Source organism: Pedobacter africanus, from assembly GCF_900176535.1.
In the GTDB taxonomy this organism is placed as follows: Bacteria; Bacteroidota; Bacteroidia; order Sphingobacteriales; family Sphingobacteriaceae; genus Pedobacter; species Pedobacter africanus.
Genome location: NZ_FWXT01000002.1, coordinates 230686 through 346028, shown reverse-complemented (window position 1 = coordinate 346028; position 115343 = coordinate 230686). Strand labels below are relative to the sequence as shown.

General features: G+C 42.4%; 107 protein-coding genes (2 of these 107 only partly in view). 28 read left to right on the top strand and 79 right to left on the bottom strand.

Annotated features, from left to right (window positions below; genetic code table 11):
• The 9 genes from B9A91_RS24265 to B9A91_RS24605 all read right to left on the bottom strand — a co-directional run.
• Window positions 1-629, bottom strand: the 5' portion of a protein-coding gene (locus B9A91_RS24265; protein WP_084239985.1) for a hypothetical protein. It extends 184 nt beyond the left edge of the window; only the first 629 of its 813 coding nucleotides appear in the window; it begins with the start codon at window positions 627-629; its stop codon lies off the left edge, out of view.
• Entirely contained in the window at window positions 626-1357 is a 732-nt protein-coding gene (gene qatD, locus B9A91_RS15850; protein ID WP_084239984.1) for a Qat anti-phage system TatD family nuclease QatD, read from the bottom strand. Before qatD ends, B9A91_RS24265 begins: the two co-directional genes overlap by 4 nt.
• Window positions 1350-2669: a Qat anti-phage system QueC-like protein QatC gene (gene qatC, locus B9A91_RS15845; protein ID WP_084239983.1), complete on the bottom strand. Its 1320-nt coding sequence runs from the start codon at window positions 2667-2669 to the stop codon at window positions 1350-1352. The genes qatD and qatC overlap by 8 nt, the downstream gene beginning before the upstream one ends.
• Window positions 2659-3492, bottom strand: coding sequence for a hypothetical protein (locus B9A91_RS15840; protein WP_084239982.1), 834 nt, complete (start codon window positions 3490-3492; stop codon window positions 2659-2661). Before B9A91_RS15840 ends, qatC begins: the two co-directional genes overlap by 11 nt.
• Before the next feature lies 1 nt (window position 3493).
• Window positions 3494-5365, bottom strand: coding sequence for a KAP family P-loop NTPase fold protein (locus tag B9A91_RS15835; RefSeq protein ID WP_084239981.1), 1872 nt, complete (start codon window positions 5363-5365; stop codon window positions 3494-3496).
• 357 nt (window positions 5366-5722) lie between these two features.
• Window positions 5723-7630 carry a DUF2075 domain-containing protein gene (locus tag B9A91_RS15830; protein ID WP_084239980.1) on the bottom strand — a complete coding sequence of 636 codons (1908 nt, stop codon included), beginning with the start codon at window positions 7628-7630 and terminating at the stop codon, window positions 5723-5725.
• 100 nt (window positions 7631-7730) lie between these two features.
• Window positions 7731-8063: a nucleotide pyrophosphohydrolase gene (locus tag B9A91_RS15825; RefSeq protein ID WP_084240256.1), complete on the bottom strand. Its 333-nt coding sequence runs from the start codon at window positions 8061-8063 to the stop codon at window positions 7731-7733.
• Window positions 8064-8074: 11 nt separating this feature from the next.
• The gene (locus B9A91_RS15820) at window positions 8075-9085 is read right to left on the bottom strand and encodes a hypothetical protein (RefSeq protein WP_084239979.1); all 1011 of its coding nucleotides are present in this window, start codon (window positions 9083-9085) and stop codon (window positions 8075-8077) included.
• Between the two features lie 171 nt (window positions 9086-9256).
• Entirely contained in the window at window positions 9257-9397 is a 141-nt protein-coding gene (locus tag B9A91_RS24605) for a PLDc N-terminal domain-containing protein (RefSeq protein ID WP_394334677.1), read from the bottom strand.
• A gap of 405 nt (window positions 9398-9802) precedes the next feature.
• On the opposite strand from B9A91_RS24605, the gene B9A91_RS15810 reads away from it, so the two are divergent.
• On the top strand, window positions 9803-10330 hold the full coding sequence (locus tag B9A91_RS15810; protein WP_084239977.1) for a hypothetical protein: 528 nt from the start codon (window positions 9803-9805) through the stop codon (window positions 10328-10330).
• A 44-nt stretch (window positions 10331-10374) separates the two neighbouring features.
• On the opposite strand, the gene B9A91_RS15805 is transcribed toward B9A91_RS15810, so the two are convergent.
• From B9A91_RS15805 to B9A91_RS15795, 3 genes are read right to left on the bottom strand one after another with little or no spacing between them, the layout of a single operon-like run.
• Window positions 10375-13614 carry an error-prone DNA polymerase gene (locus B9A91_RS15805; RefSeq protein WP_084240255.1) on the bottom strand — a complete coding sequence of 1080 codons (3240 nt, stop codon included), beginning with the start codon at window positions 13612-13614 and terminating at the stop codon, window positions 10375-10377.
• A gap of 10 nt (window positions 13615-13624) precedes the next feature.
• Window positions 13625-15133: a Y-family DNA polymerase gene (locus B9A91_RS15800; RefSeq protein ID WP_084239976.1), complete on the bottom strand. Its 1509-nt coding sequence runs from the start codon at window positions 15131-15133 to the stop codon at window positions 13625-13627.
• Window positions 15134-15138: 5 nt separating this feature from the next.
• Window positions 15139-15876, bottom strand: a complete 738-nt coding sequence (locus B9A91_RS15795; protein WP_084240254.1) for an ImuA family protein — start codon at window positions 15874-15876, stop codon at window positions 15139-15141.
• A gap of 231 nt (window positions 15877-16107) precedes the next feature.
• On the opposite strand from B9A91_RS15795, the gene B9A91_RS23995 reads away from it, so the two are divergent.
• The gene (locus B9A91_RS23995; protein ID WP_144008958.1) at window positions 16108-16257 is read left to right on the top strand and encodes an alpha-ketoglutarate-dependent dioxygenase AlkB; all 150 of its coding nucleotides are present in this window, start codon (window positions 16108-16110) and stop codon (window positions 16255-16257) included.
• An 83-nt stretch (window positions 16258-16340) separates the two neighbouring features.
• Here the strand turns inward: B9A91_RS23995 and B9A91_RS15790 are convergent, their stop codons facing one another.
• On the bottom strand, window positions 16341-17993 hold the full coding sequence (locus B9A91_RS15790; protein ID WP_084239975.1) for a PAS domain-containing protein: 1653 nt from the start codon (window positions 17991-17993) through the stop codon (window positions 16341-16343).
• A gap of 48 nt (window positions 17994-18041) precedes the next feature.
• Window positions 18042-18698, bottom strand: a complete 657-nt coding sequence (locus B9A91_RS15785; protein WP_084239974.1) for a DUF4142 domain-containing protein — start codon at window positions 18696-18698, stop codon at window positions 18042-18044.
• 455 nt (window positions 18699-19153) lie between these two features.
• Here B9A91_RS15785 and B9A91_RS15775 point away from each other — a divergent pair, with 455 nt between their 5' ends.
• The 4 genes from B9A91_RS15775 to B9A91_RS15760 all read left to right on the top strand — a co-directional run bounded on the left by B9A91_RS15775 (window position 19154) and on the right by B9A91_RS15760 (window position 24806).
• Entirely contained in the window at window positions 19154-20296 is a 1143-nt protein-coding gene (locus B9A91_RS15775) for a glycosyltransferase family 1 protein (RefSeq protein WP_084239972.1), read from the top strand.
• A 1-nt stretch (window position 20297) separates the two neighbouring features.
• On the top strand, window positions 20298-21443 hold the full coding sequence (glf, locus tag B9A91_RS15770) for a UDP-galactopyranose mutase (protein WP_084239971.1): 1146 nt from the start codon (window positions 20298-20300) through the stop codon (window positions 21441-21443).
• On the top strand, window positions 21421-23520 hold the full coding sequence (locus B9A91_RS15765; protein WP_084239970.1) for a sugar nucleotide-binding protein: 2100 nt from the start codon (window positions 21421-21423) through the stop codon (window positions 23518-23520). Before glf ends, B9A91_RS15765 begins: the two co-directional genes overlap by 23 nt.
• Before the next feature lie 344 nt (window positions 23521-23864).
• Window positions 23865-24806, top strand: a complete 942-nt coding sequence (locus tag B9A91_RS15760; RefSeq protein ID WP_084239969.1) for a manganese catalase family protein — start codon at window positions 23865-23867, stop codon at window positions 24804-24806.
• Between the two features lie 257 nt (window positions 24807-25063).
• On the opposite strand, the gene B9A91_RS15755 is transcribed toward B9A91_RS15760, so the two are convergent.
• The 3 genes from B9A91_RS15755 to B9A91_RS15745 form a co-directional block, all read right to left on the bottom strand.
• The gene (locus B9A91_RS15755; protein WP_084239968.1) at window positions 25064-26149 is read right to left on the bottom strand and encodes a sensor histidine kinase; all 1086 of its coding nucleotides are present in this window, start codon (window positions 26147-26149) and stop codon (window positions 25064-25066) included.
• 191 nt (window positions 26150-26340) lie between these two features.
• A complete protein-coding gene (locus B9A91_RS15750) occupies window positions 26341-26526 on the bottom strand; it encodes a hypothetical protein (protein ID WP_200815674.1) in 186 nt (61 codons plus the stop codon).
• Window positions 26527-26629: 103 nt separating this feature from the next.
• Window positions 26630-27592: an SDR family NAD(P)-dependent oxidoreductase gene (locus B9A91_RS15745; RefSeq protein ID WP_084239967.1), complete on the bottom strand. Its 963-nt coding sequence runs from the start codon at window positions 27590-27592 to the stop codon at window positions 26630-26632.
• 259 nt (window positions 27593-27851) lie between these two features.
• Here B9A91_RS15745 and B9A91_RS15740 point away from each other — a divergent pair, with 259 nt between their 5' ends.
• Genes B9A91_RS15740 through B9A91_RS15730 form a run of 3 tightly spaced genes read left to right on the top strand, consistent with a single transcriptional unit; the run spans window position 27852 to window position 28669 of the window.
• Window positions 27852-28043 (top strand): cold-shock protein, encoded by a 192-nt coding sequence (locus B9A91_RS15740; protein WP_084239966.1) that lies wholly within the window; start codon window positions 27852-27854, stop codon window positions 28041-28043.
• A gap of 33 nt (window positions 28044-28076) precedes the next feature.
• Window positions 28077-28343: a SpoIIAA family protein gene (locus B9A91_RS15735; protein WP_235012583.1), complete on the top strand. Its 267-nt coding sequence runs from the start codon at window positions 28077-28079 to the stop codon at window positions 28341-28343.
• 53 nt (window positions 28344-28396) lie between these two features.
• Window positions 28397-28669, top strand: a complete 273-nt coding sequence (locus B9A91_RS15730) for a SemiSWEET transporter (RefSeq protein ID WP_084239965.1) — start codon at window positions 28397-28399, stop codon at window positions 28667-28669.
• 38 nt (window positions 28670-28707) lie between these two features.
• Here the strand turns inward: B9A91_RS15730 and B9A91_RS15725 are convergent, their stop codons facing one another.
• Window positions 28708-29979: an NAD(P)/FAD-dependent oxidoreductase gene (locus B9A91_RS15725; protein WP_084240253.1), complete on the bottom strand. Its 1272-nt coding sequence runs from the start codon at window positions 29977-29979 to the stop codon at window positions 28708-28710.
• Window positions 29980-30222: 243 nt separating this feature from the next.
• Between B9A91_RS15725 and B9A91_RS15720 the strand changes: the two genes are divergently transcribed.
• Entirely contained in the window at window positions 30223-30981 is a 759-nt protein-coding gene (locus B9A91_RS15720; protein ID WP_084239964.1) for an SDR family oxidoreductase, read from the top strand.
• A 119-nt stretch (window positions 30982-31100) separates the two neighbouring features.
• Window positions 31101-31334 carry a hypothetical protein gene (locus B9A91_RS15715; protein WP_084239963.1) on the top strand — a complete coding sequence of 78 codons (234 nt, stop codon included), beginning with the start codon at window positions 31101-31103 and terminating at the stop codon, window positions 31332-31334.
• A gap of 125 nt (window positions 31335-31459) precedes the next feature.
• Here B9A91_RS15715 and B9A91_RS15705 read toward each other — a convergent pair whose 3' ends face one another.
• From B9A91_RS15705 to B9A91_RS15670, 8 genes are all read right to left on the bottom strand, one after another.
• On the bottom strand, window positions 31460-31855 hold the full coding sequence (locus tag B9A91_RS15705) for a hypothetical protein (RefSeq protein WP_084239962.1): 396 nt from the start codon (window positions 31853-31855) through the stop codon (window positions 31460-31462).
• Window positions 31856-32030: 175 nt separating this feature from the next.
• Window positions 32031-33095: a DNA polymerase beta superfamily protein gene (locus B9A91_RS15700; protein WP_235012582.1), complete on the bottom strand. Its 1065-nt coding sequence runs from the start codon at window positions 33093-33095 to the stop codon at window positions 32031-32033.
• A complete protein-coding gene (locus B9A91_RS15695) occupies window positions 33092-33844 on the bottom strand; it encodes a nucleotidyltransferase domain-containing protein (RefSeq protein WP_159451716.1) in 753 nt (250 codons plus the stop codon). The genes B9A91_RS15700 and B9A91_RS15695 overlap by 4 nt, the downstream gene beginning before the upstream one ends.
• A gap of 90 nt (window positions 33845-33934) precedes the next feature.
• Window positions 33935-34201 (bottom strand): hypothetical protein, encoded by a 267-nt coding sequence (locus B9A91_RS15690; RefSeq protein WP_084239959.1) that lies wholly within the window; start codon window positions 34199-34201, stop codon window positions 33935-33937.
• Between the two features lie 331 nt (window positions 34202-34532).
• Entirely contained in the window at window positions 34533-34916 is a 384-nt protein-coding gene (locus B9A91_RS15685) for a nuclear transport factor 2 family protein (protein WP_235012581.1), read from the bottom strand.
• A gap of 7 nt (window positions 34917-34923) precedes the next feature.
• Window positions 34924-35094 (bottom strand): DUF3606 domain-containing protein, encoded by a 171-nt coding sequence (locus tag B9A91_RS15680; RefSeq protein ID WP_084239958.1) that lies wholly within the window; start codon window positions 35092-35094, stop codon window positions 34924-34926.
• 370 nt (window positions 35095-35464) lie between these two features.
• Window positions 35465-35863, bottom strand: a complete 399-nt coding sequence (locus B9A91_RS15675) for a type II toxin-antitoxin system VapC family toxin (RefSeq protein WP_084239957.1) — start codon at window positions 35861-35863, stop codon at window positions 35465-35467.
• Window positions 35860-36093: a type II toxin-antitoxin system Phd/YefM family antitoxin gene (locus tag B9A91_RS15670; protein WP_235012580.1), complete on the bottom strand. Its 234-nt coding sequence runs from the start codon at window positions 36091-36093 to the stop codon at window positions 35860-35862. The genes B9A91_RS15675 and B9A91_RS15670 overlap by 4 nt, the downstream gene beginning before the upstream one ends.
• A 298-nt stretch (window positions 36094-36391) precedes the next feature.
• Between B9A91_RS15670 and B9A91_RS15665 the strand changes: the two genes are divergently transcribed.
• A complete protein-coding gene (locus B9A91_RS15665; protein WP_084239956.1) occupies window positions 36392-36655 on the top strand; it encodes an Ada metal-binding domain-containing protein in 264 nt (87 codons plus the stop codon).
• Between the two features lie 20 nt (window positions 36656-36675).
• On the opposite strand, the gene B9A91_RS15660 is transcribed toward B9A91_RS15665, so the two are convergent.
• A complete protein-coding gene (locus B9A91_RS15660) occupies window positions 36676-37206 on the bottom strand; it encodes an NAD(P)H-dependent oxidoreductase (RefSeq protein WP_084239955.1) in 531 nt (176 codons plus the stop codon).
• Between the two features lie 99 nt (window positions 37207-37305).
• Between B9A91_RS15660 and B9A91_RS15655 the strand changes: the two genes are divergently transcribed.
• A complete protein-coding gene (locus B9A91_RS15655; RefSeq protein WP_084239954.1) occupies window positions 37306-37665 on the top strand; it encodes a winged helix-turn-helix transcriptional regulator in 360 nt (119 codons plus the stop codon).
• Window positions 37666-38304: 639 nt separating this feature from the next.
• On the opposite strand, the gene B9A91_RS15645 is transcribed toward B9A91_RS15655, so the two are convergent.
• Genes B9A91_RS15645 through B9A91_RS15635 form a run of 3 tightly spaced genes read right to left on the bottom strand, consistent with a single transcriptional unit; the run spans window position 38305 to window position 41123 of the window.
• Window positions 38305-39138, bottom strand: coding sequence for a tetratricopeptide repeat protein (locus B9A91_RS15645; protein ID WP_084239952.1), 834 nt, complete (start codon window positions 39136-39138; stop codon window positions 38305-38307).
• A 59-nt stretch (window positions 39139-39197) separates the two neighbouring features.
• Complete coding sequence (locus B9A91_RS15640; protein WP_084239951.1) at window positions 39198-39626, bottom strand: secondary thiamine-phosphate synthase enzyme YjbQ; 429 nt, start codon at window positions 39624-39626, stop codon at window positions 39198-39200.
• A 36-nt stretch (window positions 39627-39662) separates the two neighbouring features.
• A complete protein-coding gene (locus tag B9A91_RS15635) occupies window positions 39663-41123 on the bottom strand; it encodes a rhomboid family intramembrane serine protease (protein ID WP_084239950.1) in 1461 nt (486 codons plus the stop codon).
• A gap of 138 nt (window positions 41124-41261) precedes the next feature.
• On the opposite strand from B9A91_RS15635, the gene B9A91_RS15630 reads away from it, so the two are divergent.
• Window positions 41262-41888, top strand: a complete 627-nt coding sequence (locus tag B9A91_RS15630) for an alpha-ketoglutarate-dependent dioxygenase AlkB family protein (protein WP_084239949.1) — start codon at window positions 41262-41264, stop codon at window positions 41886-41888.
• A gap of 15 nt (window positions 41889-41903) precedes the next feature.
• Here B9A91_RS15630 and B9A91_RS15625 read toward each other — a convergent pair whose 3' ends face one another.
• From B9A91_RS15625 to B9A91_RS23990, 6 genes are all read right to left on the bottom strand, one after another.
• A complete protein-coding gene (locus B9A91_RS15625; protein ID WP_084239948.1) occupies window positions 41904-42440 on the bottom strand; it encodes a cupin domain-containing protein in 537 nt (178 codons plus the stop codon).
• A 79-nt stretch (window positions 42441-42519) separates the two neighbouring features.
• Window positions 42520-42975, bottom strand: a complete 456-nt coding sequence (locus B9A91_RS15620; protein ID WP_084239947.1) for a ferritin-like domain-containing protein — start codon at window positions 42973-42975, stop codon at window positions 42520-42522.
• Window positions 42976-43011: 36 nt separating this feature from the next.
• On the bottom strand, window positions 43012-43233 hold the full coding sequence (locus B9A91_RS15615; protein ID WP_235012579.1) for a DUF2188 domain-containing protein: 222 nt from the start codon (window positions 43231-43233) through the stop codon (window positions 43012-43014).
• Between the two features lie 18 nt (window positions 43234-43251).
• The gene (locus B9A91_RS15610; RefSeq protein ID WP_084239946.1) at window positions 43252-44751 is read right to left on the bottom strand and encodes a DEAD/DEAH box helicase; all 1500 of its coding nucleotides are present in this window, start codon (window positions 44749-44751) and stop codon (window positions 43252-43254) included.
• 75 nt (window positions 44752-44826) lie between these two features.
• On the bottom strand, window positions 44827-47811 hold the full coding sequence (ligD, locus tag B9A91_RS15605; RefSeq protein ID WP_084239945.1) for a DNA ligase D: 2985 nt from the start codon (window positions 47809-47811) through the stop codon (window positions 44827-44829).
• 42 nt (window positions 47812-47853) lie between these two features.
• Entirely contained in the window at window positions 47854-48012 is a 159-nt protein-coding gene (locus tag B9A91_RS23990) for a DUF3606 domain-containing protein (protein ID WP_144008957.1), read from the bottom strand.
• Between the two features lie 246 nt (window positions 48013-48258).
• Here B9A91_RS23990 and B9A91_RS24260 point away from each other — a divergent pair, with 246 nt between their 5' ends.
• The 5 genes from B9A91_RS24260 to B9A91_RS15585 all read left to right on the top strand — a co-directional run bounded on the left by B9A91_RS24260 (window position 48259) and on the right by B9A91_RS15585 (window position 52648).
• Entirely contained in the window at window positions 48259-48402 is a 144-nt protein-coding gene (locus B9A91_RS24260; protein ID WP_200815673.1) for a hypothetical protein, read from the top strand.
• Window positions 48399-48860 carry a helix-turn-helix domain-containing protein gene (locus B9A91_RS15600; RefSeq protein WP_084239944.1) on the top strand — a complete coding sequence of 154 codons (462 nt, stop codon included), beginning with the start codon at window positions 48399-48401 and terminating at the stop codon, window positions 48858-48860. The genes B9A91_RS24260 and B9A91_RS15600 overlap by 4 nt, the downstream gene beginning before the upstream one ends.
• A 74-nt stretch (window positions 48861-48934) precedes the next feature.
• Entirely contained in the window at window positions 48935-49228 is a 294-nt protein-coding gene (locus B9A91_RS15595) for a hypothetical protein (RefSeq protein ID WP_084239943.1), read from the top strand.
• Window positions 49229-49232: 4 nt separating this feature from the next.
• On the top strand, window positions 49233-52022 hold the full coding sequence (gene ligD / locus B9A91_RS15590) for a non-homologous end-joining DNA ligase (RefSeq protein ID WP_159451715.1): 2790 nt from the start codon (window positions 49233-49235) through the stop codon (window positions 52020-52022).
• Between the two features lie 440 nt (window positions 52023-52462).
• The gene (locus B9A91_RS15585; protein WP_084239941.1) at window positions 52463-52648 is read left to right on the top strand and encodes a hypothetical protein; all 186 of its coding nucleotides are present in this window, start codon (window positions 52463-52465) and stop codon (window positions 52646-52648) included.
• Window positions 52649-52702: 54 nt separating this feature from the next.
• Here the strand turns inward: B9A91_RS15585 and B9A91_RS15580 are convergent, their stop codons facing one another.
• Both B9A91_RS15580 and B9A91_RS15575 read right to left on the bottom strand, forming a co-directional pair.
• A complete protein-coding gene (locus tag B9A91_RS15580) occupies window positions 52703-53860 on the bottom strand; it encodes a zinc-dependent alcohol dehydrogenase (RefSeq protein WP_084239940.1) in 1158 nt (385 codons plus the stop codon).
• Window positions 53861-53998: 138 nt separating this feature from the next.
• Window positions 53999-54223, bottom strand: a complete 225-nt coding sequence (locus B9A91_RS15575) for a hypothetical protein (protein WP_084239939.1) — start codon at window positions 54221-54223, stop codon at window positions 53999-54001.
• 322 nt (window positions 54224-54545) lie between these two features.
• Here B9A91_RS15575 and B9A91_RS15570 point away from each other — a divergent pair, with 322 nt between their 5' ends.
• Together B9A91_RS15570 and B9A91_RS15565 are read left to right on the top strand one after the other, a co-directional pair.
• Window positions 54546-55100: a YciE/YciF ferroxidase family protein gene (locus B9A91_RS15570; protein ID WP_084239938.1), complete on the top strand. Its 555-nt coding sequence runs from the start codon at window positions 54546-54548 to the stop codon at window positions 55098-55100.
• Window positions 55101-55195: 95 nt separating this feature from the next.
• The gene (locus B9A91_RS15565) at window positions 55196-55468 is read left to right on the top strand and encodes a SemiSWEET family sugar transporter (RefSeq protein ID WP_084239937.1); all 273 of its coding nucleotides are present in this window, start codon (window positions 55196-55198) and stop codon (window positions 55466-55468) included.
• A gap of 115 nt (window positions 55469-55583) precedes the next feature.
• On the opposite strand, the gene B9A91_RS24435 is transcribed toward B9A91_RS15565, so the two are convergent.
• From B9A91_RS24435 to B9A91_RS15515, 11 genes are all read right to left on the bottom strand, one after another.
• On the bottom strand, window positions 55584-55805 hold the full coding sequence (locus B9A91_RS24435; protein ID WP_235012578.1) for an acetyl-CoA hydrolase/transferase C-terminal domain-containing protein: 222 nt from the start codon (window positions 55803-55805) through the stop codon (window positions 55584-55586).
• A gap of 22 nt (window positions 55806-55827) precedes the next feature.
• The gene (locus B9A91_RS24430; protein WP_235012577.1) at window positions 55828-56016 is read right to left on the bottom strand and encodes a hypothetical protein; all 189 of its coding nucleotides are present in this window, start codon (window positions 56014-56016) and stop codon (window positions 55828-55830) included.
• A 275-nt stretch (window positions 56017-56291) separates the two neighbouring features.
• On the bottom strand, window positions 56292-57458 hold the full coding sequence (locus B9A91_RS15555) for a FecR family protein (protein WP_084239936.1): 1167 nt from the start codon (window positions 57456-57458) through the stop codon (window positions 56292-56294).
• 112 nt (window positions 57459-57570) lie between these two features.
• Complete coding sequence (locus B9A91_RS15550; RefSeq protein WP_084239935.1) at window positions 57571-58164, bottom strand: RNA polymerase sigma-70 factor; 594 nt, start codon at window positions 58162-58164, stop codon at window positions 57571-57573.
• A gap of 118 nt (window positions 58165-58282) precedes the next feature.
• On the bottom strand, window positions 58283-59686 hold the full coding sequence (locus tag B9A91_RS15545) for a thioredoxin family protein (RefSeq protein WP_084239934.1): 1404 nt from the start codon (window positions 59684-59686) through the stop codon (window positions 58283-58285).
• Window positions 59687-59748: 62 nt separating this feature from the next.
• On the bottom strand, window positions 59749-61224 hold the full coding sequence (locus B9A91_RS15540; protein WP_084239933.1) for a hypothetical protein: 1476 nt from the start codon (window positions 61222-61224) through the stop codon (window positions 59749-59751).
• Window positions 61225-61241: 17 nt separating this feature from the next.
• Window positions 61242-62735: a RagB/SusD family nutrient uptake outer membrane protein gene (locus tag B9A91_RS15535; RefSeq protein ID WP_084239932.1), complete on the bottom strand. Its 1494-nt coding sequence runs from the start codon at window positions 62733-62735 to the stop codon at window positions 61242-61244.
• Between the two features lies 1 nt (window position 62736).
• Window positions 62737-66243: a SusC/RagA family TonB-linked outer membrane protein gene (locus tag B9A91_RS15530; protein WP_159451714.1), complete on the bottom strand. Its 3507-nt coding sequence runs from the start codon at window positions 66241-66243 to the stop codon at window positions 62737-62739.
• A gap of 614 nt (window positions 66244-66857) precedes the next feature.
• Window positions 66858-67565 carry a GNAT family N-acetyltransferase gene (locus B9A91_RS15525; RefSeq protein WP_084239930.1) on the bottom strand — a complete coding sequence of 236 codons (708 nt, stop codon included), beginning with the start codon at window positions 67563-67565 and terminating at the stop codon, window positions 66858-66860.
• A gap of 38 nt (window positions 67566-67603) precedes the next feature.
• The gene (locus B9A91_RS15520; protein ID WP_084239929.1) at window positions 67604-68143 is read right to left on the bottom strand and encodes a YfiT family bacillithiol transferase; all 540 of its coding nucleotides are present in this window, start codon (window positions 68141-68143) and stop codon (window positions 67604-67606) included.
• Between the two features lie 305 nt (window positions 68144-68448).
• Window positions 68449-69015 carry a putative glycolipid-binding domain-containing protein gene (locus tag B9A91_RS15515; protein ID WP_159451713.1) on the bottom strand — a complete coding sequence of 189 codons (567 nt, stop codon included), beginning with the start codon at window positions 69013-69015 and terminating at the stop codon, window positions 68449-68451.
• 459 nt (window positions 69016-69474) lie between these two features.
• Here B9A91_RS15515 and B9A91_RS15510 point away from each other — a divergent pair, with 459 nt between their 5' ends.
• Window positions 69475-71682: a glycoside hydrolase family 88 protein gene (locus B9A91_RS15510; protein WP_084239927.1), complete on the top strand. Its 2208-nt coding sequence runs from the start codon at window positions 69475-69477 to the stop codon at window positions 71680-71682.
• A gap of 165 nt (window positions 71683-71847) precedes the next feature.
• Here B9A91_RS15510 and B9A91_RS15505 read toward each other — a convergent pair whose 3' ends face one another.
• The 5 genes from B9A91_RS15505 to B9A91_RS15485 form a co-directional block, all read right to left on the bottom strand.
• On the bottom strand, window positions 71848-72366 hold the full coding sequence (locus B9A91_RS15505) for a low affinity iron permease family protein (protein ID WP_084240249.1): 519 nt from the start codon (window positions 72364-72366) through the stop codon (window positions 71848-71850).
• A gap of 7 nt (window positions 72367-72373) precedes the next feature.
• Window positions 72374-72658 carry a Rieske 2Fe-2S domain-containing protein gene (locus tag B9A91_RS15500; protein ID WP_235012576.1) on the bottom strand — a complete coding sequence of 95 codons (285 nt, stop codon included), beginning with the start codon at window positions 72656-72658 and terminating at the stop codon, window positions 72374-72376.
• A gap of 236 nt (window positions 72659-72894) precedes the next feature.
• A complete protein-coding gene (locus B9A91_RS15495; RefSeq protein ID WP_084239925.1) occupies window positions 72895-73593 on the bottom strand; it encodes a Dph6-related ATP pyrophosphatase in 699 nt (232 codons plus the stop codon).
• A gap of 190 nt (window positions 73594-73783) precedes the next feature.
• Entirely contained in the window at window positions 73784-74197 is a 414-nt protein-coding gene (locus tag B9A91_RS15490; protein WP_084239924.1) for a tetratricopeptide repeat protein, read from the bottom strand.
• A gap of 53 nt (window positions 74198-74250) precedes the next feature.
• Window positions 74251-75042: an MBL fold metallo-hydrolase gene (locus B9A91_RS15485; protein ID WP_159451712.1), complete on the bottom strand. Its 792-nt coding sequence runs from the start codon at window positions 75040-75042 to the stop codon at window positions 74251-74253.
• Between the two features lie 214 nt (window positions 75043-75256).
• Here B9A91_RS15485 and B9A91_RS24155 point away from each other — a divergent pair, with 214 nt between their 5' ends.
• Together B9A91_RS24155 and B9A91_RS15480 are read left to right on the top strand one after the other, a co-directional pair.
• A complete protein-coding gene (locus B9A91_RS24155) occupies window positions 75257-75427 on the top strand; it encodes a hypothetical protein (RefSeq protein ID WP_159451711.1) in 171 nt (56 codons plus the stop codon).
• Between the two features lie 261 nt (window positions 75428-75688).
• Entirely contained in the window at window positions 75689-77104 is a 1416-nt protein-coding gene (locus B9A91_RS15480) for an alanine/glycine:cation symporter family protein (protein ID WP_084239922.1), read from the top strand.
• A gap of 87 nt (window positions 77105-77191) precedes the next feature.
• Here the strand turns inward: B9A91_RS15480 and B9A91_RS15475 are convergent, their stop codons facing one another.
• The 12 genes from B9A91_RS15475 to B9A91_RS15415 form a co-directional block, all read right to left on the bottom strand.
• Window positions 77192-78541 (bottom strand): TIGR00341 family protein, encoded by a 1350-nt coding sequence (locus B9A91_RS15475; protein ID WP_084239921.1) that lies wholly within the window; start codon window positions 78539-78541, stop codon window positions 77192-77194.
• A gap of 78 nt (window positions 78542-78619) precedes the next feature.
• Window positions 78620-79276, bottom strand: coding sequence for an ATP-binding cassette domain-containing protein (locus B9A91_RS15470; protein WP_084239920.1), 657 nt, complete (start codon window positions 79274-79276; stop codon window positions 78620-78622).
• A gap of 615 nt (window positions 79277-79891) precedes the next feature.
• Complete coding sequence (locus B9A91_RS15460; protein WP_084239918.1) at window positions 79892-80116, bottom strand: hypothetical protein; 225 nt, start codon at window positions 80114-80116, stop codon at window positions 79892-79894.
• 402 nt (window positions 80117-80518) lie between these two features.
• Window positions 80519-81436, bottom strand: a complete 918-nt coding sequence (locus B9A91_RS15455; protein WP_235012575.1) for a GRP family sugar transporter — start codon at window positions 81434-81436, stop codon at window positions 80519-80521.
• 110 nt (window positions 81437-81546) lie between these two features.
• Window positions 81547-82446: a ribokinase gene (gene rbsK / locus B9A91_RS15450; RefSeq protein WP_200815672.1), complete on the bottom strand. Its 900-nt coding sequence runs from the start codon at window positions 82444-82446 to the stop codon at window positions 81547-81549.
• A 66-nt stretch (window positions 82447-82512) separates the two neighbouring features.
• Window positions 82513-85755 (bottom strand): glycosyl hydrolase, encoded by a 3243-nt coding sequence (locus B9A91_RS15445; protein ID WP_159451710.1) that lies wholly within the window; start codon window positions 85753-85755, stop codon window positions 82513-82515.
• 27 nt (window positions 85756-85782) lie between these two features.
• Window positions 85783-88920 (bottom strand): glycosyl hydrolase, encoded by a 3138-nt coding sequence (locus B9A91_RS15440; RefSeq protein WP_159451709.1) that lies wholly within the window; start codon window positions 88918-88920, stop codon window positions 85783-85785.
• Window positions 88921-88945: 25 nt separating this feature from the next.
• Window positions 88946-91180: a hypothetical protein gene (locus B9A91_RS15435; protein ID WP_084239913.1), complete on the bottom strand. Its 2235-nt coding sequence runs from the start codon at window positions 91178-91180 to the stop codon at window positions 88946-88948.
• Window positions 91181-91219: 39 nt separating this feature from the next.
• Complete coding sequence (locus tag B9A91_RS15430; protein ID WP_084239912.1) at window positions 91220-92953, bottom strand: RagB/SusD family nutrient uptake outer membrane protein; 1734 nt, start codon at window positions 92951-92953, stop codon at window positions 91220-91222.
• 12 nt (window positions 92954-92965) lie between these two features.
• Complete coding sequence (locus B9A91_RS15425) at window positions 92966-96259, bottom strand: TonB-dependent receptor (RefSeq protein WP_159451708.1); 3294 nt, start codon at window positions 96257-96259, stop codon at window positions 92966-92968.
• A 262-nt stretch (window positions 96260-96521) separates the two neighbouring features.
• A complete protein-coding gene (locus tag B9A91_RS15420; protein ID WP_084239910.1) occupies window positions 96522-97676 on the bottom strand; it encodes a FecR family protein in 1155 nt (384 codons plus the stop codon).
• A gap of 138 nt (window positions 97677-97814) precedes the next feature.
• Window positions 97815-98387: an RNA polymerase sigma-70 factor gene (locus B9A91_RS15415; RefSeq protein WP_084239909.1), complete on the bottom strand. Its 573-nt coding sequence runs from the start codon at window positions 98385-98387 to the stop codon at window positions 97815-97817.
• A gap of 88 nt (window positions 98388-98475) precedes the next feature.
• Here B9A91_RS15415 and B9A91_RS15410 point away from each other — a divergent pair, with 88 nt between their 5' ends.
• On the top strand, window positions 98476-99240 hold the full coding sequence (locus tag B9A91_RS15410) for a hypothetical protein (protein WP_084239908.1): 765 nt from the start codon (window positions 98476-98478) through the stop codon (window positions 99238-99240).
• A 301-nt stretch (window positions 99241-99541) separates the two neighbouring features.
• On the opposite strand, the gene B9A91_RS15405 is transcribed toward B9A91_RS15410, so the two are convergent.
• The gene (locus B9A91_RS15405; protein WP_084239907.1) at window positions 99542-99721 is read right to left on the bottom strand and encodes a hypothetical protein; all 180 of its coding nucleotides are present in this window, start codon (window positions 99719-99721) and stop codon (window positions 99542-99544) included.
• A gap of 88 nt (window positions 99722-99809) precedes the next feature.
• Complete coding sequence (locus B9A91_RS15400; RefSeq protein WP_084239906.1) at window positions 99810-100247, bottom strand: secondary thiamine-phosphate synthase enzyme YjbQ; 438 nt, start codon at window positions 100245-100247, stop codon at window positions 99810-99812.
• 171 nt (window positions 100248-100418) lie between these two features.
• Between B9A91_RS15400 and B9A91_RS15395 the strand changes: the two genes are divergently transcribed.
• Window positions 100419-100826 (top strand): VOC family protein, encoded by a 408-nt coding sequence (locus B9A91_RS15395; RefSeq protein ID WP_084239905.1) that lies wholly within the window; start codon window positions 100419-100421, stop codon window positions 100824-100826.
• A 13-nt stretch (window positions 100827-100839) separates the two neighbouring features.
• On the opposite strand, the gene B9A91_RS15390 is transcribed toward B9A91_RS15395, so the two are convergent.
• Complete coding sequence (locus tag B9A91_RS15390) at window positions 100840-101919, bottom strand: dihydrofolate reductase family protein (RefSeq protein ID WP_084239904.1); 1080 nt, start codon at window positions 101917-101919, stop codon at window positions 100840-100842.
• A 40-nt stretch (window positions 101920-101959) separates the two neighbouring features.
• Window positions 101960-102124: a hypothetical protein gene (locus B9A91_RS24150; protein ID WP_159451707.1), complete on the bottom strand. Its 165-nt coding sequence runs from the start codon at window positions 102122-102124 to the stop codon at window positions 101960-101962.
• Window positions 102125-102285: 161 nt separating this feature from the next.
• Between B9A91_RS24150 and B9A91_RS15385 the strand changes: the two genes are divergently transcribed.
• Window positions 102286-102498, top strand: a complete 213-nt coding sequence (locus B9A91_RS15385; protein ID WP_084239903.1) for a hypothetical protein — start codon at window positions 102286-102288, stop codon at window positions 102496-102498.
• A 132-nt stretch (window positions 102499-102630) separates the two neighbouring features.
• Here B9A91_RS15385 and B9A91_RS15380 read toward each other — a convergent pair whose 3' ends face one another.
• The gene (locus B9A91_RS15380; protein ID WP_084239902.1) at window positions 102631-103857 is read right to left on the bottom strand and encodes an exo-beta-N-acetylmuramidase NamZ family protein; all 1227 of its coding nucleotides are present in this window, start codon (window positions 103855-103857) and stop codon (window positions 102631-102633) included.
• 151 nt (window positions 103858-104008) lie between these two features.
• Between B9A91_RS15380 and B9A91_RS15375 the strand changes: the two genes are divergently transcribed.
• The gene (locus tag B9A91_RS15375) at window positions 104009-105109 is read left to right on the top strand and encodes a Fic family protein (RefSeq protein ID WP_084239901.1); all 1101 of its coding nucleotides are present in this window, start codon (window positions 104009-104011) and stop codon (window positions 105107-105109) included.
• On the opposite strand, the gene B9A91_RS24495 is transcribed toward B9A91_RS15375, so the two are convergent.
• From B9A91_RS24495 to B9A91_RS15335, 8 genes are all read right to left on the bottom strand, one after another.
• Window positions 105095-105487: a ribosomal maturation YjgA family protein gene (locus tag B9A91_RS24495; protein ID WP_084239900.1), complete on the bottom strand. Its 393-nt coding sequence runs from the start codon at window positions 105485-105487 to the stop codon at window positions 105095-105097. The genes B9A91_RS15375 and B9A91_RS24495 overlap by 15 nt on opposite strands.
• Before the next feature lie 255 nt (window positions 105488-105742).
• Entirely contained in the window at window positions 105743-107026 is a 1284-nt protein-coding gene (locus B9A91_RS15365; RefSeq protein ID WP_084239899.1) for a TlpA family protein disulfide reductase, read from the bottom strand.
• A 1-nt stretch (window position 107027) separates the two neighbouring features.
• Window positions 107028-108164 (bottom strand): TlpA disulfide reductase family protein, encoded by a 1137-nt coding sequence (locus B9A91_RS15360; protein ID WP_084239898.1) that lies wholly within the window; start codon window positions 108162-108164, stop codon window positions 107028-107030.
• A gap of 2 nt (window positions 108165-108166) precedes the next feature.
• Entirely contained in the window at window positions 108167-109558 is a 1392-nt protein-coding gene (locus B9A91_RS15355; protein ID WP_159451706.1) for a RagB/SusD family nutrient uptake outer membrane protein, read from the bottom strand.
• Between the two features lie 11 nt (window positions 109559-109569).
• Window positions 109570-112998, bottom strand: a complete 3429-nt coding sequence (locus tag B9A91_RS15350) for a SusC/RagA family TonB-linked outer membrane protein (RefSeq protein WP_084239896.1) — start codon at window positions 112996-112998, stop codon at window positions 109570-109572.
• Between the two features lie 110 nt (window positions 112999-113108).
• Window positions 113109-114254: a FecR family protein gene (locus tag B9A91_RS15345; RefSeq protein ID WP_084239895.1), complete on the bottom strand. Its 1146-nt coding sequence runs from the start codon at window positions 114252-114254 to the stop codon at window positions 113109-113111.
• A gap of 57 nt (window positions 114255-114311) precedes the next feature.
• A complete protein-coding gene (locus B9A91_RS15340; protein ID WP_084239894.1) occupies window positions 114312-114908 on the bottom strand; it encodes an RNA polymerase sigma factor in 597 nt (198 codons plus the stop codon).
• Between the two features lie 134 nt (window positions 114909-115042).
• Window positions 115043-115343 carry the 3' portion of a hypothetical protein gene (locus B9A91_RS15335; RefSeq protein WP_084239893.1) on the bottom strand. It continues 83 nt past the right edge of the window, so only the last 301 of its 384 coding nucleotides appear in the window; its start codon lies off the right edge, out of view; the stop codon is at window positions 115043-115045.

Here is a 115343-nt window from a genome sequence, read left to right as displayed (position 1 = left end):
TTGAAGATTTCATCTTCATTCGCAATTATATCTTGCGGAGGATCATCCAAAATTATACATTTTGACTTGCCAGGCTCACCAATTCTCTTCAATTTAGATATTACCCCATATCTCAAATGCACTGCCTTTAAAGAGGTGTTCGTTTTTTTGTTAATAATATCATTCTTCATCGCAGAATGATGTTTTTTTATTGTGCCTTTAGTCTCTACCTCATACTCCTTCGAATTTAACACAGTTGAATAGTCTAAATACTTTCCTTTTACCGGCTTTCCAATTTTCTTGAATTTATTTGGGTTCGTATTTAGAATAAGCGTTGAGTACTTCAAACCAAGAGCTACACCAACCAGTTCAGAAATTGATGTGATATTTCTATCGTCCTTTGAGAGATTATATATGGTATCTCCAGTAAACTCAATAAATTCTAATTGTATAGCCTCCATAGCTGGAACTTTACCTTGTAAATAATCAAAGTCCGACTCTTTAATATGCGGCGGCACTTCTAAATGCATAACAGCATATTTAAAAAGTTCCCCTTTATTAATCTCAATATGGGAAAATCTCTCAAATATCGCAACGCCTGCAGCAGTTTCGTCTATAATTACCTCGATATTAGTTACACTAGTACTCATACTTTTATCAAAGAAACAATACTTTTAAAATTGCTACGAATCTGTTCACTAATTACTTGCCTGGTTTTTTGGTGTGTTTTAGCTAGATATTCCTCTACAATTATAACATCGCCGGGCATGACTGTCTGCTTTTTATATTCTATAAAGGGGCCATCAGATTCTGTCAGAATACTGGCTGCCGGAATTTTGGCTATTATTTTCTGTCCATTTGGAGATTGAACCATTGCAGGATTAATCGAAAAGAAATAGCCCGCTTTTGCGATATCTTCTATCAGTGATATTGATCCAGAATACCAGTGAAAAATTGCGGCTTTAATATTATGAAAAATAAGTTCATTAAATACTTCCTCCTCGGCCCTTCTTGAGTGAATACTCAAAATTTTCGGTTTGTCACATACCAGTTGAAGAATCTTTCTAAAAGATTGCATCTGTATTGTTTTTGTATGATATCCTTCATTAGAATAATCTAGTCCGATCTCACCGATATATGAGGTTTTATCGAAGTTATCAATGAATTTCTGATACTCTCTTTCATGTTCAGATGCATACAACGGGTGCATTCCGAGGGCCATTCTGATTCTTTTATATTCTCTAATATGCTGAAATCCCATTTCAAAATGGCTTGGCAAATTTGTCATTGCGATCACTGTTATATCCTTGCTATTGCAATAACTGAGTATTTCCTCCGGATTAGGATAAAGATCAATATGGCAGTGCGCATCAATCATCAAGTCTATTTTTTACAGTTTGGCTTCCTATTGTCAAAAATAACTCTTTTAATTCGGTTCTTGTACGCACAATCAGATCGGTGTATTGATCAAGCTTGGAAACATCGCTTATTCCATTGACGATCAATTCTTTTCTAATGTCTCTTTCCGATAATTGAGTCGCCAAAAACTCAATACATGCACCGATATCCTGACCTTTCTTTGTTCTGAAGTTAAGATCCTTAATGTTGTCGCCGTAATCGTCTTCCTCGTCGAGACCAGCAGCTATTAAGGCCGCTCTTCTGTAAACACATGGCATACAAACCCCACAATGTTTAGCTTCTGGATTGGCTTTTCTCTCATCATGTCTACGTTTTCCACATGAATTGGACCGTAAGATCATTTCATCAATACTATCATCAATACCATCAATAGATTCAACCATTTCTCCTTTGGTTTCAAATTCGAATGGGTTTTCAATAGCAGAAGATAATCCAAGGATGCTCCAAATCAACTTAACGGAATCAAGAATCCGGGGATGTGTTGTCCGAGTACTACACGCGCTTCTGCGGGATGGGCTAAGAGGATAGTTCAACGATACACTTCCATTTTCTGGCACTTTCAGGTCAAGGCTCATGCTATCTGCTACTATTCCAGCCATTCCAATAAAAAGAATAGACCTTGAACGAAAAGTTGTTTCCTTTTTTCCAGGCCTGTCAAGTTCAACCTTAACCGATGGCACAGCGACCAACCGATCACCATACCTAATGTGTAACATATTAAGCAAATCTACTTGGTCTCCTTTTGGTCCCTTCATCTGTGAATCATAATGGGAGATTACCAAAAGATTTCTGTCCGGATTTTCTTCTAAAAACCGAATTGCTCCAATAAGTGAATCAAGTCCGCCAGAGAAAAGATTAACATGAGCAAATTCCGGCTGATAGATGACATCCATTTCCTCCCCTGGTAATTGCAATGTGGATTGTGAAAAAGATACCTTCCAATAATCCCCGGTGAGAAACGAAAGCATTGCGGATATTTCCACAGCCAAAGTGTTCCATTTTGTTAAGTCTGTAACTGGAAAGACTACTTCCAAGTCCCTAGACCAGCCATCTACTGAATTAGGCCTACGTACCACCATTCGGTCAATACCATAAACTGCAGCCGACAACATAAAAAAATCAACCGCTTCGGGACTTGCTGTATTAGCAAAAGGTAAAAGTCCGCCAAAGTTCGACTTAACAATGGCGTTGCCAAATGCCCCACCATCTAAAATTATCTTAAGCTCTCCAGCATCATAGGATGCCGAGCCAACATTTATACTAATTCCCATCAGATATAATAGTTAAAATGGATTCAAAAATCTCTTCAATTGCTGCAGAGCCTTCCGGACCTCGCCAATCAATGTTGGAAACCTTTTTTTCATCATCCAACAGTTTCACTTGCGCCAAGATATCCTCCTTAATAATTCTGAAAGTTTCTTTACTAATCTCCTCTCCCTTAGCCTGCGTAATTTTCTCCTGGAAGCGCTGGGAAAGGTGCTCAAAAATATATAGCCCCAAAAACGTACACAAGAGCTCAGTCAGGCCTTCACCATCGACATTTTGGGAAATATAGGCTTCAAACGCATCGAGATCTTCACCTGTTTGTTCCGCTATGATTTCTGTAAGTTCAGAAAACGCCTTGTTTGCAGCTGTTTCATCCATACCGGCATCTCCAGATGAACAATAGATCAAAAGAAAATCCATTACAGATTCGTAACTTTTTCCCTGAAGATCAAATCCAAGATCAGTAAGAGTTTGATCGAGTCCTTTTTCCTTGATGTCGGTAAATACAGTAGTAAATTTTGTCGCAGTCGCCCTGCCAGCCCGGCCCATTGAAGCAGAGCCCCCCTTGCTAATATTCGAGGCGCCGCCTCCAGTACGGACAAGATTATTTAGAGAGGACCTTAGATTGGCTTTTCTTCTATTAATAATCCTCTGATATTTTTTAGCATCTTCCTCCGCAACTTCCTGTTGCTCTTGACCATCTTCAGCCTCCTGGCCTGATTCATGCTCTTCTTCAACAGTTTTTGCAATCCTGGTAATAGCATTATTCAAAGACCCCCAATTTGGCTGGCCAGTGATACCCGGTACTATTCTTTGTGTTGTTCCCATATTATTTTTTTCTATGTATGGCTTTGTAAATTCCAGATGTACCTTTAAATAGCTTGTAGATTCTCGCAATTTCAGCGTTCTTTCTTTCCGCGAGTTTATAGAGAGAGCCCAAGCTGAATGGCACCTTGTCATGGTCAATTTTGATCAGCAATCTTTCGTAAGCATCTATTGCGCCTATCACCTCGGATTCAATGAACTGAATAAAGACTTTATGATACGTCGTGTTTTCTGGTGATTTAACAATTTCTTTTTCGATCAGGGAAAAAAGTGTTTCTCTTTCTGTTGCTGTAAGGACAGTTTTCACTTTATTATCAGCTATATCTTTGAGTATCGTTCCTGAACCATGATCCAAAAGACTCCTTGCAAGAATTCTTAAAAATGTTGGCACCAAAGATGATCCGCTAATTGATGAACTGAGCTGATCTCTGGAAATCCAGTAATAATCCCTCAGGTCTATTCCTGTAAGTTTCGGCGATGCGGCTATCCATTGAACAACTTCCGGGACTGACCAATCCTTATAGTTGGAAACAATCGATGCAATGTCTTTGTCCTCAACAAGTTGCTCTAGCTCCGATATTTCTTTGGGCTCTCCACTCTGAGTCGCCTGCCATTGATGGAGTTGGCGGAACAAAGACGACGCAGAATATTCAAGTACCATTAGTTTCGCAAGTACATCAAATTTGAAGTCGCTAATTTTTGCAACTTTAACAAGCCTGCTTCGGAGCATAAAGGTATTCAAAAACCTTTTTACCTGCCTTGGGTTACCGTTTAGCCCAGCTGTAATTATAGATGATAGGGACGCAATCAATGAAATACTATTGTTAAGCTTTTCTCTCTCTTTAGAAGTAATCAGATCATCAATATCCCCAAAGCCAAACGTGCCGTATCTGTTTTCTTCCCTTTGCTTTGAAAATTTCTCAAGAACAGACGAATAGCTACCTTCCAGTGAAATCTTGCAAAATAGCAATGTCATATACGTCTCCACTTCACTATCGGAAAGGCGCGGCAAGTTGTAGGGAAGTTGGATTAGCTTCTCTAGGTAATCGCTGACAATTCGCCGGTTTCTGGTCTCCCTATCGTCAGCTCTCTGGATTGAGTCCGTTTTATAACGAAATTCGATAGCATGACGGACAATCCTTGGATCTGCCCCGATGATGAAGGCTGTCTTTTCAACATTGAGAAAAAGCTTGATCGCCTCAAGGTTTTCAATAATCCTATCTGGACTGCAGCGATCAAGATCATCAATGATAACTAAGAGTTTTTTGATCTCTGATTTACGAATCATCTCGTCAAAATCGTCCCTGAATTCCCTCACTAGCATTGTTTCTTCAGGTACGTCTTTCATTATACCTTCTAAAAACTTTCCCGAGTCTTCTCCTGACAACTTTGCAGCAAGATCAGCAGGTTTAAAATCGGCGAACTTACCTATTAAATGCGGTACCAAAGAGGTACCACCAGTTAATAGCGCAGTCGCCCCAGGTATGACAATATTCTTTAACCCAAGTTTAGCGACCCTCATCCAGTTGACACTCTTAGAAAGCTTGACTGTACTATCCTTAACCTTGTTACCAAGGGTCTTATGCTTGGCGAACCGTTCGACGATAGTTTCGAGAAGCGCGGATTTAGCATCATCATAACCCTCGAATACCCAACCATTAAAGTATAAAACTAAAGTTCCATCCTTTAGTTCATCATCATCTCCCGAGAGTTCATCATTTATAATCTTTAGAATGCTCGACTTTCCACTTCCCCAATCTCCAAAAACACCGATTGTAATAGGTAGTAAGGCGTCATCTTTGATGACATCTACTAGTAGGTCTGCATGAACCTTGAATCCAAGAAGATCCTCTGATGTTTCGTTATCTGACCACATATTTTATTGTTAAATATTTGATTTGTCTTATCAAAATTATTCAAGTGCGTTACAAGTTGTCAGTATCGAAAATAACGACCTAATAATCCAGAATGCCCTACACATAGACTGACCTTCGAACTTAAGATTTGAGTTCTGTTCGCTACTTGATTGAAAAGAAAGAATGCTACTAAGTAATACTAATAAAGGAAAATTTTTCATGAACGAGAAGCGTTTAGTTATCCGGTTAACTCAAATTTTAAGAATTTATTTCTAAAAACCAAGATAATTGAAAATTTTTTATTTATTAATTCAAATTACTCGGTAAGATTCCGTTGACATCATAGCCGAAGCAAGTATAAAATTTGAATATTTGACTTAAACTTTATTACTTTTCCTGATCCTACTCCTAAAATATTCTTCCGTTTCCTTATCCACAAAATACACATAACAACCTTTCATTCCTCTCCCTAATAACACCCTATAGGAATTTTTAATTAAGCGAAGAAAATGTGTTCCCGCGGCTTGGTGGTCATAGCTAAATTCCTCAAAACCTTCCAGCTGGCGTGTAAGGGGATTATATTTAATGTCTTTTCCAAAAATGACACCGGTATAATCGAACTCAAAACCCTGTGCAGTAAAAATGCATCCAATCTGATCAATCCCTCCCCTTTGATAAGCCCAGAATTTGGCTTTCGGAATTTCCTTTCTCAGCCCTTCTAAACCATTATAGGCATTCCATGGCCTATGGTAATCGCCGATTCTTATGTCGTTTACCAATTGTCCGTCACTATCCAGCCGCTTTGTCCACCTCCAGCAAAATCCAGCAGTAATCCTTGCTGTATATCCTTCCAAAGCTTTTTCCTGAATAATACGTTCCAAGGTTTCCGGAGCATCTATAATCTCGAACTTGAAATTGGGTTCATCAACCCATTCTGCATGATCTGTTTCCCTGATCTGCAGCATATGGTCAATCCAATTGCTATACCGTTCCGATCCCCCATTCCGGAAATTGGCTTTTAGATCAAACTCGTAAACCTTAAATCCTGCAGCTTCAGCCTGCTCAATGATAAAGCCAGATGTTCCGATCTCCTCACTGCGGACTACCTGATAGTCATCAACAAAAAACACACATACCTTGGCTGCGTTTAGCAATTCCTGAATTTGAAGAAGCCCTGTCCCTCTAGCCCCTCCACCAGATTTCTCCCTGATCCGATGTGCCTCATCCATCAGTAAAACATCAACAGCCTGAGCCTTAGAGCCAGCATATGACATAAAATATTTCAATATAGAAGATGATCCCTGCCCCAGTATTTCCCGTAAGGTCTCTGTAAATGCATTAGATCCGGTAGCATATTGGGCATTCAAGCCTGATGCGATCAGATCGGCCAGGAGCTGCAGCCCGATTACCGATTTACCTGTACCGGCGCCACCCCTTACTACAACCGCATGTTTACCCGCAACACCTTTAATTGCAAGGCTCATAACCAAATCGTAAACAATAAGTTGTTCATCCAGCAATATGTAATCATTTTTAGACTTACATCTGCCAAACAGAGTAAGCTCTCCATTTAGCTTTTGTTTGATTGTAGTAGAAACTTTATCAAGAATCTTTTGTGACGGTTTGAGTTCGCTCTGCTCGATTTCTTCAAGTACCTCCATTCCATTTCCTGAGCCCACTCTTTCTACAATAAAATCTATGAAATCTGACTCTTCATCAGAGGTAAACACCGCGAATTTCTTAACGGCATTTTCAAAGCGTTTATCCAAAAGCACATCATCCTGTAAAAGGCTGTAGTTATGCAGGTAACTACAGGCTGATAGTTTAACAGGCTGTTCGGTCCTGTAAAAAGCAGCACTATTATTCCAAAGGTAATACATATAATTACCAACCTGAACACTGGGATGGAGCACAGAACGGCTTTTTCCCCCTATCCAGGTTACCACATAATCGCTGTCATATTCGGTGAGCCGGCATTCTTCCCATTGTTTAAGTTCAACCAGAATAGCATGTTTATTTTGAGCATGGTCTGTACCGCAGATGATGACGTCAACTCTTTTACCACTAAGCGGCAATTTATACTCCAGCATTATTCCCAGATCTTTAAGACCTGCACGGTCCATTGCTCCGGCCACATGGCATAATGAGTTTTTCCAGGATGCTATTTCAGCTCTCGACGGGGTACACAAGAATGCTACCAGGTACTCTTCCGCTAAAAGTTCAGCAATTTTATTGCTTTTGCATAGTGCTATAAATTCAGTTGAGGAGCCAGCGTATAATCTCATAATCCTGCATTTTTAAATTGACAGCACATAAAAATGTGGTTGTCAGCCAAATAATGATTAGAAATCTGAAATTATAGAAAAAAATTTAAAATATTGAAGCTTACTTCAACTCATCATATTTCTTAGCAGTTCCCCTAGCCTTCTCAACCGGGTACTTCTCGCCGTTTCTCTTGATTTTGTTTAACACAATTTCGTTGATATCAAGATTGTATTTTTCCGCCAGCAAGATGGCGTAAGCCAGTACATCTGCCAACTCTTCTTTGATCTTCTCCTGGTTGGCATCTTCGGCTTTCTTCCAAAGGAAAAGCTCGTTCAACTCGGCTGCCTCAATAGATAAAGCCAAAGCCAGGTCTTTAGGATTGTGGAATTGCTCCCAGTCGCGTTCGTTCCTGAATTTTATTAAAGCGTCTTGTAGTTCTTTCCAGTTGCTCATCAGCATTAAAGTTATTGAAATTTATGCTCTTTTAAATGCCAATCGAAATATTCCTTGGTTTCTTCTTTATAGTAGGTACAGGCATTATTGATTAACTTGTGCTTCAGTTCATCAAGCGCATCAGTACTGCGGCTTTGTTTGATTCCAACTACCCTACCATCCTTTATGCCAATATAGCCCCGCTCGTATAACTCATCGCATCCAAGTTTACACATAGGCATTACGATATCCAGGTTAATTCGTTCCTCGTGAGTGGATTTTGAACGTTTTTTAATATGCGCAACAACCAAAAACGAAACTGGATATTCCTTATTGCAGATTCCGCAGGTCGAATATTTGCGTTTGCCAAATAACCATTCTTTTAAAATTTTCTGTTCTTTACGTGCCTTTACAGTCTGATCTCTATCAGTTCCATCCAGATTGGCTAATCTGGCCATGGTAAGTTCCCGGTTACCTGTTAGCTTATCATCAAAATAAATTTCGCTTTCCAGATCGCCGAAAACAGAAAACACGTACTCACTTTGTACATCTGTAAGCACACGAAAGCCCTGAATGTTTGTATCAGAAGCATAGAACTCATTGTTCTTAGGATCACCTATTGGAATAGATGTATTTAAAATGGTATAGGGTATGTTTTGAGGGGTAACTTCATCTATAAAGTAAAGGTACTCCCAGGTAACGTCAGGTTTTTTATACCCCCATAAGAACACAGCCAGCTCGGCATTGCGAAATTTAGTGGTGACTGTGGCCGACGCGTAAACTTTGCTATCTCTGGCAAACAAAGCAATATCGCCTTTGGTAATCCTGTTCCAGTCGTTAACCTTAGTACTCCTACCTTCAGCATCCCTGTCAATCCCCCATATTCTAAATTGCCCTGAAGGATACAACTCTCTCAATTCAGCTTCCTGCTCTGGAGTGATATATTTTTTAATACTGTCTATAGAGATGGTATGCTCAACAGTATGCTCATAATTGTTTCGGGAAGCCTTATTGGAGGCTGGTTGTAAAATTACTCTATTCATTTAGCGTCAAATTGTTACTGGAAAAGACGCACAAATAATTGAGTCTTTATCCAATATTTTGAGATAAATGTATAAAAATAAAGTGTTTGATCAGAATTTTGAGTTAAAGGCGAGGAGAAGACTCATAATCTTTTGGTCGGCAATGCCGAGGTTCGAAGGTATAAGTAATAATCAATCTCTCACCCTAAAAGTAGACCTTAAATAAAGAGAAGCACCAATTACCGGCATACAGAGTATAATAATTATCCAGATGGCTTTCTCGAAACGAGTCAATGATCTGTTCTTAACGGCGTGAGTTATTCCGTAAATCATGTAACAGATCACTAATATGCTAAGGGCAATATACATAAAACATCTACTGTGGTTAACAAAGCAACCATTATTTAAACCAGCTCCTTTGGCGATAGCCTCTTTTTAGGATCCGGGCCATATTTATTAGCTCCCTCCTCGCCGCTATAAAACAACAGTACCAGACCATTAAAAGAAAAAGGATTTTTGAACATTAGAATGAGAGTTAAATACTAGATGGCCGAATATACAAATTAATTATTTGAATGGGATTTTCTCGGACACTATGCTGTTTTTCATTTTTCTTATTATCTTAAACGCGTATAAGATTAATTACAAGCTATGCAATACGATTTCTCGCAGCAAAAGTTATTTGAAAAAAGACGTTTTCGTTTTATGAACGACGGACTTTTTGTTCACTCAAGCACTATGGGAAAGACGCATGAATATGAAGTAAAATATGAGAACATTGGAACCAAAATAATTACCTGGAAAAATGGTTTATCAATATATTTATTAGTTGCTGGCTTTCTTACAGTAGTGTCTGTTATACTTCATTTTGATGACAGCCCGCCCAAAGTTGACCTGGGTGTACAAATATTCGTTGCCGTAATAGTTGTTATATGCATCTCATTATACTTTATAACCTATAAAAAGGCACGTTATATTACCAATACTAATAATACGCATCCGATAGAGATATTCAGCACAATCCCCAACACACAGGCTGTAGATAATTTTATTCAGGAAGTTCTATCCAGACGCCGTGCTTTTCTTCTTGAACGTTTCGGAAAACTCAATAGAAATCTGAGTTATGAACCGCAATATTATAACCTGATCTGGTTATTGGATAATGAGGTGATCGACCAAAAGGAATACGATCAAAAACTGGCCGAATTGAATCAAATGTATCCTTCGACGCCCGTTGTCAAAGGATTTACCTTTGAAAATAAGTAGACGTAGTTCGCATATTGAAAATGGTTTAGGGCAAGTGAGAAAATCTATTTAAAATTCCGTCCTCCGTGAAACACATTCTTAGCTGTTTTATTTACATTCTCCCTCACCTGAGACCGTTTATCCTGCGCAAGATAAGGCGCAGTTTTCTCATCGCCCCTGGCTAAGGTCAACACGGGTAAATCATCCGCTTCCCGCTGCACCAGTTTGCCCAACATTTTGGTAAAATCAAAACACTTGCTCACAATGACATGCACCACTTGGCCTTCCCGCTGTAACCGCCCTTCCACCATCAGCAGCCTGGAATGCAGGATTTCCTTGCGATAGGTTTCAAACAGCTTCTCAAACACCACCAGGTTTGAATAGCCCGTTTCATCCTCAATGGTAATAAAACATACCCCGCCAGCAGTTCCGGGCCTTTGCCTAACCAATACCAAACCTGCCACTTTAACCAATTGCCCGTTTGTCGAATCGTTGTTGATGGTATAACAACTGCGGATGTTGAGCATGTCCAGCTGCGAACGTACAAAACTCACCGGATGTGCTTTCAGCGAAAGGCCCACAGTTGCATAATCCTGCACCACATGCTCGCCCTTACTCATCAGCGGCAATTCAACCTGGGTTTCCAATACGCTTTCTGAAGCCTGGCCTTTAAACAGTTCTACCGGCATATCCTGCAAAGCAGAAACTTCCCACAACGCTTTCCTGCGGTCCAGCCCCATTGAACGGAAAGCGTCCGCATCAGCCAGCTTTTCCAAAGCGGCTAGCGGCACACCTGCGTCTCTCAAAGCTGTAACGCACTGGTATCCTGTACCCCTGCCATTTATAAGCAGGTCCATTTCTTCTTCGCGAATCCCCTTAATTTCCCGGAACCCCAAACGGATTGCAAGGTATTTCCCGGATTTTTTTTCCAGCAGGTTATCCCAGGCAGAATAATTCACATCCACCTCCCTAACCTCTACCCCATGCTTCTTTGCATCAATCACAATCTGGGCTGGCTGGTAAAAGCCCATGGGCATGCTGTTCAGCAAAGCGGCCGCAAACGCATCAGGATAATAGTGCTTTAGCCAGCACGAAACATATACCAGCAAAGCAAAACTGGCGGCATGGCTTTCCGGGAAACCATAACTCCCGAAACCCTCCAGCTGCTTAAATATCCTGCGGGCAAACTCCTCAGTATATCCTTTAGTCATCATCCCTTCTATCAGCTTCTCCTGGTATTGGTTCACCATCCCTTTAAACTTAAAAGTGGCCATGCTTCTACGCAAACCATCAGCCTCTGCCGGGGTAAACCCAGCAGCAACAATCGCAATTTTCATGGCCTGCTCCTGGAAAAGCGGTACACCTAGCGTACGCCCTAAAATCTCTTCCAGCTCTTTTGAAGGATAACTGACAGGCTCCTCCCCGTTCCGCCGCCTTAAATAGGGGTGCACCATATCGCCCTGTATCGGCCCGGGCCGCACAATAGCTACTTCAATTACCAGGTCGTAAAATTCTCTGGGTTTTAATCTGGGCAGCATAGACATCTGCGCGCGGCTTTCAATCTGGAACACGCCCAGTGTATCGGCCAAACAGATCATATCATAAACATCAGGATCATCCTGGGGAATATTAGCTAACGTAAAATGCTTGCCGTAATGATCCCTGCACAGGTCAAATCCTTTACGTATGCAGGTCAGCATCCCCAGGGCCAGAACATCTACCTTTAAAAAGCCCAGCGCATCGATATCATCCTTGTTCCATTCAATATTGGTCCGGTCTGCCATCCGCGCATTCAGAATGGGGCACAAGTCTGTCAGTTTACCCTGGGTTACTACAAAACCGCCGGTATGCTGCCCCAGCTGCCTGGGAAAGCCCATCATCTGCCCGGTCAGTTCCAATGTTTTCATCAGGTGCGGGTCTTCCGGGTTCAGCCCCGATTCGGTTATCCTTTTACCTTCAAACCACTCATCTGTATATTCCCACAAAGACCCCGATAAACGGTTAATGGTATCGACCGATAAACCCATCGCCTTGCCTACATCCCTGATTGCCCCTTTTTGATGCACCTGGGTAACCGTAGCCACAATAGCTGCACGGTCGCGCCCATACTTGTTGTAGATGTATTGGATAATCTCCTCCCGCCGCTCATGCTCAAAGTCCACATCAATATCCGGGGGCTCATTACGCTCCGAAGAAATGAAACGCTCAAAAAGCAGGTCGAACTTCATTGGGTTAACTGAAGTAATACCCAAACAAAAACAGATGGCAGAGTTGGCAGCCGATCCCCTGCCCTGACAAAGAATGCCCCTGCTCCTGGCCTCCCGAACAATGTCTTCCACAAAAAGAAAGTAATTCGCGTAATCCATCTGCCTTACAAATTCCATCTCATGGTTAACCATATGGACTACCTTTTCCGGGATCACCTCTCCATATATTGCATGCGCACCCTTCCAGGTCAGGTATTCCAACTCTTCCAGCGGTGGGCGCCCGCTCTGGTTAATCTCTTCCGGATATACATATTTCAGCTCGTTTAGCGAAAAATTGCAGGCCTGGGCAATGACTCCTGTATTTTCGATTGCAGCCGGGTACTTCCTGAACAGACGCTCCATCTCGGCTACCTCTTTCATATAGCGCTCCGCGTTCTGGTGCAGGCGAAACCCCGCCTCCTGGATGGTGCATTTCTCCCGCACGCAGGTCAGCACGTCCTGCAGTTCCCGGCGTGCAGGCTCGTGGTAATGCACATCATTGGTAGCTACTACCGGAATCCCGTAAAAATTAGAAAGCTGCGAGGTGCGGAAAATCAGTTTATCATCATTACCCTGATACGTCCGGGTTGCCGCCAGGTACAGCTGACCGCCCAGCGCCTCCCGGTATTGCGCTAAGGCGGCAATGAAACCAGCATCATATTCAAACCTTCGGTTCAGCACACCAGGCATTACTACTGTAAAAATCATCCCTTTACGATGTGCATACACATCAGCCCGGGAAAGGTGACAGGAACCCTTTTCAGCACGCATATTGCCCAAAGTTAGCAGCGCAGACAACCTGCAATAGGCTTCCATATCTGTAGGATAAGCCAGCAGGCTTGGCCCATCCAGCAAGTCCAGCCTGCATGCGGGAATAAGCTTGATGTTTTTCCCGCGGCAAGCCGCATGCGCCCGTACAATTCCAGCCAGCGTATTACGGTCTGTAACTGCTATTTTTTCATATCCAAAAGCTTCAGCCTGAGTAACCAGTTCATGCGCATGAGAGGCCCCGCGCAAAAAGCTAAAATTGGAGGTTACCTGTAATTCACTATATCCCATAACTCCCTTTTTAAGCAAAAAACCCATGTATAAACCACTGGTACTTTTGCTCCCCGTCATAATGACCCGAGCGGAACAGCCAGTACCTGCCGCCCTGATCGTCCTCTACCTGGTAATAATCCCGGTGCTCTCCCTGGTCTAACCACCACTCCCGTTCTATCCGTTCTGGCCCGTCTGCTTTAATCACCTGGTGCCGGACGCCTTTATAAACGAAGAATTTTGGGGGATGATCCGGAATCAGCGCCATCACCTCGATAGGATCGGGCCGTTTCAAAAGCTCAGTTGGCCGCGGCTTATCCAGCCTCCATTCGGTTATCCTTTTTTCGGTTACCGAGCTGGTGCTAAATACCGCCCGCTCAGGCCAGTAACGGGCTGCAGGCAGATACCTGTGAATCACCTCGGCACCAACCTTTCCGGCCACCCTGTCGATCAGCCTGAGCACGCTCTGATTATCCAGACCAGGTTTACCTGCCCACATCTGCTCCTGTGGTACTGCTAACTCATCCACTTTCGGTGCATCCAGCACAAAAACCTCTATCCCCAATCCGGGGCGGATTTTGTCGATCTTTAACTGAAAAAGCTTAAACAAATGACTGACACTATGCGTGGCCCCGCTGGTGCCAATAGAGACCTGCACAATCTTGCCATCCATCCGGTGGCATGTAAGTACACCGGTCCGCAATCCCTTACCTTCTGCCTGCATGCGTTTACACAAACTTTCCAGCATTTTGGTGATGGCGATTTCTATACCGGTTCGGGTTTTAATCGGCTCCGGGCAGGCCAACCTTTCCTGAAAGGGAACCGGCACCTGCAAAGGAACCAACACTTCATCTTCCGTTCCCAGGGCCTGCGCCAGCCGCAATAAGAACCCTTCACCAAAACGCCTGCGCAAAACAGATCTGGGCATAGACACAAAACTTTTGATCTGGTAAAACCCCAGCTTACGCAGCTTGGCCAGCACGGTATCTTCCAGTCTGAGCGCTCCTGGCACCAAAGAAAGCAAAGCCTCTGGATGGCCGCCCATAGGAATAAGTGGGCTAACTTTGCCATAACGGGAAACTGCCCAGGCAGCCCCGGGAGTATCAGCAATGGCTACCCGAACCGTATACCCTTTACTTTTTAACCTGGAAACGATTTCTTTTAAATACCCCCGCTCTCCGCCCCATAAATGCGTACAGCCAGACACATCCATTAGCAAACCATCCATGCCAAATTCATCAATAGCCACAATAGGCGAGTACCTGACACACCATTCGCCAAGACCCCTCAGCAAGTTGCGCGGGCGGCCAGGCTTATCATCCAACACTTCAAGACCCGGACAAATCGCTTTTGCATCGGCTGCCCGCATCCCTGCCTCGACACCGAATCTAACAGCCAACGGGCTCACCGCGGTAACCATCATCCGCCCATGATCGGGCGTTGCAAACACAAAAGGCACTTGCGCCAGTTCCGGCCTGCGGATCAGCTGCCAGTCTGCCAGCAGTTGGCGGAACCATATGGAAACAAAACGCCTTTGCATAACAATTATCCAATTTGCCTGTCCTGTTGTTCAGACCACACCGTTTCGCTTCCCACTTCCTCAACCTCTTCGAAATTTTCACCTGCCCACTGCAAAACCCAGCTGCCCGGATTCCCATTACGTACTTTCAGCAGTTCCACCTGCCACCTGGGAAAACCCAGGCCCGGCATGCCGTCTTCGGTATGAGTGGGTAAAGGACTGATTTTCCACCTGGCCGCAGCTACGGTACTTGCAGCCTTACTGGCATCCTTCCGCAAAATGAAACCTGTTACCCCACTCTTTTCCACTGCCAGTTGCAACCTGCGGGACTCAATGAGGCTCAAATTATTAAGTTCCGAAACCACCGCGGCAAGCCCTTCACACTTCAAAGCCTCCTCGGTAATCCAAAGCGCATCTTTCTCGGTTTGCACATCCATAAAAATGATGCGTTCCGGCTCTACGTTAAATAAACCCAATGAAGCCGGAAATAACCGCCGCGAGGTACTTACCCATACGCAAGCTGCACCGTGCTGCATCAGTACAGAAAGCAATCCCGCAATAAAACCATCGCTGGAAGCCGCATCCTCTGGTACTATGGTAATAAATTCATGGATTGCCCTTTTTGGAAAGGCTCCGCCCGGAAAAGATTGCTCAATCCGGCCAAGCCCAATACACTCAGCCTCGCTCCCGGCCTGCGCTTTAAAGCCCTGCCACAACAAAATGTCTTGTTGTAGCTTAAGAAATATTTCCCTTTTAGCAACCATGATGAATCCCCCTTTATAAGCAGCTGTCAATAGCCAGCTGATTACACAACAAACATAATACTAAAATTGTTAGTAAATATTTAAATGTTGATAATTTCATACATTTTGTTAGCAACACAAGGATCTAACACATTTAACGATCCAAATAACCATTTTTAATACTAACATTCTTAGTTATTCACCAGGTTTTTTTTATTTGTAACATGAACCTGTTTTCAGAAACGGAATTATTTGACGGAGGGATTTGGCGATACCCGGATTTTTAAAGTGCGTCATAAATCCGCAAAAGAGGTCCCGGTAATTGACATCCCCCTTACCCATGGAAGTCTGCTGCTAATGGGGAAAACGATGCAGGAACATTATGCTATGCGGGTTTATTAATTATAGATTGGATGACCGCATCCAGATCACTAGCTGAACGCCTCAAATGATTGATAATCTCCGTTAAGGTTTCCTGCTGCTGATTATCGTCCAATAAGGCAATAAGTCCCAGGATACGGGCTAAGGGCGCGGACGCTATGGGCCTGGCTCCAGGAAATTTCATTCAGGCGTGCATTTTTTTCTTCTATATCTTTAATATGGGAAATGCGCTCGGTAATATCCTGCATGGATCCAATCATTCTAACTGGCTTAGCCTGATCATCAAAAAGGACAAAAGATCTATCCAGTACACACTTATACGAACCATTTGCGCACCGAAAACGATATTCCAGCTGAAGCCTGGATTTCTTGCTTTCCATCAACTGTTGAAACTGATTTTGTACATCAGCAAAATCATCGGGATGAATCTGTTGTTCCCACCATTTAATACCGTAACAAGTTTCTGAGTGCCCAAAAACAGTTTTGATAGCCTGGTTCCATTGTAACTTCCCGCTCTCTATATCCCAGTCCCAGATCGCATCACTTGTGGCTTTTGAAACAATGTTGAAACGGTTAAGCAGTTCCTGGGTCTTCAATTCATATTGAATCCTTTCCGTTACATCCCGTGAATTAGACACAATTCCCGCAACTGATGGATCATCCAGCAAATTAGTCACCACAGTCTCAATCCATATATATTTGCCCTCCCCATTCATAAACCGAAATGGTGATAATTGAAGGCGCTTTTGGTAGGAAAGGCCGTCGAATTGCCTGTAGGTCTTGGCCTTGTCATCAGGATGAATAAAGTCAAATGCATTCCTGCCAATAAAGTAGTCTGCATCAATACCTAGGATTTGTTTGGTGGTAGGACTAACATATTTGTAATTACCATCTCGATCCAATATTCCAATCAAATCGGAGCCGTCCTGAACCAAAGACTTGAATCTCTGCTCACTTTTTGCCAACTCCAACTCGGCCTTAATTTGCTCCGTCTGGTCAACTGCCATTACCAAACGCGCATTTTTATTCTCAAAGAAAATTGAGTTCCCATCCACTTTTACATAAATAATTTCGCCATTTTTTTTCAGGTGCCTGACCACCGAGGAATTAAATTTACCCTTCAAAACACTATTTTTTAATATCTGTTTTAAACTAACTGCATCTTCATCAGGACGAAGATCCACCAGCTTCATTTTCATGAACTCCTCACGGCTGTACCCGTATTGCAGTATAGCAGCATCGTTAACCTGTAAAATCCTCATTGTCTTAAAATCATAAACCCACTGCGGCAATGGGCTTTGATTGAAAAGATCATAGTATCTTTTCTTTTCCTGCTCTAATTGAGTCGTTAATTGCTTCCAGCCTGTAATGTTTTTAAAATATACTGATAAACCTTCTCCAGAAGGGAAAGCACTAACTTCCAACCACATTTTATTCACAGGCCAATACTCCTCAAATCGCACGGCTACGTTTTCCCGGACAGCCCGGTGATACTGAGCATAAAACTTTAAGGACACCGCTTCACTGAACTCTGCCCAAAGGTTTTTACCTAAAATGTCCTCACGAGATATCGATAACAAAAGTTCGCATTCCTTATTCCAATAGATCACTGTCCAATGGAGATCAACCTCGAAAAATGCTTCGGTAAAACTTTCCAGGATGTTATTAATCTTATTTTTATATCTGGTCAGCTCTTCTTCAAAATTCTTACCCGAAAGAAGGTTACCTGAAGTATTTTGCTCTCTATTGTTAGTCATTCTCTTATCAGTTTAAATATGGAGAAATAGATTCCGATCTGTCAAATTCTATTTTTCCTCTATTTTTTCCGAACTGAGACCTAATACATCATCCCCATTATTCGAGTTACTGACATTTATCCGTTTTCCAATCTCTATCGCCTGTTTATAATGTTCTGTAATGAGCGGAAGCATTTTAACAGCAAAAGCTTTCAAATCAGGATCAGTCAAAGCTGCCCCCTGGGTAAACAATTGTATGGTTTTTTCATGATCGTTAACCATCATACGTACATACTGTACATCGAACGCCCTGTCAGCCAAACCGTTTAGTTCTGAAAGATGGCCGCTCATTTCCGCGGGTAAGGTCTGAGCAAGCTGAAGCCCTTTGGCATCCGCGATTTTCTTCAGTTCCTCATTAGCCAAACCATGATCCTTTAACATGCGTTCTGCGAATTCCTTTACGGCCTTATTTTTACTCTTTTTCAAGACTATTTCAGCCGTCTCCATTTCCATCATCCCTGCTGTTGCGGCACTCAATGTAAAAACCTTTGCATCTCCATTCAGGTCTACATCGGCAGTAACAGCCTTAGCCCGTTGGCTGGTATCACTTAAAGAATCAATGATTTCATTGGCTGTCTTATCCCTGCCATTGCGATCTGCATTACCACAGGATTGTAATCCAATCACTAAACACAGGGGCAATAAATTTCTCAGGTAATTTTCCATAGCGGTATCGGTTAAGGTTGTGAACAGTTAACAACCTTCTGCTAAAATGGTTTACATAATTTATTCTAAACTAATCCTTCTGTAAGCTGTTGATCTTCCGAGGAATGGAATACGAAAAAGGCTTTAAAAAAAATCAAAACCAAACCAGATTCACTCATTTGCGACATGCTGCTTGATCAGGACCTTTTTGCTGGTGTAGGCAACATCATAAAAAACGAAGTAAATGCCGGACAAAGGGAAAGGTGTTCGACTAAAGCAGGTATTTCCCCCTTGACAAGATAGAACTACGCTTAAAACGACAAATAAATACCCTATTACCGTATTCTCAAAACAGTTTCCCCCCGGCTGGGTTATAGCCTTCGCTGTCATTCAATCAGGGAGTAACCCAAAAGCTGCTGGCCCCTGAATAACACATTGCAAACACTTAAACTTATTATTAACTCAATAACATCGACATGAAAGAACAACCAGTCCTACCCGCCAACCTCATTTGTTTGTCCCATTTGAGATGGGATTTCGTATATCAGCGTCCGCAACATTTATTAACCAGGTTCTCCAAACAAACCAACGTATTTTTTTACGAAGAGCCAATATTCGATGGAAATGAAGAATCTTTTTTATCCATCTCCAAACAAGGAGAAAACCTTCAGGTTGTTGTACCACACCTGCAGAACGGACTGAATGAGAAACAGACCGTGCAGGCACTCACCGCACTCTTCGATCAATTTATAGCTAACTTCGATCTCGAGCAAACACTGTTTTGGTACTACACGCCAATGGCGCTTACTTACACAGAAAAGCATCGGCCAAAAGCAATCGTCTATGATTGCATGGATGAACTTTCCGGATTTAAGTTTGCGCATTCACAAATCAGCGTATTTGAGCAATACCTTCTGGAGAAAGCTGATGTAGTCTTTACCGGTGGACAATCCCTTTATCAAGCAAAAAAACAGCACCATGATAACATACACCCATTTCCCAGCAGCATTGAAAAGGAACACTTTGGGAAAGCTAAAACCTGTGAGGAAGCAATTGACCAACTCCACATCCAAGCCCCGAAGATTGGTTTTTTCGGTGTAATTGATGAACGTTTCGACATAGAACTGGTTCGAAAACTAGCGACAGATAAACCTGGCTGGAACATTATTCTTATCGGCCCGGTGGTTAAAATAGATCCTGCAACGCTTCCCCAGCAACCCAACATCCACTACCTGGGTCAGAAATCCTATCATGAATTGCCCAGCTACCTTGCCGGCTGGGATGTAGCCATGATACCATTCCTCCTCAACGAATCAACAAGATTTATCTCACCAACAAAGACACCAGAATACCTGGCAGCAGGTATTCCGGTAGTCTCTACACCAATCTACGATGTGATCCATCCATATGGAACTCAGAACCTGGTACACATCTGTCCAGACAGTAGAACCTTTGCAATAGCAATCGAAAAAAAACTGCAGACTCAAAATCGCAGTCCATGGGAGAAGCAAGTAAACAGCTTTCTGGCTGAGATGTCATGGGATAAAACTCAATTAGAAATGACCAGCCTGATCTGCGACTGCATAGCTGAAAAGGAGAAAATTTCACTAGCCAGTTAATATGTACGATTACCTGATTGTAGGAGCCGGTTTTGCAGGCAGTGTCCTGGCAGAACGACTGGCGACCGTAGCAAATAAAAAAATACTGCTGATAGATAAACGCAATCATATTGCCGGAAACGCATATGACCATTATGATCAAGCAGGCATACTGGTACATAAATATGGCCCGCACATCTTCCACACCAATTCCGGGGAAGTCTTCATGTATCTATCCAAGTTCACAGACTGGCGTAATTATCAGCACAGAGTACTTGCCAGCCTGGACGGACAGTTAGTGCCGATGCCAATCAATTTGACGACAATCAACACGCTTTATGGCTTAAACCTTTCCAGTAGTGAGCTCACTGCATTTTTCGAATCAAAAGCCGAGAAAAAGAAAGACATTACGACTTCCGAAGATGTTGTAGTCAGCGTTGTAGGCAGGGAACTGTATGAAAAGTTTTTCAAAGGGTACACCAAAAAACAATGGGATATGGATCCCTCTGAACTCAATGCATCAGTAACTGCCCGTGTTCCCACCCGAACCAATAAAGACGATCGGTATTTCACCGATACCTACCAGGCCATGCCACTCCATGGATACACAAAAATGTTCGAAAAAATGGTCGATCACCCCAATATTCACCTAATGTTAAATACAGATTACAAAGACCTGATTGACGAAGTGAATTATAAAAAGCTCATTTTTACCGGGCCTATTGACGAATATTTTGAATACCAGTTTGGCAGATTGCCCTATCGCTCAATCGAATTCAAGTTCGAAACTTTAGATCAGGAGAATTTTCAGCCTACGGGCACTGTCAATTATCCGAATGATTATGGTTTTACCCGCATCACTGAATTCAAACATCTTTCGGGCCAGCAACACAAAAAGACATCAATCGTCTATGAATTTCCAAAAGCTGAGGGTGACCCTTATTATCCTATTCCCAAACCCGACAACACCGCGCTTTATGAAAAGTATAAAAAACTGGCAATGAAACTGGAACACACTTATTTTGTTGGTCGCCTGGCTACCTATAAATACTATAACATGGACCAGGTAGTTGCACAAGCACTGAGCACATTCAAAAAAATACAAACTGAGGATTCACTGAGTACAGTAACCCAAAATTTAAGTAATGGAAGTCTGGGGAGGAATTGAGTGTAGTATCAATCGGATAGACAAGAGTTATTTCGATCAATTGGAATATAACGACCTATATAGCAGGCCAGAAATGCTTGATGAAGTCATTAAGCTAGGAATCAAAACAATCAGATTTCCCGTGCTATGGGAAAAAAACTGGCCCAATCCTGGCGAGGCACCCGACTGGGCGGTTGAAAAACACCTGAACTTGCTGAAACATCGTAAAATCAATGTGATCGCCGGCTTAGTTCATCACGGTTCAGGCCCAGGGAATGCTGGAATTCATAGCGATGATTTTGCAGAGCAACTTGCCATATATGCTAAAATGGTTGCGCAAAAATTTCCATGGATCAATAGTTATACGCCTGTTAACGAACCATTAACTACAGCGAGGTTTTGCGGGCTTTATGGCCTGTGGTATCCTCACCAAAAGAACAGTAAAGATTTTTTAAACCTCCTGATCAACCAATGTAAAGGCACCATCCTGGCTATGCGGGCCATCAGGGAAGTAAACCCTAAAGCGCAGCTGGTGTTTACAGAAGACTTAACAAAAATCCACGGCACCTGCGAGCTGAAACATCAAATCACTTTTGAAAACCACCGCAGGTGGCTCAGTATTGACTTACTTTGTGGAAAGGTAGGCCATAGGCATCCGCTATGGAAATATATTATAGAACAGGGAATCCAAAAAGATCAGCTTAGTTTTTTTATAGAAAACCCATTACCGCCAGATCTGCTTGGATTCAACTATTATGTAACCTCTGAACGCTACCTGGATCACAAACTGGAAATCCATCCTCCAAGCAGTCATGGCGGAAACGGACGGATTGCATATGCCGATGTAGAAGCTGTACGCCATCCAGAAGCTAAGCTTGAAGGAATAGCTAACTTGATGAAGGAAGCATGGCAACGATATCGGCTACCAATGGCCATTACAGAGGCCCACCTCTGTTGTGGAAGAGAGGACCAGCTACGCTGGTTAAAATCCATTTGGGAAGATTGTGCCCAGCTCAATGCGGAAGGTATCCAGATTACAGCAATCACCTTTTGGGCACTTTTTGGTGCCTACGGCTGGGATAAGCTCCTGACCGAAGAAAAAGGAAACTACGAATCCGGTGTTTTTGACCTGAGTTCTGGCAGCCCCAGACCAACGGCGATAACTAAATTCATTACCGCTCTGGCGCGACAAAAAATCTATCAAAGTCCGCTGATCAATTCCCCTGGCTGGTGGCAAAACCAGGAGCCCCCCGCGCAAACCTCATCTCCAGTGCTGATCATTGGCGGCTCCGGTACGCTAGGAACTGCGTTTGTGAAGATTTGCTCTGACCGAAACATTCATTTCCTTGCACCGAAAAGCAACGAACTAAATGTGGCGTTAATAGAGCAGATAGAAAATTTCATTTTACTTCACAAGCCTTGGGCAATCATCAATGCCGCAGGCTATGTCAATGTAGATATTGCGGAAGGGAACTTCGAGCCCTGTTTCCTTACCAATACCTTAGGGCCGATCAACCTGGCAAAGACCTGCCGCGAACATCAAATTCTGTTCCTGAATTTTTCTTCAGATTTAGTATTCGATGGAATTAGACAAGCTGCCTATAGGGAAAATGACCCGGTCAGTCCATTGAATAACTATGGGTTCAGTAAGGCAGAAGCTGAAAAAAGGGTCTTATCCATACTTCCTTCCTCACTTATCATCCGTACCAGCTCCTTTTTTGGGCCTTGGGATGGCCACAATTTTGTAACAGCAGTTTTAGAAAAACTAAAAAACGGTGAAAGTTTAACTGCAATGGATGATGTAGTGATAACAGCAACCTACATTCCACACTTGGTTCATGCGGCACTTGACCTGCTCATCGATCATGAACAAGGAATCTGGCACCTGACTAACAACGGCTCAATAAGCTGGTACGAGCTAGCATTAGCTGTTGCCAAACGCGGAGGGCTGGATGGCAGCAACATACAACCTATTTCCCAATACAAATTAAATCTGCCTGCATTAAGGCCAGCGAATAGCGCCCTTGAAACCAGCAGGGGGAAACCATTACCAAGTTTGGAAAAGGGGCTCGATGAATACTTCCATCAACGGTTGTAAGTACTGATTGACCCGTAATTAACGCAAACTTAATAGCATAAATACTGGTCTTTCTGAATCTGAAAACTAAGCAATACAGCAAATGTTATAGCTGCAAATAAATACTGGATAAGTAATTCATGAACATTCTTAAATCAACAAAACTATGGCAACTACAGCAAAAAAAAACGGAACTGCTACAACAGCTCAATCAAAATCCGGAAAAACGGAAAACTCAGAATTCCATGAATTCTTGTAGATGAGAAAGCTACTGATATTGCATTGACAGAAATTGCAGTTAGCGCTATCAACGAACCGGCAAGCGCCGAATAAGTCACAAAACACATTTACCTAAAAACAACATTATGTTTCACCACTCAAAAGATTTACAATTCAATGCCAGGGTTTCTAAACCCGATCCTGCATTTGCCAACATCTTGCTGGAACAGTTCGGTGGAGAAAATGGCGAACTTGCTGCAGCTATGCAGTATTTTACCCAGGCATTTGGTGCAAAAAATCCACATCCGGACAAATACGATATGCTGATGGACATCGCAACCGAAGAATTCTCCCACCTGGAGATCGTTGGTGCAACTATCCAGATGTTATTGAAAGGCGTAAACGGCGAGCTTAAAAATGCCGCGGACTCCTCAGAAATTATGCAGGTTTTGGAAGGCAAAGCAGCAAAAGAGAATATCATTCATGCCGCATTAAATGCCAATCCGCAATTTACTATGATTACAGGTGGCGGCCCCACCTTAAGAAACAGTCAGGGCATTCCATGGTGCGCGTCCTATATCCACTCTAACGGAGATTTGACCGTCGATCTTAGAAGCAACCTGGCATCAGAATCCAGAGCCAAGTTGGTTTATGAGCACCTGATGAAGTTTACCGACGATCCATATGTGAAAGACACACTTGCTTTTCTGATGACACGTGAGGTAGCCCACTATAAAATGTTCGAAGCAGCCCTTGAATCCATTCAACCTAATTTCCCACCCGGTGTATTACAAGCCGATCCTCGGTTCACCCAGCAGTACTTTAACTTCTCACCAGAACAGAGCGTACAGGGACCATGGAATGAGGGTGAAATGCCTGACCTTGGTAAACAGTGGGAATACATTGAAAACCCACTGGATCACGTAAAACAAACAAAAGGACTCACCGACCTGGAGGACCCTAAAGTTGATGAACTTGAGGAAACCGATGAGTTGGACAAAGAGATGAGCGAGCTGAAGAGCAATGAAGTTAAATCCTCAGAACCCGAGGGTGTAGCAACATGGAGCGATTATGACGCCAAATCTTAAAATCTTAAAACGGGGCTCATGGAACACAGGAGCCCCGTTGCATTGCACCAGTACGATTTTGATAACTCTTCACCCAGGAACGCTGCCGCTTTTCCATGTCTTTTTCATGGGCAGCAATGACTTTCCTGATCAAAGTAGCTTCCTTGCGATAAGCTTTCAGTTTACGGTAAACAATCATAAGCCGGTTACTGGCATCAGCACGTATAAATACGAAATGCTTTAATCTGAAAACATAGGGATGAGTACAAGACAATTGGCTAAGTATGGGAACTGTCCTTTAAGCATACGCTGAAAACAGAACCTTTACCTGGCTCACTTTCCAGTTCAATCCTTCCTCCCGCCGCCGAAACCATGGTATGCACAAGATATAATCCTACACCCGAACCTTCACAATTCAGTTTAACCCGCTGGAATTTCTCAAAAATAGACTGGCGTTCATGCGGGGTCATACCGATGCCTTTGTCGGAAACACTGATCACAAAATAGTCATTTTCCTTCCGGCAACGGATCTCCACTTCCGGGCATTGGCCCTCTGCCGTATACTTAATGGCATTATTCAACAGGTTATAAATGATGCTGCGCAGCTTTCGCCGCACAAATTTAATTTCCGGACATTCTATATGCTGGCTGATCCTCGCACCTGATTCCTGGATTTGAGCAGCCAGAGACAAACGGACATCTTCCAAAATATTACCAATATCCAGTAATTCCTCGGTCGGGTGCACCCGTTGATTTTTCCAGCGTGAATCGACCAGATCATGGATCACCCTCTGTATGGAGTCCAGGCTATTCTCTACGTTTCCGAGCAAGGCAGGGAACATTTGTATATCTTTTTCAGGCAACCTTTTCAGCATTTGTATCGTAAGTGCAAGCCCAAGAATCGGATTTTTAATATCGTGGGCAATCGTATCCAGCAACAGCTCATGCTCCGCAATTAATTTTTCCTGCTCTTTCAGGTCACGAATCCTGGCTGTAATGTCTACAAAAGTAATGATCACGCCATTGGTCTTATTTTCCTTCCGCACCATATAGGGCAAAATATTCATCTGGTACCAGCTCAGATCAGTAGTCTGTATTTCTTTTTCCAGAATCTCGCCTGTAGCAATCACCGTTTGAATGTTTCCGATGATCGACGGATACCGGAAATTCTCCTCTATCCCTACCAGTGGCTTTCCAATAAATTCCTCCCGAAGTTTGAATTGTTTCATAGCAGGTGGGGTATACTTTCGCAATATCAGGTTTGCGTCTACAAAGAGCTGGGGTATAATCGTATTGCTGAAATAGTTCTCCAGCGCTTCGTTGATTTCGGTCAGTTCACCGATCTGTTTGCTATTATTGGACATGGAAAGGTTGTGAGCTTATATAACAAATTAAATAGCAGGAAAGTTTGTTTCCTACTACAAAACCTTTCGGTTAATTTTAATTTGTTTACTTTTATTTAACACCGACTGGCCATGAAGACTACCCCTGACGCTTTAAAGGCACACAATTATAACCGTAAAAAAAGTGCACTTTCTACAATTGCGCGGTAGCTTTACCCTTGTGGTCCCAATGGTCTTTGACCACCTTGCCATCTGCACCCAATCAGCAGGCGTCTTGCATAACGCTCACCCATTATTTTACCACAGGCATCCTTTTTCCCCATAAACAACAGTATAAGCCGCCCCTTATCATCTGTTTTAAATGCCAGATCATAACGGCCAGACTTCAGTTCAACCATGGAATTCGGCACATACACTGCACCAAAATCTTTTTACCGGTCGGACTTTCTTTTATTCCCGTGCCATGGATTTTCAGGAAATCTTATCTCCCCACCCAACTCTTCAGGTAGCATTTTGCTGATCTGCTGATTCCTCATCTTGTCCCTGATCCTCAGCATCATCACCATCTTCCTGCGTTTCCGGGGACACAACTCCTGGATCCACAGCGCTGTTTTCAAATTCAGCATCCTCATTCACAATCGCCGACTGATCCTGATCTTCCGGCAGTTCTTCATTTCCTGCAGGCTTCTGCTGCTCAGCCATCTGATGGGCAAGCATACTGTCAGGCATAACATTCCCCATCGCTACCTGCACTTTATTTTTCAGACCAGACACCACTTTATCCTTACCTGCCATTAAGGCATCATAACCGTCTTTTGCTACATCCGCAGGATCTGCCATAGCCGACTTATCCTGGACCGCTTTGCTTTCCAGCATATCCGCTTTACGGAAGAAATCTGTATCCGTTACTCCCGGCATAAGCGCGGTGACGCTAATGCCAGTATCTTTCAGTTCCTCCCTGATCGCCTCGGTAAAAGATAGCACAAATGCCTTGGTACCATGATAAACCGATTGCCATGGCCCCGGACTTTTACTGGCAATAGAGGCCACATTCAAAATCTTACCGGAATTTCTTGCCAACATATCCTTTAAAAATAACTTAGTCAGGATCACTAATGAAGAAACATTCAGATCAATGATGTCCAGCTCCCGGTCAATATCGGTTTCACTGAATAGTCCATATACCCCCTGTCCTGCATCATTCACAAGTATTTCTATTGGAATTCCTAGAGATTTTACTTCCTCATAAACAGCAAAAGCATTTCCCGGGTCAAACAGATCCTGCGCAATGCATCGAACATCAATACCGTTGGTTTTGAACTCAGCAGCTTTATTTTCCAGCTCCTGCTGGTCCCGGGCTACAATAATCAGGTTATATCCGTCTGCTGCAAACAGCTTTGCCAGTTCATAACCGATGCCACTGGTTGCACCAGTAATCAGTGCGTACTTACTTAAAATATTCATACAAATCGATTAAGGTTTTAAAAACAACTTTTACACAATCATCCTCTTTTTCATCAAAGCGCTCCCCATAAACTCATGGCCTATCACATATCAGTAGTCTGCGGATTTAGTTAGCTTAACTTCAACACACTGTAAAACAGATTGTTTCATAAAAATTATTATAATATTTTAGGAAACAAAAACTCAGACCTGACTGTTATAACCCCCGTAACGGAACAAACCAGAGTTTGCCTAACACCTAATTTTTAATAAAAACACCATGCCAGAAGGAACAGTAAAATTTTTTAATGAGTCGAAAGGATTTGGCTTCATTGTACCCAGCAACGGGGATCCTGAATTGTTTGTACATGCCAGCGCGCTTAGCGCTCCGATAAGAGAGAACGACCGGGTCAGTTATGAAATTGAAAACGGAAAGAAGGGCCTCAACGCCACCAAAGTAAAAAAGATCTGATTATGCTGACCGTTATTCAAAACCTGCCCGGCCATGTACTGGGCGTCCGCGCAAGCGGAGAGGTCACCAAAGATGACCTTAAAGATGTTTTACTACCATTTCACCGCCGGCGCCTGGGTACAAGACCTGATTGCCGGAGTCAAACATTTCACAGACTGGAAAAAAATGGCCATCGTAACCGATCAGAAAGCAGTCGAAAAATTCACTGATATTTTCAGTTATGTGAGTCCTGGCGAAGCAAAAGGATTCGAGTTAAATGACCTTCAAGCCGCAATAGACTGGTTAAGCATTAAATCCTAGCCTCAAATATACTACAACAAAAAACGGCGAATGATCGACTAATTAGCCATCCTATGGAATCCATTCAAACACTTGGACTTGCAGCAGGTATCTGCACCTCCTCCTCGGTCATACCACAGCTGATTAAAACCATACAAGAGAAGAAAGCATCAGATGTATCCTGGATCATGTTTATCGTATTGATCCTCGGAAACTCCCTATGGATCTATTACGGTTGTGCTAAATCGGATATCCCCATCATTGCCACCAACATCTTTTCATTACTGCTCAATACAGCCATGCTGTTCTGCAAATGGAAATACAGAAAGAAAACAAATAGAACCTAGCGGCTGCCTTTCCACCATCATCATATTTTGCAAATAAGCTATTTATGCTCTTTTTCCGGCCGTATGATCAAACGCAGTGTCGGATCGTTGGTTGCAAAACTCCAGAACCAGTTGAAAGCCAGCTTAAGCTTATTTCTAAAGCCTGCAATCGGTATAATGTGGATAAAAAGCCAGACCAGCCAGGCCAGAAAACCTTTAAAAAATCCCTTTGGCAAATCCACTACCGCTTTAAATTTGGCAATGATTGCCATCGTTCCTTTATCTTTATAGTGAAAAGCGGAAAGGTTTCTTCCTTTCGCTATGCTCCTAAAATTTTCTGCCAGCAGCGTACCCTGCTGAATGGCGACTTGCGCCAGTTGCGGGTGCCCCTGCGGAAACTTTGGATCTGTCTGCTGCAAACATATATCTCCAATGGCAAATACCTTTTTAAGACCGGCTACCCGATTATACTCATCCACCAAAATCCTTCGCCCTTTACCAATCACTTGCGCAGGCAGGCCGGGAACTTCCCTTGCAATTACACCTGAGGTCCAGATCAACGTTGCACTAGGAATACTTTCGCCTGAACTGAAAATTACCTGATCATCCACATAGTCCTTAACGGCAGTGTTCAGCAACACTTTTACACCGAGCTTTTCCAATACCCTGGCTGCTTCCTGCTGCGATTTTTTACTCATCGGGGCCAGTAATTTATCCAGTGCATCTACCAGGTAAATCTTCCCCAGCCCTTTCCTTGCCGCTGTAGGATAATCCTTTTTAACAATGTTACCACCCATTTCTGCCAGCATGCCTGCGATTTCTACCCCGGTAGGGCCACCTCCGGCAATGACAATATTACCCAGTCTTTCTCTTTCAGCGGCATCCTCACTACGTGCAGCCTCTTCCAGTTTAAGCAGCACATGATTCCTGAGCTCCAGGGCATCGTCAATGGACTTCATTGGTAACGCCTTCTGCCTGACGTTCTCCATCCCGAAATAATTGGTCTCTGTGCCCATGGCCAGTACCAGGTAATCGTACGAAACGGAACCATTTTCAGTAAGGATGACATTGGAAGATAAATCAACATTCAATAAAGCACCCATGAAAAAACTAAACCTAGGATTAGACTGAAACATCCTCCGGAAAGGATAACTGATGTTAGAGGCTTCGATAAATGCTGTAGAAACCTGGTAAAGCAAAGGCGGAAAAAAATGGTAATTGTTCTTATCCACCAGCACCACTTCAAACTCCTCATTCGCAGCCAGCTTTTTAGCAAGGTTCAGTCCTGCAAAACCACCCCCAACAATGACTATCCTTTTTTTTGATTCCATAGCATCAATCATTTTATACACTAATCTAACATCTGGAAGTCCCTGATGTTTTTAAAGAATGCAGGGCCAGAGATTTTAACAAGTTAAAGAACACCAAAACCAAAGAGAGAACTTTCCAGGCAGTGTAGGCAAAAGCGTATAGTTAAAACAAAAGCTGCCCTCAAGCGGTTATAGACACACATTTGAAATAGCTTACTATGCATGCACCATCACCATTTACACACATAGTTAACAAAAAAACATATGGATTCATTAACAGCATACCTGCCAACTTCAATGAAAGGAAAAAGAATACTCATCACCGGCGGAACAACCGGCATCGGACGGGCAACTGCGATTCTTCTTGCCTCCCAGGGCGCCAGGATCATGATCTTTGGCCGTAACCGGCAACAGCTGGATGAAACAATGGAAGCCATTAACAGATTGGATGTAGAGACAGAATGCTTCGGTATCGTCGCGGACGTGGCTGATCAAAAAGACATCAAAAGAGTATTTGACATAGTAGACAGCCAGTTTAGAAGCCTGGATATACTGATCAATAATGCGGCATTACCTTATGAAAGTATAATGGAAGGAAGCTATCCCGACTGGCAATACATCATCAACACCAACTTGCTGGGTTATATGGCCTGCTGTAATGAAGCTGTAAAACGCATGAAAGAAAATACTTCCAGCCACATTGTCAACATTGGATCCATCAGTGCCGATGAACGCGGCAAAGACAGTTCGGTATATGTAGCTACCAAAGCCGGGATCCAGGGTTTCAACGAAGCGTTCAGAAAAGAAGTGAATGAACAAGGCATCAAGGTAAGCCTCATTGAACCTGGCCTTGTGGGCTCAGACATGATTGAAGAAGATTCAGATGAACAACGTAAAAAAATAGCAGCGATGGAAATGCTCAAAGCGGAAGATATCGCCATGAGCGTATTATACTGCCTCTCCCAGCCACAGCGCTGCGATGTCATTACATTACAGATCAGACCTCACCTGCAAATCATCTAATCAAGAAAAAAAAGACATAGACGACATAGACATAAAACTATCTCCGTTCCAGCTTGTTCTTTACCAGTTAGACCTCACATTAAACATTCATCACCTTACGAACAATAATAACTAAAACTATGGAAAACGAGCAAAACACAGATCCAAGGGAAGACCAGAACCAACCCAAAGGACAATCAGAAAACGAAAAAGCAAATTACACTTCCCTTCCAACTGACGGCCCGGTAAGCAAATCGGGAGCAGAAGGAAAATCCGATCTTCAAAACAACCAAGATGAAGAAGAAGAGACTGATGACATTTCAGGTGACCTTTCCGGCAACGCATCAGGAAACACCGACGCAGAAGACCAGTAACGATGCTTAAATGAAACAAATCATCTTTTTTGGTGACAGCCTGACCGCAGGTTACGGCCTGCAGTCAGCCTCCACCGAATCCTTTCCAGCCCTTTTACAAAAAAGCTAAATTGATCTAAAGAGCTTTAAGAATCTGGAGCCCTCAGCTCGTCATTGGCCAGTGAATTTTTCCAGGTATCTTCGCTCCCAGAAATCTTAGCACTAAGCGGAGCTTCAGGATCAGTTCCAGCCACTAAATCATCATCAGTATTGAAGGTAGTCCTACCCGCCTGCCCAGCCAGTTCCTGTGAACCGGGTGCAGAACTTCTACCAAAGGCTGCATTCTCTTTCATCCGGTCCAGCTGATCAGTTTGTCTGGCCCCGGCAATTATATCAACCTCCTCACCGCGTAATTGCAGAACGGGCGAAACCCGCTGTACCTGATCATTAGCAGGTTCAAGCCCGCAATCTCCTTTTTTCAAAACATATTTTATCGCTTCGTAAAGCGCAATACCAATTAAGGCATGTTTAATAAATCCCATTATTTTAACATTTGCTGGAATAACAAGTAACAGCTAAAAAAGGTTTAACCTTTCAGCCATTTAAGTGCGGATTACAACAGCGAAAAGACTGAGATAAAGCACACCAGTAGCCTACCTTTAATCCCCAACGCAGAGGCTGTAGATAATTTTATTCGGGAAACCTATTGATTTTTTATCAAATCGATCCATAAAACGTTTCCCTTATCTCGATTAAAATCTGCTGGGCTTTATCTTCATCAGGCCTCTCCTGCAAATCAGATTTTTCATATAATCCTTTCAATCCTTCCAGCTTTGTCTCTGCCATAACCAGAAGTTCATCGAGGTCAAATTCGCCAGCACGGATTCTTAATAAAAAATCACGGTCTTTACGGTGTACCATGACCTCGCCATAACGGGCTATTTCTTCTGCCATTTCCAGCAACCTGAAAGTATGCATCATGTGTTTGGCATCGTAATTTTTTTTATGCTGCAATGTTCCCTGGTAACGCTGTTCATTGCGTTGTACCTCCCAATCCTTATATTCCCTGTAATTTTTGCAATAAACGGAATAACCGTCTTTATTAAAGTGCATTACTGCCACATGGCTGGTACCTCTGGCAATTGAACTTAGGGAAACATCATTTGCTTCAGGTCCGGAAACAATCCCTTTTAGGCCGGCCTCCTTTACATGGTACAAGAAATAGCCATCGCGGAAATGATCTATTTTTACCAGTCCACAATCCTCCTGATGATAACTATTCACATTGAGCCAGTCCGTCAAAGGTAAACTCCGCCCCCCCTGTATTACATAACAAAAATCGAGTACAGATTTCCTGCTTACCTGAAATGGCTGATTGATCTTTTTATTAAGCCCATGTGCTTTTTTTATCTGTGTATGTGCGTAGCCAGCAAAGGTATCGGCACATAATTTCGACAAGAAATCTTCGGGTTTAATCAAATCCATTAAAGGGTGCCGTTGGATCACAAACTGCCTGGGGGTACTTAACAATTCCAGTATATTGGGGTTATTTTTAGTAAGTAGCTCCAAAAACCTTTTGATCTCGAAATAAACTTCATCATGGCTTTCATTTGCAATCTGGTCCTGGTGATGGAAACCGTATAATTGCTGCTGTGACATGATAAAGACTCCTTTTTTATCCAGATCTGATCCTGCTATGTTTAAATTGTATGCTGTGCTGCCACTAACACAATCCAGCAACAGCAGGTGCTTCTGCCGTTTCAATAAATCGTAATTCATCATAGGATATACCTTCTAAAAACTTCATCCAGTTCTGTGGTATCATTACGATCGGCCGGAAGTGATGACACTTCCTGCTTACACCATTTTAGCTGATCAGCAAGCCAGTTGTTAAGGATAGTTACAGGTGGCACCAATTGCTTTTCATCTGATGCCTGTTTCCGTTCCATCAGCTCAGCAATAGCCTCCTGAATTTCCTGTTCTTTTATAATTGTTCTTAAAGGCTCAAATTCCATAGGCGGAACTTCTTTATTGATCAGTACCCACATGCAGGCTAGTGCCGGCCGGAGTGCATAAAAGTACCGTTTTAACTTTACCTGCTCTGCCTGAAGATCTTCGGTTAAAGTATGATAAGCCATAGAAAGATAGTGGTTTGCTCCCGCCCTTAATGAAAAATACCTGGGCATTAAACTGCGCAGTTCAGCAGCAAGCCCACTGTTTTCTGAATATACAATTGGCGACTGCAACCATTCGTACAACGGACCATTTGACTTCAGAAATAACTTAAGGGCCTTTTTAATATCCCAGCCCCCTATATCAAGCACTTCGTTAACCGGAAGGCCTACAACATCTGATACATCACGAATACTTAAATATTGATCGATATTTCTGCTATAAATAAAGCGTACATCGAAATCGCTATCTGGCGAAGCAAATCCCCAGGCGCGGCTTCCCGATTCACAGGCATAAAGAATCTTTATATTTTCTGTCTGCTCAAGTTCATCGAGTTTAAGCTTAATAATTTCTCTCATATCAGCATCATTCATTTATCAGGGATTTTGGCATGAAGATATAAATTAGTCACCGTATTTCATCTTAACTTTTCGATCTCGGTTTTCAGGTCAACCCCAGGGATCCTTAACCAGTAATGCACCAATTCTTTCATATATGGCATTTCTGTTGTTGATCACAATTTCGGTGGGAAATACTTTACCACCAAACTCAGTATTCATATCCCAGCTTAACTTAAATTTCAGTTCCCTTTCTTTTTTGTCTGTTGGAGTTATACATTTTAAAACGTCGTAACATTCCCTCACCTTAAAAGTAGACATCCAGGTACTGTCGGAATAGCTGCTTTGACCCGAAATGTGGTGGATAGATTGGATCAAGGGTAAAAGAGATCAGGACCACCCTATTATAATCTTTACCATAATTTCTCATGTTTTATTTCATATCAATTTGTAAATCTAAACTTTCCAATTAAGGTACTTATACTAATTTTATAATAATCTATGTTAAAGCCTGTGGCCCATTGATCTGCAATTGCGCACGCGGTCCAGTTGTCACTCCCGCCCGAAAGGATTTGTACACCAGGAGTACTTGTAGCTTACCATTGACCATAGTTGGCCCTCAACGCAGCGCGGCACCGGCAATCCTGAAAAAAGCAAACCCGATTTACAAACAACTGAAAGCCGACTGGAAAAAGAATATGGATAGCCACTAAATTTCGTAGGCTGGCACCCCATCCATATTTTGGATTACGAATGCCTTCAGTTCATGCAGTTTGCCATCCCGTAGCCTCCATACATCGCAGTAACTGTACGATACCATTTCACCATCCCTGCCTTTCAAACTGATTTTTCCCACTGCGGTAACAACATCTCCCTCTCCGGTAAGGAGCTCCACAGCAAACCGGGGCGGCTCTATATAAGTTTCAGCCATATACCCGCGAACTGCATCCTTGCCCTTTAGGGTCTGCTCACCTACAAAAGTCCATCTCGTATCTTCGGTACAATAGCAAAGAAAACCTTCATAGTCTCCTACTGCAATTGCGGCATTTGCCCGTTCTAACGTTTGTTTATTTTGTTCGATACTATCCATCATACTTAAATTAAGCCTTATTCAGATACACCTTAACCAGTTCTATTTTGTTACCGACTTCCCGCACCGCCTCTTTGAGTTCATCATTGGTAACCTTCAGCTGGCTCGTCCAGTACAGAACTTCATAGTCATTGTCCATATCAATGAAATCAGCACCTGTATATTTGTCTTTATCTTCCATTACGCTCCTTTCCTGGCATTCAAACTACCCATCGGCTGGCTATACGCTGATACTGATCGGATAATTTCCATAATTAATGATTGTAAGTACTTAAACAATCTAAGTGTGAAGTAGTTTTTGGCTATAGTTGGTAAGGCCTCACATTAAAACAATTCATCATCATACCAACAAATAATAACTAAAACTATGGAAAACGAGCAAAACACCGATCCCCGCCAAGTTTTTTTGTCAGTCTGAGCAGCATTTCCTGGTTTACCAGAAAGCGTTCTGTTCCATCCGGAAGGATGTACCTGCCGTTTCCGATGAAGTGGACCAGGGTTTCAATTCCGATTTCTGAGGCCAGACGGCAGAAAAATAACCTCCGGGTTTTTTACCAAAGTTGCTTAAGCCCGACAGATCTATACTGAGCAACATTTTTATCTTTACTTAAAAGCGTCAGATTATTATTTAAAGCCTGCCAGATCAGCATCCTGTCAAAAGGATCACGATGCCAGGTTGCATTAAGCTTATGGTAACCTGCAGATTCAACGGGTAATAAAGGGAGAAAACTAAATCCGGTTTCTTCAGAGAGTTTTGGAAGATCTTCGGGAACAATATTATTCAAATCTAGTTTTCCCAATCCATACTTTAATGAGATTTCCCAGAAAGTTACCGAGCTGACAAAAACTTCATTGGTACCATCTTCAAGAATAGCAACTACCTTTCGTGAGAGCTTTTTTTGGTCTGTAATAGCCCACAACAAGGTATGGGAGTCGAGAAGAAAACTCATCCAATTAAGTCCTCCTCAGACATTTTGAAATCGTCCTTAAAAGTTACTTTCGCCTTTCCTTCTAAAATACCAAGCTTACGTTTTGGCTTAACAAGCTGCGACTCCGGTAGAAAATAGCCAACAATTTCTTTTTTTCTCCCATAGGTAACAGCGAAACCTATTCCGGCTTTCACTTGCTCCAGAACCTCCGCAAAATGAGTTTTAAATTCTCCGACTGTCATTGTCTTCATTTCCTTTTACTACAGATAGTTTGTATAGGTAGTTACACAAAGATAAGCACAACTTAACAAGTTGACAAGTAATTTTGCGATTATTCATATTCGTTCCATACGTTGGGTTTTTCTAATGAACAGGCTGCAGATGTAGCCGAAGTACCCATAAACTTTGTTCAGAAGATTAGAAAGCAACTCGAGGCTAAATTGTGTCATTTTATCTTCAACTTCTTATTGAATCGCAATAAACGGGTTCCCTAAACCTCCCCAATGCTATAACTTTAACTTTAAAACAAAGATCTAAACAAAGCTAGAAATGTACCGGCATATAACCCTTGGTGAAACCACCCAGGAACGGAAAAGAAAATTAGGCAGTCTGATCCGCTCGGGCGCCATTAAACTGGCAGGCTATAAAAAAGCTGGGATTTATGGCTTACTAAGCTGTTCGTCGGGTAAACGGATGAAAATAGAAAACCGTGTTTTTTTTAAAGATACCAAGGAAGCGATCGGTAGCGGATATCGCCCCTGCGGGCATTGCCTCCCTAAAGAATATAAACTTTGGAAAGCAGGTCTTTATTAAAGAAATTGTTCTGCTCATGTCTAAATACCACTTACAAAATTCATATATAAAGTAATACTCTTTTCAATCCAGTCCTTCGAGGTGTTCAACTCAATTCCATAATAAGAAAAAAATGACCGGTAATCTGCTTTTACATATTCAAAAGTAAGTTCGAAAGGGGCTGTAAGTTCGGCCATGGTATACTTGTATTTCCCGGATGAATGATATTCATGCTCATCTATTCCTACAGACATTGCCAAAGCAATCTTCTTGCCCAAAAGCTTATAACCGCTTTTGCTGCCGTAAGCCCATCCATAAGTAAGCACCTGGTCTAACCACTTCTTAAAAAGCGGCGGGCAATTGAACCAGTAAAAAGGAAATTGAAATATAATTTTGTCGTACTTTTCTAGTAATCTCTGTTCGGCCTGTACATCTATTTTTTCATCGGGATAGACTTCATGCAATTGATGAACGTCAAATTTTTCAGGGTGTTTTTTTAGTTCCTCAATCCATCTTTTATTGATAGCAGAGTTTTTAATATCGGGATGAATCACAATCACTAATGTTTTCATATATCGTCAGAATTCAATTATTGTGCACAAAAGTAATTGGCAATACAGTAAGTTTGCATGCAGGCTACCAATTGTATGGTACTATAAAAAATGTAAGTAATGTCTAAAATCAAAGAAACCTCTACCAACTTTGAAAACAAACAGGCTTTGGCCAACGAGTGCCTGGAGGTTTATGCATCAAACATTATTGGAGGGCAATGGGCATTGGCCATTTGCTGTTACCTCATTAACGGGAAACACAGGTTTGGAGAATTAAAGAAACGTCTGCCCAATATAACAGAGCGAATGCTAACCCTGCAGTTGCGGAAGCTGGAAGAGAGCAAGATTGTTAAACGAACAGTTTATGCAGAGGTGCCGCCAAGGGTTGAATATGAGCTAAGCCCTATTGGATATGAATTGGAACCTATTATCCGGGAACTCGAAAAGTGGGGCAAAAAACACAAAACATTTAAGATATAAAGTTTATTTTACTCTCCCTCTTTGCCTGTAGCCAAATCATCTATAAATTTAGATATTGCATTACTTCTATGCCTCGCGTACTTATCATCGGGGTAGCAGAAATACACCATTACCTTGCTATCGTTTTTCCGAAAAAACTCTTTTATGATATATACGATCGTAGCTTTTATTTTTCGATCAAAAGAATGTTGAAATTCTCCACCATCGAATGTTCCATTTCGGTCAAATCCAAAATTATAGATCGTATGGCTGTTACCGGCTTCATCAAAAATTTGGTAAGATGTGAAAAATGCTGTGTATTCGCAGCCAGCATCAGTAGTAAATAAATAAGATCCTTGTTCTGTTCGAGTTAGATTATAATGGCGTAACAAATTTAATGTCTTTTAATTTAGACAAATCTTGACCAGCCCTAATAGCATCAACAATACGCTTCTTATCCTCAATCATTTTAATGAACGGGTTAACCTTAGCAGGTGACGTATTATTTTTTCTTTGTGTTTTCACATTACAAATATAAACAACATCTGACATTTAACCAACAGCCTACCTCACAAACTAATCCGTCAATGAAAGTTCAACGATTTATTCTTAGCCACACGCACTATTCCGTAAATCATGTAAGCAAGTAGTCAGCCTATTTCATTTTAACTTTTCGATCTCGGTTTTCAGGTCAACCCTAGGATCCTTAACCAGTAATGCACCAATTCTTTCATATATGGCATTTCTGTTGTTGTTGATCACAATTTCGGTGGGAAATACTTTACCACCAAACTCAGTATTCATATCCCAGCTTAATTTAAATTTCAGTTCCCTTTCTTTTTTGTCTGTTGCAGTTATACATTTTAAAACGTCGTAATTTAATTTATTGATGGTTTTCAGGGACTGTCCTGTAACCTGCAGCCTTTCTCCGTTATGGATCAGTTTTCTGGTGATCAGATATTCCTGTGGTATGGAGTTAACCTCGTATTCATCCATGATTATCGGTGATAAATAGCTTTTATTTAGCCCCGTATGTCTGATGTAGTACGACCAGATACAGGCGTCTTTAAAGTTCATCGCAATTGCTTTGTTTTCAGGATAAAGCCCATAAGCTTCCAAACCAGTGTGGTATGCCTTTTCGAAATCCTGCTTAAAGGTATAAGCTTCTATTAACCGGGCAAGGGACATCTCTCTGGTTTTATTTACATTGGCGGTATTTAAACTGACTGCCTTTTCAAGATAATAAATTGCCGAATCCTGTTGCTGGTCTTCGGAATATAAAACACCTAAGAAATGATATGCTCCATGAAAGGCAGGCATTTTTGCAATGCTGATCATCATATCATTTTTAGCTTGTGCCCTATTGACAGGCATAGCCTTCAATCCGTTGAAGAATTCCACAGGTGGCTGTTGAGCAAAAACACAAGTTAAATTGAACAGCAGAAGTGTAAAGATGGCAGTTAGTGTTACAGGAGTTTTGATTTTATAGTTCATAATGGCGGTTTTAATTATAGATGTTTAAATCCTGAGGTTTCCATAACTGAAAGCTGAAATTATTGTATTTCTCCCCATGCTGTAACAACCAATCTTCGCCCCCCACCGTAATTACGATGTTCACAAAGGTAAATCCCTTGCCAGGTGCCCAAAGCAAGCCTGCCATTCCTTATAGGAATGCTCACAGAACTACCCAGAATAGCTGATTTTAAGTGTGCGGGCATATCATCTGAGCCTTCGTAATCGTGTACATAGTCCGGATCGTTTTCGGGAACCGACTTGTTAAAAAACATCTCAAAATCAGTGCGTACCGTAGGGTCGGCATTTTCATTTATCGTAAGCGAAGCTGAAGTATGCTGTATAAAAATCTGGCAGATTCCCTTTGTAAGGGAAGTTATTTGTGGCATAGCTGCAACTACTTCTTCAGTGATCAGATGGAATCCCCTTTTTCTTGCCCGCAAGGTTAATGTTTCCTGAAAAATATCCATATCCAATGAAATTAATTCTATAACGCATAATGCTTTTTACTGCGCTTCAATTTTATTAATTACTGCCTCTATTTGTCCATTATACCCTTCAAGCTCGTTTTTGTATTTCTCAGTGTCTTCTTCAAATGCTTTATAAAGCACTTCGTAATACTTGATCCGCAACTGACAGTAATTGATCAACAACGCATGTTTTTTGTGAAGTACCTCTGGAAGGTCCATTGAATCCAGTTCATTGATGAGCTTGATGTTCTCTTTCCAGTAATAAATCCCCCGGTTTTTAATCTCATAAAGTGTTTTTGACGTAGAAGTATTTTCAGGCAAATTGAAAACTTCCATAGCCATCGATTCATTATAAGCAAAGGGCTTAATCCTTTTTTCATACTCCGCAATGTTATTGGGCATACTTTGGTATACCGCAAAAGAGGTACTTAATATCAGCACACAGAGCACGGCAATGGTAACCAGCTTAAGTTTCAAAACTTCGTAACGTTTTAAACTTGGTATCATAACGTACCCAATCATAAGGCCACTAAACAGCCCTCCTATATGGGCCGCATTATCTATCCCTCCGGTAACGCCATAAAGCAGGTTATATCCTACAAATACGCTGATACTGGTTAACAGGGTTTTACGTACGCTTTCATCTATAAGTTTGGTGGTAAGCATCGCCAAAAACACGCCATACATACCAAATATAGCTCCCGATGCCCCTGCACTAATGGTAAGGTCGTGCCACCATAAACTGGCTACACTTGCACCAATACCAGCCAGAAGATATGCGGATAAAAAACGTAGTTTTCCAAGATAGGGTTCCAAAAGTAAGCCGATGTAAATCAGCGCATACATATTCATCAGCAGGTGAAAAATGCCGATATGTAGAAAACAATTGGTAATTAAGCGCCAGGGCTGGTTAAGTGTTTCGGGTTTGAAATTTGCACCCCAATTGATCAGGCTCTCGCTCTCAGGTTCGAAAATACCAACGCCACAAAATGCCATCACAGCAAAAATGACTAGGTTCAGGTCTACAATAAGTGGGGTTACAAAATATCCCTTACGCGGAACAAATAGTCCAATAAAGTCCTTAAAATTTTCTTTTGCTGTAGCCGGAGCCTGCTGCAGAACATCCTGTTCATCAGGAACACGCGCTAAACTATCGTATTGCCGATCTAGATCTTCAGCAGTAAAATTTGGCTCTAGTTCCTTAATAGCATCAAGCAACTGCCCAACGTTCTTTTTGTTTTTGCCGAAATCTGCCATGGCGTTTCCAAGGGTGCTGCTTTCTACACTAACCAGATTTTCTACAACCTTGAATTTGATCATTGCTGGGTCTGAAAACATACCTCCCTTGGCGAGGGCTGTAAATCCAATGTTACTGGGATCTAATATTTCCCAGTTCAGAGACTTTGCTGCCGATAGTGCCAGTACGATATACTGTTGCGGTGTGAAAACAGATAAAGCAAATTCCTGCTTATATTTTGGGGTAAATCCAATTGCCATTGTTGAAGTCGTTAATTGTTTGTTTAGCTCAAATTTTAGGAATTTATTCGGAGAAAACAATACTTCCACACAAAGAACATAAGTAAATTATAAATACTAATATTTTTAGCTTTAAAAATTAAATTGCTAAATTGCAGGATGAACCTTTTTGGAGAGACGGCACTATTTGAGGGAGGCATTAAAAGGTATATAGACTTTAAGTTGCCTGATACCGAACTAAGGTTATGGCAGCGTTTTTTTAATAAAGCGGAGGCCGATCTTTACTACCACACCCTGCTTAAGGAGACACCCTGGCAGCAGCGCATTCGTAAAATGTACGACAAAGTAATACCAGACCCGCGGCTAACCGCATATTACGGCGGAGCAAACGGGCATGCCTGGACACCCTTATTATTAGAAATTAAACAAGCCGTGGAGCAGATCACCGAAATCAACTTTGACCGGGTACTGCTAAACCTGTACCGCGATGGAAAAGATTCTGTGGCCTGGCACAGTGACAACCTACCTGCCGACGGCAAGCACCACCACATTGCCTCGGTCACCTTTGGTGATACCAGGATTTTTAAGGTACGGCACAAAACAAGAAAAGACATTCAACAATTAGACATACCGCTTACGCACGGAAGCCTGCTGCTGATGGGTGAGACTATGCAGGAACATTATGAGCACCACATCCCCAAGACCGCACGGGAAATTGGCCCAAGGATCAATCTCACCTTCCGCATCTCAGAATCGCTTAAACCAGTTTATTTTGAAGGCAGATAAATAACCGGGAAGGGATTAATTATATTCTCTTTCCTCACGCTCCACCCATGAGCTGACCATACCTGGAGGAGTGCTGCCAAAAAATGGATCTTTTTCCGGTACCGGAACAGCATCAACTTTATCAGCAATTCCTTCCGGCCGCGTATCAGTAATTTTAACCAGATCAGGCTCAACACCATTTGGATAAGCTCCAACCACAGCAAAATCATCACTGTGACTCAAACAGATATGCCCTGTACCCGCCGGTAAAATCAGCACGTCTCCGGGCCGGACATGCATTTTTTCTCCCTTGGGTCCACCAAGTTGTAACAAAGCATTTCCAGCGTAAACGCCCAGCACTTCATGAGTATTGGTATGATAGTGATGATAACTATACACCCGCCAGCGAAAAGCATTGCTCCAGCCATTTTCTGCAAACCTGTGCTCCAGGAAAGCAGCCGCAGGTTCACCTTCCATTGTAAAAACATGATGATAAAAGATTACCGGGTACTTACTATTGGGAATAACGCCATCATCAGTAAGATTTAAAATTTCAAAAGTAGTTTGCTGCATGCGTTTATCTAAAAAACTAGTTCAGATACCCCTAAAAAGAATCTCTGAACCAATAAATATCACCAAAATCTAAATATAATTAATGCTCCAGACGAATGCGGTAAGTTTCCACTTCCTTCAAAGCTTCCAGAATCCCGGTACGCTGGCGTTGCAGTAACTCCAGATGATCTGCATGCAGCGTTTCCTCATCCAGTATTTCATCATATTTTTCGATTGCCGATTTTTCGCCCGTTTCTATCGCGCTTAAAATAGCTACATCTTCTTTACTGCTTAAAGCCTGTTTGATATCAATCCAGGCCCTATGCAGCACTCCCAGAACGCCACCTTCTTCATTATCCGATTCCCCACCATGCCGGGCAAGGTGTGCTTTCAACTCCATCGCATATCCTGCCCGCTGAGCAGAATACTTTAAGAACAAATCCTGAAGCTCAAGACTTTCCGTAGTCTGCGAAGCGGACTCATAACCTTCTTTGCCATCATTGACAATATTTACCAGACCTTTCAAATCGCTGATGATTTCCTTATTATTTTCCATGTTCTGTTTTCGCTATTAATAAACAAATTCTTCTGATCAATCTCCATTTGAACCCCGAGGCTTTTCTTCCGGATGTTCCTCAAAATATTCCCTGGCCTTTTTCAGCCCGGTTGCAATTGCAATTCCTTCATCACCATCTTCCTTTAAAATCTCATTAGCGATTTCAGTCGCCTTTTCACGAATGTGTACGGGCTGGTTTTTATAAGATGGTGGGTAAGCTCCGTTATACCATGGCATAATTCCTCCTTTCCATAACATAGGTTATTTTTGAATAGTTTAAACTGCCGCTTTTAACAACACCCTTCTCCCCATGATCTTTTCGATCAGCTTTTTAAGCTTAACCATATAATCCTCCTTTAACCAGTCTGTGTAATTTTTGGTCACTTTCCCAAGACACTTGCCGTACTGTTTAATCCTCCAGTCAATCTCTTTATTCAGTTCAGCGGTTAACTCCAGTGCCTGGATAATCGAATCACTGTTATCCACACACATCAGTGCGTGCTGGCGAATGGAATCCCGTATCACCACCCTGGCTTTCTTTCCACTTTCCAACGCCGCCTGGTGAGCAGCCTGCACATCAAAAGAAATCTCCCTGCTGGCCGGAAATTTGTCACGCATGTCGGACGGGATCTGATGGGCCTGGTAACTGGTTCTGCTGTTCAACATTTCATGATAAGTTTCGGGGTTCTCAAACACATGCTGCCAGTCAATCGGCGCAGCCCATTCACCAAAGCGTTCCGTATTGTTTCCCAAATCTATTATTGAAAACGTCTTTTTCTGAGGCAACCTTCGTGATCCTCTGCCAATCATCTGATGATAGAGTGTAATTGAAGTAGTTGCGCGGTTCAGTATCACAGTCTGAATTGTTGGTTCATCGAAACCAGTAGTAAGAATCGAAACAGAAGTAAGAATCGCCCCCCTCGTCTTTTTTAGCCACTGTAAAATTTCCTTTCTTTCAGCTGGACTGGTCTTATTGTCCAGGTGTCGGATGGGGTATCCCAGGGCACTGAAAACTTCCTCTACCTTACGGGAGGTAAAAATGCCGTTATTGAAAATAAGTGTCTTCTTATTTTTGGAATGACGCTCATAGGCATGTACCAACAGGTCCAGCATGGGCTTTGAACTATAGAGCTCGTCAGAGGTACTGACCGTAAAATCTCCGTGAATACCGGTTTTTAGCGTATTGAGCTCCACATCGTATTTCCATGTAAATGGCCTTGCGAGATAGCCCGATTCGATTAACGAACAAATTGGAGCGCCAACAACCAGCTCGTTGTAATTCCTGCGCATAGGCAGATTAACATCTGAACTGAACGGAGTAGCGGTAACACCAATAACAGAAGCATTTTTAAACTTACCAAGCAGCTTATGAAAGGAATTGTGATGGGCCTCATCTACAATCACCAGACCCACATCATCAACGTTAACCAGCTTGTCATTTATCCGGTTTTTCAGCGTTTCTACCATTGCTACATAACATGCATAGCCTTCCCGCCTGGCGATTTTTTTTACTGAACTGTCGATTACTTTTGTACTGATCCCACTCAGCTTTACCGCAGCGGAAGTTTGGTCACACAATTCCTTCCGGTGAGTCAGCACGATTACCTTTTTATTGTACTTTTTAATGAACTTCATCGCAATTTCTGAAAAAACGACAGTCTTTCCACCTCCGGTAGGCAATTGGTAAAGCAAACGGTGATTAAACGGTCGTTGTTCCAGCTTATTAAAAAGCAGTTCGACATCACTCTCCTGATAATGGTATAATTTTCTTTTCATTCAGACTTTAAGTTTATTCAGCTATTACAGCACTAGAACTACTTAACCCACCAAAAAGTTTTTAACTTCCAAAAATCATCCGAAAGTATCCCGTGCTTTTCCGATGGCGGCGACCATATCTATTCCGTCACCTAAAACCCCTGTAAACAAATCACCAACCTCACGTAAACGGTCAACAGCATTATGGATCGTAAAGTCACGCATGGTCAGTCCTGGCTTCACTTCATCCCAATACAAGGGCATTGATACGGTTGCCCCGGGTTTAGGCCGAAGTGAATAGACCCCGGCAATCGTTGCCCCGGGCCGGTTCTGTAAAAAGTCCAGGTACATCTTGCCGCCACGGTTGGAAATCATCCTTTCCAAAGTGGTATAAGATGGCAATAGCCTGTGCACCAGCTTGACTACTACCTCCGCAAACAGCTGCGACTGATCATAGGTATACTTTGCACCCAGTGGCACATAAATGTGAATCCCGGTTGACCCTGAAGTTTTGACATACGAAGGTACCCCCATCCCATCCAATACGGATTTGGTCACCTGGGCGGCCTCGATCACCTGCTCGAAAGTATTTTTATCCGGATCCAGATCAATCACGCAATAATCCGGATTGTCCGGCGAGCCGACCCGGCTGAACCATGGATTCATTTCAATGCAACTTAAAGTCGCCATCCATAAAAGTGTAGCGCGGTCATGACCTAATAAATATTCCCTCTCCTCTCCCTTTTCATTGGTATGCGGCATGGTATGCGCCCACTCAGGTGCCGTCTCTGCCACATTCTTCTGGTAAAAACTCTGCCCGTGGATTCCTCCGGGAAAACGGTTCAGCGACATCGGCCGGTCCACCAGGTAAGGCACCATATATGGGGCAATCTGATCGTAGTAGTTGAACATATCTCGTTTGGTGATCCCATCCTCCGGCCAGTATTGTTTGTTCAGGTTCGTAAATTTGATGACATGGCCATCAATATACTTTTCGGATATTTCATTTTTACCTTCCAGCAAAGGCTTCGTGCTCATCTTACGTTTTACGCCCTTCACTCTTACCGACTTTGAAGGTTTAACAGTAGCTGAAACCTTAGTAGTATCCGAATCAGCTTCAGCTGCCTCATCGACGCTTACCTCTACCTCTTCGTTAAAATCCTCCAGCACTTCATCAGTTACAGAAGGGACTTCCAGTACTACATCGCCAGGATCTTTATCCTCACGCAATCCCTTAAAAGACGCCTGCCGGAGTTTACCGTCCCGGCTGATTTCTGCGAATTCAACTTCACAAACCAGCTCAGGTAAAAGCCATGTCGGTTTCGCACCCAATCTCCTAGGCCGGAACCTGGAAGGTTCATCCACATCCGGTTCCACATCAAAAGGGCAAACCTTAGTCTCCAAAGGCTTAAACTGCCTCAATAGTTCCTTTTGCATTATATCGTTAAATCCCGTTCCCACTTTGCCGATATATCTTAGCACCCCAGCCTCATCATAAACACCAACTGCTAAAGCACTAAAATTCTTTCCGCTATCTTCGTTCCTCGTATACCCTGCGATCACCACTTCCTGGCGAAGCTTAGCTTTCACTTTCAACCACTCTCTGGAACGCGCATCACCGGTATATACACTTTCTGCCCGCTTGGCAATGATGCCTTCAAGTTTCATGCGTTTAGCTGTCTCATAAAATGCGACCCCATCCGCGTCAAAAAGATGGCTGATTCGAATCAGTCCATCCTCTTTGGGCAACACTGCCTCCAATACTGAGCGCCTTTCCAGCAACGTGTAATCGGTTAACAGCTTCCCATCATACCACAATACGTCAAACACATAAAACAACAGGTTTAAATCCTTTTCACTGCGCCAGTTCTGCAAGGCCACAAAATTGGGCGAGCCGATTTCATCCAGTACCACAATTTCTCCATCCAAAACAATATCCAGACCCCAGCTGCCTAGCAGCTCATTGATGGGCGAAAAATGATCATACACCAAATTATTCCGTGAGACCAATTCCGCACTCCCATTCTCTACGAATGCCAACGCACGATAACCATCCCATTTGATCTCATAGACCCAGCCGTCGTCATGAAAAGGCTGATCGACCTGCGTAGCCTTCATCGCCTTAATCTTTCTAGGCAATTCAGCAACAGGCGCCGCATCCAGCAATGCCTTAACATCCTCAGGTAAGGAATCCACCTCTGAAACACTACTATTCTTTTCAGAAACATGATTTGATTTTTCAGCCTTCTTTGTAGACTTACCCTTTGTTTTCTTTACAGCCGAATCCTTATCCTCAGTAACCTCGTTAGGCTCTCTAAGTTCAATCCATACCGGCGCATGATCGCTGGACTTTTCCCATCCGCGAACTTCCTTATCGACTCCGCTTGATTTAAGTCGAGCACCCAGTTCTGGATTCAATAAAAAATGATCCAGCCGCAGACCTGCATCCCGCTCGTACGCCTTTCTCAGATAATCCCAAAACGTATAGATCCGCTTATCGGGATACAATTCCCGGATCGCATCCGTCCAGCCCTGCGCAAGCAAATCCGCATACGCCTGCCTGATTTCTGTTCTGAACAGCGCGTTGTTCAGATACTTCTGCGGTTTATAAGTGTCCAGTTCAGTCGGCATCACATTGTAATCACCCACCAGCATAACCGGCAAGCCGGTATCCAATAATGTTTGCCCGTGTTCCATCAACCTGGAAAACCACCGGAGCTTATACGCAAACTTTGGCCCGGGGAAAGGATTTCCGTTGGGCAGATAAATGCAGCCAATCACCACCCCAAAGGTAAAGCCCTCGATATACCGGCTGTGTGTAAAGGAATCATCTTCACCCGGAAGGTCATTACGCAATTCCCGGATTGCATCTTTCGATAAAATCGCTACCCCATTCCAGCTTTTCTCTCCCTTCCAAATCGCTTGATACCCGGCCTCAGTCAATGCTTTTTCCGGAAAGCGGGAAGTTTCACATTTCAGCTCCTGCAAACACACGACATCGGGCTGCGCCTGATCCAGCCAGCGAAGCAGGTTTGCCAGTCTCCCGTTAATACCGTTAATGTTATAGGTTGCGATCTTCATGGTTACCTTCACCCGACAAAAAAGCCCCTTTCGGGGCTTTAATTACTTTACTTTTTTTTCAATGTCTTTTCGCTGATTGGATCCGCCTTTTTTCGCATCCTTAATATCAGCAGCTTTCACATTCATTTTATCAGCTTCGTACTTGATCTCGTGTGGCTGGTTCGATACCGAATTTCTTTCCACTTTTGTTCCTCTAGGCATAATTATAAATTTCTAGGTGTATGTATTCCAATAACAACCTAAAATCAACAAAGTTTTCCTGGCGGTGCCTTTGAGTTCAGAACTCCTGCCTTAATTGGGCACTTTGGAGAATCTCATCCAGGTGATTTCTCCTGTCTCGCATCAGAGGACTGATCACTACGAATGCAGCAGAGGTCGTTCAACGCTTTTCCAGCTCAACTAAACAAAGTCTTTTGGCAATTGTTATCCGTTTAAACATTTGAAACCATGGGATTATTAAAAACAGCTTTGATCGGCGCCGCTGTTTACGGCGCAGTCAAATACTTAACTAAAAAGGACGCCTTGGGTGTCTCCAAATTTGATGAAATTAAAGACCAGGGGACGGCTATTTTTGTTACCTATATAATATGAGCAGTATCCCAGGAATTGAGCAACTGAGCTCCAGGCTTTCAGCAGCCCAAATTGAAAAACTTTCAAAGGCAGCAGAACGCCATAAGACACAATCGAACATTACCTTTACCATTCTTTCAGTTTCCGACGATTACCTTGAAATAGAAACGGCACAGGGCGAAACCAAGTCTGGCAAGTATGCAACAGAAGCTACACTGATCGGCAGAACAAAAGAGCTCTTTGAGAAACTCTGTCCCGGCGCAGAAATCAGGGTCAGTCCGGCCAGCTTCGCGCCCGCTCCTGCCAGCATTGTCAACACCGCCTGGCTGGAACGAAGGATGCAGGAGAAAGGGGTCAGGATCAAACAAATCGCTTTTGACACAGGAATAGACCGGGAGAGTATTTCTGACTGGGTGACAGGAAAACGATCCATGAGCCAGATCGTAAAAGCCATGTTTTACTTTTACTTGTCCAGGTAAGCAATATCTGCCCCCCTAATCCCAAAACCCAATACAATCTGTATTTGTTATCTTTTTAAATAACACCAATTACTATGGACAACAATATCAACCAGGAACGTCAAGCGATAGCCATTGACTTTGAACAGGAATGGGTACCTGAAAAAGCAAAGAAATTAAAGCCACTGATTTATAAAAACAGCGACCCTGAAGGTGATGCTTACTGCTGCCTGTTCGGCCCTGATCCTGAAGTCGGCATTTATGGTTGCGGTAATACCCCGGAAAACGCGGTACTCGACTGGGACAAAGACCTGCAGGACAGGATGGAAAAACTTACGGAAGGTGATGATGCGGCGCAGCATGCCATCAAACACCTCAGCCAGCACTAACAAAATGGCCAGATCAAAAATGCCAGCCATTGTTTCGCCCATGCTCTGCACCCTAACCGCGGCGCCTGTGGAAAGCACCGATTACATTTATGAAATGAAATGGGACGGCTACCGCATTGTCTCGAGGGTAGAAAAGAACAAAGTAACCATGAGTTCAAGAGGTGGCCTTGACTATACCCGCAAGTACCCGCTAATTGCCGAAGCCTTGAAAAGCCTGGAACATGACCTGATCATTGATGGAGAAGTGGTGGTCTTAAACGAAGAAGGCAAACCCGATTTTGATACCCTCCAACTTTACAACGGGAAACGCAGCCCGATCCGGTACTGCGTATTTGATCTGCTATACCTGGATGGCAACAACCTGATGGAGCTGCCGCTTTGCCAGCGTAAAGAGCTTTTGGAAACCCTCGTCAAAGGCAACCAGATTTTCCTGTTCAGCCAGAGCTTTGAAGACGGAAAGGCGCTCTATGAAAAAGTACTCGAAGATAACCTGGAAGGCATAGTCGCCAAAAAAAAAGACAGTCCCTATGTCCCTGGCGCCAGGGCGTATGACTGGTTAAAAGTGCCAACCCGAAAAAGGCAGGAATTTGTGATTGGCGGCTGGGCAGAGTCAGACAAATCCAGGTCTTTCAAATCCCTGCTCTTCGGCGCCTATGAAAACGGAATGCTGCAATGGATCGGACGATCAGGTGGTGGATACAAACAGGCCGAAATGCCCGGCATACTCAAACAGCTCCAGGAAATAGAAACGGATGAATCTCCCTTTGCCAATAAAGTGCTGGACACCAAAGGTGCAAAAACACACTGGGTAAAACCCATACTAGTAGCCAATTTTGAATTCGCCACCTGGACAAAATCCGGCCGGATCCGTAAACCCGCCACCTTCCTTGGATTCCGTAAAGACAAAAAGCCCAAAGATGTGGTCAGAGAGGTACCCAAAGAAAGTCAGACGGTAGAAGCGGTCATTGAGCAGCAGCATGAGGAAGAACAGGAAAACAGCCAGCCAAAGGGTAAAAAAAGCAGCAATAAAGACAATGTAAAAAATAATAAAAAAGCAGAAGACAACAAATCCGACCTGGAAAAATACCATCAGAAACGCAGCTTTGACATTACCCCGGAACCTACAGGCGGTGCTCCGGACAACCAAAAGCTGATCTTTGTTGTTCAGAAACACGATGCCTCACACCTGCATTACGACTTCAGGCTGGAAGTCCGTGGTGTACTCAAATCATGGGCAGTGCCCAAAGGGCCATCCATGAACCCCAAAGACCACCGCTTGGCCATGGAAGTAGAAGACCACCCTTATGACTATAAAGACTTTGAGGGCATCATCCCGGAAGGACAATATGGCGGTGGTACCGTTCTGGTCTGGGACAATGGTACCTGGGAACCATCAGAAAACATAAAGGGCAAAAAAGAGCAGGAACACTGGCTACTCTCCCACTACCATAAAAATAAACTGAGCATTACCTTACACGGCAAAAAACTCAAAGGAAAATTCAACCTGATCAAAACCTACGGAAAGGCGGAAAATGCCTGGCTGCTCACCAAAGTCAAAGACGGTCACGAGCTGGAGACAGACATCACCAAAAAAGATCAATCTGTGCTTTCCGGTTATACCATTCTGGAAGTAGCGATGAACAGCCATTCCAGGATATGGCACAGCAACCGTAAAAACAGCGCCGTATCAGCGCAGCTGGATGCAGAAGTCAACGGTCCCGAGGTACTGAACGAATCTGTAACTACCACCAAAGCAAGGGGCCATACCCAAATCAAACACAGCACCGTTGGCCAGCTCTTTCCAAAATCAAAAAACAATGGATCCACCCGGAGCAACATCTCCGCTGAAAGCAACTGGAACAAGATCTTTGAAGAAAAGATTAAATCTGAGGGAGCAATAACCATAGAAAAGCAAACCCTACAGCTCAGCAATATTGAAAAAAAATTGTGGAAGAAAACCAATAAAGCTGCATTGATTGCCTACTACAACAGCATCTCGCGGTACATCCTGCCGCATCTGAAAGACCGGCCACTGACCCTGCACGTTAAAAACATCAGTGCCGGCGCCCCGGGATTCTACATCAAAGACATGGAAGGCTTCCAGCCGGACTTCCTGGACATCCATTCCACTAAAAGAAAACACAAAGTAAAAGGAAAAGCCGGGATCATTGACTATGCTGTATGCAACAACCTTCCGGCACTACTCTGGCTCATTAACCTGGGATGCATCGATTTAAACCCCTGGAATTCGACTACAAAAAAGCCGGACGAACCGGATTACATTGCCATTGACCTCGACCCCTCTGATGAAGACTTTAAAAAGGCAGCGAAAACAGCAGTAAAGGCAAAAGAATATTTTCACACGCAGCAGCTCAGCGCTTTTATCAAAACATCGGGACAAACCGGCATCCACATTTTTATCCCCTGCAAAGGATTTACTCATCCGCAGGCAAGGAAAATAGCTGAACACATCTGCCAGGAAATACATGAACTGACACCCATGTTCACTACGCTGGAAGTATCTGTTGACAAAAGAGGCAGCAAGCTCTTTGTCGACTTTTCACAGAATGATCAGGCCGATACGCTGGCTGCTGCCTACAGCGTCAGGCCGTCCAAACAGCCTGCTGTTTCTACGCCCATCGAATGGGAAGAACTAACCTTAGACCTAAAGCCGTCAGACTTCACAATAGAAAACATACCATCAAGGCTGCTCGAAAAAGGTGACTTGTGGAAAGACCTGCACAACTCAAACATAAAAACCAAAAATTCGAAAATTCTTCAGCTGATGTTGTAGCCGGCGCGCCATCCAGCATATGGAGAATGAGCGTATTATCGTCTAAATTATACCAGAGGTAACACTCTATTTTTTTATGGAATCCTGATGAACACAGCATCATTAAATAAAACCTTATGAGATTCTATAAAATTACCTTTTTGTTATTTGCATTTCTGTTTTCTGGAAGCGCTGCCTTTGCTCAAACTAATACTCCCATAAGGATCGTTTGTTAGCTTATCTAAATGGATCATTGTTTTTCTGCGGAACTGAGTGCGCTACCGTTTACCCAGGTTATATGGAAGGTGCGGTAAATGCTGCAATTCAAATGACTGCTCAATTGACCACAGAATAAGAAAATGTCTTTTTGTTTTCACATCCATTTTATCAGCTTCATATTTGAATGACAATAAAAACAATTGCATCATTTAGTTGTTCAAATTCATATCAAATCTTAAGCTATGAAATCTAAAACAACGAAAAAAGAGGAAACTTCAAAACCAGGCCGCGCTATCCGCTTCAGTACTACTCCTGCTTATTACTTCCACCCCGATGAGGATTTTAAGGAAGACTATGATTGGGGAAAAAATCGGATGCTTTCAAAATCAGAGCGCAAGAACACGGGCGAAAGTACGCTTCGTTCGTGAACCGCGGCTGCAGGGCCGGCAGATAATGGCTATATTAAGTTTTAAACAAATCGATTAAGGTTTTAAAACAACTTTTACACAATCATCTGCTTTTTCATCAAATATTTTATATCCTTGCGCCACCTCACTCAAAGGCAGTTTATGGCTAATGATATCATCCAGCACCACCTTTTCTTCTCTGACCAGCATGATCAAATGATCGATATAATTCAGTACCGGAGCCTGTCCCTGCTTAATGGTGATGCCTTTATCAAAGATCCTGAACAGCGGGAAATTATCGTAAGGACTACCATAAACCCCCAGGACTGATACCGTTCCGCTACGGCGAACCGCTTCAAAACACATTTCCAGCACCTTCATGCTGCCCTTTTCAAAATTGATCGTTGCTTTTACCTTATCCATAAAACTGCGCTCGGGTTCAAATCCTACTGCATCAATGCAAACGTCTGCACCTCTTCCCTGAGTCATTTCACGAATGGCTTCCACTACATTAACTCTATGTGGGTTTAGTGTATCTACCTTATTAACCGCTTTAGCTTTTTCCAGACGATAGTCCAGTGGATCAATAGCAATTACCCGGCTGGCACCGTTTAGCCAGGCGGCCTTTTGTGCCATCAGTCCTACAGGGCCAGATCCAAAAATCGCTACAACCTCACCGCCTTTCAACTGCGCCCAGTCGACACCCGACCATCCCGTTGGAAAAATATCGGTCAGAAAAAGTGCCTGTTCATCGCTCAGGTTATCCGGAATGATTCTCGGACTTACATCTGCATAAGGCACACGCACATATTCTGCCTGCCCTCCCGAATACCCACCATACAGATCAGTATAACCAAACAAAGCAGCTCCTTTCTGGTCCATCAGATCCCCGTTCGGGCCGTAATGCTTGTAATTGGAATTTTCGCAGGATGGAGAAGCACCATGGTTACAAAAAAAGCAATGACCACAGGCAATCGGAAAAGGAACAATGACGCGGTCTCCCTTTTTAAGATTTCTTACTTCAGCCCCCACTTCTTCAACAATACCCATAAACTCATGGCCCATCACCATATCTGTAGTCTGCGGCACCGCCCCGCTTAAAATATGCAGGTCAGAACCACATATTGCAGTGCTGGTTACTTTTAAAATGATATCGGTGGCCAGTTCGATCCTGGGATCGGCGACCGTAGTATAACTGATGTCTCCCGGTTTGTGAAATACTGCTGCTTTCATAATAGATGTCTTTAAGTTCGTTTAAAATCAACAGACTGAAAGTAAGAAAGTTTCATAAAAATTATTTAACATTTTGTTAAACAAAACTCAAAACCGACTGTTGTCCACCGCAACGGAAAAACCCAGCATACATAACGTCTAAAGGAGTTCTATTTTAGAACACCTGATGATCAGCGAATCCTGTTTAAAAATTTTGAGCAGTCTCAGCTTCAGCTTATCCCAAAATGCGGGATCAATTTTTAGGCACATCACTTCAAACACCAACAGTTCATCCTCTACCGCCTTTCCTTCCCCCGGTTTCCAAAATCCTTTAACCTGATTTCTGGAATAGACAGTTACTCCACCAAATTTATCTATAAGCACCTGGCGAACCTCAGCAAAAATTTTAATATGCTTTTTGTTTTCATAATGTTGAAGATTAGATCTGTAATAGGTAAATTCATTAACCCCCTATAAGATCAAAATGTTTTAAACCTAACCTAAAAAAGCCCAAAAGAAACTAAAACAACACCCTTTATCCAATGTTGATTAAATACCTTAGGATTGCGCTCCAGCTACCGTTCCCGGCAAAAATCATCCTTTTTAAAAAAGTTTAAACAAATTTTAATACTGCGGGTTATTTTCCTTTAGTTGATTATAATACGACACTACTCAAGAACATTAATCTAACGAAAAACTAAAAATTATGGCAACTACAACAAAAACCGGCGCAAAAGCCGCCACAAAATCCAAAACAGGCAAGATGGAAAATTCAGAATTCCATGAATTCTTCGTAGATGAACTCAAAGACATCTACTGGGCAGAAAAACACCTTTCTAAAGCGCTCCCAAAAATGAAGAAGGCCGCAACCAGCCCTGAACTCGCAGCTGCATTTGAAAAACATACAGAAGAAACCAATAATCACATTGCAACTCTGGAGCAGGTTTTTCAGCTACTGGATGAAAAAGCTCAGGCAAAAAAATGCGATGCCATGGTAGGATTGATAAAAGAAGCTGAAAGCATAATTGAGGATACCGATGCGGATACTATGATCCGGGATGCAGGGCTAATCCTGGCAGCCCAAAAGGTAGAGCATTACGAAATTGCAACCTATGGTACTCTGGTAGTTTTTGCCAACAACATGGGACATACCGATGTGGCCGAACTCCTGCAATTTACACTTGACAATGAAAAGGCAACTGACGTCGCCCTTACAGAAATTGCAGTAAGCTCAATCAATGAACAGGCAGCAGCTGAATAATAAAAAGGATAATCTTCCCTGCCCCTTAGCACGGCGCTAAGGGGCATTTGACTCCGGGATCCCTGCATCAGTAAGACCAACATAAAACCCATTCAATGGAATCCATTCAAATACTGGGACTTGTAGCAGGTATCTGTACCTCATCGTCGGTCATACCACAACTGGTTAAAACCATAAAGGAGAAAAAAGCATCCGATGTATCCTGGATCATGTTCATTGTATTGATTCTCGGAAACGCGCTATGGATCTATTATGGTGGTTCTAAATCGGATATACCAATCATCTCCACCAATATATTTTCCTTACTGCTCAATACAGCAATGCTATTCTGCAAATGGAAATACAGAAAGAAAACAAATAAAACCTAAATGAGCTATTTCCGTTCTTTTTCCGGACGCAGAATTCTGGTTTGAGACCTTTCAAAACTGGCACTACTTAAAAAAGATAAGAGTACCAGGATGGAAATAAAAGATGGCTATAAACTTATTCTCCTTTGAACCACCACTTTTGGGTTTTGCCGATGGTGCTGGTATCGTTTACATAACTGATATCCATCACCCGGATAGCAGGATTATCGTCTACAAAATCATAAAGTTTCCTGGTGCCCGCCATAAAGGCAGTAACAGACCTGCCGCGGTTCAATTTTTTCAGGCTGTTGTTAATCACTCCTTTATTGATCAGCGATATCACGCCGTCCGAAAACATTTCCGTGTGCGGGCCCAGGTTTTTATGGCCCGACAGGTTTTTTTAATACCTGATCAGGAATGCTGCCTATACCTAACTGCAGGGTTGCCCCATCTTCAACCAGGGAGGCAACATGGAAGCCAATGCTGCTCACGATATCATTGGCTTCAGCGGTATAGTCCATTACAGGCAATTCCGCTTCCTGATAAACCAATGCGTTAATTTTACCCACATGGATTTCCCATCCTGCATATAAAATGCTCCATCAACTACCCAGTATCTATTATAGATTTCAGTAAACGCGGCACCGTCACCCTCTTTACTAAGGAGGAAGAGATCAGTATCTGAAAGTCTGCCATAACGTTCCATTTTTCGCTTGTGTCAAATTCGCGCGCAGCCTGAATTAAGTATAATCCCAGCGACCGACCAAACATTCTAGTTTTTTTGACATTACCGCCTAGGCCATCATGGTTAATACAACAGTAAAATGTTACTGGCAGGGAACAATTATGGAAGTATTATAAGTTTTTTCCCCTCTTCTATACGGTATCTCACCTTTGTATCCGCCAGACCTTTCAAAACCTGAGTTAATGTTAAGTTCCGGTCAATTTCGCCTGAGAAAAGATCTTTAGGTTCTCCCTGATAGATCACTTCCACATCATACCATCTGGATATTTCTTTCATAAGCACTTTTACATCGACGCCTTCAAAAGAAAAGAATCCATTTTTCCATGCCATCACTGCTGCCACATCAGTATTTGATGCCACTCTAATGTTCTCATTTGAAACCTGCGCTTGTTGTCCTGGCTTTATCATTTGGGTTTTCCCTGCAATGGAAACTTTGATACTGCCTTGCAACAATGTGGTTTTTATGCTTCCTTGATCTCCATAGCTGTTAATGTTAAAATGTGTTCCTAACACCTGAACATTCATACCGTTTACTGTTACATTAAATGGCTTCTTAGCATCATGAGTAACCTCGAAATAAACTTCACCAGTTATATCTACTTTTCGTTCATTTCCAACAAAAGCTGTCGGGTAGGTAATAGAGCTGGCCGCATTTAACCAAACTTTAGTGCCATCGCCAAGCACCAGGGAGAATTGCTTCCCTTTTGGTGTCGTCATGGTGTTCAGTTCAACTTTTTCTTTACTGCCATTTACATAAGAAACCTGGTTACGGTTCTTTACCGCAATATCAGTCAGTTTTCCATCCTTTACATCGTCTAAAACAATTGTTTTTCCACTCGCTAATGTTAAAACGGCACCATCATGTCTTGGAGCTACATCAGTTTCAGAAGGCTGTGCAGCAACCGGGGTAGAAATCATCTTATCTTTTGAAATATTCATTATTATCGCAATGGCAGCCACACCTATAACAACGGCTGCAGCAATCCAGCCTAATGACCTCTTAAATCTATTGATTGGAACTACTTTAGCCTCAGTCCCTATTTGCATAAAAAGCTCTTTTCTTGCAGCCTCCTTTTGAAATTTTTCTATGCTGTGGAAGGCTTGCATTTTATTTTGAAGTAAATCCTTATTTGTTAGTTCATTAAACAGCATTTTGTTTTTATCGTCTTGATCTATCCATTGCTGTAATAAACTCTCTTCTTCAGGACTTATCTCCTTCTTCAGAAACTTTAGTATCAAATCCTCTATTTCTTGAAATTGTGCCATCTTGGTTTTGTGTTGTTTTTTTGATAGGTAAGATAAGAATTGCGTTATATATATGAAAACGACGCCGGATAGCCGGATGTCAAAAGAAAATGAAAATATTTTTTGTAGCGGGCTAAACTTTTCTGTTCAAAGTTAAAAGTAAGAAATAAAAAAATAGGAGGTCTTGGTCTAAAAGAGCGATTTTAAGCAACTGGATGGCCCTGGCTCTCTGGCTAGTTACATTAGAAATGGATATATTGAGTTGCTGAGCAATTTCACTGGAGTTTAATTCCTCCAAATAAGTAAGTTCAAATACCTTTCTGCATTTTTCTGGAAGCTTAGCAGCTTCCTCATATATCTTTCTCAGCAATTCTGTTTCGACTTGTCTTAGTTCAAAGTCCCCCTCATTTATCTCGTCCAGCGTTGAAAAACTCTCGTGGTGTGCCAGCCGGCGCCCGTTAACTTTAAGAAAATCAAAACAAGCATTCTTAACAGCAATGTATAAAAATGATTTAATGTTTTGCTCGGAATGAAAGTTCTCACGGCTATTCCAAAGCTTATTAAAAGTAACCAGAACAATGTCTTTAGCATCTTCACTGTCCTGAACCAGACGTGTTGCAAAATGGCATAAAGAGGTAAAATAGCGGTCAAATAAGATAGTAAGGGCATGGTTTTTTCCCTGCCGCAATCCGCTAACTACATCTATATTTTCTGATTGGATGGACATTGCAGGAGTTAAATATAATCAAAAAAACAAAGCTTGCCAGATTCGCCGGCGTGAGATCGTGAATCTATTCGGTAAGCTTTGTTATAATGAAATTTAGGCGTATTTCAGGCTTAGGGCACTATACCTTTTTATTTATGATGTCTCGCTTAGCATTTTCGAGATTCTTTACAATACGGTCTTTGTTTTTAATAGCCATCTTGTTATGTAACGTTATGGTCTTGTCAAGTAAAGCCAACGCTTTGTTTTTATCACCAGTTCTATTGATAAGTATAGCGGCTTCTATTACTAACCCGGATTGTAATGGATTGAATTCGCCTGCAAAAAACGCCCAGGTCGACACCTGTTCCCTGGTTCTTTTATCGGATGGCGAGTTTTTCCAGAAATAATCAGTCCAGTTGATAATATTATTCATAGAAATGTCTTTATATCCTTTGAAGAGCATGTACAGCATGTCATTAAAGCCCTTCTTTCGGTCTGGGCGATTCAGCAGGTTATTCAACCTCTTATTTGCACTATAGGCACTAGAATCCTGCATCAAATTAGTCATATAGGGAACCAGCATTTGTTTGAATAAATTGGGATTGTCATCGTTAACAAACATATACTGGAGCTTTAAAAAATCTGAGGATGCAAAGCCGATGCCTCTGCCAGTCTGCAGATTCGTATCTCCATCACGATTTTTGTATGAATGATTGGGCCATTTTTCCTGATAGGCTACCAGGTCATCAAACAATTGTTTATTTGGCTTTGAAATAGCCGCATTCAGAAAATCACGTATTTTCAATTGAATAGTAAAAGCAACCCCTAAACTATAACTTTTGGAGATTTTCATGCCCGCGTCAACGCGTTTCTTCAGCTCTTCAGCATAATGATAAAAAAAACGTTTATCAAACATATTCACGACGTCAATCATATCGCCAATTATACCAATTGTCATTTCATTATCCTGATCAAAAAGCTGATCATCAGGCAAGCTGTTCAGATACTGAAGTGCAACCTTTGGTCGCATAGGATCCTTCTCTGCCAGTAATTTATAAAAATTCAATAAAAAAACAGGATCGTTTGAGCCGTTTCTAAATTGCTGGGTCATAGCTTCCAGCCCTCCAAATTCGGCAGACTTATTTATACGTTCAATTTCCTTCAGGAAGTCAGGTTCATTACGATAGCCGACAACTGTGTAGACAATTTTCCCTTCCGAATTCATCCAAAACATAGTAGGAAACGCATTTACCTTATACTTTTTAGCAAGCTCGATGCCTTCTCCTTTCTCGGCATCTACTTTAATTGCGATAAAACGATCATTGAAGATGGAGCCGACTGAAGGAAGTGAGAAGGTTTCCGCAGTCATCTTTTTACAGGGAACGCACCAATCCGTGTAGAAATCAACAAAAAGGAGCTTGTTATCTTTTTTGGATTTTGCCAAGGCCTCAGAAAATGTAACGTGCTCAAATGAAATGCCCTGCGCACATAGCGTACCAGTCATCACAAAAATAAGTACAAATAAGAAAAAGATTTTTTTCATGTTTATTAAGTTGTATTAAATGTTAAGTTAATTCGTGTTAAATGTTGAATAAATACCTGCAATCATTTTGTTATAGCCGAGGGATTTTTCCAGGCCTGTCTTCCCGGAGCATTTTCCAGTACCCAATTGATCCGCGCGGTTTGTTGTTGGCTTATGGAAGTACAATTGGAACTTATCTCCATGATATTGAAGGAGGTGTAAACGTTCGGGCTTCCGGAGATTTGACCAAACTTGGTGGTCGGATTTCCTGTACCCGCAGGTTCGAATCCGCCGTTGTCAAGCGTTGCAAACCATAAATTATACCTCCAGGTATCCGTGCATAAATCGTCATACCATTTCCTTACTGAGCCCGTCGGCGGCAAAAGATAATTCCCGGTAGAAAGCAGGGGAGCATTCGGAATCAATCCAAGAAATGCACCCATTGGCTGAACAACATTGACACGGTCTTTTACAGCCAGAAGAGAATAATCAAACAGTAAGCCTACTTGTTCAAGTTCACCCGTATTTGCAGTTCCGCCAGGATTCAACTTCCAGGCGTCCAGGGCTGTTGCATTAAGCTGTTTTACCACAGCCTGATAATCAGCCGGCAGGGGAAATGCCGAATTGTTCCACACGCCTTGCGGATAGACCAATGGCAGACTTTTTTTAATATAGTTCTGCCAGACAGTTGTAGGAAGTTTGGAAGAACTGTAAGATATCCAGACGTTCAGGTATCTATCACAGTTCCAGTAAAAGGTGCTGGTATTAGACCATATATAAGACAAAGCCCCGGCTTCAAAAGTAGTAACCTGTGCGTCTGTTAATATAATTTTGTGAATACCCGGCTGATCGAGCAGCTTTCCGGATGGGTCTTTTAGGGCAGGTACAAATTCAATATTAGGATTCCCTCCATTGGGTGACCTGTCATTTTTACGACCAAACACATTATTCCACTGATCAATGATATTATAAAGAACGGCGTTATCTATACGCTGATAAGTATCCTCGTTACGCTTTGGATTAATCACATGGAATATAACAGGCATTCTCTTAACGGCCCCAACTGTGAAGGGAGTTTTTACCTGCACTGAAAAGAAAGACGGCTCAGGTTGTTGGGCTATCTGGGTAACTTTACTGCCTAAAGGAGGAAACTCGCTCAAATAAGCTGCTACAGATTTTGTAGAACGAATACCATCAACAGCAGCATAAAATTGTAAGGTATTTACTGAAGAAGAAGCTGTTTTAAAAGGCGGAACAACAGGCGTTCCATCAGCAAGGAAAAATTTAATGTCATGACTCCTCCACCGCTCCTTCGGAACTTCTTTATAGGCTGTCCGCTTAACAGAATTGATATCGGTATAAGTACCGTTTTCTATATATATTTTTACGTCCAGATCCAGCTCAGATACATTGTCAGCTATCAGGATATTGCTACTGGCCTGGCAGGTTACCTTTGCTATGCTGTAATCAGTCAGTTTGTAGTCAAATGGTTTGTCTTTGGTACACGAGCAAAATAAAAATGCAACGGTGATTGAGATTAATAATCTTATATTTCTCATGATAAATTGTTTAGAAATTATGGAATAACAATAACATCGCTCCAGCCTGGGTTTTGTTTAATTCCAGGATTTTTTTCAGTTTCGGAAGCGGGAATCATAAACTGGTATTTCCAGTCATTACCCACCAGTTCGAACTGTTTGCCCTGCACCACGCGAGTTTCAGAAGTATGCGTGCGTTTCATATCGAGCCAGATCATATCGCCCTCCAGGATAAACTCCCTTTTACGCTCCTTTAGTACTTCATTAACCAGATCATGAACGGATCCAGGGGTGTAGTAATCACTGGCATTACCACTATAACGCCTGGACTGCCATGTTTTCAACACAGTTTTTGCCTTATCAAAATCAGTATGGGCCAATGCTTCTATCCATATCAGGTATTGCTCGGAAAGACGGAAGGCCGGAAACTTTCGATAGATACTTAAAGAAGCCAATTTATTGGCAACAGGGTTTAAATCTGTAGGTGTAAGATCGGCAATAGGTGTTGTCTGTTTATTGCTGGCTAAGAACCAGGCTCTTTTACGCAGATCATTATCTTTATATAAGGAATTCCATAAATCAAATTTATATCCATAATTGATTGAAAACTCTGTGCTCATTTCATTCATGTTAAAAATGGATTCAGGGTAGCCCTCAGTACTTATTGTACCAGTTACAAAAGAGGCGGTAAAACAAAGTCGCTTCAAAGTCGCAAGATCCTGCGGCAGTGCGCCAGCAGCAGCTTTTTGATCGTTAATAGCCAGATCGGCATATTTGGCCGCCTGAGCCCAATATTCATTGGAACCGGTGGTACTTGCGTACCAATGATACGTTTGTGCAAGCAACCTGTATATCACATCATAATTGTAAAGTATATTGTATGAAGCTCTAGGCAGGGTTTTATTTATTCTTGATTCAGCATCAGTCAGATCTTTAATAATACGGTCAAATACTTCCTTTTGTGATTTTCTTGATAAATCCAGATCCTTATAATTAGTATCAATACTCGTATTTATGGGAATGCCCAAAGCAGGATCATCCACCGGGCTATAATACTGCAACAACTTAAACAATGAAAATGCCCTGTGAATTAAAGCTTCTCCCACTACATAGTTCTTCATCTCTTCATTGTCCTTGGTTTTCAACCCTTCGGCAATAATCAGGTTCATGAATCCCACAATAGCATAATGGGAAGCCCACTCAGGGTTATTGAGTTTTATTCTGCCTGCAAGCCTTTTTTCATTCTCGGTTAAAGCAGTTGATTTTGCATCCAAATTGCTAAAAGACCAGACATCGGCGTATTCGAAATAAGTGCTGCTGTAATAACAGTCGCGTAGCCAGGGGCCTGGGGCATCTCCAACAAATTTTGCATTACGCTGAAAATTATATAGGTAGGATGCAAGCGTTTGTTTTATTGATGGCATATCAATCAGGAACCTTGTATCAGCAGGGGTATATTGTAAATATTTCTTACAGCCCGGCATTAACGCCGTTCCAAGTAATACGATGGCAATTAGTATATATCTTTTCATATTAAAATGACAATTGCAGGTTTAATAAACACATTTTCGTTCTGGGATATCCAAAAGGTGTTCTTGTTGTGACATCTACGGCCTCGGCTTTAGTCCACACAAATAGGTTTTGTGCCTGTATGCCGATCTGTGCAGATTGCGCTCCAAGCCTTTGGATAAAAGATTTATTTAGATTGTAGGTAAGCGCTAGCTCTCTTAAATCCAGATAATCCCCTTTTTGGAATTTGTCTGAGGTTAAATAATAAGTATATGCATCCTGATTGGCGTTAATTGAAGGAACATTTGTGATATCTCCGGGTATCCGCCAACGATCAAACACATTCGTGCGCCTGTTCAGGCGCGAAGTATATATTCCCGCTGTCTGGCCGGAGTTATTTGAAATTGCTAAATCTCTTTCATCAAATTTTCTGATCAGATGTCCTACAGCATAGGAAAAACTCGTGCGCAGTTCCAATTTTTTCCAACTTAATGTAGATGTAAAGCCTCCAGTGTAGCTGGGAGAGGCTGAGCCTAATTTCACCATTGAACGATTTAGCCATTGGGTCCGGTAATCGGTGAACCCTCCCGGATCTGCGTTAAGGCTCCATGCTTCAGGAACTTCGTTAATAGATATATTCTTTACTTTGGCGTACATATTCCGGGATTCCTCTGACAGGAACACTTCTACATTTCCGGTTAAGGGGTTTACACCAGCGTACCGGTATCCGAATACCGTACCCAGAGGATATCCCTGGATATTGGTGGCGCTTGGGATACCTCCCCATATGTTAAGGGTAGAATTAGATGGATCATTCCAATCCAAGGGGGTGGCATACGGGCCGCTTATGATCCGGTTTGTATTTTTGGCAGCATTAAAGGAAGCAATCCACGATAAGTCTTTTTTGAACCGGACACGAAAATTTAAATTCAATTCCAGCCCTGTATTTTTTATGGAATGCATATTCATCGCCAGGTGTGGAATCCCATAAGAGTTAGGGAGGTTATAAACATCACCGAGTACATCGTGTGTAACGTTATTGTAATAATTGAACATACCCCCTACTTTATTACGGAAGAAAGAAAAATCAAGACCTATGGACCGTTCCTGTTTTTTCTCCCACTTGATACTTGGATTAGGGTAGCTTACTGTGCCTGCCAGGTATTCGTTATCGTAAGATCTGTTGGTTAACCTTATGTAGGCATAGGGCAATGCGGCTTTATTGATGTTCCCGGTGTAACCATATACTCCGCGAATAGCAAATTCAGAGATGAAATCCGGAAACCACTTTTTTATAAATTTTTCGTTATGAAGGTTCCATCTACCGCTTATGGACCATAATGGTACAAACCTGTTTTGGGGATCGATGGTAGAACTTCCATCAAAACGTAAGTTTGCATTCAATACATACCTGTTGTCAAATGTATACGAGAAAGCGCCGAAAAGACTGGCTGTGCGATCCTGCCCGCCATACAGGTAGCTGGAAAGTGCGCCAATGTTTTGCGTCAATGCGGAATTTAGCAATGGGTTCCAGGGAAAATCCGGAAATCCTCCGAGGTTATTATTATAGTCATACATAGGTAACTTAAACGAAGAGTTCCAGTTCCTTTTGTCAGTAATTTCGGCCCCTAGGTAAACATCCAGGAAATGGAGATTCCTGATCTCTTTTTTATAGTCAAAGCCGGTTCTTAATGAATAAGCGGGAGAACGGCCGAACCCCGATTTCAGATAACCATTATTATATTGGGCTGGCACTTCATAAGGTGGGGCAAAAGCGGTGGCGAAAGGAAAATTTATATATGAAGCATAAGTGCCCGGAGAAGCTCCTTCTTCGCTATTCAGGGTAGAATAGGTAAAACCTCCATATACTTCCCCTTTAAGCTCCGGAGTGATCCGCCATGTCAAATCCAACTGAGAGCTAAGATCAGAAGCGATATCTTTTTTATAGGTTTCATTTAACTCTCTGATAATATTAAAGGTATTATATTTATTAGTGTTATAGTTTAACTGGCTTCTATCCAATGACAACCAGGTCTGATCCCAGGCATAAGCGCCATTTTCATTATATGCTCTTTCATAGGGATTGGCAAACACGGCATATTTTAACGGATCGACTTCAGATGCGTTGTTTTTTGATTCCCTGTAGGAACCCCTGATAGTAAGGTTTACTGAAATATTTTTATGTGGACGATAACCTATTTTTGACGATATGTTGTACTGATTGTATTGATTTAAAATTAACGCTCCTTTTTGGTCTGTTAGTCCCAGTGAACCATAAAACGATAATTTATCAGTTCCACCTCTCAATGAGATATTGTGATTCTGATTAAGACCGGTCCTGTAAATTTCATCAAACCAGTTTGTGTTCACTTTTTTTAGTTCCTGTATCCTGGTATTGTATTCGTCTGTAGAAATAAGCCCTTTTTGCCAGTCACTCCTTAACCATGCTGGCTGGCCCAATTCAACTGAAAGATTAAACTCCTCTGCCAAATCTAATTCATGATCTACCTTCTGCTGGGCATTCATAAAATCAAAGGTTTTCATCCTGGGAGCCGAGCTCACTGCAAAATTACCCTGGTAATTAACCGTTATTTTTCCTGAGTTTCCAGATTTCGTTTTGATGACAATAACACCGTTTGCCGCGCGTGAACCATAAATAGCAGTTGATGCGGCATCACGAAGAACGGTTATGGATTCAATATCTGAAGGGGCTAATGCACCTATGCCATGATCCAATATGGATTGCTGTATATTGCCTGAATTGATCCCCTTGATGGACATCACCCCGCTTTGTAAGGGCAAGCCGTCAACAACCCATAAAGGCTCCAGGTTCCCTGAAATAGAATTACTACCCCTGATACGGATATTGGAAACGGCTCCTGGCGCACCGTTTGCTGTTATAGCGTCCAAGCCGGCAATCTTGCCTGCAAGCATTGCCGTAACATCCATGAAAGGAGTCTTATCAACATTTTTTATGGTAGTTGCAGATCCCCCGGTCCGGTCCTTAATGAGTTCCTGGTACCCTGTAGAAACGACAGTTACTTCTACCTCATCCAGACTTTTAATTTTCGACTTCACCCCCACAATTGCTAAATCTTTTTGACCATTAACTTTGATCTCCAAAGTTTCAATATTGCCTGCTGTGACTACCAACGTAGCGTTATCGTCTACTCCTTTTAATGTAAAATAGCCGTCCTTGTTGGTGGGAGCTCCTTTTTTCGTGCCTTTTACAACAACGCTAGCCAAAACAGGCTCACCTGCTTCGTTAACTATGCGCCCTTTGGTGTCTATATGAAAGGGAGGGCTAATTGCTCCGGTTTCTTTGGGCTTTTCCTTTATAAACACGGTCTTGCCATTAATGCTAAAGGTTAAAGGTTGATCCTTTAACAGTATCTTTAAAGCCTCCTCTAAAGAGGCCTTCTTTAAATCAACCGAAACGGGAACAGCTTTTTCCAGGTCGCTCAAATTGTAGAAAAAGGAAAACCCCGACTGTTTCTTAATTTCTTTAAAAACCGTTTCTAGCTTTACCATTTTACCGGAGTACGTGACAGTATTCTGGGTTACTCCCTGTGCGTTTACTTGTAAAAACGCAATTATTAGAAGCCCAAAAGTCAATTTCAGAACTTTCCAGGTTTGCGGGGCAGGTAACCACCTGCCGCAGTTAATTAAAATCATAATTTTACTCAAGTTGGTTTGTTTGGTTTAATACTGGTATGAAAACGACGCCCGATAGCCTAATGTCAAAAGAAAATGAAAATATTTTTTGTAAGGGCCAATTTTTTCTGTTCCAGGGTTAAAACAGGAGGTTCAATGATGTTGAGCTTATCAGTATGTAAAGCTATTCCAGAACTAGACATTTAGCAATTAACATACCCCATATTTTACCCTTAAATTCTTCAGGAGTTTTAACAGGCTTAAAGAAATGGGTTAATTTTGCCTTCTAATCTGGATTTTCCATTTCTAACTATTGTAGAATCGGACATCAAAGGGTTAATGAATGTTAAAAGTAAATTAAGATAGTGAAAATTATTTGCGCCAAGCACCCTTATCCGTTTAAACATTTGAAAGGGGGAAAATACTCCTTCATCTATTAAGATTTAAAAACCAATCAGGAAGATGGCTGTGCTTTTGGACGGCTATTTTTGTTACCTATACGAATTATTGATAGGAGCAATTCCTTTTTTTATGACGTGAAAATACATCTCCGTACGAATAACAAACCCCAGGTACTGATATAACTTTATAGCCCTGGCATTATCTGCCCTCACATGCAAATAAGGAACATTACCGCTGGCAATGATATTCCTGACCAGTTCATTGAGCACCTTTCCGGCAAATCCTTTACCGGCACTGTCCGGATGTGTACATATGGCGCTGATCTCTGTAAAACCCTGTGTTTGTAACCGCTGGCCGCCCATAGCTATTAGCTTTTGGTCTTGAAAAATCCCCAGGTACCCGCCAAAGTCAATCGTTCTGCCGGCAAATGGTCCGGGCTGCGCCAACTTGGTTAAAGCCAGCATTTCCTCCAGATCCTTTTCTGTTAAACGCACCAATTCTTCTCCCGATATAGCCTCCGGTTCTTTCCCCTCAAAAACCATCTGATAGCCCGGCACCTTTACTACCACATTAAATGGAGCAGGATCAAGATCTGCCTCAGGATAAAATAATACCACAACCTGGTCCGGACTTACCAGATCAAATAACTGTTTAAAATTCCCAGGTGCATACACGCTGAGCCCTGCAAAAGGTGCTACAGCAGCATCAAATAATTTTACGTTATCATTGCCACTTCCCAAATGGGCATTTACCGAATTCAATGCAAACCATATTGGATTATCTAAAATAACATTCATATCGCAAATATACGGTTAAGACGAGATTACCTTCAAACTCACCAGCCCATCCTTTTCCGCAATGAAATGATCTGCTCAGCATGATGTGTTCCATGCCAGTTGTACTGATTGGTCATTTGCCAGACTGGCATATATTCTTTATTTCCAGGGTGATAATAGGTCTTCTTCCAATCCTCTTCACTCAAATTTTCGAGCAGTGTTGCCCACCTCATGTGCAGTGCATGCAGCAATGTTACCGAAACATTTAGCGGCACTAGTTTTACATCCGGCAATTCGGCCCAGAGGTTCTCATTATACGGGCTGATGGCAGGCTGATCTTCGGTAAGTGCCAGCTTTAGCCTGATGTAAGCATTCATGTGGCTATCAGCAACATGGTGCACTAACTGCACAATATTCCAGCCGCCTGTCCTGTAAGGAGTGTTGAGCTGTGCTTCATCCAGGTTCTGAATACAATAATCGTATAAAAGTGGTGCCGACCATATACCGCCAATCCAGGAAGCCAGGTTATCCGGGCTGTATTGTGTTGCCGGCACAAAACGGCCGATCGGATACATCAATGCTTCTATATCATTTTCCATTCCGCTCCCCTATATTAAGTTAAGCAAAGTTAAAAATAAAAAATATCGCCCAGAAAGGATTTCTTTTTATGATAAGGTTTGGAATGATGACCGCTATAACGCTCCTGGTCCTTTTGATAATTGTCTTTGCTGGAGTAATGTGTAGCTGACCGTTCAATAATTTTATCGAGTTCTCCACGGTCAATAACTTTATTGAGTCTTACCCTAGGCGGTTAAGCAATCTTGCTGGGCAAACAGCCAAACCTCTTTTTAAAGGCTGCAGTAAAATATACTCGTCATGGCCAATTTCCCCATACTGAGGGGTATCAGTTTGCAGCATCCGGATAAATCCGTTCAAAAAGCTCCGGGTAAGTAACAACCAGGCCTTGTTCATCTACCATCAGGTCTGATCTGAAACCTGTGTGCTCATTTTCATAACAGTAACTCCGCTCAGCAATCCTTGTATAGCGCTGCAGTACGGGCAAAACAGAAAACTCTGGTACCTTAATATACACAACCTTCAGGCTTTGTGTTTCGTTAAGCTCCTCGCCCAATCGGTTTATAGGTAAGCTATTGGTAAAAGGTGTAACCGAAATATCAATATCCACGCAACCATCCAATTCGGGTAAATGCCTGTTGTTAATGTCAAACCACCTTTTATAATAATCCGCAGATAGTATAAGAAATTTGTATGGTTTGGTTAGCTGGTAAATTTTCAGCGTCTTGATTCTCCAGCGATTGTCCAGGGTAACCTGGTATTTCACTGCAGCATTGCGATCATTTGCTGAACCACATACTATCCCTCCTGCTATTGTTTGCGACTGATATTCTTCCAGGTAAAACATTTCAAGGCTTTGTTTTCCCTTCCAGATCCTTGTGAGCGTGTTGTTCATTTTAGTTCCATCAATTGAAATCATAAAACATCAACCCCCTGGCAATGGTTCATAATTAGTTGAATTAATAAAACAAAAGATAGCAAAATACACTCTAAGATGCCCTCATACCCTTTATCCAATGTTGATTAAATACCTTAGGATAGCGCTCCAGCTACCGTTTCTAAGCAAAAATTATCCTTTTTAAAAGAGTTTAAACAAATTTTAATACTGACGGTTATTTTCCTTTAGTTGATTATGATACGACACTACTCAAGAACATTAATCTAACGAAAAACTAAAAATTATGGCAACTACAACACAAACCGGCGCAAAGGCGCCGCCACAAGGGGCATTTGATTCCGGAATCCCTGTATTAGTAAACCTAACATAAAACCATTCAATGGAATTCATTCAAATACTGGGACTTGTAGCCGTTATAGTTATTTATTTTTTTTCCCAAATTTAAAATAGCTTACTATGCATGCACTATCACCATGGGCTGTAACCGCAAGCGCGGAACTCTCTGAAAACCCTGCGGCTATCTATGAACAGCCCTCCGCTCATTTCCATTTTAAAGTGGTAGCTATCTCGGATTCGATCTGGGTTCAGGCCGAATTGCCTGCGGGTGGACGCGTTAGTTTTCGCGCGGCTTACAGTCCGGGAGCTGACATGGAGGTCACCAGATCAAAACAACATCCTGAAGGCATAGAACTTGAACTAAAATCTGCTATAGGTAAGCAATACCTAAGTATCAGCATTGATCAGCGTGAAAAATCACCCGTACTACGTTATACTACCAGTTTGATCCCGGTTAAAGACCTGATGATGCCCAGCTGGCCAAAAGACATTTTGTTTAACGGAAAAAACAACAATCCTGAACAAACTGAAGGTAAGATTCATGCGAGCCAGTTTGGAACCCGCACAGGATTCCTTTACCTGACTGAGACCCGGCCAAAATCTGCCACGATCCTTTACCTGCAAAATTTGACCGCATTATCGGGCTATGCTGAACAAACTAAGACATCCTTAGGTGATACCGTGGGCGGGCAATGGCCGGAACTCGGATTCTCTCTGCCTCCTTCAAAAGAACCACTGAAAGCTGGGAAAGAAGTCATACTTTCCGATGCTTTTATCGCTTTCAGCGAAGATCCAGTCGACAAAGAGCCAGACATGATCAAACAATATCTCGACTTACTTGCCAGGATTTACCTGCTGCTCCCTAAACCTGGCACTGAGTATAAACACTGGCCCAACATACTGGACAACGGTCTCAAAGACCTGATCGACAGTCCGGGCTGCTGGTCGCAGGTAGCAGGACACAAATATTTCAATGCTTACGTGAGTGACTACGAAACTCCGCCTGAAATCATGGTACAGCTTGCCGTTTTACTTCCCCTGCTGGATTATGTAGAGTGGAGCAAGAAAGAGCTGGAAGTGATGAAAACGATCAAAGCAGGACTTCCCGCTTTCTATGACAAAAAACTGGGTACCATCATGCGCTGGCTGCCGGCAGCAGAAGATAAACTCAAAGGCGAAGAAGAACAAAAAGTACCGAAGGTGATGGATTCGTGGTACCTGCATCATCCTTTGCTTAACCTCTCCAGGCTAGCGTTAAAGGGAGATCGTACCGCAAAAAAGCTTTTCCTGGACTCTCTTGATTTTGCGATCAGGGTAGCACACCATTTTGAATACCAATGGCCTGTGTTTTACAAAATGGATACCCTGGAAGTGATTAAAGCAGAAACCGCGGAGGGAAAAGGCGGAGAAAAAGATGTAGCCGGTATTTATGCCCATGTGATGCTGCAGGCCTGGGAACTGACAGGTGAACAGCGTTATTTAAACGAAGCCGGGAAAGCTGCAAAAACCCTGCAGGGCCTGGGCTTTGAAATCTTCTATCAGGCCAATAATACCGCATTCTCTTCAGGAGCACTACTACGGCTGTATAAAATCACTAAAAATGAATTGTACCTGGAGCTGAGCTATATGTGCCTGGCATCAATATTCCGCAACGTGCAGCTCTGGGACTGCAATTATGGGTACGGAAAACATTTTCCTAAATTCTTTTCTCTTTATCCGCTCAACGATGCCCCTTATACCGCTGTTTATGAAGAACAGGAGGTCTTTTGCGCTTTTCACGATTACCTGAAGCATGCTGAAGACGTAGATATTCTCCCTTCGGTAAAACTGCTCATTGCCGAATATATCCGCTATTTGGTAGACCGTGCGGTTTACTATTACCCTACCATGCTGCCAGCCAAGATGCTCGAAGAGAAACCAAAGATAGGAGAAGTCGATCCCAAAATCTGGATTGCGCTGGAAGACCTGCAGGATGGATGGCTGAAATCGGGCACAGTAGGCCAGGAAGTTTATGGCGCAGGCAATGCCTTTGGAATTTTGCCACGGCATTACCTGCAGATACCAGGGCTGCCGTTCATGATTTACACCGACTACCCCACTTCAGGATTTAAGGCCAGGAAGGGAAAAAATATCAGCTTTAAGATCCTTGGAGATGAGCGGATCAGCTGCCGGATGATGCTGGTAAAAACAGCTTCAAAGAAAATCCCTGAATTTCAGATATACATTAAAGGAAAAAAGGAACCTCTGAAGGCCACTACAGTAGCAAATGGTAACCTGGAATACCTCATCCCCGGCAACAGCTCAATCACCATTCACATCTATTCTTAAATTATAGACTATGGATTCATTAACTGCATACCTGTAAACGTATGAAGGAGAACACGTAAAAAAATACAGCTACTTTTACAGGAACGGACTGACCATTGTCTTTTTGAGGCAGAAACAACGCAGAGCAGCTGGCCAAACTATGCCCCAAAACACTGTCATAGGTTGCTATTTATTTTCTACTTTAGCAGGACTTAGGCCCAGCACATCATCCCCATTGTTAGCGTTACTAATATCATTGCCATTTAAAACCTGCCTGGTATTCGCCTCCTGGTTAGCTTTATCTATAGAATGCGATTTGTGAATGTCATCGTCAGCCTCTGCTTTCTCAGAAAGTTTAGCATAATACTTATGCAAAACATCCAACTCGAGTTCAGTGAGGTCCTCGATGTCTACCATGCGGTTACTGGCATGCCGACTCGCAGCAATTAGCTCATTTAATTTAAGCTGTATGGCTTTGCCATCTTTGTTCTGGGATTTCTGGATCAAAAACACCATCAGAAAAGTAACAATAGTGGTACCAGTATTGATCACCAACTGCCAGGTATCAGAATAATGGAAAAAAGGACCAGATATAATCCAGGTAAGTACTACCCCTACTGCAATTCCAAATGCAAGGGAACTTCCCGTCCAGCAGGTGATCCGGGTGGCTATATTTTCAAATTTGCTTTGTGATTTTTTCTTCATAACCTTATCAACTTTTAATAACATCAACTTCATGAAAATTATCTTTTCTAAACACCGTTTCCAGATCTATAGTTGGTGGCCCCGTCAACGCTTTTCTGGAAACATCAAACCTTCCTCCGTGACACGGACAGTCCCAGCTTTGCTCAGCAGCATTAAACTGAACCGTACAGCCCGCGTGGGTACAGGTTGGGTTTAGTGCAGTTACCTTTCCGGCATCATCCTTATGGACCGCCAGCTTTTTCCCCTCATAATCCATAACCTTATCGTAAAAGTGCTCAACATTCTTATTCATCGCGATCATTGATAGTGTTGAAGATCATACCTAATAGATACAGGCATAAACCTCTGCGAGATTAAAAAGTTTTAAATCTCTTTCAAAAGAGCCGGAAGGAAAATTAAAACAAAAGCTAAGCTCTCATATGTATTTCATACTGTGTGTTAATTTAAACTTAATGAAAGATGTCCCTACATAAAATAATTCATTTGGTTTCTCATAAATCACCATCCGGCAGTTCGGTCCAAAGAATCTTACCCAATGAGATCTATATACCAATAACCCGAAGGGTTTCCCCCTTCCGGGGCCGGATAGGTTTTAAATACCTTTTCGCCTAAAGTAAAATCAATAGGCCTTTTAAACAGTGGGCCTTCAAATGCGAAGGTATGGAACTCACCGTTTTCACCGCAGGGGTCTATTCCCGCGGGAAGATCAGCAATAAAATCTTTGTCAATTACCCTGCCGCAGAAATCTTCCAGACCTTCCTTTGCGCATGCTACTACTGTCTTATAACCTAAAGCGATAAATTCATGAATAACCTGCGTGGTATCTTTTTTCCATATGGGGAATTCTGCCTTTAAATCAACTTCTGCAAGCTTATTTTCCCTGTAAACCTTCAGATCCTCCAGAAACAAGTCGCCGAATAAGGAATGCGTAATGCCCTCAGACTTCAGCAAGCCCATGTGTTTGTTCATCTCCTGTTCATAAGTAGCCATATCCGGGGCTTCTGGCAGCCTCACCTGGTATAGCGGAATCCCAAGGCTGTTGGCCTGTTTAATCAACAGGCTTTCCCTTACCCCATGCATACTTACCCGGTTGTGGGCTTCGTTTACAGTAGTGAGTAGGTACCTGATATCGAAATGTTCGCTGTGCAGGGCATAATGCAAAGCCAGGGTACTGTCCTTCCCTCCGCTCCAGTTAAAAACACTAAGCTTCTTGTGTGCCTTCTGCATGCGCTTTAAATTACATTATCCTGTGAACCAGGAGATTTTCCCGAAATCCATTCAGCGGTTAAAAAACTCATGTATTCTTAATTGGTTTCCAATCCGCAATAGTATAAAGTAGTTGCTGACCTGTCTTTTTACCTAAGGTGGATTTAAGTGAGCTCATGAGCGTTAAATATTTGACGGCTGAAGATACAAATTATTTGTTTGAATGGGACTTCAACTTTTTCGAAAGAATTGCTTTCCGTCGTTTCCATCTGTCTAGCAGTTCATTTTCCTGTACCGGCAGACCTTTTGTAGTTAACAAACCAAGGCTTTTTGCCAAAGGCCTGGACAGCGTTGCCATTTTGCTGTGTTCTTTAATCCATTGTCGCTGATTCTCTTCTATTCTCTTTTCATGGGCGGAAATGGCCTTAATAATAAGCGCGAATTCCTTTTTGTATTCCTTAAGTTTGCGATAAACGATCATCAGCCGGTTATTGGCATCAATATGAATTGGGTTGCTCTTTAAAATCTTTTCGTATTGCCTGGCTGCCTCTGCATAAGATTTTTCTTGCTCAAGACTTTGGCCTTGCAGATATAACCCCGCTTCCATTATCTTTTGTTTTTTCATACCATGCTAATTATGCCTGCCCAGGCCTGGAGCAACGCTGCCAAAAATAAGGTTTAGATTACCAATTCCAACCCATCGCTCAGCCATTCTACCTTAATCTCATCTAACCTGTCCAGCATCTGCTGATCAAAATGTGTCAATAGCATCCTCCTACAGGAAAATTCAGGGAAACGCCTTTCCAGCTCCAGGTAATTCATATGCCCTTTCACCTGGCTGTCAAGGAAATTGCACTCACAGATAAATATATCGGCCTGCTCACTTAAGGTAAACAATGTTTCCGTCCAGGAAGTATCGCCAGAATAAGCAATCACCTTATCCAATACCTCAATCCGCAGACCATGAGGCAAAGCCCTTTCAGAATGAATTACATCAAAAGCCTGTACACGCCAGTTTCCGAAATCTATTACTTCATTCGCACGGTACTCCAAAAATTCTACATCCAGTCTTTCCAACACTTCAGTCCCCGGATAAAGCAGATCCAGTAAAGCGGCAATCCGCCGTTGACCGCCAACGGGGCTGATGATCTGCAACGTTTTGATCCTGCCATTAACCGCTGCATCCAGCAAAACGAAAGGCAGGCCCCCGTAATGATCCCCATGAAAATGACTGATCACAATCGCGTCGATATCATCCACTTGAATGCCGTGTTGTTTCAGCCCAGGCAAACTGCTTGCACCACAATCCACCAAAAAACGAACGGAGCCAGCGTCCACATAAAAACAAGTATTCAGCCTCCCGCCACTACCGAAGGCATCACCACAACCGATTACTTTCAACTTAACCTCACTCATCACTAAATCATCGGTTATATGATCTTCATTCATATCCGTGGTTCTATCTTTCATGACGCCAGCTCCATTCTTATTTATCTGTATTACAATTCCAACGCAATATTGTTCTGTAAAAACGCAAACGACTGTTGTTAAGAGGTATTGCTTAAACATTAGAACGCGACACGCCGGCACAGCAACCACCGATGTTACCCGATTAAAGTTGAAGTTTTCAACAAAATATGGATTTAAGATTTAATTTGTTTAACTTGATTAAAATCGAAAGCCCATGAAGTTTACCCTCGACTCTTTAAAAGCACACGATTACACCCGTAAAATGCGTGCCCTTTCCCGTAAAGGCGCAGCCTTGAAAAAGAAATCACGGGAATTAAATGAAGCTCTGAATGTAACGCTGAAAAAGTGTGCCGAACTGCTCCATCCCCAGAAGGACAAAGAATAATAAACGCGTCTGAGGGACCACTCCGCCTAAAATATGCAGGTCAGAACAAAATTAAAACCCGCCTGTTATGATGGCCTTAATGGCCAATCACCCCCACTTCAATTTCCTCAGTTGTCACGGCATAATGCGAAGGGAGAATCTCCGAACCATAGGCAACTGCCATTCCTTCATAATCGTGTTCTGCTACGATTTGTCAAGCAATTTTTTACCTTCTCTATGCTTTATAGAAGTTCTTTTAAAAATAATCCGTTATTTTAACCCATGGAAGAAATCATTGGTAAAGTAAACGACCTGATCTGGAGCAATGCGCTCATTCTGCTCTGTATGGGAGCAGGCATTTATTTTTCGATTGTTACCCGCTTTGTACAGCTCCGATACCTCAAAGAAATGCTTTCCCTGCTTTTCAAAGGTAACAGTTCATCCAAAGGCGTAAGTTCTTTTCAGGCATTTGCCATTGCCATTTCCGGTCGTATCGGTACCGGAAATATAGCAGGAGTGGCAACCGCAATTGCCATGGGTGGCCCGGGAGCGGTGTTCTGGATGTGGCTGATTGCCTTTTTAGGAAGTTCATCTGCATTTATTGAAGCTACTTTAGGGCAGATTTACAAACAAGTTAATAACGGCCAGTACCGCGGTGGCCCGGCATTCTACATTGAAAAAGGATTGGGCATCAAATGGTACGCCATGGTATTTGCAGTAGCCACCATATTAAGTACCGCATTATTTTTACCCGGCGTTCAAAGCAACAGCATAGCCCTGAGCATGCATAATGCTTTCGAGGTTCCTGTTGCCTATACTGGTTTGGCCGTAGCATTTTTACTGGGGCTCATCATCTTTGGTGGGGTAAAAAGAATTGGAAAAGTGGCCGAGATCGTTGTACCTTTTATGGCTGGTGCCTATATCTTAATGGCCATCATCATTATGGCAATGCACATCCACCAAATCCCGGCAGTAATAATGCTGATTATAAAATCAGCCTTTAGCCTGGAACCGGCATTTGCCGGTGTATTTGGAATGGCTATAGCCTGGGGCGTAAAAAGAGGCATTTATTCCAATGAAGCCGGACAGGGCACCGCGCCACACGCAGCCGCAGCTGCCGAAGTAAGTCACCCGGTAAAACAAGGACTGGTACAAGCCTTTTCTGTATATGTAGACACCCTTTTTGTATGTACCGCTACTGCATTTATGATCCTGTTTACCGGGAAATATAATGTCATCAATCCCGAAGGCGGATTTATCATAGAAAACCTGCCGGGCGCAAAAATAGGCGCAGAATATACACAGTATGCAGTTAACTCACATTTTCCTTCGCTTGGTGCAGGCTTTGTAGCCATTTCACTTTTGTTTTTTGCCTTCACCACCATTATGGCCTACTATTATATTGCCGAGACCAATCTCAGCTACCTGGATAAAAAAGGTAACAAGTGGGCAGTATGGGCATTGCGCATTTTAATTCTTGCAGCCACATTTTATGGTTCAGTCAAAACTGCCGAAGCTGCATGGACTTTAGGAGATATAGGCGTAGGTGTAATGGCCTGGTTAAATGTTATTGCTATTCTATTACTCAGAAAACCCGCCTTAAAAGCATTTAAAGATTACCAGCAGCAGCGTAGAGCCGGCAAAGACCCTGTTTTTAATGCCAATGCGCTTGGTATTAAAAATACCGAAGAGTGGTAAACACCCCTTCAAGAACCGACATTTATGGACCAGGCTAAATATGGGGTTCTGATTGCATTCATAAACATCCAATCACTAAAAACAGGATCAAGGGATCAATAACCTTAACGAATCTACCTGTAATCTTGTTTTTAGCCATTGATTGAGTTTAACACGATCTGCACGCTTAACGGGCTTAGAGAATCCTGCCACCACCATAGTCAGTGTATCTTTTCCTGTTTTATCCAGCCTGTCTACCACCACATTGGCAGCAGTATAGTCCCGCATTTCCGGATAAAGGACCTTGAGTTCTGATCGGATATCCGGCAGTGGTTTTGCCAGCAAAGACTCTTGCGGATTGGAGATCTTAGCAGAGGAATCCTTTTTAAACACATCTTCCAGGATACTGGCTTTGATCTGCGAAAAATCAATTTCCTGTTTTGCATTCAAACCCTGGCGTATGATTAACTTCGTGCCGCCAAGTTTATAGGCAGACATGCCGCTTCTTATAGAATCCATCCTCGATTTTGAAAGCTCATATCCAATGAGCAGCAAATCTATTTCATTTCCTTTTGAGCGGTTATATTTGAGCGATCTGTTTACCACCTGTGTATTCTTAAATTGAAATTGTTCACTGATAAACTTTTGTGCATTATTCTCAAAAATACTTTTATCGACAATACCATAGGCAAGGTATATACTAGGTAATACAGCTATGGCAACAATGATCATAATGTAGCGGCTCACCTTTCTTTCTGTTTCCTGATCCTCAAAATGTTTTTTGCCAAAACGCAGAAAGCGTACAATTAAATAAGTACTGATACAAATAAACACACTATTGATAAAATACAGGTAAATAGCCCCCAGAAAATAATAAAAATTGCCCGAAGCCAGGCCAAAACCAGCTGTACATAAAGGCGGCATCAATGCCGTAGCAATGGCTACCCCCGGGATTACGTTACTCTTTTCCTTACGGGTTCCGGCTACTATTCCGGCAAGCCCTCCCAAAAAGGCTATAAACACATCCCAGATAGAGGGCGTAGTTCTGGCCAGCAGTTCACTTTGCGCGTCATGCAGTGGGGTTATCCAAAAGTAAATGGTCGAGACCACCACACTGATCAAAGTAGCGATCAGCAAGTTGCGGAGCCCCTTTTTAACCAGCTCAAAATCATTGGTACCTACCCCAAGCCCAATACCCATAATAGGCCCCATCAACGGCGAGATGAGCATTGCTCCAATAATAACGGCGGTTGAGTTGACATTCAAACCTATAGAAGCGATCAAAATGGCAAAAATAAGTGTCCACAGGTTTGCTCCTACAAAATCTGAATTCTTTTTGATGGAGAGCACAACATCATCCTCATCAGCTTTATCCAAATGCAGATCAAATCGTCTGGCAATAGATAACTTAATGATCCGAAGAAGTCTTCCTGTTTTTTTTTGCTGAGGTTCTGTCAAAGTAAATGCCGGTTATAAATATCCAAAACAATAGCAAAAGATAGTCCATTTTCCGTAAACAATCAAATCCTTACTGAGTTAGTGAAGATGAGCAATGTACCCATGAAGCTGCAGATCTTCAATGCAGTTTATTTTGTAATTACAGCCATTGTGCAAAAGAACAATTCGGTCTGAGGCATCAAGGATATGCTGATAGTAATGATCGGTTAATATAATTCCCTTAAGGGCCTTAAACTTGCTGATGTGTTTTTGCATTTCTTCGATAATTACTGGTGCAAGCTGAGAAAAGGGCTCATCGAGTAAAACAAAATCACTATCGCTATACAGAATCAGGAAACATTCTATCAGGCGCCTTTGTCCGCCAGAGAGTTCTTCCATACGCCTGTCCAGGATATCCACTATGGTTTGTTGCTGCAGTAGGTCCGCTTTGTATTTATGGGTGTACAGCTCAACAAGTTGCCGTACTTTCAAGCTTGCCGGGACAAAAAAGTCTTGTGGTAAATAGGCAACCAATCCGGTTCTGTAAGCTTTTTTAACCAGTTTACCATTCAGTTTCATGTGCATGTAACGTGGAGCTATGCTGCCAAATATAATTTTCAGCAATGTTGACTTTCCTGAACCATTTCTGCCGAGCAAGCCCACAACCTCTCCTATCTGACAGTTCAGGTACACATTGTTTAGTACAGTGTGCTTACCATAGCGATGGGCCACACTATCTACGTAAAGCTCTTGCATAGGTAACTGAATAGGATCATGCAAACGAATAAAAGCAAATCCAGCCAGAATAGTGTTCCAAACAATCGCCTGTAGCCAAAACCCAGATTGCGGTAATGGTAGGCCCTTGCTTCAAAAAAGGTTTTTTCTACCAAAAGGGACAAGCCATAAGCTATAGCTTTAAAAAACAAAGCCAGCATATATAAAGGATAATGGTTGTAACCTTTAGACCAGAAGATTAAAATAAAATAAAGACTTACAAATAAGATAAGAGCGATGGCGAACTTAAAGTGTTGTGCGTATATAAAGATTTTTTTTTTGAGCATCCCATTTTGTTTCCAGATAAATATAATAAGTTTTTCTTACTGGGGCTCAAGTTTCTTGATCACCCTGTTGCGTTCCTTCCTGAAAAAGCCGGTCACCGCTGCCCAAAGTAACAGGAAACGTTAAAGTATGCAGCACATCAACCAGTTGATACTGAAACAGAGTCTGGCACAATTGCGGTCAAATCCAAAATTATAGATCGTATGGCTGTTACCGGCTTCATCAAAAATTTGGTAAGATGTAAAAAATGCTGTGTATTCGAAGCCAGCATCAGTAGTAAATAAATAAGATCCTTGTTCTGTTCGAGTTAGATTATAGTGGCGTAACAAATTTAATGTCTTTTAATTTAGACAAATCTTGACCAGCCCTAATAGCATCAACAATACGCTTCTTATCCTCAATCATTTTAATGAACGGGTTAACCTTAGCAGGTGACGTATTATTCTGTTTTTTTACAAAATATAATTCTGTTAACATCTCCCATTTCCGGACACTCTCCTTATCTTTAAAAACATCATACGAGTGTTTGGCATTCATATAAATTTTCAATTACATTTACTAAATTATTTAGACAAAATAACAAATTCATCGTATAAACCAATGAATCTAAATGAACTTCATTAAAGCATACTTTTGTGAACATGAGAATACATTATTAATCATAAAATCTGGTAACCTATTTAAAGCTCGTATCTTTGAACTAACATGCTCACCCCGCTTCCCACAGAACAGCGCGCTCAGGGTGGGCTTTTTATTTTAACGTCATGCCGAGAGTACCATACACCAAACCGGCAATCTCATATACTGATCAACTACAGCAACTAAAAGCAAGGCATTTGCAAATTAATAATGATGCAAAAACACTTTTTTACTTGAAAACATTAAGTGGTCATTGCTGAAAGACGCTCCGATGGAAAAGATATATTTAGAATTCTAAGTTTACAAACCTGCAAAAATCACTAAACCGAGCCCGGCAATAAAGAAACAGAACATTGCGGCTAGCAAACCATTGGTACCCCGGGGCGAATTACGGAATTCTTTCCAAATGAAAACACCCCATAATGCAGCAATAAGTGTTGCCCCCTGGCCCAATCCATACGATATGGCAGGGCCTGCTTTTCCGGCAGCGATCAGATTCAATGAATTTCCCAGCCCCCAAATCGCCCCTCCCAATACACCTGTCATATGTGTACTAAAACTTCCTGAAAAATAGGCTTTATAATTAGTCGGTTCACCTGCAATCGGCCTTTTGATAAGGATTGTATTGAATATAAAATTACTTAAAAATATACCCAGCGAAAAAATAAACACAGCTGTATATGGGGTCATTTTGCCTACGGCCGGAGATATAAAATCCTCCAGGTCCATGGCCCCCGCAACAAAGCGGTAAAAGAAAGCCATCAACACTCCCGCAGTTATACAGAGGCCTATTCCTTTTGTAGATACTTTCTTCTGCCCGCTCATGCTCTTCTTTTTATAGGCAATGGCATTCAGAAGTATAGCCACAACGATTAAGGCCACCCCTGCAAATAACAACATAGGATCTCCCTTTTGCGCAGCAGTATAATTAATTAAAACCCCCAAAACCAATGCTAAGCCTATGGCCAATGGAAAGGCTACAGACATACCAGCTATGGCTATGGCAGCCGACAATAAAATATTCGCAGCGTTAAAAATTACGCCTCCAAACAAAGCGCTTATTACATTAGAGCTGTCTGCCTGTTTAAGATCCGTCAGAAAATCACGTCCCTGATGACCAACACTGCCCAGCGTAAAAGCTGAAACAATTGAAAAAAGTAAAATACCGATTACATAATCCCAGTAAAACAGTTCAAAGCGCCATGTTCTGGCAGCCATTTTTTGTGTATTGGCCCATGATCCCCAACACAGCATAGTGATAAGGCAAAATACGACCGCAAGTGAATAACTCTCGATGATAAACATATTTTTCGTTTTTTAATTCTGGTTTATATTGCAATAATTTCGTTTCTTGATGGTGCAGATGATTGGGCCCCCAAACGGGTTACGGATATTGCCGAAGCATTGCAGGCAAAAGTTACCGCATCAGCGATACTTTTATTTTCCGATAAGGCGACTGTAAATGCGCCGTTAAAAACATCACCGGCAGCAGTAGTATCGATAGCTTTCACCACGGGGGCATGCGTATGCGTAAACTCATTATCATGTAATATCAAAGCCCCTTCTTTTCCTAAAGTCAGGATTACTGTTTCCACACCTTTCCCTTTGATAATCTGAGCTGCTTTCTTTGCGTTTTCTATATCATTCACAGCGATACCGGATAGTAGCTCCGCTTCTGTTCTATTGGGCGTAATAACAGAAACATTATTTAACAGGGCATCCGGCAAATAGCAGGCAGGTGCAGGGTTAAGCACAACCTTTACCCCTTTGGCGGCAGCCATTTGTACAACATGTGTTACCGTGGCCAGGGGAATTTCCAATTGAACCAAAACTATTTTTGCCTGGTCAATTAATTGCTCAAGGTTCCCCAGATCGCTTACACTTAGCGTTGCATTTGCACCAGATGCAACGACAATACAGTTTTCAGCATGCTGATCTACCGTAATCAAGGCTACGCCGGAAGGATTATCCGGATCCGATATCATATGATCTGTATTGATTCCCTCCTCACGGAAAAGTTGCTCAGATTGTTTGCCGAAGATATCATTTCCTGTTTTACATATAAACGTTACATTTCCTCCAAGCCTGGCGGCTGCAACTGCCTGATTTGCACCCTTTCCCCCGGGGTTCATAAAGAAAACTCCGCCCAGAATTGTTTCTCCTGCAGCAGGCAGGCGTTCAGTTTTTATAACCATATCTGTGTTTGAGCTTCCTACAACTAAAATCATTGGGTTCATTTTTTAATTTCTTTTGTTATTTAAAATAGATTTAACACACGTTCAATATTTTATAATTTAATACTGAACCTTGACCACATTTACCGGCCCGGTTAAGCCCGATCGCTCGTATTTGTTATCTGCCGGAAGATTAATGATATCCGTACGTGTTAACCTGTTCTTCGCGTCGAGTTTACTATCTCCTATTAAGCGGTTTATCCAGGTGTTTACCACCTCTATCTCCACATTGTTCTTTCCTGCTTTAATGACTTTTGAAATATCAACCTGCCAGGGAGCTGTCCATACGGAGCCCACATCCTCTCCATTAATTTTAATTCTGGCCATTCCATTAATGTGCCCGGTATTCAGGTAGATTGTTCCTTCCAGATCTCCCACCTTTTTCAGGCTAAAGGTTGATTTATATACAGCTGAGCCAGAGAAGTTCTTTATACGCTCATCCCTGTGGTCTGACCAGCTGATCAGCTCATTAAACACAACTGGTTTTTCGGGGCCTCCGGATATAGCAGAATTGAGAAAACTCACTTCCCATGGAGCCGATAAGCTAAGCAAATGACTGGCTAGGGGAAAATTCTCCCTTGTACCTGAACTCTTCTTCAATTCACCTTTATTAAAAACCACAAAACCACTTTGATTGGTTTCCAGTCTGAAAGGAATAGACGTTTTACCATCAGCATTCCTAAAAACAGGTAAATGTCTGATGGTTCCGGTAACCGGGTCCCACCAGTAAGGCTGAGCATTAGCCACTCTAAATACAGCAGAGCATTCAATATCACCATCAGATTGATTGGTCATAAAATACAGTTCATGTGCTTCGGTACTTCGATGGCTATACAATATTTTGTTGCCGGCGGTAGATTTCAGATCGGGCGCCAGACCAATATGGTCAAGTGCTTCCTGCATAGAAATACCTTCCATAACCAGGCCATTACCATATTTTCTTATCCCTTTCTTCAGTACTGTTCCGCCCCATAATTTTTCTGCAAGCGCTTGAATGCGTTTATCCGCTTCCGGATAGTCCTGTAAACTTGGTGATCTTTCCGGCGCATTTCCCAATACTACAGCGCCATCCTTTACCAGCGACTCAATTTTTTCCAGCAAGGCAGGGCGCATGGTTTTAAGCGGCGGAAGAACCAACAGGCTATACTGTACGCCCTCTGGCAACAGGAGTTTTCCATTTCTAACCCTTATCCTGTTTAATATCACATCTGCATTAATGTAATCGTAGGAGTAACCTTCAGGCAATTCTGGATTTCTGATTCCCGTCATCTTAGGTGCATCTTCTCCGATGAAATAGGCAACATCATTTACCGGAGTGCCCTGCTGAAGTAAATAATTACATCTCCTCAAGTAATCTATAAAAGCTGCGCCCTGATAAAACCAGGTATTTTTTCTGTTAAACTCTGTACTAAACCATGTATTCAGGCCTGGATAACCTGATTCATCGGGCTGATGGATATAGAGGTGCAATAAAGTCTGGTTAACGCCTTCTGTAAAAGACCAGTCACCTCTTTTCTTTAATAAGGCCGGGTATCGGGTATATGCACCACCGCCAGCGGTAAAGGATTCTGCCCAAACCCTGTTTTTACCGTAGATATGAGCTGCTGAGGATGCTGATTTATTTTCAATATTCCCCAGTTGACCTTCATTCCAAAATTCACCTGCCACCTCATCAGATGCTCCGCCGTATTTTAAGAACTCTGACGGGAACCCCCAATGTCCATAATTTTCAAGCCAGAGTCTAAGGCCTGCTTTGTTGCCAAGTTTTTTTAAACCTCCAACATACTCGGTAGCAACCAGATCGGCAACAAGTCTTCTAAGGTCCCATAAAAACCTGTCCGATTGATCAGCACTTCCCACGATATTACCGGTTAATACGGGAAGCCATGGCAAGGGATCATACCCGTAAATGAGTTTAAAGGTATGCTGTAAACTGTCAGTCCAGTTTTGGGAGCCCATTTCATAACTGTCGGCAACTAAATATTTAAAGGTTTTACGTTTTTCTTCGGGTACACGGCTGAGTACTTTTCCAATAAAAGAATCAAAATGGGAAGCCAGTTTTTTATGGTCCATTTTATCTACTTCCAGGCCTTTCCCTTCTGGAGATGCAGGGCTGTTCGTTACACCTGTTGTGGCCAGATAATAATTCATAATCAGCCACTTTCCGGCAGGAACATTCCAGTTAAGCTGCCCCTGTTCATTTACAAACGATTTTAAATTGATTACTTTTTTCGGGTCTATGACCAATTGAGCCTCCTTGGTTTCCCCTTGTGTTTGCCATTGATATTCCGGCCAAAGCGGAAGCGGGGTTGCGTACATCTTAGCCAATTGCTTTTCCATGTAATTTTCCAGGTAAGCAGCCGGAGACAAGTTTATTTCTTTGAATCCTGCCTGCCCTTCTATGTTTTTTAATACAATCTTAAATTCGTTTGAATTTACGGGGTCAAAGGCGATAGCTAAAGGCGCATAGGGGATAAAACCAACTTGTTTACTTGGATTAATCCTGTTGATACTAAACGTTTTAATTGTTTCCATTTTACCGTGGCGTATGGCCTGCACCAGTACATCGGCAGAAAATGGTACCTCAGCGGGATGCAGGACCAGACTTCGGAGTGTTAAAGCCTTTTTTAGTTTGATATGGATGCTGCTGTTTTTAATGCCCGGAGAAAACATAGACGAACTTAAAAAATCGCCATCCGTTAAGTTTGATATTTGACCAATAGCTGCATCTGTTGTAAGTTGGGGCTGATAAGGTTTCAGATCAAAATCAGCGTACTCAGGAGCGGGTACGGCAAGTGTAAACAAATAACTCGTATCCTTATTTACCGGCATTATGTTCATGGCAAGTTGCTCCCCTCCTTTTACCATTACCTTCCTGCTTGCTATGTAACGCATAGAAGCGGCGGGTTTTATCCAGGGGCCGCCGCTCTGGCTCCATCCCGGACTATTGAACATTCCCAAAGTAATTCCGTTCATTGTTGCAGTTTCCATAGCTGCCTCAGTTGCTTTCCACCATTGGTCGGAAAACAATTTTACATGTCCAAAAGAGGTACCTTCTTCCTTAGAAAGCCCTATATTGCCTATAAATGCACCACCAATCCCTACCTTTTTCATTGCGTCCAGGTCCTTTACCACACCAGCCGGTGAGATATGATCGTTTATCCAGTACCAGTAGACATAGGGCCTGACAGAATCAGGCGGAGTTAGAAACCCTTTTGAAAGTGTTGAATTTCCCGCTTTAAATTGCGCTGCCAGATTAAAAGCGCTAACTAAGAAAATCAATAAAACCAGTCCGGTTCTCATGATATATCTGTTTAATTCTTGCATGTTTTATTTATCAATTGTTACCAATAGTGTCTGCCATTTGTCAAGGTGTAGTTCCAATACAGCTCCATTGCCTGTACTCCGGGTATTTCCTGGTATTACCATTCCGGATACAGGATCCCAGACCATCAAGCGTTTATCAGTTTTTTTAAAATTTACCTTTAAGTCCTGTGCTTTATCGGCGGCATTCACAAACAGATATACTTCTGCTGCTTTACCAGACTTAGCCAAAGCAACAATATTTTCGGTTCCGGCTTCAATTCGATATCCCGGATCCATACCGGCCGAAATTTGCGCGGCGATCTGAGTTACATTGTCCAAAAAAATGACATTGTTGTAAGCGCCAAATTTTTCTTTAAGGTAAACGGTCTCCTGCTCAAAAGCGTTCCCATTTAGCAAAAGGATTTCAGTATTCTGGAAGTAAAGCTTCAAGCCCCGGTCTGCTAGTCTGATCAGGTGATCCAGCTGTTCTTTCTGCAATACCCCCAGCTTTGGAATAATCAGTTTTTTAATTTCTTTTCCGGGTTCAGGCAGCTTTTCACGATCTACATAGTTGAAGTCAATGTGCTGATCGATCAGTGCCAGCCCCAGTTCCGTAAAATTATCGCTTAAAAGCAATGCCTCTTTATCGAAATGTTCCCTTCCAATGGATAAGGGGATTAGGGTTTTGGCCCAGATGCTCTCAATTGGGTAATATACCCCAACCTGTGGTTGCCTTTTTCCCTGGTCCATCAAATAAGCAACCCTCCCAATGTAATTCGTAAACTGCTTATTTTCTTCTACACTCATTTTATCATGCCTGTAGTAAGAATTAAACAGGTCAACCCCATAGGCAAATTGAATACCTACCGCAGCCATTTGACCTTTTATACCTGCATCATTGCTATCGAATGCATTCGATATTTCGCTCATTACCTGATTTTTACCATATGTATTGGCAACCGAAGAGGCAAACTTAGCAGTGGTAACGCCCCAGCGTTTTGCGACCAATGGATAAGCGGTAAGCAGATCTATTCCCGGAAACTGCATATGCTTGTACATCTCCATCAAACTTCCTTCAAAAATTGGATGGTAAAACAAGTCCTCTTCCAGTAGCAAATGCCCCGATGAAGCAACATTATTATTTGCTGCAAATTCCTCCAGCGGTTTAAAATAGCATTCCGCTACCAGCTCCATTAAGGTCTGGTAATAATCTATCCTGACCTTAAATGCAGTTGCCGATTGTCCTTGCACCAAATACGGAAGCTTAGTATACAAGTCGTACCCTCTTCTTCTTTTAAACTCGCCAAGCAAACTTTCACTCCAGTTTAAGGTTGGAAAGGTGGGAATATTAAAATCTGGCTGATCGCGCACTCCAGGTGTTACAGGTGGTTTGCTGTTCAAAAAGTGGGCACCAACCAGGGAGGGTTCATCCGTAAAAAAAGCTTCAATTCCCTTTCCAAAGTAATCCCCAACATGATGTTTATACTGTTCATGTGTAACTTTAATAAAATTATCTGTAGCCTTCTTTTCCAACAGATTAACCATTTTTCTTTGCTCAAACCAATTGTGTGTGGCGTGGGTGTTTTCATAGAAAGGTTTCTGTACAAAATACTGCACTTTCCAGTTTCCTTTTCCTTTAGGCGCTGCCCACTTCAGGTTCCCTTTTGCATCGGTATATTTGCTAAGGTCTACTACCGTAGTGGTGTCATATCCAGCTTCTGGATAAGCAAAGGCTGCCAGGAACCTGGTATGCCCATGCGGAAATGGTATAGCCAGCTGTTCCCCTTTGTTTACGAGTTTGGTTATCACAGACAAACCTAGTGCCTGAGCTGATGGGTCATCTTTCAATACGATACCACCTGCTGCGCCGCTAGGATATCCCTTTTCGTCGTAAATCCATATCCTTAAACCCAATTTATCAATTGCATAAGCAATATCGGAACGAAACTTCTCCCAGTTTTGTGTAGAACTCAGGTAATCCTGGTACGATACATTTGTAACTACACCACCATAGCCCAGCTCTTTTAAGTTCCTGATCAGGGTGGTATCCAGATGTTCATGGATGATCCTTAAAGGCCGGTACTTCAATGCCGGATTCAGGAAGCCCTGAATGTCAATATTACTTTTCGGTGCTGTTGCCCCAGACTTCGCAGTCATGATTAATTCTACAAAGCGGTTTTTAATTTTAGTACGTTGTGATTCGCCGGGAGTATGCAGAAAATAGTGCTTTCCCTTCTTATCCTCTTTAAATTGGGTATAGCCCTGTTCATCCACCACAAATTTACCGGGCGCACTTTGCTTAAAATACTGGGCTGATTTTTCTACCGCAAACAAAACTGAAGTCAGGTCCCAGGTTTCCCGGTTATAGGGCATAGTGATGTACGCTTTGTAAGCGGTAACCAAGGGCTGCTTACCGCGGTAACCAAGGTTATCTTCTATAGCTGTGGCAGGAAAATGAACACTTGCCCCTACTTCAAATGGGCTAACATAAACAACAGTGGGCCAACGATTAAACACTTTTCTCGCAGCAGCAAGGTCACTGATCACATTAAATTCTTTCTGCCTTGGAGCACTAAAATTTCCTGCCATTGTACTCAAAAACTTCACTTTTCGTTTTACCAGCTCCAAACCGTTCAGTTTAGAATATTGATCGGCTTTAGATTCCAGCAGTTCCGCAAGGTTTGTAGAGAACCCCACCGAAATAATCACAACAGAAGTATCTTTAGCTTTGGCCAGCATACGCCGATAAAAGTGAACAGCGTTTTCGACATCACTATATTTTTGTATGCTGCTCGGGTATAGCAACTGGCCCTGCTCCCTATAGTCCATTACCTTTCTGGCAAAGCTCCTGGCTTCAGCTTCACCCTCTACACCATTTTGCACGGTTGCTATGGGTAACTGGCTGTAACCATAGTGGCGTCGCATCAGATCTATAAATTGCAGGGAACTTAAACTTTGTTTATTATTGCTGATGCCAAGGAAATTAATCTTTTTCTGGTCGGCATACCTGAACAGCATGGCCAGTGCAAGCCCATCATCCACATCATTTCCCATATCCGTTTCAAAGATTACCGGAATGGGTGCTTTTTTTTGTGCTTTGCAAGGGATGGCAACAGCCACCCCTAACATAAGAACGATAAGAAATATATTTATCAACTTCATTTTGAACAACTTCATATACCCCTCCTTAATTAACTATTTTAATGTATTGAACCTGGAAATATCCATTAACAGGGGTTCCGGGCGTAGCATTGGAAGGATCAATGCGTAATTGTTTTAAGGTACCTGTCCATCCCGGAACGGTACTCATATCTATGGTATAAGTTGTAAAATCGGAATATGGGTTCAGCGCAAAAGACACCTGCTTCGCATTATTCCAGGCCAGATCAGTGGTGGTGGTAAAATAGACCTGTCCGATCGTTTGCGGAGAAGAGTTCTTGATCCTGACCACTACATACCTGCAGTTTGCGAGAATAAGGTTCAGGTTATCAGCTGATACTATAAATGCATCTGCACCAGTTAGCTTTCCACCTATATAATTCCCCGCCGCGGCAGACCAGCCAAAATTATTAATCTGCTGGCCAGCTGTCCAGCCTTCTGAAGCCGACATGAAATTCCAGCCCTGACTACCTACATGTATATAGTCTATACTAAAATTACCTGAAGTGGAGCTGCCTGGAACCGCATTGGAAGGATCTATCCTCAACTGTTTAAGCGTTCCCTGCCAGGTTGGAATATCTGCCATATTGATGGTATAATTGGTAAGGGAACTGTTCGCAGTCATTGCAAAGTCCTTTCTTTTATCCTCCGACCAGCCTGTACTTGCTGTTGTTGTAAAGTAAACCTGCCCTACGGTGTTCGCAGACGCATTACTGATGCCAACCTGAACAAGCTTTTCAGTCCCCAAATTATATCCCACTGAGTTTGCTGAAAGTATAAAAGCATCATTTCCTGTTAGAGAGCCACCTATTTTACCTGCATTATTCCACCCGAAACCACTGATGTCGTTTCCCGATGTCCAACCTTCAGCACCTGCGGCAAAGGACCAGACTTTCACTTCATTGCTCAACCATTTTTTTGCGGCCTGCACAAAGGGGCTTGCAGGACTATGCGATACGGCAAAAGCAGAACTTGCAGGCTCTCTTCCCCAGCCAAATACAGCAACCATTGAAGCCCCATGACCAAACATATCACCAAAATATGCATCTGCCTGTGCAAAAGAGCCATTCACGCCAATGCTATAGCCTTCAGCATTGGCAAAATTTTTCTGCTGTGAATCTGCCAGACTGATCTCTGCTTTTAAGGTGTTCAGGTTGTAAGGGCAGCTAACCGGCGAAAGTGTGAAACCAGGGGTTGAGTAATTGTTAACAGCCGTCCAGATTGGTGGCGCAAACGTGGTCGACAAACCGGGCTGGCTGGATTTTATCCCCACAATGTGTGAGAAGATCTTTTCCCTTGGAATTCCTGTGTCATAAGCTGTTTTAGCTAAAAATTCAGAATAATCGTGGATTACCTGATACAGCCTGTCCTTGTTATAAGCCGTATAACCTAAAGTATGCAGTGCTGCAAATCCAAGTTTTCCGGCCTCCCAGCTTTGCATCTGGTCTCCTAATATTACATTTACCGGAAGCGAGGAAGGGTTTACATTATATAGCGTATTATCAGCCGAATAATCGGGAATATGTGTTTCCCAGCCAATAGCCATTCCGGCAAACAAATATCCTTTGCCATTCGCTTTCAGTTGGTTATACCGGGTATTCAACACCGACAACACACCATTTTCAAGCTGACTTTTTATAAATGCCCTGAACCCCGGTGATTGCAGATTCGGGAAAGCCTGGGCGTGCATCCAGGCACCCCAATTAAACCAGTAATAAGGAAGGCGACCGTTAGATTGCCCGCCCCAGGTTTCTGTTCCCGAGGGGAATGATACCCATTCGCACCATGAGGGATCATTGTAAAATTTAGGCATAGCACCCCCGCCAAATTCGGTTGTATAATTATTGATATCATCCAGCTGGAAATATACCGGAACGTTGTATTTTTCGGCAATATCAAAAGCTTTATTAACCTGGTATTGCATCTGTTGGACCGATTGGGTGAGTAGCATGGGCCCTGGCAAACCAAATGCATATTTATAAGGTGCATCTGTGTTAACAGGCCCAAAAATCTGCGGAAGCTCGCCTACAAAGGTATAGGCAGAATTGGCATCTTTACCTGTATTTTCGCTATCAGCCTGATCAACACTGGTATTGGTTAGAAAAAAAACGATATAACGTTCCTGTGCGGCAGTCAATGAGGTACTGCCGTCATTTTGCACTTCATTTGCTTTGATAGTTTCTTTGTTTTCCGGATCAGGCTTTTTACAACCCAAAGCAGTGGCAACTAAAAGCGTTAAGCAGATAAGTTTTATGGCAACCATAACTATTTGAATAAAGTTTACATTCGGTTCGGGTGACGTTTACCAACCAGGGTTCTGGTTGAGGTTAAAATCAGGAATTATAGCGGTTTCCTTGATTGGAATAGGCATAATCAGAAACTTATCACTCCAGGCATTTCTGCGTTCAGTTACAAAGCGGGCATAGGTAAAGCTATTGTTCGGTTGCTTTGTAATTTCCATTCCTGTAACCAGCTTATCCGTCTTGTCCAGTATTTTCCATCTGCGCACATCCCAGAAACGGTGTTCTTCAAAAGCGAGCTCTACCCTACGCTCCTTACGGATACGGTCCTGAAATTCCTGCTGTGATAAAGTGGTTGGAAAATTGGGCATGTTAGCCCTAAATCTCACTTTATTGACTGCATTTTGCGCTATAGTGGTTGGCCCGTTGGCTTCATTTTCTGCCTCCGCAAGATTAAGATAAAGTTCGGCCAGGCGGTATTTTTTCCAGCGGGTATCTTCTGGCTGACCGGATTGTAAACGAGGATCAATAAATTTGCGCAGATAATAGCCAGTTCGCGTAAAGGCCCAGCCTATAGGGGCTTTCAACAACTGATCTGCCCCGCCTACGTAAGTCTCCATAATATGCACATTTCCTGCTATATTATCATAAGCAGCCCCGTTGTACCATACCGTGGCATAAAATCTCGGATCTCGCCCGAGATAAGGCTTAGACGGATCATATCCGGCGGCCGGATTGAAGATTGGCTGTGTATGATCCGCATCCTGATAACCTTTAATAATCGGCTCACCTGTAGCTTGCATATCATAACTGTCTACCAATTCCTGGCTAGGGGTAGCCCCCACCTTAAACATTCCGGGTTTGCTTGGAATACTGTTGATGATACTGAACACAGGATCTATTTGCCCCTCAAAAATCTCGTAAATTGTTTCTTTATCCCTTGGTGAAGAGCTGATATCGGTTTTGCTCAGAAAATAATCTCCATAGTTGTCTACCAATGAATAACCTTGCGTGGTCAGCGCATTAATGGCACTTTGTGCTGCCAGCGAAGCTGCTTCCCATTTACTTTTATCGTTACTGGCATTCCACAACGGACTGGCGTTATACAACAAAGCCTGAGACTTTACAGCATAAGCTACTGCTTTTGTAAACCGCCCGCGCTCTGCTTCCGTGGTGATGCGTATAGGCATACTGTTGTTCGCAATAACTTCATCACATTCTTTTACAATAAAATTTACGCAATCCTGGAAAGACGGACGTTTAAGCGTGGTATAATCAAAATCGTTGGTGAAAGGTGCCGTCACAACAGGCATAGGACCGTATTCTTTAATAAGTTCCCAGTAATAAAAAGCCCTTAATAGCTGCGCTTCCGCACGAAAACGCTCCCTGTTGGTAGCACTGGGAATATTGGCAGTCTGTATGTTTTGCAGGAATACGTTTGCATCTCTGATACCCGCCCAGAAAGTACCATAATGATAAACGCCTTTACCCCGTTCCTGGTGCGTGTGCAAAGGATTGCCGCTGGCATTCAGACTACCTGCAGACCAGGCCATTACCGCACCACTATGAGCGTAGGCCTCATCAGAAAAAGGTGCCAGAAAATCAAAAAAACCATACTTCCAGAAGTAACTTGGCATTTGTCCGTATATCCTGTTCAGATAAGCCTCAGTTCGTTTCTCGTCTTTAAATATATCATCAAGTGTTGTTCTGCCATCAGGCGTGATGTTCAGGTAATCTTTCGTACAACCAGCTGTAAGGAAAGAAAGCACTATAAAAATTCTTAAAATATTTTTCATCTTATCTTCTGATTAAAAAGTGAAGTTTACACCAAAATTATACAGGCGTGTAATCGGATAATCGCGGCTGTTCGTCAATTCCGGATCGAACTCCGTTGTGGGTAGTTTATCCCAGGTAAAGAGGTTCAGGCCGTTGGCATAAATACGCAAACGTTTCGCGCCAATAGCACTGCTCCATTTCGATGGCAAACTATAGCCAATTTCCATGTTTTTTAATCTCAGGTAGCTCGCATTGAGAATGAAAAATGAGTTTGGCCTTTCATTGGGATTGGATTGGGTGGAAATACGTGGATAATTGATTGGTAATCCGCTGGATGCACGTTCTGCTGTCCAGCTCTCCAGATGCCTGGACACATAGTTCTTGTCAGCAAAAACCCCCTGATCGCTATAATAGTTAGAAACATTTGAAATCCCCTGAAACAGCACACTAAAATCCAATCCTTTATAAGTCAGGTTAAATGCTGCACCATACTGATATTCAGGAACTGTTGAATAACCAATCGGTGCCATGTCCCTTTCATTGATCAGGTTATCGTTGTTGAGGTCCTTGTATTTAAAATCTCCGGGTCTGGATTCATGTCCGCCTACATTTTGCACAGGTGAATTGGCGATGTCATTCGCGTCGGTAAAATACCGGTCTACCTGATAGCCAAACATCTGTCCTATCCGGTAGCCGGTTTCCCTGTAACGGTAGGCATAATCTTCAGGTAACAAAGGCTCGTCTGCATAAATTTGTCTGTTTGTTGCATAATTCAGGTTCACTCGGGCCAAAACAGACAGGTCTTTGTTGAATGATTTCTTATAATTCAATTCAACTTCAAATCCTCTGTTTTCTACCACGCCAATATTTACAGGTGGCAATACTGAGATGGGGAGTCCGTTCAGTTCCGGAATAGTTCCCCTGTTACGCAAAATGTTGTCTCTCTTTTCATAAAAGACATCAGCCACCAGATTAAACTGATTGAATAATCCCATCTCCAATCCGAGATTGTATTTTTTGGCAACTTCCCATTGTAGCTGCGCATTTTTTAATAAATTATAATTGATGGTTTGACCATTCCCCAGGCTACCGGAAAAACCGCCTCCAACAACCTGTATATCATCCAGGTATAAAAACCTTCTGCTTCCTATGCGGTCATTACCAACTTTACCGAACGAGCCTCTTAATTTCAACAAATTCAAAACAGGGTTATGCTGTAGAAACGATTCGTTGGAGATAAGCCAGCTGGCAGAAACTGCCGGAAAAAACCCGAAACGCTGGCCCTCGGCAAATTGTTCAGAACCGTTGTAGCCGGCGTTAAATTCCAGAAAGTACCGTGAATTGTAACCATAGGTAAATCTGGAGGCCAGCCCCATTAACTTGAACGGCAGTTCATTATTGATTACATTATTTTGTTGCTGATACAGCAACATACCTGAAAAATCATGTTTCCCACTAGTTTTTTCATAATTTATGAAACCTTGAAAATTGGATAAGGTTTCAAAATTTCTTCCCCCTCCAATGGATAATGGGGTATTCTGGTCATTATTGAACGGTCGGTAGTAAACGCTGTCGCGCCCATCAGCCCCTTTTAAATTAGGATTAATGATCTGTATGTATTTTTCGTACTTCCTTGTCGCTTCAAGATTATTGACCGTACGTGCATCAAATGAAACTACCGCCCTTGCCGATAAGCCTTTGGTAATGAAGTCAAGGTTTTGCTCCATTCCATAAGTAGCTAATACATTACTTCTTTTCTGTTGTGTATAACCAGAACGGTTGATCAGGCCATAGGCTGGATGATCAATATCGGAATAGGTGATCACCTGACCATCGGGTGTAAGCGGGCCTGGTACAACCGCCGGCATCCGGTTCATAAAGTAAATGATCCAATCTGTTGGATTGTCTCCCCCTAAAGCGTAAGGACTATTCCGTTGTTCCAGGTAGCCTGCTACATTTAAGAATGCTTTTAAGTTTTTATTCAGCTGGATATCAACATTAGATCTGAAGTTATAGCGGTTAAGTTTAAAGCTAGGGTCATAACTAAGGTCTTTTTCTGTATTAAACTGTCCTCCCTGATTGAGATAACCGGCATTTACAAAATATTTAGTGGTTTTACTTGCCCCCGAAACATTCAGGTTATACCGTTGCTGATAAGAATAATCCTTAATCAACAATTTACGCCAGTCTGTATTTGCGTAACGGAGGGGATCTTCCTGGGTTTTATAGTATTCCAATGACTGGCTTGAATACTCGGCCGGTAAACCGTCGTTTGTAAGTGCCAGATTTTTTAGTGTTGCAAAGTCATAAGCATTAACCGGACTGATAAAACGTGGAAAATCCTGTGCGCCGGCCTCTGCTACGAAATTGATTTCCGGAGTCTCGGAAGTTCCTCTTTTTGTGGTCACCAAAATAACACCATTGGCTCCTCTAACGCCAAAAATAGCTGTAGATGAGGCATCTTTCAAGATAGTCACTGACTCCACCTCATTCGGATCAATATAAGTCAGATCACGCTCAATCCCATCTACAAGGATTATAGGGCTTTGCGCGTTTATTGTTCCCTGTCCGCGGATAAACAGTTGGGTAATGTCCCGACCTGGTTGGCCGCTACGTTGTATGGAAGTTAATCCAGGTAATCTGCCTGCCAGGGTAACCGCTAAATTTGCTGCAGGACTTTGTTTAATTTCTTTGGTTTTAATGGAAGAGATTGCTCCGGTAACTGTTTCCTTTTTTTGAGTGCCATAGGCTACAACAACCACTTCATCCAGACCACCGGCAACAGCAATCAGCGATACATTAATAGTGTTCTCCGTTCCTACAGTAATTTCTTGCGTCTGGTAACCTATATAACTAAACACCAGTATCGATCCGGGTTCGGCCTGAATTGTATAATTTCCTTCCGAATTGGTAACAGTTCCCGTCCTGGTCCCCTTGATTAAGACAGACACTCCAATAAGGGTTTCTCCGGCCTCATCTTTCACTTTACCTGTAATAGGCTTTTGTTCTGTCTTTACAGATGGTTTGTCTTGGGAGGGCTTGATGATTACCGTTTTATCTTTGATCTGGTAGATCAATGGCTGTGCTGCAAAGATCTTTTTCAGCGCTTCCTCAATGGTTACCTCTTTGAGCTGCGCCGTTACTGGTTTTGCCCTGCCGAGCACTTCTTTTTTGATATACAGAAAATTATAGCCGCTTTGTTTTCTCAGCTGTTCTATAACCTCCTGCAGATCAGCATTTTTTGACGAAAGGGTGATTCTCTGTGCAACGCTGGAAGCGCTTACATGAAGCAGCCCCATTAGCAATAAAAACACAGTTATTTTCATAACTAATAATATTTTTTTATATCGGCCAGCTATGGGCATAGCGGTCTTGATAAAAGCATTTAAATTCATACTTTTGGTTGTTTGGGTTTATTCAAGATTTCTTTTCGATTATTTATCCGGATATTATCCAGGTATTGAATAGCCCAGGCCTATAACGTGGAAGTGGTGACACACTTTCACGTTTTTATTGCACTAAGCTTCCCTAAAAGAGGTCAGGTAGGTCTTATTTTCATACGTCGTTTGTTATTTGGTTAATATTTGGTTATTTACTCACTATAATTTTGTTCTTGATGATGCTGAATTTAACGAGTCCGGTAGACTGTAACATGTCTAGTAACTGGGTAATGTCCTGATAGCGGGATACCGTTCCTTCCAGGCCGCTCTGCGGAATTTCTCCTTTATAAATAACTTCTACATTATACCAACGCGATACTTTGCGCATGATACTTTGAATATTTTCATCCCTGAATTTAAAGAAGCCCATTTTCCAGGCTATAGCCTCTTCTACATCGGCCTGTCGGACATTGAGCTCATCCGCTGCCAAAATGGATTGTTCTCCCGGTTTCAGGATAACCTGTTCTCCGCCTAACGTTTTCCTGGTTGAATTAAGTACTTGCACTTTTACACTACCTTCTATCAAGGTCGTTTTTACATTGTTTTCGTTAGTATAAGTGTTCACATTAAAATGTGTTCCTAAAACTTCAATCCGCTGCTCCTTACTCTCTACAATGAAAGGATGCTTTTTATCCCTGGCAATCTCAAAATATGCCTCGCCGGTCAACTCTATCTTTCTTATTGGATGTTTTGCGAAACTTACCGGGTACCTGATTGTTGAAGCAGCATTAAGCCAAACTTCGCTTTTATCAGGTAATCGTATCCGATAGGTCTCTCCATTTGAGGTAGAAAGTGTATTGAGTTGATTGGAATTGTTAGCCGTACCGATTATTTCATAAACGATCTGGCCATCGGCCGACTTAGAAATCTTTACACCAGCTTCTTCAGCCAGTTCACCGTTAACAGCACTCGACAACCTGATCTGCTTTCCGTTTGCAAGGGTGAGTGTTGCCCCAACTTTGCCCGGTGCAATAACATTTTTGTAAACAGTACTGCCATGCGGCGCTTTGTCGGGATTAAGGTTGTAAAAAAGTAATCCAGCTCCAATAATCATGATAAATAAAGCTGCTGTAATGGCAATCCGTGGCCATATTTTATAAGTTTTTACAGGAGTTTGGGTGCTATCAAATGGAAAAGCTTTATCCAGGATTTCCATATCAGCTAAAAATAACCGCGCATCATTGAACGGTTCTGCCTGTGTTACAAAATCCTCGTACCACGCATCAAGAAGTCTTCGCTCTTCTGCTGAGATCGTTCCGTTTTTTAGTTTTTCGAGAAGTTGCTTGCCTGTCTGATTTTTCATATGGTATGGCCATAACTGACCGGTTATAGTTTATCATAGGATTTAAGTTCCCATTACAAAACGTAAGACAGCCACATCAGCCCGATGGGGACAATAAAATTTAAAATAATTGCAAATAGCTTATTTTAAGCTGTTTTATCAACATAAGAAAGCAAAAAATAGATTCAATTTTATTCTGAGGCGAAGAATTCTGATGGCCCTTTGTGCGTGCTTTCTAACGGATTGTTCATTAATGTTCAACTCAGCTGCAATCTGTTTATAGCTGAGGTTTTGATTTCTGCTCATCTCAAATACGACCCGCATCTTTTCCGGTAGCCGCGAAATTTCGTATTCCAGTATTTTCTTCAGTTCCTTTTCCCTGACTATTTCATCTGTTGTTGATGAGCCCCTTTCTAAAAAAGCATCTATTGAATCCGTATATTTAGTGACAACTTTTTTATGGGCAATAAAATTAAGGATCCGATTGCGGATTGACCGATATAGATAGGCATCGACGGCTTCGGGTATCACCATTGTTTCCCTCTTTGTCCATAGGGATGCAAAAACCTCCTGAACCATATCCCTTGCCTCATCGTGATCCTTTAAGGATCTGTTAGCATGGAAATAGAGCGCTTGTTTATAGCGGTTGTACAGCTCTGAAAACGCAGACTGGTTACCGCCCTTCAACAGCGTTAAAACTTCCAAATCGGAAAGCTCGGCATACTCAGTCATTTTTTAGCAGTTATGGAATAGAACCCAATTATAAATAAATAATATTGTAATATTCAAAAAATGAATGCTAAATTGATTGGAGTATAAGATGAAATTGTTATTGACACTTATAGGCATATTTTGCTTTTTTGCCAGCAAATCTCAAAAAGATGCTAAAGAAACTGTAGTAACAATGCAACTGGAAGCCAGATTGCCCAATAGACCGGTTTTTAATAAAACAGATACCTTTCTGGTGCGAACGAATTTTGTCCTGGAACCCATTAAGACCGTGTACCTTAATGAAGAAACGAATTTAAGTACAGGGGTTTCTAAACGAATTGCGTCAGGAAAAAGACTTCAAAGCTATAACCTGACCAATTACCGGGAAATGATTGGGATGAGTTTTGACATTGATAAAAAACCATCTGCCAAAACCATCGAAACTTACAACGTTTCTACAGGAAATAAACCTGGAATACGCTTTATAAATGAACCTTATCTTAGGAATGGCTTCACTGTTTCAGATTTTACAAAAGATAAAGACACCATTATCAATGGCAAAAAATACCTGGTCATTAAAAATAATAAGGTAATTACTGCCAAGGCAAATAACGGGGCAAGTGAAAAGATTCTGGAGGTTCGCATAGCAATCAACCCATCTTTTAAATCTTATGATTTTCCTTTTATTAGTGAAAAGATTGTTCAACAATTTGGAGGTGGTGCCATCGTGTATATAGCCTATATTACCGAAAGCGGCTACAATACAACTGTTCGTTACAATTATTCCCCTTTTACGCCTGCAGAAACTAGTTTATTCGACCGTTATCAGGCGATATATAATGCAAACCTTGCCCTGTTTGATAAACTTAAGTAGTTAAGACAGCGATTTACTTTAAAAAATGAAATATCAACCGTATTTTTTGTATAAGTATTACAATTCCTTTCCAGACTTAAGGTACTCAGAAATATCAAAAATCCAGTCTCCACCTTTGTGAAATAAGAGAGAAATGATCCCTAAAATTACGAGGTAGGAAGTTATGTAGTTTGTTCTATTATACTCAAATGGGAAAATGAAGCATAAACTGATGGTTAGAATAATTACTCCTGCAATTAAGATTGGCTTTCTGGCTTTTATTTCCTCATTCACGCTGTTCGTGTTTAATTTTTTTTAATTCTCACCTCCACATGCGCCAGGCGGTATCATCGCCTGAATTGATCGCATTACTAAGTTCTTCAAGAAAACTCTTTGCCGGCTTCTTTTCTTTTGCTACCTGTTTAATCTTTTCTGCCGAAAAGTTAACCGAACTATGGGTAATTTCTGGAGTGCTGTTTGTCTTTTTTATTTTAGCTTTCATAACAATTAGATTAGGGACCGATACTGATTGAACAGTCCTTAACAATTATTGTTTAGAATTATGGAATTCAATTCCAGATTTTCAGGAATTAGATTTCAGATTTGCCCCTGCCCCATGCCGTAACAACCAGCCTGCGCCCCGCTCCGTAATTGCGGTGTTCGCAAAGGTATATTCCTTGCCAGGTGCCTAAAGCAAGCCTGCCGTTTCGTATTGGAATACTTACAGAGCTGCCTAGGATAGATGATTTTAGATGCGCGGGCATATCATCCGATCCTTCATAATCGTGTACATAATCCGGGTCATTCTCGGGAACCGACTTGTTAAAAAACATCTCAAAATCAGTACGTACGGTAGGGTCAGCATTTTCATTGATGGTAAGCGAAGCAGAGGTATGCTGTATAAAAACCTGGCAAATCCCCATTGTAAGTTTAGCTATCTGTGGCATAGCTGCCACGATCTCCTCAGTAATGAGATGAAATCCCCTTCTTCTTGCCCGCAAGGTTAATGTTTCCTGAAAAATTTCCATATACAACGAAAATAAGATATAATATGGAATTAATCCAGGTTTAAGCCTAATCCCACCAGACATTGGAAGTAATACCCCCTCCTTTTGTCGTAAACTCCCCCTGAATATTTGTCCAGCAGCTCCTACCTTTACAAAAGAAAATAGTCCATTGTAGTACTAAAAAATTGCATCATGACCCAATCTTTAACCCAACTCGACATTTATATCAACTATCCCGGGCACTGCGAGAAAGCATTTCGGTTTTACGAACAGCATTTAGGAGGAAAAATACATATGATGCTGCCTCACGATCAGCCACCCGGCAATTTTCCGGAAGAATGGAAGAACCCGATCCTTCATGCGATCATGGAAATAGGCGGCACCAAATTGCGGGGTGCAGACATCCCTAATGCTGAACCTATGCGCAGCGCCTACCTTACATTAGTACTTAACACAGCAGAGGAAGCGGAGCATATCTATAGCGTATTGTCTAATGAAGGTACAGTGTTTATGAAAATGGAGAAAACTCCCTTTGCCAACCGCTTTGCCATGCTACGCGATCAATTCGGCACTTCCTGGATGCTGCTCAATGAGCATTAAGCGGCAAGTATAGCTACATTGTTCCGGTTTTCACTTCCCCGTCAGGTAAATAACTGGCCAGGAACACACCCGTGCCAGATACGGCTGAATCACTTAACTTCCATTGCACCGGTTGTGTTCCTTCCTGGAAAAACCGCTCGCCGCTGCCCAAGGTAACAGGGAATGTTAAGGTGTGCAACACATCAACCAACTGGTGCTGAAACAAAGTCTGGCAGAGTTTACCACTTCCATAAACCAGCAAGTCTGGTCCGGCCTGCCCCTTTAGCTTTTTCAGCTCCTGTACCACATCAGCTGAAATAAGCGATGAATTTTTCCAGGAGATATCGGTACCGGTTCCCCCTACCACAAATTTTTCAATACGATTAAATGTTTCTGTGGTTGGATTGTTCTCCTGATGCGGCCAAAAAGCAGCAAAGATCTCGTAGGTACGCCTTCCCAGCAACAGATCGTACGGTGAGCGGGTGATCTTAGCCATATAATTGTTCATGATATCATCCCAGTGCGGAAAGCTCCAGCCTCCCCATTTAAAGTTGTTGCTACGATCTTCATCCGGCCCGCCAGGCGACTGTATAACGCCATCCATAGTCAAAAAAGCGCAAACAATAATTCTTCTCAAAGCACCGCCGCGCTGATAAAACTTTTCTTTATCGAAATAATGATGCGCATAAAAAGTATGCTGATCAAACTCACTGATGACATCCTCCATTCTTAAGGCAGCAGGGCTTCCTATGATATCCCGGACACGCACCTCCATTTCTGGCCCTACCTCATCCTTACTGTAATCGGGTAAGGCATTGTACTGGTCAATGTGTAATCCCGGTAACACTACCTCATCGTCGCTGATGTGTAAATGGGCGATACCCAGCGGGATCATCACCTTTTTAGCTCCAAGGTTCATCCCGTTATCTTCCAGGTTAACAACCAGGTACCTCACTGCCTTGGTCTGAGGCTCAAAAAGCAATTCATACACCTCACCAATATATACCCCTGTTTCATTCTTGACCTCCCAGCCAATAATGTCGGGTTCTCCGTTAACGATCTGAAAATTACTGCGACTCAATTCCTGCAGATAGTTGTAGGTATGTTCTCCCATAGCTTGTCTTCTTTAAATTTGAGGATAGTTCTGCAAATGCTTAGTTTTTGCGGGCATCGGCCGGCACGGAATCTGCAGAACTTACCGGAGTCTGCTCATTACAGTTTTTGATTAACATACCGGCAAGCAGTATGACCAGCAATGCTATTAATGTCCACAACCATAGCGGTCGGGACGGTTTTGGTTCTACTTCTAAATGTGCCATATCTTTTATGCTAAGATCAATTCAGTTTCACCCTGAAACCAGAACTAGAACAACTGCTGTAAACAAAAGGTTTTGCTACCTTACAAAGCAACCAATAGAGAATACAATGCGACAAAACATTTTACACTGGGATATGTTAATATGGCATAAAACCCTAAATCATGAACAGGACTTTCGGATTAATTCTTATTGCAATTGGTATAATAATGTTTGTATGGACTGGTTTTTCTTATACCAAAAAGGAAAAAGTATTGGATGCAGGCCCTATTGAAATCTCTGCCGATAAAGAGAAAACGGTAAATTGGCCGCCTTACATTGGCGGTATAGTTTTGGTAGCAGGTGTAATTATAATGGTTACTGCAAAGAAAAAATAGGCGCTCAGCTTCTTTTTATCACGTGGAAGTACATTGCTGTACGAATGACAAATCCCAGATGGCCATAGATGTACCTGCTACATAAGCAGCAATTAGACTGGTATGTGCAGATAAACTTCTCAGGCTTGTTCATCAGGGGTAAAGTAAATACTTAGCCCGTATCGCTCTAAACTTCTTCAGGCCCGGCTCCCAGCTTTTTCTGATTTCTGCTTCCGATACCCCCGCTATGATCTGTTTTCTTAGCTGATCGGTACCAATACGCAGGTCAAAAGCTGATATATCTTGATTGGCTCTTCCAGGAGTAAAGAAACGGGCTTTATCAGGATAGGCTTTGTACAATTCAATTAACCAGGATAAGTTAATCTGACGCCTCTTTTTCAGCTGGTTTATATCATAATTGCGAAGGTCTAGCCCATAACAGACAGTGTCTTTATGGTTTGGCCGCTCGCTCATCCCGGGAATACTTACCGGCTTATAGGAGAATGCATATTTGCCTTTCAGCGCAGGTGCGCCTAATATGGTAAATGGCATATAGGTTCCACGCCCCTCATTGATGGCTGTTCCTTCAAACATGCACAGGCTAGGGAAAAGCATTACAGCCTGCTGTGTATTCAAATTGGGAGAGGGATTGACTGGCAGCACATAAGGCATGTCGTGATTGTAATTGGCAACCTTTATAATTTTGATTTTGCAGGGCTGCTTAAGATAGCCTTCGCCATTAAGATATTGCGCAAATTCTCCTATGGTCATGCCATGGGTCATAGGCGTATAATGTATCCCTATAGCCGATTTAAACCTGTCTTCTGTCATCACCGGCCCGTCTACCACATACCCGTTAGGATTGGGCCTATCCAGGATTAGCAGTTCTTTGTTGTTTTCTGCACAGCCTGTCATCACATGCTCGAGCGTATTGATATTGGTATAGTATCGGCAACCTACATCCTGAATATCAAATACCATAAGGTCGATCCCCTCCAGCTGCTGTTTTGTTGGTTTCTCATTTCGGCCATATAAAGAGATGATAGGAATCCCGGTTTTGGCATCTATCTCGCTATTCACCACGGCTCCATTACTGGCATTGCCCCTAAAGCCATGCTCTGGTCCAAATACCTTTACTATTTTAATTCCAAGGCTTAGCAAGCTGTCTACACTGCTTTTTTTGCCAATAATAGAACTTTGATTGGCCACAAGGCCAATTCGTTTTCCTTTTAAATACGATAAATATTTTTCAGTCTGATCGGCACCAGTAATGATTTCTTTTTTACCGGATTTACCGGAGTTTAACGCTGCCTTTTGTGCCGTAGATTTGGTGTGGCTGATCAGCAAAAATGCTAAAAAAAATAGGGTAACAGCTCTCATAATTTCAGAAGGTTTAATGTTTTTTAAAGCTACGCAGGATATAAGCAAGCTCCAAGAGTTAATTAAGAATTTTGATTTGAGCCGATTATTTTGCTTAATCGGCTCAAAAATTAACTATATTTGAGCCGATTATTAATTTTAATTGGCTCATATGTATAATTGGCAATATAAGGAATGGCCCCATTTCAATTACTCTACAGAGAAATTACAACCTATTTCAATTGCATTTGCTAAAGAGTTGGGAAACGTTAACGGTTTAATAACAGGTTTAAACGAAGAGTTAAGACAAGAAACCTTAATAGAAATCTTGATTTCAGAAGCAATCAAAACTTCTGAAATAGAAGGTGAATACATGAGTCGCGAAGATGTGATGTCTTCAATAAAAAAAAACTTAGGTCTAAAAGACGATAAAGTAGTTTATGACAAAAGAGTTGCTGGCGTTGCCAAACTCATGACGACCGTAAGGGAAAATGCTAAAGAGGAACTAACTGTTAAGATGATTTTGTATTGGCATGAAATACTAATGGGAGGATTTCCGAAAATTAATGCTGGGTCATGGAGAAAAGGTCAGGAACTTATGCAGGTTATTTCTGGAGCATATGGAAAGGAAATTGTACACTACCAGGCACCACCATCAGATAGGGTATCAAACGAAATGGAAATGTTTGTAAAATGGTTTCATAACGACAATCTTAGTGTAAATGACGAGGTCACGAGAGCCTTATTAAAGGCTTCAATAGCACATTTATATTTCGAATCTATACATCCTTTTGAAGATGGAAACGGACGTATTGGCCGGGCTCTGGCAGAGTATGCGCTTTCTCATGAACTGAAAGGCCCTGTGCTGTTATCTATATCGAAAGTTATCGAGAAAGGCAAGAAAGACTACTATCAGGCTTTGAAATTAGCACAGTCGGGTCTGGATATTACAGAATGGATTTATTATTTTGGCCAAGTAATACTTGATGCACAGAAAGCCGCAAAAGAACTGATTGAGTTTACGGTAAAGAAAACCAGATTATTTGATCAGTATAAATCTCTATTGAATGAGCGGCAATTGAAAGTCATTAACCGTATGCTGGAGAACGAGACGCAAGGTTTTGAAGGGGGAATGACTGCTAAAAAATACATGGCCATTGCTAAAACATCTAAAGCAACGGCTACCCGCGATTTGCTGTACTTGAACGAAACAGGCATACTTCATCAGACTGGTGCAGGTAGATCAGTGAGGTATAAATTAGCGTGTATTTAAAAGGCAAACAGCTTTATAAATAACTACTGTTCCGATAGTGTAGGCTATAATATCACTCCAGAGGAACCCATGGCCCAATACCAATGCTCCGAGGGTAGTATTTCGAATGTTATTGATCCATGTTGCATTATAAAGCTGGCTAAATTCAATAAGAAAACAAACCGACACGCTAATCAAAGCCGCCTTCAAGTAGCTAAGCCTGATTAACAGCATTTTAACTAAAAAGAACATCATTACGGCGTACAGTATATCACCTACAATTAATGGGATACCCGTTACCTTTCGGGATAAAATGCCCAAGGCGATAACCACAAGTATTAAAATTAAGTATCGAAACCTAAGCGCTTTGATATTGGTCTTTAATCTTACAATTGGCATTTACAAATAAAGGGAATAGTTTCCTAATGTAAGCTAACTACCGAATTAACGATTAAAAAAGCACCAATAATTATAAGGCCGATGTATAAATATTTAAAAAATGAATTGCCTGTGATCTTATGGTTGATGTAACGCCCCAGGAATATTTTTATAACCTGAAGCCATTGCTTTATGGCTTCAGGTTAATAAATTAAAACAGCTTCAGCAAAGTTCTCCCCGCTACCATAAGAATCAGGATGAGTATCACGATAATAGTCATAGTGATAGTTTGATCATTGCAGATAATTCAGCCTCAAGAAGCCCTTCATCGCCTGAAAAGCCCAAAGTCCTGAAACGTACATTTCCATCACCGTCTATCACCAGTTTATAAGGGATTCCGCGCCCTCCTTTATAATGGGTAAAGGCTTTATACAAATTCATGTCACTTGTTTTTTCGTCCATCAAAATGGTAAAAGGCAAAGGGTTCTTGCTTAAATAGTCCTTCACGGTCTTCAGCGCATCGCCCTCTTCCATTGTACAGATGTAAAAAAACTTCACATTGGGATTGTCCTTGTACTTATCCATCACCTTTTGCATAGCGGGAAAGGAACGGACACAGGGCCCACACCAGGTTGCCCAGAAATCAATGACCATTACTTTACCCTTCATCCCTGCCCCGCCTAAAACCACCGGTTCGCCATTGATGTCCTTCAACACTATCTCGCCAACAGGTTCTTTCAACATGTTTTTCTTAAGTTCGGTAATGAGCTGAAGGGTATCTACGGCCTTTTTTTCTGTTGGTTTATGGTCCTCCCCGGGCTGCTGCTTTTTGCTTTTCTTTTGCTTCACATATTCGCCATCAGGAAATCTGGTTTCCAATAGTTTATCCAGCGAATCGGCTTGCTGTTTTGTCCCTAAGAAAGAAAGGTATAACTGCGCCATCATCAAATCGCTTTCCTTATCGCTTTTCAAGGCGGTAAGCCTTTTTACCAGGTCGGCTTTATCATTCCGTTCAGGGGAATTGGCCAGCATATTATAAAAGCGTTGACGTAGCGGGGTTTCGCTTTCCGGATGAAAATGCATTTCCTGTTTCATGAACTGTAAAGCCCGGTCCTGGTTCTTCTTTAACCCATAAGGATCTGGTGGCCCACCGTCTGTAAGCAAAGCCATTGTTGCATAAGCATACTGAACCGGCTTGCCTTTGCTGTAGGCAGGTAAAAGATAGCCTTTTCCATCCCTGGTATCCATCACTTTCTGCTGCCCGTCTGTAAATACCATGTAAACCAATAACGTACTGTCTGGCACCCTTATAACTCCCTCCCAGTCTGCCTTCTGTTTTTTCATTTGGAAGGCTAAGGTCTGCGTCTTCTGCTTACCCGCATAAAACACAGCAATTCCACCTACCCGATCTGCAGCTGTCAAAGGGCCGCCAGCCGGGTTATAACTAACCTGAAAGTTCTTACCGGCAACAGGTCGCTCGTCTTTTAGCGCTGTTACTTCCTGTGCCGATAGGCTTGCATACCCTAGTAAGGCATAACATAACAAAAGAAATCTTTTCATACTACTTAAACAGGCTTTCTATTTTATTTTCAAGATCCTTATCGGTAAGGTTACTGGCCACAATTTTCCCCTGCTGGTCAATGATCACATTTGCCGGGATGCCCGCTATTGGATAGGTTTTGGCCACACTACTCTTAAAAGCCTTCAGGTCGGATACATTTATCCATTGCAGCTTTTCCACTTCAGATGCCTTCTCCCAATTGTACCGGTTATCATCCATAGAGAAAGACACAATTTCCATTCCTTTGGATTTGTATTGTTTATACAATTGTTTCAATAGAGGAATTTCTTTACGACAAGGTCCGCACCAGGATGCCCAAAACTGGACCAATGTATATTTATTGGCTTTCACTACCGGGGCAAGGCTCATGCTTTCCCCTTTCAGATTGGCTGCAGTAAAATCTGCAAACTGTTCGCCCAGCATTCCTGCATGCCTGCGGGCCAATGCCTCGGCCTGTTGTTTGGCCATTGCCCTAACCCTGCGCATCATAATGGTATTTTCTCCTACCTTTGGCGCTACTTTATCAATAATCTCCATGGTTTTAGCAGCATCCGGCTGTAGCTCACACATCAGGGCCGCCATTACCTTAACTTTGGGATCCGGATTGTTTTTTACCAAAGCTGCCAGGTAACTGCTCCTCAGTTCTTCTTTTTCTAAAAACGGCTGGATCATTTCCCATTCCTCCTTTGTGCCTTTCACTGCCGCTACATTTCCGCCCTTGGTCAGTTTTCTGAACAATTCATCGGCTGCTATATAAGCCTTATTTCTCAGGTAGCCCAATAATACCGGGTTGTATTTACCGCCTTTAATTTCAAAGGTGCCATCGGCGTTCATGCGGTACTGAACAACTGCAGGCTCAACAATTATAGTACCTCCAAAGCCGCTGTTGATCTGTAAAACAGCGAGGCTGAGTTCATCAACAGGAATGGAGATATGGAACTTACCTGCCGTTACGGTTGTAGTGGCCAGTTTATTGATTGAGCCTTCGGTATACCTGATCAGTTCTACCTGTTGCCCGTCTTTACCTACAGCAGTTCCGTTGAGTTCAAACTGGTTGGCGGCCATTACTGCAGAAGTGCATACCAGCAGTACTACGGCCAGCAGGTATTTTATTTTTTGGATATAAATGGTTTTCATGATTAACGTGGATTTTGTAAGATTTCGGGATTAAGGTCTATATATTTTCTTCCGATCGGCAATACCGAACGCGGACTTGCGGGTGCAAGTGTATAAGTCTTGCCATTAATGGCGTGTGTGATGGTAATGTTATCGCCATCAATCACATTGTAACGTTTGATATCGAACAGCCTGAAACCACGAAATGCGAGTTCCCGGCGACGCTCTGCTTTTACAAGGCTGAGCACCTCTGCTGGGCTGCCTGCAGTAAGCATGTAACTACTACCTGTTTTATACCTTGACGCTCTTAATGTATTGAGATCCTGCAGTGCTTCCTGAGTTTTGCCATTTCTTGCATAACATTCGGCCCGTGTTAAATACATCTCTGCAGTAGAAGGACCCTTTGCGGGTGTATTTCCTGTCCAATCGGTACTGATATAGCCATTATTTAAGCCAATTATCGCATCACTGGCATACAAAGTTTTGAAACGAAGATCATTCTGTTTGTCGTACAAAGCAATAAGCGCCGCATTAGCATAAAATAATGAGGTATTGGAAATAGTCGATTTTAATTGCAGTATTTCTTTGTTCTGCAAATTGAGCGGCAGTTGGAAGTTACCTGCGAACACAACACTGGCAGGTAAACTGTTGTAGTTGTTCAAGGTGCTGTAACTCCTTAAAGATGCGTCTGCATATTTGAACGCTTCGGCAAAGTTGCTCATGTAAAGGTATGCCCTGGCCAGCAAGGCCTCGGCGCTGGCCTGAACAGGCCGGTAATTGTAATTGGCTTCAGGCGTAAGCGGCAATTTACCAAGGGCAAGCTGCAGATCATTCAGTATAAAGTTATACACCTCCTGTACTGTTGCCCTGTTCAGCTTCTCCTCAAAATCGAGCCCGGTACGCAAAGGCACGCCCATATCGGCCAATGCACCGGTGGTGCTGTAGGCTTTGGCATAAAGATTCACCAACATCAAAAAAGCATATGCACGATGAACCCTGGCTTCGGCCTGTAGCTTGTTCTTTTCAGCCTCTGTCCTTCCTTCAGAATCCATGACTTCCTTGATGACGAGATTGGCTACATACACCTGGTTATATAGCGCTTCCCAATCAGGATCTGACTCAAAATCCTGGTAAATGTGGTCAGCAAACATTAGCAGGTTTTGATCCGATGCTTTATAAAAACTGGCGGAGAAAGCATTGACCTCCATGTCATCAGCCATTAGCAAATCATTGCTGAAACTGCTTACAAACCCTACAGAGCTACCCTTTGCTGTAGTTTGATTGAGTAATAAACGATAATCGCTTGTTGTTTTGGGTATGATCTTTCCTTTTGGCACAACGTCCAGGTATTTTTTGCATGACGTTAGGCTTATAAGTACGGCCCCAAGCAGCAAAATGTATTTTATATTTTTCATCCTGTTTGACATTAAAAGTTAGCTCTGATAATTAATGAATATTCCGGGTTTGGCGGCAGTACAATATTGTTCCTGTCCTGCACCAGGTACTCCGGGTCCAGACCTGCCTTGTTGAATTTGTAGGTAGCCAGGTTACGCGCCTGCAAGCCAAGGTTGAGCCTGGTAAAGGGAGTTTTTCTAAAAAGTTTTGCATCAAAAGCATAGTTGATCAGCAATTCCCTGAAGCGGACAAGTGAAGCTGTTTCTACCTGGATATCGGCATACCTGGCATACCTGTCGTATACGTTAAGCCCGGTTATGCTAGTTGGCGCAGCTGGTACATTGGTGAAGGCCTCATCTCCTGCTTTTTTCCATCTTAGGTCCCAATCTTTATGCACTTGTGCCGCATCGCCAATAGGCTCGTATTGAATTACGGGCACCCTGAATTTATGGCCCATTTTAAAAGTAAAATTGGTAAGTACAGAGAAACCCTTATAACTGAATTCATTGATCAGCGCACCATAATGAGGGGCCGTTGCTGTTCCCTGGTAAACCAACGCCAGTGTACTGGCCATATCTGTTTTATAATCTACAGCCTGCCCCTTTTCATTGAATACCTGCGGCCAGCCATTTGCCGAAAGTCCTGCCCATTTGTAGCTGTACAAATAATCAAGCGGCTTGCCTTCCTGTGCCACACCTGCCAGGTATGAGCCTACGGTTTTCTGTGGAAAATCTACGTGCTTAACGGTATTCTGATTGTAGCTGTAATTCAGGGTTGCATTCCATTTAAAATTCCGGTTTAAAATCTGGCCCGATAAACGTACATCTGCCCCCCTGTTTTTCATACTGGCATAATTGATATAGGCATTGTTAAAACCATAAGTACCATTAACCGTAGCGTTGCCCAGCAGGTCATCACTTAATTTATGATAATACTCAAGCGTACCGCTTAACCTTCCGTTAAGCAGGGCAAAATCCAGTCCCAGGTTGGTAACTGTAGTTTTTTCCCACCTCAGCAGCGGATTTTGAGGATTCGCGACATAAGCATAAGGCTGATTGGTTTGCTGGTCTGTTGCTACATTGGCAATCAGGTAAGGGCTGGTACTGCGGTCTACATTTCCATTGATACCATAACTGGCGCGCAAAACCAGGCTATTGAACACGGAATGCTGCAAAAAAGCCTCTTTATGCAGCTGCCAACTTAGCCCGGCAGACCACAACCATACATTTCTGTACTGATCGCTGGAGCCGAAAAGATTGGTCTTATCCAGCCTGGCACTTGCATTTAAAGTATATCTGTCGTTATAGGTATACCCTGCATTTGAGTAAAAAGAAACAAACCTGTTTAGGTTGTCCTGGAAAATGGTCTCATCCGGAATAAGCTGCTGGCTGCCCCTTATATCGGTATACATGGTATTGTAATTTACCCTTGCAAACTGCAGGCTCTGCGGATTGTAGCCATATTTGGTCTGGTTAGACAGTTTGCTGCCTACTGCCCTTACCTCCATACCGGCTATAGCCGAGAGGTAGTGCTTTTGAGGAGTAAGTTCGTTATCAAACCGCAGCAATCCCCTGAAAGTGTGCGAATAGGTTCTGCCAATGCTTTCCCTGTATATACTCCCTTTGGGGATACCAGTAGTGATGACATTATTCTTAACTGAAGTAGAAAAGTTAACCGCATTCCGGGTAAAATAGCTTTCTTCATTGTACAGATTTGTAGCAGTAGAAGTTCCTGATTCGTATTGGTATGCAGCCAGGGCATACAGCCCTTCCATAATCTTATAATTCAGTCCTGCTGTGGCATTTAAACCACTGCTAATTATTTTGTTGTCTTTATTGTTGTACTCCTGCATCAGGTTATAGTTCCAGTTATAGGGATAGCCCGATGCAACCAAAGCATCTTTATCGCCCTGATAAAAGGTTTGGGGCTGGGGCAGATACACGCCATTGTCGCCAACAATACGCTGGTAAGGCAGCAGCGTTTTCAGATCGCTAAAACCCATACCGTTGTTCCTGGTATTGTTCAGCACAAAGTTCAGCCCCAGTTCGGCCTTTAAGGAAGGAAGCAGCGTCAGGGTCTCAAACAGATCGCCCAGCAGACGTTCTGTGCTGTTGTGTTTAAATTCGGCATTTACCTTATCGTAACTGAATGATGCTCGATGTGTGGATTTTTCTCCTTTGCCCGCAATGTTCAGGGCGTATTGCTGCCTGTTGGCAGGGCTCATGAACAAATCCTTAAACTCTTGGTACGAATTGATCTGCTGAAGCGGACCTACCAGGGCAGCAGCACCAGAGGGATTGTTTAAATAGGCATCTACCACCGGTGTGATGGCCGGGCGTGGTTTGCCGGTAAAAAAAGTAAGATTGTTATCTACCTTGTACTTCTCCAGCTCAATAAATGAAGCTGTTGATGCATAGGGTAGTTTAGCCAGATCAGAAGTTTGTGTAAGCGATAAGGTAGAGGAAAAACTGATGTCTAGCGGCTTAACAGCAGATTGCCCCCGCTTGGTCTGGATTACAATTACACCGTTGGCAGCCCTTACGCCCCATATAGAAGCTGCAGACGCATCTTTCAAAACAGTAATGCTTTCTACGTCATTTGGGTTAATGCTTTCTACGGAACGTTCTATTGGAAAACCATCCAACACTATAAGCGGGTCTTTATTGGCGTTTACCAAGGTGCTTTGGCCCCTGATAGTGATCCTGCCGTCGGCACCGGTAAGCAATCCCGGCACCTGCCCTTCCAGATAAGACAGGATGTTTACATTGCTCCTTTTATCGAGTGTGGCCTGCTTTATTACCCCAAAAGAGCCGGCAGCACGTTCGCGGGGAAGGGACTGGTAACCGGTAGATACCACAACGTTTTCGAGCATTTGGTTAAAGGGTACCAGTTTTACCATCAGCTTTGCAGCTGCATTTACTTCCGAACTCACATAACCGATATTAGAAAATACCAGTATACCATCTTCCGGTACATCACTGAAAATAAAGTTGCCTTGCTCATCGGCAATAACAAGACGTTTAGTACCTTTTAAAGTAATGGTTACCCCAGGTATGGCTTTACCTGTTTCCGCATCCGTAACCGTGCCTTTTACATCTATGGCAGAAAAGAAGCGTGTTATTTTTTGGATTAAAGATGGTTCCTGCGGCTTAACTACTACCGTCTTGTTAACTATAGAATAGGTTAACAGCCGTGGTTCCAGTGCAGTTTTCAGTACCTCTGCAAGTGGCGTGTTCCGGAATGTGATGTCTACTTTAATGTCGGCGTTTACTTTTTCACGTTGCCATAGCACGTTGTAGCCCGTCTGCTTTCTGATCTCTGTAAAAAGCTGCCTCAAAGTGGCATTCCTTTTATTGAAAGTGACATTCTGGGCAAAGCCTGAGGCCGCAGCCTGCAAAACAATTACCGTAATCAATAGTATAGTAAGTTTCATTGCACGAACCAGTTGATTAAAATTCATACATTTGTTTTTAGTGGTTTAGTTGATATGTTTCGATACGTTTCTGCTGAACACCTGATTTAGCCGGGAGTGTTAGCGCACTTCCGGTTATATGTTCATTTGTTGTTGTACTACCTGGTCACTGTTAACCTCCTTCCTTCGAGTTTAAAATGAACAGCACCGGTAGATTCCAATACTTCAAGCAATTGCGAAATATTCTGGAACCTGGATACGGCACCATCAAAAGTTTGCTTTTTAAGGGCCTGATCGCGGTATTCAACGTCTACGTTGTACCATCGCTCTACTTGTCTCAGGATACTCTCGAGGTTCTGATTGTTGAGTATGAACATGTCATTTTTCCAGGCAAGGGCTGTTTCGGTATCAAACGCACCAATCTCTACATTCTCTGTTGAAACTACAGCTTGCTGACCAGGTTTTAGCTGGTAACGCTTACCTGCAGCAGTTACTGCTACACTGCCTTCAAGCAAACTGGTTCGGGTTTCGGCCTCGTTTATATAACTATTTACATTAAAGTGTGTTCCCAGCACCTGTACCTGCTGGTTTCGGCTATGTACTATAAAAGGTCTGGTTTTGTCTTTGGCTACTTCGAAATAAGCTTCTCCTTCAAGTTGTACACTACGCTGCCCCCCTACATCGGGATTGGCCTGATAGGTTAAGCTGGAAGCAGCATTAAGCCATACACGTGTACCATCAGATAATGTAACCTGATAAGTACCGCCGCGCGGTGTACTAATTTTCAAGGTTTTATCAAAGCCAGATGAAACTTGCTGAACAGGGCTACCGTCATTGTAGAAGGCCTTTCCTTCTTTCATAATGACTGCCGTTCTGGTGTCACTAAGCTGCACTGTAAGTCCGTTTGCGGTTGTGATTGTAGCTGTGTGTTTTCCAGGTCCAATGTCATTTGTATACCTATGCCCCTGCCCATTTTCGGCTTGCCCGCCGGGAACCGGATTGTAAAAGGTATATAGCCATATGCTTAAAGTAATTGCGGCAAATGCCGCGGCTGCTAGAGCAATACGGGGCCATAATTTCCTGGTTGCGGGCTTTTGATCCGTTTCACGGATAGCAGCCATAGCCTTCAGGAAGCCTTCTCTGCGCAGTGCATTAATTTCTTCTGGTTCCAGATCATCAATGTATTCCCTTTGCAATAAAGCTCTTGCATATTTATGCTCAAGCATATGGCGCTCCCGGTCAGTTGCATGGCCAGAAAGGTAGGCATCTACTAGTCTTTCGGCTTTATCTTTTGAAGTATCCATAGTTATCCTGTTATAAGCAAGACACCTCTCAAAAGCGCCGGTGACATTTTTTTTAAATTAAATTTGCTGGTGCATCAAAGTAATCAAAACAATAGATAGGCCCGGATATTTACCCAACCTGGATTTGAGCAGCTTCATAGAACGTGATATTTGCTGTTTGACTGCATCTTCTGAAATGCCCAGCTGTGCCGCAATCTCCTTATTGCTCAGGAAATCCTTTCTGCTCATTTCAAATGCACGCTTCATTTTAGGCGGCAATTTTTCAATTTCCTCATCTATCAGTTTCACCAGATCGCGCTCATTAATGCCGTCTAAAATGGTATCGTCACTATCGTCCATCTGTGCAGCAATCAATTCAATAAAATCGTGGTTTACCTTTTTATTGCGGATAAGATTTAAGATCCTGTTCCGAACCGCGCGATAGAAATACCCCTTAAGGTTGGTCCTGATATCCAGGTTATCTGATTTTGTCCAAAACGATATAAACAAATCCTGAATAAGATCTTTTGATTCATCAGTATCACGCAATACTTTACGTGCATGCTGAAAAAGCATATCCCAGTGCCTGCTATACACTTCAGCAAAAGCGAGCTCATCCTGCTGCTTCAACAACACAAGCAACTCCTGATCTGTTAACGATTCATAGCTATCCATCTGGCTTTTTCAGCTTACACTTTGTTTCCTCCAAAACTGTGTATAATTTTCGGTATTCTAAAACCGTTGAGCGGCTAATTTATGCATTTTTAAGGGCTATGAATTAGCTCATAGCCCTCTGGAGCAGAAAATAATTAAAAGACAACAGGTGCTGCAGACTTCGTAAAACTGCCGGCACTACTGGCAATCGCCTCTATAGGTTCACCTACCTGAACTCCACCTCTCTTGATCACTACGGTAACTTTTTGCCCGGCAGTACCGCCACTTCCAGCCACAGCCAGAACAGCTGCAGTTACACTTTGGGCATAATTGATTTCTTTGTTCCATGGTAAAGTCACCGGATCAGCTGATACACCGCCTGAAGCAGTGGTATAGGAAGCAACAAGAGAGCCGGTAAAATTTCCGGTAATCTCATAGCGGAGGGTACGCGATGAA

Coding starts and splice junctions, on each gene's coding strand:
- B9A91_RS15625 (WP_084239948.1), bottom strand. CDS start 42,440: ATGCAGCAAACTACTTTTGAAATTTTAAATCTTACTGATGATGGCGTT.
- B9A91_RS24495 (WP_084239900.1), bottom strand. CDS start 105,487: ATGCCAATTGTAAGATTAAAGACCAATATCAAAGCGCTTAGGTTTCGA.
- B9A91_RS15645 (WP_084239952.1), bottom strand. CDS start 39,138: ATGAACTATAAAATCAAAACTCCTGTAACACTAACTGCCATCTTTACA.
- B9A91_RS15675 (WP_084239957.1), bottom strand. CDS start 35,863: ATGAGTTTTCTTCTCGACTCCCATACCTTGTTGTGGGCTATTACAGAC.
- B9A91_RS15405 (WP_084239907.1), bottom strand. CDS start 99,721: ATGAAAGCTAAAATAAAAAAGACAAACAGCACTCCAGAAATTACCCAT.
- B9A91_RS15395 (WP_084239905.1), top strand. CDS start 100,419: ATGACCCAATCTTTAACCCAACTCGACATTTATATCAACTATCCCGGG.
- B9A91_RS15340 (WP_084239894.1), bottom strand. CDS start 114,908: ATGGATAGCTATGAATCGTTAACAGATCAGGAGTTGCTTGTGTTGTTG.
- B9A91_RS15410 (WP_084239908.1), top strand. CDS start 98,476: ATGAAATTGTTATTGACACTTATAGGCATATTTTGCTTTTTTGCCAGC.
- B9A91_RS15380 (WP_084239902.1), bottom strand. CDS start 103,857: ATGAGAGCTGTTACCCTATTTTTTTTAGCATTTTTGCTGATCAGCCAC.
- B9A91_RS15740 (WP_084239966.1), top strand. CDS start 27,852: ATGCCAGAAGGAACAGTAAAATTTTTTAATGAGTCGAAAGGATTTGGC.
- B9A91_RS15660 (WP_084239955.1), bottom strand. CDS start 37,206: ATGAAAACATTAGTGATTGTGATTCATCCCGATATTAAAAACTCTGCT.
- B9A91_RS15495 (WP_084239925.1), bottom strand. CDS start 73,593: ATGCAGAAGGCACACAAGAAGCTTAGTGTTTTTAACTGGAGCGGAGGG.
- B9A91_RS15665 (WP_084239956.1), top strand. CDS start 36,392: ATGTACCGGCATATAACCCTTGGTGAAACCACCCAGGAACGGAAAAGA.
- B9A91_RS15810 (WP_084239977.1), top strand. CDS start 9,803: ATGGGAAAGACGCATGAATATGAAGTAAAATATGAGAACATTGGAACC.
- B9A91_RS15540 (WP_084239933.1), bottom strand. CDS start 61,224: ATGAGAAATATAAGATTATTAATCTCAATCACCGTTGCATTTTTATTT.
- B9A91_RS15765 (WP_084239970.1), top strand. CDS start 21,421: ATGGAAGTCTGGGGAGGAATTGAGTGTAGTATCAATCGGATAGACAAG.
- B9A91_RS15515 (WP_159451713.1), bottom strand. CDS start 69,015: ATGAACAACACGCTCACAAGGATCTGGAAGGGAAAACAAAGCCTTGAA.
- B9A91_RS15835 (WP_084239981.1), bottom strand. CDS start 5,365: ATGTGGTCAGATAACGAAACATCAGAGGATCTTCTTGGATTCAAGGTT.
- B9A91_RS15615 (WP_235012579.1), bottom strand. CDS start 43,233: ATGTTATGGAAAGGAGGAATTATGCCATGGTATAACGGAGCTTACCCA.
- B9A91_RS15720 (WP_084239964.1), top strand. CDS start 30,223: ATGGATTCATTAACAGCATACCTGCCAACTTCAATGAAAGGAAAAAGA.
- B9A91_RS15445 (WP_159451710.1), bottom strand. CDS start 85,755: ATGAGAACCGGACTGGTTTTATTGATTTTCTTAGTTAGCGCTTTTAAT.
- B9A91_RS15415 (WP_084239909.1), bottom strand. CDS start 98,387: ATGACTGAGTATGCCGAGCTTTCCGATTTGGAAGTTTTAACGCTGTTG.
- B9A91_RS15550 (WP_084239935.1), bottom strand. CDS start 58,164: ATGTCCATCCAATCAGAAAATATAGATGTAGTTAGCGGATTGCGGCAG.
- B9A91_RS15685 (WP_235012581.1), bottom strand. CDS start 34,916: ATGATGGATAGTATCGAACAAAATAAACAAACGTTAGAACGGGCAAAT.
- B9A91_RS15790 (WP_084239975.1), bottom strand. CDS start 17,993: ATGACTAACAATAGAGAGCAAAATACTTCAGGTAACCTTCTTTCGGGT.
- ligD (WP_084239945.1), bottom strand. CDS start 47,811: ATGAAGATCGCAACCTATAACATTAACGGTATTAACGGGAGACTGGCA.
- B9A91_RS15375 (WP_084239901.1), top strand. CDS start 104,009: ATGTATAATTGGCAATATAAGGAATGGCCCCATTTCAATTACTCTACA.
- B9A91_RS24150 (WP_159451707.1), bottom strand. CDS start 102,124: ATGGCACATTTAGAAGTAGAACCAAAACCGTCCCGACCGCTATGGTTG.
- B9A91_RS15505 (WP_084240249.1), bottom strand. CDS start 72,366: ATGAAGAAAAAATCACAAAGCAAATTTGAAAATATAGCCACCCGGATC.
- B9A91_RS15570 (WP_084239938.1), top strand. CDS start 54,546: ATGGCAACTACAACAAAAACCGGCGCAAAAGCCGCCACAAAATCCAAA.
- B9A91_RS15365 (WP_084239899.1), bottom strand. CDS start 107,026: ATGAAAAGATTTCTTTTGTTATGTTATGCCTTACTAGGGTATGCAAGC.
- B9A91_RS15435 (WP_084239913.1), bottom strand. CDS start 91,180: ATGGTTGCCATAAAACTTATCTGCTTAACGCTTTTAGTTGCCACTGCT.
- B9A91_RS15400 (WP_084239906.1), bottom strand. CDS start 100,247: ATGGAAATTTTTCAGGAAACATTAACCTTGCGGGCAAGAAGAAGGGGA.
- B9A91_RS15630 (WP_084239949.1), top strand. CDS start 41,262: ATGAACCTTTTTGGAGAGACGGCACTATTTGAGGGAGGCATTAAAAGG.
- B9A91_RS15640 (WP_084239951.1), bottom strand. CDS start 39,626: ATGGATATTTTTCAGGAAACATTAACCTTGCGGGCAAGAAAAAGGGGA.
- B9A91_RS15840 (WP_084239982.1), bottom strand. CDS start 3,492: ATGGGAACAACACAAAGAATAGTACCGGGTATCACTGGCCAGCCAAAT.
- B9A91_RS15725 (WP_084240253.1), bottom strand. CDS start 29,979: ATGGAATCAAAAAAAAGGATAGTCATTGTTGGGGGTGGTTTTGCAGGA.
- B9A91_RS15620 (WP_084239947.1), bottom strand. CDS start 42,975: ATGGAAAATAATAAGGAAATCATCAGCGATTTGAAAGGTCTGGTAAAT.
- B9A91_RS15525 (WP_084239930.1), bottom strand. CDS start 67,565: ATGAATGTTATTTTAGATAATCCAATATGGTTTGCATTGAATTCGGTA.
- B9A91_RS15750 (WP_200815674.1), bottom strand. CDS start 26,526: ATGGTTGAACTGAAGTCTGGCCGTTATGATCTGGCATTTAAAACAGAT.
- B9A91_RS15745 (WP_084239967.1), bottom strand. CDS start 27,592: ATGAATATTTTAAGTAAGTACGCACTGATTACTGGTGCAACCAGTGGC.
- B9A91_RS15600 (WP_084239944.1), top strand. CDS start 48,399: ATGAGCAGTATCCCAGGAATTGAGCAACTGAGCTCCAGGCTTTCAGCA.
- B9A91_RS15355 (WP_159451706.1), bottom strand. CDS start 109,558: ATGAAAAATATAAAATACATTTTGCTGCTTGGGGCCGTACTTATAAGC.
- B9A91_RS15385 (WP_084239903.1), top strand. CDS start 102,286: ATGAACAGGACTTTCGGATTAATTCTTATTGCAATTGGTATAATAATG.
- B9A91_RS15580 (WP_084239940.1), bottom strand. CDS start 53,860: ATGAAAGCAGCAGTATTTCACAAACCGGGAGACATCAGTTATACTACG.
- B9A91_RS15715 (WP_084239963.1), top strand. CDS start 31,101: ATGGAAAACGAGCAAAACACAGATCCAAGGGAAGACCAGAACCAACCC.
- B9A91_RS15585 (WP_084239941.1), top strand. CDS start 52,463: ATGAAATCTAAAACAACGAAAAAAGAGGAAACTTCAAAACCAGGCCGC.
- B9A91_RS15425 (WP_159451708.1), bottom strand. CDS start 96,259: ATGAAAATAACTGTGTTTTTATTGCTAATGGGGCTGCTTCATGTAAGC.
- B9A91_RS15485 (WP_159451712.1), bottom strand. CDS start 75,042: ATGAAAGATAGAACCACGGATATGAATGAAGATCATATAACCGATGAT.
- B9A91_RS24605 (WP_394334677.1), bottom strand. CDS start 9,397: ATGATTTACGGAATAACTCACGCCGTTAAGAACAGATCATTGACTCGT.
- B9A91_RS15820 (WP_084239979.1), bottom strand. CDS start 9,085: ATGAATAGAGTAATTTTACAACCAGCCTCCAATAAGGCTTCCCGAAAC.
- B9A91_RS15635 (WP_084239950.1), bottom strand. CDS start 41,123: ATGGCAATTGGATTTACCCCAAAATATAAGCAGGAATTTGCTTTATCT.
- B9A91_RS15345 (WP_084239895.1), bottom strand. CDS start 114,254: ATGGATACTTCAAAAGATAAAGCCGAAAGACTAGTAGATGCCTACCTT.
- B9A91_RS15655 (WP_084239954.1), top strand. CDS start 37,306: ATGTCTAAAATCAAAGAAACCTCTACCAACTTTGAAAACAAACAGGCT.
- B9A91_RS15510 (WP_084239927.1), top strand. CDS start 69,475: ATGCATGCACTATCACCATGGGCTGTAACCGCAAGCGCGGAACTCTCT.
- B9A91_RS15530 (WP_159451714.1), bottom strand. CDS start 66,243: ATGGTAAAGCTAGAAACGGTTTTTAAAGAAATTAAGAAACAGTCGGGG.
- B9A91_RS15595 (WP_084239943.1), top strand. CDS start 48,935: ATGGACAACAATATCAACCAGGAACGTCAAGCGATAGCCATTGACTTT.
- B9A91_RS15460 (WP_084239918.1), bottom strand. CDS start 80,116: ATGAATGCCAAACACTCGTATGATGTTTTTAAAGATAAGGAGAGTGTC.
- B9A91_RS15520 (WP_084239929.1), bottom strand. CDS start 68,143: ATGGAAAATGATATAGAAGCATTGATGTATCCGATCGGCCGTTTTGTG.
- B9A91_RS15480 (WP_084239922.1), top strand. CDS start 75,689: ATGGAAGAAATCATTGGTAAAGTAAACGACCTGATCTGGAGCAATGCG.
- B9A91_RS15565 (WP_084239937.1), top strand. CDS start 55,196: ATGGAATCCATTCAAATACTGGGACTTGTAGCAGGTATCTGTACCTCA.
- B9A91_RS15555 (WP_084239936.1), bottom strand. CDS start 57,458: ATGGCACAATTTCAAGAAATAGAGGATTTGATACTAAAGTTTCTGAAG.
- B9A91_RS15735 (WP_235012583.1), top strand. CDS start 28,077: ATGTACTGGGCGTCCGCGCAAGCGGAGAGGTCACCAAAGATGACCTTA.
- B9A91_RS15360 (WP_084239898.1), bottom strand. CDS start 108,164: ATGAAAACCATTTATATCCAAAAAATAAAATACCTGCTGGCCGTAGTA.
- B9A91_RS15420 (WP_084239910.1), bottom strand. CDS start 97,676: ATGAAAAATCAGACAGGCAAGCAACTTCTCGAAAAACTAAAAAACGGA.
- B9A91_RS15610 (WP_084239946.1), bottom strand. CDS start 44,751: ATGAAAAGAAAATTATACCATTATCAGGAGAGTGATGTCGAACTGCTT.
- qatD (WP_084239984.1), bottom strand. CDS start 1,357: ATGATTGATGCGCACTGCCATATTGATCTTTATCCTAATCCGGAGGAA.
- B9A91_RS15695 (WP_159451716.1), bottom strand. CDS start 33,844: ATGAGAGAAATTATTAAGCTTAAACTCGATGAACTTGAGCAGACAGAA.
- B9A91_RS15490 (WP_084239924.1), bottom strand. CDS start 74,197: ATGAAAAAACAAAAGATAATGGAAGCGGGGTTATATCTGCAAGGCCAA.
- B9A91_RS23990 (WP_144008957.1), bottom strand. CDS start 48,012: ATGCCTAGAGGAACAAAAGTGGAAAGAAATTCGGTATCGAACCAGCCA.
- B9A91_RS15545 (WP_084239934.1), bottom strand. CDS start 59,686: ATGAAAAAAATCTTTTTCTTATTTGTACTTATTTTTGTGATGACTGGT.
- B9A91_RS15705 (WP_084239962.1), bottom strand. CDS start 31,855: ATGGGATTTATTAAACATGCCTTAATTGGTATTGCGCTTTACGAAGCG.
- B9A91_RS15430 (WP_084239912.1), bottom strand. CDS start 92,953: ATGAAAAATATTTTAAGAATTTTTATAGTGCTTTCTTTCCTTACAGCT.
- B9A91_RS15785 (WP_084239974.1), bottom strand. CDS start 18,698: ATGGAAAATTACCTGAGAAATTTATTGCCCCTGTGTTTAGTGATTGGA.
- B9A91_RS15760 (WP_084239969.1), top strand. CDS start 23,865: ATGTTTCACCACTCAAAAGATTTACAATTCAATGCCAGGGTTTCTAAA.
- B9A91_RS15775 (WP_084239972.1), top strand. CDS start 19,154: ATGAAAGAACAACCAGTCCTACCCGCCAACCTCATTTGTTTGTCCCAT.
- B9A91_RS24435 (WP_235012578.1), bottom strand. CDS start 55,805: ATGTTTTCGGACGGCGTGATATCGCTGATCAATAAAGGAGTGATTAAC.
- B9A91_RS15680 (WP_084239958.1), bottom strand. CDS start 35,094: ATGGAAGATAAAGACAAATATACAGGTGCTGATTTCATTGATATGGAC.
- ligD (WP_159451715.1), top strand. CDS start 49,233: ATGGCCAGATCAAAAATGCCAGCCATTGTTTCGCCCATGCTCTGCACC.
- B9A91_RS24155 (WP_159451711.1), top strand. CDS start 75,257: ATGAAGTTTACCCTCGACTCTTTAAAAGCACACGATTACACCCGTAAA.
- B9A91_RS24260 (WP_200815673.1), top strand. CDS start 48,259: ATGGGATTATTAAAAACAGCTTTGATCGGCGCCGCTGTTTACGGCGCA.
- B9A91_RS15795 (WP_084240254.1), bottom strand. CDS start 15,876: ATGGTTGCTAAAAGGGAAATATTTCTTAAGCTACAACAAGACATTTTG.
- B9A91_RS15825 (WP_084240256.1), bottom strand. CDS start 8,063: ATGAGCAACTGGAAAGAACTACAAGACGCTTTAATAAAATTCAGGAAC.
- B9A91_RS15390 (WP_084239904.1), bottom strand. CDS start 101,919: ATGGGAGAACATACCTACAACTATCTGCAGGAATTGAGTCGCAGTAAT.
- B9A91_RS15670 (WP_235012580.1), bottom strand. CDS start 36,093: ATGAAGACAATGACAGTCGGAGAATTTAAAACTCATTTTGCGGAGGTT.
- B9A91_RS15830 (WP_084239980.1), bottom strand. CDS start 7,630: ATGAGATTATACGCTGGCTCCTCAACTGAATTTATAGCACTATGCAAA.
- B9A91_RS15535 (WP_084239932.1), bottom strand. CDS start 62,735: ATGAAAAGATATATACTAATTGCCATCGTATTACTTGGAACGGCGTTA.
- B9A91_RS15500 (WP_235012576.1), bottom strand. CDS start 72,658: ATGAATAAGAATGTTGAGCACTTTTACGATAAGGTTATGGATTATGAG.
- qatC (WP_084239983.1), bottom strand. CDS start 2,669: ATGGGAATTAGTATAAATGTTGGCTCGGCATCCTATGATGCTGGAGAG.
- rbsK (WP_200815672.1), bottom strand. CDS start 82,446: ATGATTTTAGTTGTAGGAAGCTCAAACACAGATATGGTTATAAAAACT.
- B9A91_RS15805 (WP_084240255.1), bottom strand. CDS start 13,614: ATGGGATATAGTGAATTACAGGTAACCTCCAATTTTAGCTTTTTGCGC.
- glf (WP_084239971.1), top strand. CDS start 20,298: ATGTACGATTACCTGATTGTAGGAGCCGGTTTTGCAGGCAGTGTCCTG.
- B9A91_RS15470 (WP_084239920.1), bottom strand. CDS start 79,276: ATGCAAGAGCTTTACGTAGATAGTGTGGCCCATCGCTATGGTAAGCAC.
- B9A91_RS15455 (WP_235012575.1), bottom strand. CDS start 81,436: ATGGCTGCCAGAACATGGCGCTTTGAACTGTTTTACTGGGATTATGTA.
- B9A91_RS15700 (WP_235012582.1), bottom strand. CDS start 33,095: ATGATGAATTACGATTTATTGAAACGGCAGAAGCACCTGCTGTTGCTG.
- B9A91_RS15730 (WP_084239965.1), top strand. CDS start 28,397: ATGGAATCCATTCAAACACTTGGACTTGCAGCAGGTATCTGCACCTCC.
- B9A91_RS15350 (WP_084239896.1), bottom strand. CDS start 112,998: ATGAATTTTAATCAACTGGTTCGTGCAATGAAACTTACTATACTATTG.
- B9A91_RS15800 (WP_084239976.1), bottom strand. CDS start 15,133: ATGCAAAGGCGTTTTGTTTCCATATGGTTCCGCCAACTGCTGGCAGAC.
- B9A91_RS15755 (WP_084239968.1), bottom strand. CDS start 26,149: ATGTCCAATAATAGCAAACAGATCGGTGAACTGACCGAAATCAACGAA.
- B9A91_RS15440 (WP_159451709.1), bottom strand. CDS start 88,920: ATGAAGTTGATAAATATATTTCTTATCGTTCTTATGTTAGGGGTGGCT.